Origin of the sequence: Paractinoplanes deccanensis (assembly GCF_016862115.1) — a bacterium.
Lineage (GTDB): Bacteria > Actinomycetota > Actinomycetes > Mycobacteriales > Micromonosporaceae > Actinoplanes > Actinoplanes deccanensis.
This window is the reverse complement of record NZ_BOMI01000108.1, coordinates 1-96,950: the sequence shown is the minus strand read 5'-3', so window position 1 is coordinate 96,950 and position 96,950 is coordinate 1. Positions and strand designations below refer to the sequence as shown.

Sequence of the window (96,950 nt, the reverse complement as noted above, 5' to 3'; positions counted from 1 at the left end):
AACGCGACCAGGCGGCCCGCGAACGCGACCAGGCGGCCGACCGGCGCGAGGCGAAGATGGATCAGCGGGAGATCGACGGCGAGCTCGCTCACTGGAACGCGCCACCGAACAGCTGAGCCCGCAGCCCGGCTACACGTCAGGTCGGCCCATCGCGGTGCACCCACCCGGGTGGGGCGCTGAGAGCTCCCGCACCGCACGGCCGTCCCGCTCAGTTCTCCTGCCACCACCGGGCCAGGGTGCTGGTGGCCGGGTCCTCGGAGTCGGCGAGGGCGGCCCACGGGTCGGCGCCGGGCGGCAGCTGCTCGCCGACGTACTCGGCCAGCTCCTGCGGGCTCACCGGGTCGGCCGGGGCGGTGAGCGCCTCGGCGGGCACGACGCCGAGGCTGCCGGTGTCGATCCACGGGAAGCCGTCGACCGGTTCGGGCAGGTCGCCGACGTCGACCTGGGGCGGAAACACGTCGACCGGGTCGGCGTCGGCGGCCAGGTCGGTGTGCTCCTCGGCCGGGGCCTCGGGTTCCGGCGGCTCGTGGTGGTCATCGAGGACGGGCGGTTCCTCGTACGGGTGGTGGTCGTCCTCGTCGTACGACAACAGGTGGTCCTCGAAGGGGGCCGGCTCCTGATGCTCGGGCAGCGGGTGCTCGTCGTAGAACCCGAAGTCCTCGTGGTCGCCGAAGTCGTGGTGATCCGTCATCGGTCCTCCTCGTCGTGGGGGACGGGCGTCAGTGCCCGGGCCCGGACAAGCACAGCGTCGGCGGCGCGCAGTCTCGCGCGTACCGTGTCGAGCTCCTGTTGTGCGGCGGCACGCCGCTTGGCGCGCCCGGCCGCGTCCTCCGCGGCCGCCGCGTCGATCTCCGCGAGCTGGGCGTCCAGGTCGCGCAGCCTCTTCTCGACGGCGTCGTCGACGGCCACCGACAGCGCGTACTGCAGGTCGGTGAACCGGTTGGCGATCTCGTCGGCCAGCGCGGCGCGGGCCTCGCCGAGCACGTCGCGCAGCCAGATCCGGGCCTGCTGGCGGTCCTGCTGCACGCGGCGGCGGTACAGCACGTAGCCGCCGGCGGCCAGGCCCAGCCCGATGCCGGCGACCGGCACGAGCAGCCCGCCCGCCGCGAAGACCGACACGCCGAGGATGGCGCCGCGGCCGGCCATGAACGCGATCCCGCCGGCGGACAGGGCGATCAGCAGGTTGTCGGCGGAGCCGTCGCGCGGCGGGGCCGCGTCCATCGCGTGCCGCAGTGACGCGTTGAGCTGCCCGAGCATGGCCGCGCGTTCGGCGGAGTCGAAGACCGACGCGAGGACACGGTCGCCGACCTGCGCGAAGGTCTCTTCGAGGCGCTGCGACAGCTGGACGGACAGCGCCTGCAACTCGGCGTCGAGCGCCTCGGGCAGCCGGGCCAGCGCGTCCCCGCGGCCGGCGTCGATGCGGGTGGAGAACTGCTGTTGCAGGGCGGCGATGCGGGTGCGCAGGTGCCCGACGGTCTCCACGCGGGCGCGCTGGGTCTCGGTGGACAGCAGCAGCGTCCACTGGCGTGACTCGGTGCGCTTGCGGGCCGCGAGGGCGGCCCGTTCGGCGCGGACCTGCGCGGTGCGGGCCGGGTCGGCGTCCGCGGCGCGCACGCGGCCGGTGGCGGTTTCCTGCAGCCGTACGAGCTCCGCGCGCGCCGCCCGCAGCACGTTGGCCAGTTGCAGCTGGTGGCCGCGGCCGGCGAGCTCGACGAGAGCGTGCTGCAGCTCGGCGATGTGCGACGCCTGCACCAGGCCGGCCTGCTCGCCCGGTCCCGCGTGCACGGCCAGCTCCGCGAGGGCCGACGACACCGGGAACCAGGGCGCGTCGCCGAAGCGGGGCGCGTGCGCGCGCAGCAGCGCCTGGTTGTCCTCGGCGATGCGCCGCCACCCCCCGAACACGTCGATCTTGGTGAGCGCGAAGATCACCGCGTCGACGCGCTCGCTCGCGGCGACCAGGAAGTCGAGCTCGGGACGCGACAGCGGCGCCGACGCGTCGGCGACGAACATCAGCGCCGTGGCCTTCTCGACCGCCGCGAGCGCCACGGTGGCGTGCGCGGGGTCGAGGCCGCCGACGCCCGGGGTGTCGAGCAGGCTGACGTAGCGCAGCAGCGGCGCGGGATGGGCCACCTCGATGCGCCGGGCCCGCTGCGCGCCGGTCGCCCACGCGCTCAGGTCGTCGACGGCGATCGGCTCGGCGGCGCCGGGCAGCCACGCCCTCGCCGCGAACTCGCCGGGCACGAACTGCAGGTAGGTGGCGGTGGCCACCGCGGCGTCCACGGGCGACAGGCCGGGCACCCCGAGCAGCGCGTTGATCAGCGAGCTCTTGCCGCGCTTGGTCTCGCCGACGACGACCACCTGCGGGCGGGTGAGCCGCACGCGGCGCAGCTCGGCCAGCTCGGCGCCGGCGTCGGGGTCCTGGCCGCGCACGTAGGCGAGGGTGTCGCGCACCGCGGCGTCCAGGACGCCGGTCAGGTCGGCGGTCACGGGCGGGCCCCTTCCGCGCGGGCCTGCTGGGCCAGCAGGTGGAAGCCGCGGTGCGCGACCTGCGCGACCCGCGACTGGGCCGGCCCGGCGCCCGCGACCGCGTACACCCGCCACCGGTTCGCCGCCGCCACCGCCGCGGCGGCCAGTTCGTCGGTGCCCGCCTCGGGCAGCCGCAGGATCCAGCGGGGGTCCTGCGACGTGGCCAGCCGGGTCAGTTCCTGTTCCCACTCCACCGGCAGCGGCACCGCGCCCGTGGCCACCCGCTGCGCCGCGTCGAGCAGCCGCAGCCGGTGGTAGGCGGGGTCGCGCAGCAGCCGCTCCACCGCGTCGCGCAGGGTCTCGCGGTCGCGGGCGTCGCGGGTGTGCCCGGCGAGACGCTCGAGCCGCGACAGCGCCCAGCCGGCCTTGATCGCGTCGGAGCGCCAGCGGAACGTCTCTTCGAGGGTGTGCCGCAGCCGCGCGAAGCCGGACACGGCCACCAGCCGGCGCACCAGCTCACCGGTGGGCAGCCGCGGCTCGGCGGCCAGCTGCGCCAGGGCGAACCCGATGCCGTACAGGTCGAGCAGCCCCAGCAGCCGCTCGCGGTGGTCGGCGGGCACGGGCGCCTCCCTCGTGCGGAACAGGTCGGCCGAGGCCAGCAGCAGGCGCACCTCGCCGGCCGGCAGCGCGGCCAGGCGCAGCAGCGCGTCGCGGTCCGCGCCGGTGAGCCGGCCCGCCTCGGCGGTCTCGGCCAGCAGCCCCACCACCGGCACGACATCGGACACGGTACGGGCGAGCAGCCCGGCCTGCTGCGCGGCGAGCGGCTCGGCCACCGGCCACGGATCGCCGGCCCCGCCGACCAGCGTGTCGACCTTGCCGAACACCCCGAGCGCGTTGATCGGGCTCGACGACAGCCGCGCCGAGGCGTCCCGGAAGGCCTCCAGCGCCTGGACGTCGTCCGCGCGCACCGCCTGGGTGAACACGTACACCACGGCCTCGGCGGCGGCGACCTCGGACGCGGAGTCGGCGTCGATGTCCGCGTCGAACGGGGCCGTGCCGACCGCCTCGGCCGCCCGGTCGCTGACCACCGTGTCGGTCGAGGCCAGCCCGGGCGTGTCGACGACCGTCAGCTCGCGCAGCTTCTCGCTGGTCAACGTCACGTCGACGTACGCGACCCGGGCCAGCGGCACGCCGAGGCGCTGCGGGATCATCCCGTCGTCGTCCAGCGGCAGGCTGCGCCGCTGCCCGTCGCGGCACACCACGTCGACCCGGTCGGCCGGCCCGTACCGGAACCGGGTGACCACCCGCGTGCACTCGCCGACCGCCGTCGGCGCCACCCGCCGGCCGATCAGCGCGTTGACGAGTGTCGACTTTCCGGCTTTCAGCCGGCCGGCGATCGCGACCCGCAGCGGCTCGCCGAGACGATCGTGGATCTGTCTGACCTGGTTACCGGCCTCGGGGCCGACACGACCCCCCAATTGATCACACAGCGTCGCTACGCTGGCGCTGAGCGGGCCGCTCACCGCGACTCGTCAGCCGGGCACACTGTCGGCGAGAATGTGCAGACCACGGCCGTCCTTCCCCATTGTTTCGCGCGAGGGCGGGCGCGCTGGGGCACCCGCCGCAGGCACCAGCCTACGGACAGCGTCCCGGCGCGGGATCCCGTGTTCGTGCCAGGCACCAGCCGACGAGGAGGGGAGGAGGTCAGGTGGCGGAAGCGCTGCACTCGGCCGCCGCCATGCTGCAACGCCCTGGTCTTGTCGTGCTGACCGGCCCACCCGGCTGCGGGCGCACCACGCTGCTGCGCCGGCTGGCCACCGCCGGGCCCGTGCACGCCGGCGGCGGGCTGGCGATGCTGCAGACCGTGCCCGCGCTGGCCCTGTCGCGCGCCGTGCGCGCCAAGCTGCCCACCCACGACATCCACCTGCTCGCCGAGGCCGTGCGCTCCCGCGTCCGCGGCGGCCTGCTCGTCATCGACGATCTTCACTACGTTGATCCGGCGACCCTCGCGGCGCTGCCGCTGCTCGCCGCCCACTGCCGCGTGCTGGCGGCCCTGCGCACGCCGCACCGGCTGCCCCCGGCCACCGAGGCCGCCCTGCGCGCCGCCGCGACCGCGTGGATCCCCGTGCCGCCGCTGACCGCCGCCGAGGCCCACGACCTGGCCCGGCGCACCGCCCCCCAGCTCGACGACACCGCCCTGACCGCGGTCGCCGAACGCGCCGGCGGCAACCCCCTGGCGGTGACCGCCCTGGCCCGCAACGCGGCGTCGGAGTCGCGCCCGGCGGCAGGCGCGCGCCCGGCCGGCGCCGAGATCGACCAGGTGGCGTACGCGATCGCGACCGCCCTCGCCGACCTGCCCCGCCCCGCCCGCACGGCCCTGGCGGCGCTCGGCCTGCTCGGCCGGCCGGCCCCCGCGGGCCTGCTCGGCGCGGGCGCCACCGACCTGCAAGCGGCCGGGCTCGTGGTGCCCGACCAGGACGGCGGCCTGCTGCCCGTGTCGACCTACGTGGCCGAGACCGCGGCGGGCCTGCTCGACAGCGCGGCCCGCGTCGACCTGCACACCCGCCTCGCCGACCTGACCCCACCCGCCGAAGCGGCCCGCCACCTGGCCGCCGCCGGTGACCTGCCGGGCGCGCACCGGCGCGCCCTCGCCGCCGCCGACCAGGCCGCCGGCGGCGACCGGGCGGCGCTGCTGCTGTTCGCCTGCGAGCTCGCCGTGCCGGTCGACCCGCGGGTCCGGCTGGCCGCCGCCGACGCCCTGCTCGCCGCGGGCCGGCCCGCGGCGGCCGCCCGGGTGCTGTCCGCCGCCCGCGGCTCCGGCGGCCTGGTCATCTCCAGCGCTGCGGGGCCGGCCGCTGCTCAGGGTGGCGCCGAGATCGGGCAGTCTGACGCCGCCCGCGTGCTGGCGGCCGAGCTCGACTTCCCCTCGCGGGGCACCCAGGCCAGCCCCGCGAGCCCGCTCGCCCTGGAGATCGACGTCCTGCTCGGTGAGGCGCTGCTGCAAGCCGGCGAACCGGCGGCGGCCCGCGCCGCCGTGCGGTCCGTGCCCGACGCCGCGGCCGCTCCCGTGGTGGCCGGCCGCGACCGGGTGCTGCTGCTCGCCGAGCTGGCCACCGACCCGCCCGCCGCCCGCGACCTCGCCGACAAGATCGCCGCCCGGCACCCGGCCCCGGCACCCGGCGTCGCCGCCGCCCTGGCCGCCGTGCAGGCCCATTTCCGCACGCCTGGCTGGGACGCCGCGCTGGCCGCGGCCGCCACCTCGGCGGCCGACCCGCTGATCTCCCGCTGGTCCGCGTGGCTGCTGGTCGAGCGGCTCGCCGCCGACGGCCGCCTGACCGAGTCCGCCGCGGTGGCCCTGCGCGCGGCCCGCGACTGCGCCGCCGACCTGGCCTACGGCTGGCAGACCCGCTTCGCCGCGGCCGCCGACTGGGCCCTCGCCCTGCACGGCCCCGCCACCGACCCCGCCACGACGGACCCGGCCGCGGCCCTGCACCGTCCCGCCGCCCGCCCGGCTTCGGCTTCTGCCGCCCCCACACGGCGGGAGGGACGATCGGCCACGCCGGCGTCGGCAGCCCACCCGCTGCCAGGTCCCGGGCAACGGGGCGTCCCGCTGTGGGCCCCCAGCCCTCTCTCGGCCACAGGCTCCCAGCCCCCGGTTCCGGAGACCGGACAGCCGCACGGGACCGCCGCTGACAGCGTCACCCCGCCCACTGGCGACACTCCGGGTGAGAATCCGCAAGGGCTGGGCCATCTGCGGCCTGGTGGCATCTACGGCACTACCGCGTCGCGTGGCCCGGCCCAGGCAGCCGCTGACCGTGGGGCCGCCGAGTCCGCGGCTTCCGGGCGCGCGGGCGCCGTACCCCCGAACGATGACGTGATCGCCGAGCTGTGGGACGGCGTCGACGGGGTGCTGCGCCGCGCCGCCAACCTGACCGATCGGGCGCTGCCCGACGAGGCTCGCGGGTATGCGACCGCCGCGACCGCTCTGATCGAGGCGGACACCGGTCTGCTCGCCGCCGCGCGGGCTCATCTGGACGGTGGGCCGGCTCATCCGGCCACGTCGTGGGTGGCGCAGGAGACCGCCTGGCTCGACGGGCAGCCCGACCGTGCCGTGCTCCCGGGTGGTGCGGACGACAGCGGCCTGCTCGCGGGGCTGCATGCGATCACCGCGCGGTGGGCGTCGCACGATCTCGGCGCGGACCCGGCCGCGGCCATGCCGGCGGGGTTGCCGGCGGCGGCGCGGCGCACGCTGACCGCGTGGGCCACCGGGACCGGCTTCACCGCCGCGGCGGACGGGTGGCGGCCGGTCGCGTTGCGCGAGCGGATCCGCTGCCTGCTGGCCGCCGGGCTGACCGACACCGACGCGGCGCGGGCCGTGGACGCCCTGCTGACCGCGGAGAAGCTCGCCGACGCGGCCGGGCTGACCGTGCTCGCCGGGCGGGCGCGGCGGGGCCTGCGGCGGCACAACGTGCACCGCGACACCCGCAGCCCTCGCTCCGGTGATCAGCTGACCCGCCGCGAGACCGACGTGCTGCGCCTGGTCGCGGCGGGGGAGCCGACCCGCCGCATCGCCGGGCAGCTGGGCATCTCCGCGGAGACCGTCGACACCCACATCCGCGCCGGCATGCGCAAGCTCGGCGCTCGTACCCGTACGGAAGCAGCTGCTCTCGCCTTCGCCAACCCCGCACGTCCCGACACGTCTGACACGCTGAAGGATGGCCGGTGACCAGACAGACCGACGCCCCTCGCCACGTCGTCGCCACCGCCGGCGACGCCGACACCGTGCTGCGCCGGCTCACCCGTGACGGCTGGGTGGCCCGCGACGGCTTCGCCCTGACGGACCCCGGCTGGGACGTGACCACGACCCGCCTGGTCCTGCACGGCCGCATCGGCGACGCCGACACCCTGCAGCTGGCCGTGCTGGCCGCCGCCCGCGGCGCGGGCATCGTCGCCGTCTGCGACGCCGAGTCCCCGCTGGGCCGTGCCCTCGTCGACGACCTGTCCCGTCTCGGCCCCGTGCAGCAGGGCGTCGCCGACCCGCCCCCGCCGGGCGGCAACGCGGTGGCCGACCTGGTGCCCGAGCAGCGTGCCCTGCTCGACCGTCTCGCCGCCGGCGACACGATCGCCGCCGCCGCGGCCGCCGAGTTCCTGAGCCTGCGCACCGCGAACCGCCGCATCGCCGAGGCCCGCGCCCTGTTCGGCGTGCGCACCACCCGCGAGGCCGTGCTGGCCTACCTGCGCCAGCGCGGCACGGCGCCACCACCGCGCTCGGCCCCGCCGCCCCGCTGAGCCCGCCGCCCGCACTTCCGGTTGCTCGGTCACGCTCGCCGGGACGATGCGGGCATGACCGAGCAACCGCCGGCGGATCACGGGGCCTGGTGGACCGTCTTCGGCGAGTCGTACCACTCGGCGCCCACCGGCTCGCCGCTCAGGTTCCAGCTCCACGACACCGTCGGGGTGATGCGCAGGTAGTGGCCGGGGCCGGTCAGACCGGTGCGCTCGATCGGGCCGGTGGCGTGGCCGTAGACGCGCACGCCGCGCGCCGCGAACGGCGTGAGCGAGATCAGGTCGTCGACGACCAGGGCGACCTCGGCGGCGCCGGCGGTCACGTTGCGGAACTTGCGGGTGCGCAGCACCGGCTCGCCGGGGCCACCCACCCAGAAGGAGGCGCCGTCGAACTCGAAGCTCACCGGGACCACGTCGGGCTGCCCGTGGGCGCCGACGGTGGCGAGGCGGGCCAGCGGCTGCGAGCGCAGGTAGGCGATCTCGTGCTCGGTGAAGGCCATGCCCCGCAGTCTAGATAGCCACCCCGGGGGATCAGCCGAAGGACATCAGCGCGCCCCGGTCGTCGAAGACGGCCGAACCCGCCCAGGCGACACTACGGGGATGTCTCTGTCCCAGGTGCGCTGGATCGGCGGTGCCAGCGGCGCCGGCAAGAGCACGATCGCCCGCGCCCTCGCCACGACGTACGGGCTGCGCCTGTACGACACCGACGCGATGATGGCCGAGCACGCCACGCGCAGCAGCGCCGCCGACGCGCCGCGGCTCGCCGAGTTCTCGGCGATGACCATGGACGAGCGGTGGGTCGACCGGTCCCCGCACGTCATGCTGGAGACCTTCCACTGGTACCGCGGTGAGGGCTTCGACCTGATCACCGAGGACCTGCGGCGGCTGCCCGCCACACCGGGGGTGATCGCCGAGGGGTTCCGGTTGCTTCCTCACCTCGTACGGCCTCATCTGCGCGACCCGGCACACGCCGTGTGGCTGCTGCCGACGCCCGAGTTCCGCCGGGCCGCGTTCGACAGCCGCGGCTCCACCTGGCACATCGCCGGGCGCACCAGCGACCCGCGGCGGGCCCTGGCGAACCTGCTCGAACGGGACCGGCTGTTCACCGAGCACCTGCGCGCCGAGACCGGCCGGCTCGGCCTGCACGCCATCACCGTCGAGCCCGGCATGACCGAACAGGAGCTCACCGCCGAGGTCGCGGACCGATTGAAGATCCACGCAGGTTGAAGATCTACAAAGTCCGGTAGGCGACAAAACCCGCTTGACCGCGGCGCTACGGTCTTTGCTCGGGAGAGCGTTTACCGTCACCGGGGGAGACAACGAGGGTGCGACCTGCCGACCGCGTGACCACCCACGAGTGGCCGCGCAGCGCCCGCCTCGACGCACCGCACGTGCTCGAGCGGATCGCCGACATCACCGGCGTACGCCTGCGCCTGGAAGGACCCGCCCCGGGCGGAGAGGTCGGCGCCGCCTACGTGCGCTGGCCCGACGGGCGCCGCTCCGTGCTCACCGAGGGCCGCTCCCGCACCGGCCCGCTGGTCGACAAGGCCCGCGCCGCCGGCGTGCCCACCGCCCGGCAGGAGCTCGCCGCCCACGTCGACGGCGCCCGCGTCATCGTGCAGCAACGCCTGCCCGGCGCCCCGCCCACGACCGTCGACACCGCCCTGGTCCACCAGATGATCGCCGTCAACGACCGGCTCGCCGGGCTGCTCGCCGCCGAACCCGCCCCACGCCCCACCGACCTCTACCTGACCGGCGACGGCCCCGGCTTCTGCCTGCACGAACCCCTCGCCCGGCACAGCGAGCGCACCGCCCGGCTGCTCGAGCGCATCCACGCCATCGGCGAACGCCACGCCGCCATGGTCGGCGACGACCTCGTCCACCTCGACTTCCACCCCGGCAACGTGCTCGTCGACGCGGGCCGGCTCACCGGCGTCATCGACTGGGACGGCGCCACCCGCGGCGACCGCCACTTCGACCTGGTCACCCTGCGCTTCATGCTGACCGGCCACGATCCCGGGCTCGTACGCCCGATCGACGCCCGCCTGAACGCCATCTCCGAGCGGCGCCGCCTCGCCTACTGGGCGCACATGAGCCTGCGCCTGGTCGACTGGTCGATCCGCCACCACGACGACGCCACCGTCACCCACTGGCTCGACGTCGCCGAGTCCGGCCTGCCCTAGGGCGCCACCGCGGCACGGATCATCGCCAGCTGCGGCCACTGGTCGAACACCTCCCCGAAGCCCCGCTCGCGCGCCAGCCGCTCCAGGTCACCGAAGAGCATCGACGGCCGCTCCGCCACCCGCGCGATCACAAAATCGGCCGTCCACGGATCCGGCAGCGGGTGGTGGTCCAGCTCCCAGCGCAAATACTTGTTGTACGGCCGCACCCGCCCGAACATCGCGAACAGCGCCTCCAGCAGCCACCCGGCCGCCTCCATCTCCTCCAGCCGCGCCAGGTCCACCCGAGCGTCGCGCCGGTTCTTCACCGCCCGGTACACGAAGTTCACATACCCGTCGAGCTGCTCACGCGCCAGCACGCCGGCCTCCGCGGCGCTCAACGACCCCTGCCGGCGCACCAGCTCCGCGATCCGCCCGTCGAGCCGATCCAGCAAGACCCTCGCCCCGCGGTACGCGTACCGCTGCCACCGATCCGACACGTCCGCCAGCTGCTGCACCGACAACACGGCCAGGTCCAGCCCCGGCACCACCGACGCCGGCCGCCACACCACCGGCACCCCCGTGATCACGTACGCGTCGACGTCCGACCGTGCCGTCGCCATGCCCCGCGCGTGCGACCCGGTCAGCACCAGCCCCGCCACCCCCGGATCGTCACGAACCTCGTCCATCAGCCCGGCAAGCACCTGAGTCATGGCCGCAGTATCACCGCCCGACCCGGCCGGCGCCTCCCGTCAGCCCACCGCCCGAACCGGCCCGCCGTCCCCGTTTCCGCAGGCCGAGCGCGGTGCACCCGGCACCCGGTTCCCCCGTTCGCGGGAGTGGAATGATCCGTCCTGCGAGCGTGTGGTTGACCTCTCCCGCACTTCATGTTCGAGGATCCTGCGTGGCGCCGGCGAGCGAACGGAGCAGGCGAATGCGCGTAGTACGGGCGATGGGGTTCGGTGGCCCCGAGTTGTTGGTTCCCGGTGAGGCCCCGGACCCGGTTGCCGGACCCGGCCAGGTCGTCGTCGAGGTGGCGGTGGCGAGCACGACCTTCGTGGAGACCCAGATCCGGCGGGGAGTGGACCCGTGGCACGCACGACCCCCCTTGCCCTATGTGCCCGGTGGCCTGGTGGCCGGGACGGTGATCTCGACCGGGCAGGGGGTTGACCCGGCCTGGCTGGGCCGGCGAGTCGTCGCCGGTACAGGCGAGACCGGCGGCTTCGCCGACTGGTGCAGCTGTGTCTCGCCGCGGGCGCCGACGTGATCGGCGCGGCCCGCGGCCCGAGCAAGGGGCATCTGGTCCGGCAGCTCGGCGCCGGCGCCGTGGTCGACTACGCCGAACCGGACTGGACCGAACGGGTGCTCGACGCAACCGGTCACGCCGGGCCGAATGTCGTCTTCGACGGCGTCGGCGGTCGGATCGGCAGGGCCGCGTTCGAGGCGACAGCCCGCGGCGGCCGATCCTCGATCCACGGCGCCTCCAGCGGAGAGGTCACCCGCATCGAAGCGGCGGAAGCCCAGGAACGAGACGTGCAGGTGATCGGCATTGAGCAGCTGTTCGACTTCCCCGCACACGTGCGACGGTGGGCAACACAAATCATGGCGCACGCCGCAACCGGGTCCCTCCGCCCGGTAATAGGGCAAACCTTCCCGCTGGAGCGGGCCGCCGACGCCCACAGAGCGGTCGAGAACCGCACTGCCCTCGGCAAGACCCTGCTCCTGCTGTGACGTCAGCACCTCTGCCTGATCGAGGTCCGCGTAGCGCACCAGCGGCGAAACCGGGCGGTGCCGGCGCGGGGGAGAAGGGCTCGACGCGCACACAGTTCGACCACGACCGCCGGCGGGACGTCGCGAGGACGGCCGGGGCGAGCGGCGAGCGGCAGCGTGCGATCATAGGCGGCCTGATGGACAGCTCACCCCCGCGAACGCCCTTCATGTGGCGCTTCATGCTCGTGCTCGCGCGCATCGTCGTCGCTCCGCTGTGCCGGCTGCGTGTCAGCGGCACCGTGCCCGCCGAGCTGCGCGGCCGGCCGCTGATCCTGGCGGCCAACCATGTGAGCCCGTTCGACCCGATCGTGATGACCGCCGCCTGCCACAAGGCCCGCATCGCGCCGCGCATCCTCGCCACCGGCGGGATCTTCGACGCGCCAATCGCCGGGGCCGCCATGCGCGCCGCCGGGCACATCCGCGTCGACCGCAACACCGCCCACGTCGCCGACGCGCTGCCCGCCGCCGCCCAGGCCCTGCGCGACGGCGCCATGGTGCTCGTCTACCCGGAAGGCCGCATCGGCCTCGACCCGTGGATGTGGCCCGAACGCGGCAAGACCGGCGTCGCCCGCATGGCCGCCCTGGCCGGCGCCCCCGTGCTGCCCGTCGCCCAATGGGGCGCCCACGCCGTGCTGCCCTACGAAACCCCCAAGCGTCTGCTGCCCTCCCTGCTGCGCGCCCTGCGCCGCCGTCCCGTCGTGCACGTGCGCTTCGGCGACGCCCCCGTCGACCTGACCGGCGTCACCGGCACCGCCGGCGCCCAGGCCATGCAGGCCACCCGCCTGATCATGGACGGCATCCACGACACCCTCGCCGCCCTGCGCCCCGGCGAGATGGAAACCCCGCACCACATCGACAGGACCCGCCCACCGGACCTGTCCCGCGTCCGCCCGCGCCGCCCCGCCGGCAACCCCATCAGCCGCCCCTGACCCGCCCGGACAGGCACCCGTCCGTGCCCTCGATGCGGCAAGAGGGCCTCAGCCCGCCTCGCCCAGCTCCGCGAGCCGCGCCTCCACCTCGGCCAGCTCGGCACGCAACCGCTGCGCCTGCGCCTCCGCCTCGGCACGCTCGGCGGCCATGATCTGCTCCACGGCCTCCTGCACGCCGGGCACGTCGACCAGCGCCACCATGCGCAGCGCCTCGGCCGGGCGGACCACGTACGGCTTCGCGAGCGCCTTGGCACCCTGGTTGGCCGCCACCGTCCACTCGCCCTCGGCGTAGGCCAGCGTGACCGTCAGCCCCGGCGCCGGTTTCGCCTTGGCCGAGCGCCCGGCCGCCTTGCGCGGCGCCGTACCCTCGTCGGCGTTCTTGCGTGGTGCAGCCACCTCGTCCCCACCCTTTCGCGGCGCGGGCGCGCCCGTCTGATCGTCGCCGCCCGACCGCTGCACCGGCGGCACCACCGGCTGATCGAGCACGAAAGCGGGACCCGGCGGCACCACCGGCTCCGGCACCGCGGGCGCCGGAGCCGCCTTGCGGGCCGTCGCCCCGCGCGGCGCCACCCGCAGATCACCGGGGGAGAAGGGCAACTCGTCCTTGCCGAAACGCACCATCACAAACTCGTCGGACTCCGCCGGATCACCCAGGCTCACCACCTGGCCGATCTGACCCGCGATCTGCCCCGCCGCGTCGGTGAACTGCACCCGCGGCTTGCGCCCGGCGGCCAGACCGTCGCGGATCGCCTCCAGATCACCGTCGCTCAGCCCCCGGCCACTCGCCTGCGCCACCGCCGCCATCTCGACCCACCCCACCTCTTCGAACGTTTGTTTGAACAGTTCTATCAGGCCCCTCCGACACTTTTCGGGGAGGGCGAGCCCGGCAGGGGAGAGGGCAGCCGAGCCGTCACGCAATACTCCCGGCCCACCGGATCACGCAGCGTCGTCCACTGGCCCGGCACCCGCCGCACCACCGCCGCGCCCAACGCCACATGCCGCGCCACCTCCGCGTCCACATCGACGCACGCCAGATCCACATGCAAGCCCGCCACCGGCGACCCGACCCGCTGCACCAGCAACTTCAACGGCATCCCCGCACCACGTTCCAGATGCTCGAACTCCGGCAGATCCGACGGCCGCCGCTCCCAGCCCGTCAGCGCCCGCCAGAAGCGGATCTCCACCTCGAACGCCGCCACCGGCACGTCCACACACAACTGATCCACCACACTGCCGCCCGGCACCGGCCGACGCGCCTCCCCATGCCACGGCACCAGGCAGAACACCACCCCCGCCGGCGACCGCAGAATCACCAGCTCACCGTCGTCCGACACCACCGACGCCCCGCACCCCACCGCCAGCGCCGCCGCCTCAGGCACCGACTCCACATGCAAATCCAGATGGGTACGCGGCGCCGCGCCCGCCAGCACCTGCACCCGCAGATACGCGTCACCGTCCGGCGGCACCAACGTCGCGAACTCCCCGCCCGCCCCACGCCGCGGCGACAACGACCACCCGGTCACCGCCACCCAGAACGACTCCGCCGCCCGCGACGGCGAATCCAGGAACCCCGTCACCCACCGCACCCCGATCACAGCGGGAACAATACGGCCATGACCGACGCCGCAGACTTCGACGCCCTCTACACCGCCGCCACCAAACCACCCTGGGAGATAGGCGCACCCCAACCCGCCCTCGCCGAACTGCTCGACACCGGCATCCGCGGCCCCAAGGTCCTCGACCTCGGCTGCGGCACCGGCGACCTCGCCCTGGCCCTCGCCCGCCGCGGCCACCACGTCACCGGCGTCGACGTCTCCCACACCGCCGTCGACACCGCCCGCGCCAAAGCCACCGCCGCCGGACTCGACATCCACTTCGACGTCCAGGACGCCACCACCCTCACCCTGACGTCCGGGCCCTTCGACACCCTCATCGACAGCGGCCTGCTGCACAACCTGCACCGCCGCGGCGGCACCCGCGCCACCGACTACCTCCGCCGGCTGCCCGAGCTCGCCGCACCCGGCGCCACCGTCCTCGTGCTCGCCATCTCCCACGAACCCGGCCAGGACTGGGGACTCACCCCCGACTACCTCAACGCCGCCTTCGCCGAACCCACCTGGACCGGCACCCACATCACCCGCACCCGCATCCACGCCGACGTCGACAACCAGCAGCTGCTCCTGCCCGGCCTGCTCCTGCGCACCACCAAAGCCTGATCACGCCGGCGGCCACCACACCGGACCCTCCGGCGCATCGCGCACGAACACCAGCGCGTCCAGCCCCGCCACCTGCGCCGGATCCAAGGGGGAGTAGCCGAACCACCCCGAGCTGCGCGGCACCACCTCACCCGCCGCGGCCACCAACCCACGAGCATCCACAAGACAACGGCCGCGCTGCACCCCGTACAAGATGCCCTCGAAGGTGTTGGGCTCGGGAACCCGCACCCCACGATGCCCGATCGTGCCGAGCGCCATCGGCACGAACGCGTAGTCACCACCCAGCCGCGCCGCCACGATCGACCCCGCACCCCACCACAGGCCCCCGCTCCGCCAGCGCCATCAGGTTCGCGGCCATCAACGACGACCGCACCCCTCCAGAAGTGATACCGCAACAACCCCACCGCTGTACGCGCGTACAACCAACCCCGATCCCGCTCCTCCCGCGGCAGCTCCGGCGTCCGCGACTCCAGCAACGCCACCAGCTCGTCCGCCACCACCCGCAACTCCCGCGCCCGCGCCGAGCGGCCCACCGACCGCGACGGATCCCGCATCGCCGCCGGCTCCGCCCACCGCTCGTCCGCACCCGACAGCCGATCCAGCACCTCCCACGGCCCCGCATCACGCAGATACCCGTGCAACCCGAGCAGCGCCTGCCGCGGACTCGGCGCCGACACCGTCTCCCACGGCCCGTCGAACCCCGCGAACCGCACCCGCTGCGCCACCGGCCGGCCCTCGTTGTACGCCCGCATCCACCGCACCAGCTCACGATTCGCCGCCGACGCCCCGAACCCGTGACTGAACCCGCGCGCCATCGGCTGGGCCTGGGCAGTCGTACCCCGCCACCAGGACGAGCCGATCCGCTACGTCGGGGCACTCTGGACCGCCCGCACCGCCGGCCGCGCCTCCATCGGCTACTGGACAGCGCCGACCGCCCGCCGCACCGGCCATACGTCCGACGCCGTCACCACGACCGCCGACTGGCTGCTCACCGACGGCGGTGTCGCCCGGCTGGAGGCCTACATCGAGCCCTGGAACGTCGGGTCCCAGCGGGTGGCCTCGAAGGCCGGCTTCACCCGGGAGGGGCTCATAAGATCGTTCGCCCCGATCGGTGGGGAGCGGCGGGACGCCTATCTGTACGCCCGCATCGCCGACGGGACAAGTCGGACAGGGGAGTAGCGCGCGCCCCGACAACGCGCTGCCGCCGCGCTCGGGTGATCGCCGACCGTGGACCCCGGACAGCCGTCAGCCGTGCACGCCGGTAGTCCGAGAGCTCCGAACGCGCATTTCCCGCGACCCTCGCCAGGCGCTGCGACGGATCGGAAATCCGCGCTTACCGGCACCCAAGCTATCGACGATATTCCAGGTCGATAATCTATCTTATGTTAAGTAGCGTGCTTGCGGAGGTAGGCCGCACACCCCTCCAGTGCCGCCGGGCTCTCTCCGGCCAAGCCGATGATTCGGTTGACACGTGACAGTGATCTACCTGCAACGCGAACGCGGGCGTTGTTGAGCCGTCTGCGCGTGGTCTGCCAACGCGCGAGACCTGAATCTGGTCTTCGGGAGTCCCGCACGCTGCGCATCGGTATTTCTGGTCAGCTCGCAAGGCGTCGTACTCTTCCGGCCGAAGACGGTAGAGCCTCCAAAGATTCATTCGCCGAACCGCCATGGGGTCGGCCGAGCGTCGCCTTCGCTGGGCCTCCGCGTACACCTTGCGCCGACATTGGAGGCAGAGCGGATCCGTCGCGCTCGCCTGCCAGCCGAACTCTGAGCGTGGTTTGGACTGCCCACACCCGCGCTTCCCCGAACAAATTCGCGTCTGAATGTTCGGCAAGGGCCCATCGGCAGCGTTGTGTGTTGGCATGAGCCTGATCCTCCAGCAGCCATGCAGGCTTCGGTGACCCCTTGAGTGTTGCCAACTTGATTGAGCCTCGTGCCGCCGCGCTTGCCCTTAGGAACCAACAATCCTGCATAATATTCCTTATGCAGGACGATAAAGACTTTCCGGTCACCGAGCTCATAACCGACTTCCTAGCCGCCCGAGCCGTCCGCAAGCCCTCCACCCACACCCTGCAGGCCTACCAGCGAGACCTCACCTCGATCATCGCGCTGATCCGCGACCCGGGCGAGCAGCCAGTAACTCTGAGTGACCTCTCCCCTCGTTCCCTGCGGATCGCGTTCGCGCGGTTCGCTTCCGAGCGCGCCCCCGCCTCCGTGGCCCGGGCCTGGTCGTCCTGGAACGCCTTCTTCACCTTCTTGGTGACCGAGCAGGTCGTGGCCGGCAATCCCATGTCGGCCGTGGACAAGCCGAAACTGCCGCCCCACTCCCCTAAGCCGTTGCGTGGTGAGGACACGCCGGAGCGGTTGCTCGACGCGGTGAGCAGGGCCGATGAGCGGCAGCGGGATCCGTGGCCGGAGCGTGATCTCGTGGTTCTGGCGCTGGCCTTGTGTGCGGGTTTGCGGTTGTCGGAGTTGTTGGCGTTGCGGATCGGGTCGGTTCTGGGGCGTCCCGGTGAGCGGTGGGTGGAGGTGGCGGGTAAGGGTGGGCGGCCGCGCAGTGTGCCGATCGAGCCGGAGTTGGAGGCGGTGGTGGATCGGTATGTGGGGTCGCGGCGGCAGCGGTTCGGGCGGGCGGACGCGGATGAGCCGATGTTGGTGGATCGGCGTGGGGAGCCGTTGAAGCGGGGTGGGCTGCAGTATCTGGTGCAGTCGTGTTATCGGCGGGCGGGGATTCATGATCGGGTGCCGCGGGGTGCGCAGTTGCATGCGTTGCGGCATACGTTCGCGACGCGGTTGGCGGAGGACGGGGCGAACGCGTCGGAGATCATGCGGTTGCTGGGGCATGCGTCGTTGGCGACGTCGCAGAACTACATCGAGGTGACGGCGGGGCAGCAGCGCGCGGCGGTGCGGGCGAATCGCACCAACCGCGCGCTGCGGGGTCTGTCCTAGGGGAACGGCTCAGGCGAGGCTGAGCTTGACGTCGACGTTGCCGCGGGTGGCGTTGGAGTAGGGGCACATCTGGTGTGCGGCGTCGAGCAGGGTGCGGGCCTGGTCCTCGGGGAGGCCGGGGATCTCGGCTTCGATGGTGACGTCGAGGACGTAGCCGGGGCCGTCGGCCTTGGGGCCCACGCCGACGTCGATGGTGATGGCGGTGTCGGTGAGGGTGATTTTCTGGGCGCGGGCGACGGCTTTGAGGGCGCTGTGGAAGCAGGCGGCGTAGCCGGCGGCGAACAGCTGCTCGGGGTTGGTGAGGGCGCCGCCGGGGCCGCCCATCTCCTTGGGGACGGCGAGGTCGAAGTCGAGGACGCCGTCGCTGGAGCGGACGTGGCCGTTGCGGCCGTCGCCGGTGGCGGTGGCCGAGGCGGTGTAGATCGCCGGCATGCGGGTGGATCCCTTCTAGATGGTGGTGGTGACGGAGGCGCGGACTTTGCCGAGCAGGTGGTGCAGTTGGGCGAATTCGTCGTCGGTGAGGTCGACGGCGCAGGCGATGCGTTCGGGGACGTGGGCGGCTTGGTCGCGCAGGGCGGTGCCGCGGTCGGTGAGTCCGACGATGACGGTGCGTTCGTCGGTGGTGCCGCGCTCGCGGCGTACGAGGCCTTGGGTCTCGAGTCGTTTGAGCAGGGGTGAGAGGGTGCCGCTGTCGAGGTCGAGGATGGTGCCGAGGTCGCGGACGGTGATGTCGCCGCGTTGCCAGAGCACGCGCATGGCGAGGTATTGGGGGTAGGTCAGGCCCAGGGCGTCGAGGGCCGGCCGGTAGAGGCCGGTCATGGCGCGGCTGGCGGCGTAGAGCTGGAAGCAGACCATCTGCTCGAGTCCGGTGGGTTCGACCATGCGGAAAACGGTAGTGCGCAATTAAGTTGTGCGCAACTAGTAACGGTGGACACGCTGTGTGATCATCGGCGCGTGCCGGATATCCGTTTCGTACAGCTCTCCCCCGCCGCGCTGACCGCTCTGGTCGCCGGTGACCTGGCCGCGGCCAGCGCCGCCGCGGGGCAGCAGCTGAGTCAGTACCTGGTCGACGAGGCGTGGCTGTGGCGGGTGCGCCTGGAGGACATCGAGCGTGATCCGCGGGCGGCGGACTGGATCGCCCGGGCCGCTGTGGCCGAGCCGCAGGGTGTGGTGGTGGGGCACGGGGGTTTCCACGGGCCGCCGGACGCCGACGGGATCGTCGAGGTGGCGTACTCGGTGGCGCCGGAGCACCGCCGCAAGGGCTATGCCAAGGCGATGCTGCGGGCGCTGCTGGAGCGGGCCGACGCGGAGCCGGGGGTGACGGCTGTCCGGGCGAGCATCCGCCCGGACAACGTGGGCTCGAAGGCGACGATCGCCGGGTTCGGGTTCAAGAAGATCGGCGAGCAGTGGGATCCGGAGGACGGGCTGGAGGACGTCTACCTACGCCCGGTCCAGGTGCACGACCAGGGGTAGGTGGTCGGAGATGCCGGCGCGGGGTGTGGCGACCTGCACGACGCGGCCGAGGCCGTCGCCGCCGCGCGGGTCGGCGAGGATGTGGTCGAGCTGCGCGCGCGGCGAGAACGACGGGAAGGTGGCCGCGCGGGCCAGGGGCCGCCAGCCGGTGACGGCGCGCACCGGGCGTACCGGCATGTTGAGGTCGCCGAGCAGCACGCGGGGGCCGGGCAGGGTGCGCAGGGCGCGTACGGCGTGGCGCAGTTGCCGCAGGTTCCAGCCGGGCACGAACGACAGGTGGGTGGTGGCGACGGTCAGCGGCCCGTGCGGGGTGTCGAGGACGGCGGCGAGCAGGACGCGGGGTTCGTCCTTGAGCAGGCGCAGCCCGTTGTCGGGGTCGTAGAGCGGGGAGCGGATCGGGGCGCCGGGCAGGGCGGTGATCTGCCAGCGGGTGACCGGGTAGCGGCTGACCAGGGCGATGCCGTACAGGGGGTGGATGTTGTCGTCGTCGCTGCGCCAGGGCTGCCAGGTCTCCCCCGGTGTGCCGACGACGGCGGCGGCGAAGCGGTGCACGGTGGCGCCCATGGCCTCGGCGGCGACGGCGGTGAGGTCGAGCAGGCCGCTGCGGGGCTGGGCCTTGTCGACCTCCTGGAGGCCGAGGACGTCGGCGTCGAGCTGCGCGACGGCGGCGGCGACGCGTTCGGCGTGTACCGTCCCGTCGGACAGTGATCTGCCGTGCAAGAGGTTGAAGGTGGCCAGGCGCACGTGTACGAACCTAGCCAACGAGGAGGCGCCGGTGTTCATCAAGACGCTCTGCTGCTCGATGATGATCTTTATCGCACTGGCGGGTTTCGGGATCTGGTTGCAGCGCCGCCGCGGCCGATAATGCTGCGCATGAGTGATGATCTGATCGCCCGGCTGGAACAACAGGAACGTGACCTGGTCCTCACGCGGTTCGACAACGCCGACGCGTGGCGGCTCGGCTGCCTGCTGGTGGCGAAGGCGACCGAGCGGGAGCTGCCGGTGGCGATCGACATCCGGCGGGGCACGCAGCAGCTGTTCCACGCGGCGCTGCCGGGCAGTGTGGCCGACAACGACACGTGGATCGAGCGCAAGGTGCGGGTGGTGGAGCGCTACGGCGCGTCGTCGTACCTGGTGGGCCGGCGGCTGGCGGCGAAGGGTCAGCAGCTGGACGCCGGCATGGGTGTCGACCCGGCGCTGTACGCGACGCACGGCGGGGCGTTCCCGATCCGTATCAAGGACGTGGGTGTGGTGGCGGTGGTGACCGTTTCCGGTCTCCCCCAGGCCGATGATCACGCGCTGGTGGTGGAGGCGCTGGGCGAGTTCGCCTGACGTTTCGCTTTCGCTGTGCGCGATCAGGGCTTTCCTGCGGCCGTACGGGTGGGAAGAGTCGCCTGGCATGAGAGTCCTGATTCTGGGCGGTACGGGGTTCGTGGGGCGTGCGGTCGCCGAGGAGGCCGCGCGCCGCGGCGACGAGGTGACGCTGTTCAACCGGGGCCGGCGCGGCGGCGTGCCGGGTGCGGTGTCGCTGGTCGGTGATCGGCTGGCGCCGGACGGGCTGGACGCGTTGGGTGCCGGCGAGTGGGACGCGGTGGTGGACACGTGGTCGGCGCAGGGCGAGGCGGTCCGGCGTACGGCTGAGCTGTTGTCCGGCCGTGCCGGGCAGTACACGTACGTGTCGAGCCGGTCGGTGTACCGGTGGCTGGCGCCGCCGCCGTTGACCGAGGACACCGAGCTGGTGGATGCGGACGAGCCGGGGTACGCCGGGGACAAGCTGCGCGGTGAGCGGGGTGCGGCCGCGTTCGGCGGGCCGGTGCTGCTGGCGCGGGCGGGGCTGATCCTGGGCCCGTACGAGGATGTCGGCCGTCTGCCGTGGTGGCTGAACCGGATGGCGCGCGGCGGGCCGACGCTGGCGCCGGGGCCGCGGGACCTGCCGGTGCAGCTGATCGACGTACGGGATCTGGCGGCCTTTGTGCTGGACGCGGCGGCGCGGCGCCTGGCGGGCCCGTACACGGTGGTGAGCCCGCCGGGTCACACCAGCATGGGTGAGCTGCTGGAGGCCGCGAACGAGGTGACCGGTGGCCGGGCGCTGCTGCGCTGGACCGATCCGGATGCGATCGTCGCGGCAGGGGTGGAGCCGTGGACGCAGCTGCCGATCTGGTTCCCGCCCGGGCCGGAGCACGAGTTCATGAACACCGGTGACGTGTCGAAGGCCGTGGCGGCCGGTCTGCGCTGCCGCCCGGCGCGCGAGACGGTCGCGGACACGTGGGCGTGGCTGCGGGACGCGGGGGTGGCCCCGCAGCGTGACGACCGGCCGAGGGTCGGTCTGGACCCGGCGGTGGAGGCGAAGCTGCTGGGCGAGCAGCTACAGGGCGAGCAGCTACAGGGCGAGCAGCTACGGGGCGAGCAGTGAGGCGAGGCGGGCCGCGCCGACGTTGCCGCCGGAGACGATGACGCCGATGCGGGCGGGCGGCGGGTCGAGACGCCCGGCGAGCAGGGCGGCCAGGCCACTGGCGCCGCTGGGTTCCATGACGAGCTTGAGCCGGTCGACGGCGAAGCGCAGCGCGTCACGCAGCTCGTCGTCGCTGACCAGCACGATCCGGTCGACGAGCTCCTTGTTGATCGAGAAGGTGAGCTCGCCGGGGATAGGGGCGGCCTGCCCGTCGGCGATGGTGCGCGGCACGGGGATGCTGACCCGCTCCCCCGCCTGCAGGGACCGTTTCGTGTCGTCGCCTTCGGCGGGCTCGACGCCGATCACCTCGATGCCCGGGTGCAGGCCCTTGGCGGCGACGGCGCTGCCGGCGATCAGCCCGCCCCCGCCCACGGGCACCACGATGGCGTCGAGCTCGCCGGTCTCCTCCAGCAGCTCCAGCGCGGCGGTGCCCTGCCCGGCGATGACGTCCGGGTGCTCGTACGGCGGGATCAGCGCCAGACCACGCTCGGCGGCGAGCCGGTTGCCGATGGCGACCCGGTCCTCGCTGTACCGGTCGTAGGTGAGGATCTCCGCGCCGTACTCGCGGACCGCGTCGAGCTTCGAGGCGGGCGTGTCCGCCGGCATGATGATCACGGCGGTGGAGCCGAGCTCCCGCGCCGACAGGGCGACGGCCTGCGCGTGGTTGCCCGACGAGTAGGCGGCGATCCCCCGCGCGAGCTGCTCGGCGGACAGCCGCGCGATGGCGTTGTAGGCGCCGCGGAACTTGAACGCCCCGATCCGCTGCAGGTTCTCGGCCTTGAGGAACACCTGCGCCCCCACCCGCGCGTCCAGCGTCCGCGAGTGGATCACCGGCGTGCGGTGGGCGACCCCGTCGATACGCTTGGCGGCTTCCCGGATGTCCTGCAACGTCACCATGGCGCCGATCCTAGATGCCGGCTGGATCGCTGCGGCGGCCGGTAGTTTCCTCGGCCTCGACCTGTTCGTCAAGTGCCGCACTCAACATCCATAACGCGCAATCTGCAATACGGTTCATGGCGATCACGATGACGCGGAAGGTATGTTTTTCTAGCCTGTTTCCTTACTTGTCCCTAGACGTAATCTCCGCATATTGGAGCACTTATGAGCCTTCCTGCTCCCCCTCCGCCGGGCGGCTACTACTCGAATGTTCGCCAAGCAGGGGTGCGGATCGGAGTTGCGGGCCTCGGCTTCTCGGCAGACTATTCCTCGCCCATGGCCGAGTTCGAGACCACGATCGAAACGCCCAACGGCTACAAAGTGACTCACTGCTTCCGCAGCTCGAACCGCGACGACGTTCGAGCTGTCGCATACGACTCGCTGCAGGCCGTCCTGCAGGCGGCGGCGCGGGCGGAGCTGCAGTCACGCATGATTGACGCCGGTTTTTCCCGCGACCTTGTCGAACTGCTTTGGGGTGACTCTCGCCCGCAATGGCAGCTTCCCCGTCGTTGACGGTGGGCTCTGAGGAGCGGCTCGACGGGAGCACGTAAGGGCTGTTAGTCCTTTTCCTCTGCACCAGGAAGAATGGAACAAGCGCGCCGGGCAGACCACCACGGGTCTGCCCGGCGCGCGAAAAGGGCTACGGGATCAGCTCGCCAAGAATTGCAGAATAAGCGCAAGCGGCCCCTACGCGGCCGTCAGCAGGCCCTGCGTGTCCGTGGCGCGCAGCCGCGTCGTCATCGTCGAGCGGGCCGCGATCTGCGCCGCATACACGGCGCGCCGCCGGGCCACCGCCCCGCCGCGGGCGACGCCGGTGTCCTGCTGCTCCATGTGCGTGCTCAGCCCGTCCTTGAGCAGCGCCAGCGCCTCGGTGCGCAGCTGCGAGACGCGCGACTCGGTGACGCCCAGCTCCGCGGCGACCTCCGACAGGGGGCGCTCGCGCAGGAACGACGCCTCGACGACGAAGCGCAGCCGCTCGGGCAGCACGGCGACCGCGTCGTGCAGGTAGCCGATGCGCTCGCGGTGCAGCAGCATCTCCTCCGGGTTGAGCGACGCCTCGGTGACCATGTCCTCGGCGGTGCCGGCGGCGAAGCCCTGCAGCGACAGCACGGCGGCGCGCTGCACGTCGTCGCCGATGGTGGCGAGCTCGCTGACGCCGACGCCGAGCAGCTCGGCCAGCTCGGTGTCGGTGGGGGTGCGGCCCAGCTGGGCGGTCAGCTCCTGGCGGGCCTGCTCGGCGCGGCGGGCGCGGGCGCGCACCGACCGGCTGGCCCAGTCCATGCCGCGCAGCTCGTCGAGCAGGGCGCCGCGCACGCGGGTGGCGGCGAAGCGGCCGAACGGGACGCCGCGGGCGGGGTCGTACGCCTTGGCGGCCGTGGTGAGCGCCGCGTAGCCGGCGGAGGCGAGGTCGTCGCGGTGCACGTGCGCCGGCACCTTGAACAGCATCTCGCGGACCATGTGGCCGACCAGGGCCATGTTCTCGCGGATCAGGGTCTCCTGCTCGCGGGTGACGGTCGTGATGGTCGTGCGCATGGTGGTTCCCCCCTGTCGTTGCTGACGGGGAGAACTTTTTCGGGTGCCGGGTGCAGCCGGCGGTTACTTACGGTTGCCGGTTGGTTGCACTCGAAAAGGAGTTCTCAAGTGAGCAGCCAGCCGTTCTCCACGGCCAGGCGCACCGCTTCGGCCCGGGTGCGGGCGCCGGTCTTGCCGATGGCGGCGGACAGGTGGTTGCGCACGGTGCCCTCGGACAGGTGCAGCTCGCGGGCGATGTCGGCGACCGTGCCGCCGTCGCGGGCGGCGCGCAGCACCCCGGTCTCGCGTTCGGTCAGCGGCGAGTCGCCCTGGGCGAGCGACTGGGCGGCCAGGGCCGGGTCGACCACGCGCAGCCCGTCGTGCACGCGGCGGACCGCGTCGGCGAGCTGCCGTGCCGGGGTGTCCTTGACGATGAACCCGCCGGCCCCCGCGGCCATGGCCTGGCGCAGGTAGCCGGCCCGGCCGAACGTGGTGACCATCAGCGCCCGGCAGCCGGGCAGCGCCTGGCGCAGCTCGCGGCAGGCGGCGATGCCGTCGAGGCCGGGCATCTCCACGTCCAGCAGCGCCACGTCGGGCTGGTGGGCGAGCGCCGCGGCGGCCACCTCGTCGCCGCGGCCGACCTCGGCGACGACCTTCAGGTCGGGTTCCATGTCGAGCAGGGCCGCCATCGCCCCGCGGACGAGGGCCTGGTCGTCGGCGAGCAACAGTTTGATCATGTTGGTACCTCCACGCGTACCCGGAAGCCGGGATGGTTGTCGCGGCGCCCGGCGGTGAACGTGGCGCCGGCGGCCTCGGCACGCCAGCGCAGCCCGGCGAGGCCCTGACCCGTGCCGCACGGCTGCGCGGCGGCGGGCCCGTCGTCGAGGATCTCGACGCTGCCGGGGCCCAGCAGCACCTCGGCGTGGGTGGCGCCGCTGTGCCGCACGATGTTGGTGACGGCCTCGCGGATCGTCCAGGCGAACAGCTCCCGGTTGCGGCTGGGCACCTCGTCGGCGGCGCCCGGCAGCCGGGCCTCGACGTTCGCGGCGGCGAGGGCCTCGCGGGCGGCGGCGATCTCGCCGGGCAGCGAGATGCCGCGCATGCCCATCGCGGTGGCGCGCACGTCGGCGAGCGCGTCGCGTGACAGCGCCTCCAGGTCGCGCAGCTCGGCGCGGGCCCGGTCCAGGTCGACGTCGAGCAGCCGCTGGGCCAGCTCCGCCTTGACGGCCACCACGGTCAGCGAGTGCCCGAGGATGTCGTGCAGGTCCGCGGCGATGCGGGCCCGCTCGTTCTGCACGGCCAGATCGGCCAGCTCGCCCTGGGCGGCGGCCAGGCTGCGCTGGCGTTCGGCGGCAAGCCGGATGCCGTACGTGGCGGCCGAGCCCAGCAGCACCGCCAGGCCGTAGCCGTTGTCGCTCCAGCCGGGCACCAGCGCCGGCAGCGCCTCGGCGAGCACGAACAGCGCCACCGCGAACGGGACCGCCTGCTTGAGCGGCAGGCTCACCATGGCCAGCGCCGCCATGTAGACCAGGCACGGCAGGGCGTGGTTGCCGGCGCCGGGGATCTGCAGCGCGAACAGCACCAGCAGCACGGCGATGCCCAGCCACATCGACGCGGTGAACCGCGGCGGCGGTGCGGTGCGGCGCGCCAGCCGGGCCCGCCCGGCCAGCAGCACGTAGCCGGCGGCGAACGCGGCCACCGCCGCCAGGCCGATCCCGCGCCACCACGGGTCGGGGGCGGCCAGCAGCGCCTTGACGTTCTCGGCGAGGTAGAACAGCCAGACAGCGGCGAAGATCAGCCCGTACCGGCCGGGCCCCGGGGTTGCTGCCGTCATGGCTGTGAACCTACCGCCGGCGTCAGACACGGGCGGTGTCGCGGCGGAACCGCCACACCGCACCGGCGGCGAACAGGGCCGTCCACACGACGACGTTGACGGCGGCGAGCCACAGGTTTCCGTCGTGCGTCAGCGGCGCGCGGGCGAGCTCGCCGACCCCGTACACGGGGGTGAACTTCGCGATCGTCGCGAACGTGTGGCCGAGGTCGTCGACGGGCACGAACAGCCCGCCGGCGAACGACAGCACCGCCAGCACCGGGCCGAGGATCTGCATGACGTTCTCGCTGGGCAGCAGGTAGCCCATGAACAGGCCGAACGCGGCGAACACCAGCGCGCACACCCAGGCCAGCAGCGCGCACAGGACCCAGGCGGACGCCGGCAGCCGCGCCCCCGACAGCGCGCCGACCGCGAACGCGACGGCCACCGACACCGCCCCGATGATCATCGCGAGGGTGATCTTGGTGGCGACGTAGGCGGCCGGGCGCAACGGGGTCAGCCGCAGCTGCCGGCTCCACCCGGCGGCACGCTCGATCGACACCATCGCGCCGCCGCTGGTCGTGGCCAGCATCGCCCCGTACACGGCCATGCTGACCAGCACGTAACCGGTGACGTTGCCGCCACCGACCCGCTCGCTCTTGTACTGCGAGCTGGTGCCGAACAGCAGGAAGAACACCGCCGGCAGCACGAGAGTGAACACCACGGTGCGCTTGTTGCGCATCAGCCGCCGCAACTCCAGAGCGATCATGCCGAGCGAGAAGCCGCCGAAGCGGGGCAGCGTGCGAGTCGTGACGGTCATGCCGGGTCCTCCGCGGTCAGCGCCAGGAACGCGTCCTCCAGGTTCCGGCTGGTGATCTCCAAGTCGTGGGCGGCGGTACGGGTGAGCAGGTACCGCGCGATCTCGTCGCTGTCGCCGCCGTGCAGCAGCACCGTGTCCCCGCGCACCTCGGCCCGGTCCACCCCCGGCACAGCGAGCAGCTGCGACTCGGCGGCCCCCGGCAGCGTCGCGCGCACCGTACGGCCCGAGGCCATGGCCTTGACCTCGGCGGCGGTGCCGTCGGCGACCACCCGGCCGCGGCGCACGAAGACCACCCGGTCCGCGTACGCGTCCGCCTCCTCCAGGTAGTGCGTGGCGAAGATGACCGTGCGGCCCCGCGCGGTGTCCTGCCGGATCGCCGACCAGAACTCGTGCCGCCCGGCCACGTCCATGCCGGTCGTCGGCTCGTCGAGGATCAGCAGCTCCGGATCGGGCAGCAACGCCATAGCGAACCGCAGCCGCTGCTGCTGCCCGCCCGAGCACTTGCCGACCAGCCGGTTCGCGACGTCCGCCAGCCCGGCCCGCCGCAGCGCGGCCTGCGCCTCGGCGCGGGTGCGGCCGAACAGCACCGCGGTCAGCCGTACCGTCTCGGCCACGGTGTAGTCCTTGAGCAGCGCCCCGGTCTGCATGACCGCCGCCACCAGGCCCAGCGCCACCGCCTCGTGCGGCGCCCGCCCGTACACCCGGACCGCACCGTCGGTGGGCCGCTGCAAACCCAGCAGCATGTCGACCGTGGTGGTCTTGCCCGCGCCGTTGGGCCCCAGCAACGCCACCACCTCGCCGGGCCGGATCGTCAGGCTGACGCCGTCGACCGCGGTCACCGCGCCGAAGCGCTTGACGACGCCGTCGAGCTCGACCGCGGCCGGCGCGGTCGTGAGATCGGGTGAAGCCGTGAGGGTCATGCCACCCATCGTCGGCCCGCGCGCCCGCCCGGCCCCCGTACGCCCGTCACCACCGGCCCATGACATCCGTCAGTGGTCCACAATGGCGCGGTGACCCCCACCGAAAGCGCCCTGATCCTCGCCATCGGCGAGGCCGAACCCGCCGTGGCCGCCCACCGCGAGCGCCTCGACCGCGCCGCCGGCTGGGGCATCCCCGCGCACATCACGGTCCTCTACCCGTTCCTGCCCCCGCACGAGATCGACGACCGGGCGACCGCCGCGCTGACCGGCGTCGCCGCGTCCGTGCCCGCGTTCTTCCTCACCCTGCAGCGCGTCAGCTGGTTCGGCGACCGCGTCGTGTGGCTCGCCCCCACGCCGGCCACGCCGATCGTCACCCTCACCGCAGCCGTCACGGCCCGTTTCGGGCTTCTGCCGTACGGTGGTGAGCACGACGACGTGATACCCCACCTCACCATCGGGCACGACCACCCCCGCCCCGTCCTCGAAGCCGCGGCCGCCGACGTCACCCGCCACCTGCCCGTGCACGCCCGCGTCACCTCGATGCGGCTGATCGCCGGCCGCCCCGAGCCCGGCGAGCCCTGGCAGACCCTCGCCGAGTTCCCGCTCGGCTGACCCCGGCCGCACGGCAGGCCGCCGACGTGTCGGCTCGAGCGGCCGGTCCTCGTGCGCCGCCCTGGCTGCCGGGCCGAAACGGGCGTTGTGGCACACTCCCGCCGTGGGTGACGACAAGGGCGGGCTGGACGCCCGCGCACTGATCGCCGCCGATGGCGGCGAGTGGGACGGACTGCTGTTCGACAACCCGGCCGTGGGGCTGCCGCCGGCGCTGACCTGGACGCTGCGCCTGCCGTTCGAGCCGGTCGGCGGCGACCCGGTGCGGCTCGAGGTGGAATGGCTGCCGATCGAGACCGGCGGCTGGCGCGACCTGGCCGGCAAGACGGTCAGCAGCGGCTCGTTCGCCGAACCCGCCGAGGCCGTCGTGCACCACAGCGGCCACCACCGCTACGACCGGGTCGACGTGCGCGTGCTCGAACAGGACGGCGCCCGCATCCGGGTGGCCGTGCACGCCGCCGGCGACCTCGACGCGCTCGGGCCCGCCGAGATCAGCGGCGAGGCGTGGCTGCGGTTCACCGGCATCGCCGTCCAGCTCAAGGGGGTCGACGACGCCGCGGCCGCGCTGGCCCGCCTCGGCGAGCACACCGACACCACCGGCTTGATCGAAATCCCGGACCCGCGGGGCATCGCGTTCCGGTTCGCGCCCGGTTAGCGTGAATCATGGCCGACGCAGTAGTGATCCCCGGAGGACGGTACGGCCCCGCAGCCGGCCTTCTCGCGTACGCCGGCACCGTCCCCGAAAAGCGCGGCGCCACCGCCCACGCCCACGAGTGGACCACCGCGCCGCCGCCGGCCGACTCCCCCGACGTCGAGGCATGGGCCTGCCGGCAGATCCACCCGGTGCTCGACGCGCTGCCCGGGCCCGCCCTGCTGATCGGCAAGAGCCTGGGCACGAACGCCGCAGCCATCGCCGCCGACCGGGGGCTGCCCGCCGTGTGGCTGACCCCGCTGCTGCGTACCCCCTGGATCGTCGCCGCCCTGGAACGCGCCACCGCGCCGTGCCTGCTCGTCGGCGGCACCGCCGACCGGCAGTGGGACAGCGCCACCGCGCGCCGGCTGAGCCCGTACGTGGTGGAGATTCCCACCGCCGACCACGGCATGTTCGTGCCCGGCCCGCTCACCGACTCGATCGCCGTGCTCGCCCGCATCGTGGTGGCGATGGAGGAGTTCCTCGACGAAATCGGGTGGCCCTGAGGCGGATGCGGCCGCGATACTGCCCCTCATGAGCCGCACCATCAGGGTCACCGTGCGTGGCAGTTTCGACAACCTCACCGAGCCGCAGCTCGCCGAGCTGGTCGCCGCGCAGGCCGACCACGACTTCCTGCACACGCAGTACACGCCGGAGGGCCATCTCACGTACGACCTGCCCGCCCGGCCGTTCTTCACGTTCCGGTTCGCCGAGCAGGCCGACGACGACGCCGGCATCGCCAAAGCCACCGAGCGCGCCGAGGCCAAGGCCACCGCGTGGATGGCCGAGCACGGCTACCCCATCAAGAAGGTGACGTCGCAGGCCGTCGACGTGGCCGCGATCCCGCTGGGCGCCCGCGGCCGGCGCGCCAACCGCTAGCCGGCGTCGACCAGCTCATCGCCGGGGAACCCGAGTGGCCCACGCCCGATACCGCGCGATCCACTCCTGGTTGAGCCCGTCCGCCTGCCGCCGGTGCCGCGCGGCGACCGGCGGGCGACCGGCAAGACCAAGACACGCCATGATGCCGTACGCCGCCGCGGCCGCATCCCGGTCGACATCCTCGTAGACCACCCGATGCGGCCGCACCCCGCACGCCGCGAACCACGCCTCCCACGCCGCGTTGTGCTCGGCGATCGTGGCCACGAACCGCCCGATCGCCTCAGCGTCGAAGACCGGCTCCCGCCCGCCACCGCCGTCGTTCCCGCTGATCTCGCCGTTGCCGCCGGCGAACCACGCACCGGTCTGTTCGGCGCGCACCCACGACACCGCCTGCGCCAGCACGTCCCGCCGCGTCAGATACACGAACCGGCAGCGCCCGAACGCCCGCTCCAGCACCTGCACATCGCTGCCCGCCCGTCCTTGGCGCAGCTTGCCGGCGAGCTCGGTGGCCGTACCCCACATCAGCTTCGCCCCGAACACCCCGTTCGGGCCGCTGCCCGCCACCCGCGCCGCCCGCACATAGCCGGCATAGTCAGCGGTACGGGGAAGCTGCCACCGCCGCGCCCACAGCGGCTCGTCCGGCGCCCGGAAGTACGCCTGCGGCCGCCCGCACACGCCGGTCGACTCCAGCAGCCCGAGCAGCAGCGAACTGCCGGTCCGCGGCGTGGCACACACGAAATAGCTGTCGACCCGCTCCGCCCCCATGCCCTCCGCCGACCCCCTATACCTCCGGCTCCCAGGCGATCAGCTGGTCGAAGACGCGCCGGTCCCCGTCCACGTCGAGCGCGTCCATCGTGATCCGCCCATAGCAGAACATGACCAGCTCATGGGCCGTGCCCCGGACGCGGACGTCGACCGCCTCCGGGCCCTCACCGGCGGCCGGCGCGGGCAGGCGGGCGACCCGGGCACCGTCGGCGGAGAGCCAGAGCCGCCACGAGCCGCCCTCGGTGGCGTGGTAGTCGGCGACCGCCGGCTTGTGCGGCCACGCGGCCGTCGTCGCGACGCAGGTGGTCAGGAACTCGTCGACACCGTCGAGGGCCACCTCGTCCGGCAGCGGCTGCGGGGCGCCCACGGCGACCTGCGCGTCGTACGTGTGCACGGCGACCTGCTGAAGCTGGTGCCGGGCAACGGCTCCCGTGGTCCGCGGCGACTGCGACGGACCCCACCACGTCCAGCAACCACGATCCGGGCCGGCCTCCCGCAGCGCGTCCAGCAGCTCCCCGGTCGACGCGGCGAACCAGCCCAGCAGCGCCTCCCGCTCGCGCGGCACCACCGGGTCGGGCAACACCACAGGAGCGTCGGCGGGCCCGGCGGCCACGATGGCCGCCCACCTGCGGCGCCCCTCGCCGAGATGCCGCACCAGGTCGAACAGCGTCCACTCGGGACAGGTCGGCACCCACACGTCGAGGCTGGGGGCCGCGGCCACCGCCGCCCGGAACGCGCCCGATCGTTCGTCCATCAGCCGCACCAGGTCGGCGAACTCCAAAGTCGTGTCCACCGCGGCTTTCTACCACCCCGCTCCGGCAACCGACAGCGAGTTTCCCGCCGCCGGGCCAGCGCATGGGTCAGTGACCAGTGGCGCACGAGCGCGACGAGGACGGGTTCGGGCATCTGTCGTGTCCCAGACTCGGCGGACACTTCGCTTGACAGCCTGTCCTGCCAAATTCACACTGAATTCGCCATACACCCTGTTTTCTCAAAGAAGGATCTGATGATCCCTGTTGCCTCATCCGTCGGCGAGGCCGGCAACGACTCTCATCCGTCCGCCGACACGTACGACACCCGCCTGCGACGGTTCGGGCTCGCCGCGGCGGCCTTCCTCGCTCCGTGGTGCATCGTCGCGTGCAACCTCGGATGGGCGATGGCCCAGGCGGCCGGCGCCAGCGACCAAACCGGCGCCGACGCGCTGGCCGCCGCCGCGGCCCACCCCACCCTGCTGCACAACGTGGTCCTGTTCGGCATGCTCGGCGCGTTGCTGATGATCCCAGCCGGGCTGGGCGCCGCCCGGCTGGCCGGCCGGGGCGCGGCGAAACTGTCGTTCATCGCCGGCACCTTGGTGGCCGCCGGATACGCCTGCTATCTCGCCGTCCTGCTCACCGACCTCACCACCATCGCGATGGTGCGGGTCGGCGGGCCGATGGCCGACTTCGCCACCGTGCTCGACACGCGGCAGCAGGACGCCGCCGGCACCTGGGTATTCCTGCTGTTCGTCCTCGGCAACGTCGTCGGCACATTCCTGCTCGGCCTCGCCCTGTGGCGGTCGCGGGCGATCACCCGCTGGGCCGCGGCCGCAATCATGATCTGGCCGCCGATGCACATCGCCGGCCTGGCCGCCGGTGTCGAGTGGTTCGAGGTCACCGGCGCCGCCGTGCAGGGCCTCGGCTTCGCCGCGGTCGGCGTCCATCTCCTACGCCGCGCCGGCTGAGGACGATCCGAGGGCGCCACTCGAGCGCCGTGCGAAGCCGGCGCCCCGACAACACGCAGTTGCGGTGACGGCTGCGTCAAACCCCCCTGGAAAGGCATTGCAGTGAAGTCATTCTTGCGCCGAGCCACCGCCGGTTGCCTGGCCCTGCTGGGCACGCTCGCCGTGGGCGCGCACACCGCGGCCGGGCATACGGCGCCCGAGTTGCTCTGGGCCGACTGTGGCGACGGCTTCCAATGCGCGGACGCCCGTGTGCCGCTCGACTACGACGACCCGCGGGGACCGACGATCACCATCGCCCTGATCCGCAAGCCGGCCGCCGATGCGGCGCATCGCATCGGCTCGCTGTTCCAACTGCCCGGCGGGCCCGCCCAATCCGGCGTCCGCGTGCTGCGCGATTCCCCGCCGCAACTGCTGGCCTTGCTGGCCCGCTTCGACGTGATCGGCTTCGACCAGCGCGGCACCGGCGCGAGCCGGCCCGCCGTCGACTGTCACGCGACACCACCGTCGTTCTTCGCCCGCCCGGACGCCGTCGAGCCCCACGCGTACGCCGCCGCGGCACGCGCGTACGGACTGTCCTGCCTACGCCACAACCGCACCATCCTGCCGCACATGAGCACCGCCAACGTCGCCCGCGACGTCGACCTGCTGCGCCGGGCCGTCGGCGACGAGCGGCTCACCGCCATCGGCATCTCGTACGGCACCGACATCGGCGCCACCTACGCCAGCATGTTTCCCGGCCGCGTCCGGGCCATGGTCCTCGGCAGCGCCGACGACGTGCGGACCGGACGCGACCACCCGGTCGACGCCGGTGAGGAGCAGTCGGCCGCCTTCGAGGGCGAGCTCGACCGCTTCTTCGCCCGCTGCGCGGCCGCCGGGCCACGGTGCGGCTTCGGCGGCACCGACCCCGAGGACGCCTTCGACACGCTGCTGGCCAGGCTGGACGGGCAGCCGCTGCCCACCGGCGACCCGGCACACCGCCGGCTCAGCGGAGACGACGTCCGCGAGGCCGCGCTCGCGGCGATGTACACGCCGCGGCGGTGGCGCGACTTCGCCACAGCACTCACCGCCGCGACGGACGGCCGGCCGTCAGCCATGCTCGACTTCCTCGCCGAGCAGAACGACTTCGGCAGCTACGACCAGCGGTTCGCGGTCCTCGCCGTCGACCAGCGGTTTCCTCGCGGACCCGTGGCCGGCTACGTCCGCGACAGCGTCCACGCCTACCGGATGTTCCCGCACTTCTGGTGGGTCAACGGGCTGGTCAACCTCAACCTCGCGCAGTGGCCGGTCGAGGACGCCGACGCGTTCCGCGGCCGCATCCACCATCCCGGCCAGGCCGCACCCATCCTCGTCATCAGCAACACCCACGACCCGGCGACACCGTACGCCGGCGCCCGGCAACTCGTCACCGACCTCGGCAACGCGCGGCTGCTCACCCATCAGGCCGACGGCCATGCCAGCCTCACCTCCGGAAACCCCTGCCTGGTCGGACCGGCCCTGGCCTACCTGACCGACGGCGCCACCCTGCCACCGGCCGGCACCACGTGCCGCGACGACACCGACCCGTTCGCGTCCTGAACCCCACACCGGCTCACCCGAAAGAGAGACATCGCTGTGATCGTCAAGTGGATGGCGGCGGCGCTGACCGCTGCCGCACTCGCGGCCATGCCCGCCGCGCCCGCACAGGCCGGCGGCCCCCACCACCGGCCCGGCCGGCCGGTCCTGGTGGAGCCGCTGCCCGCCTCGCTGTGGCTGCCGGGCACCGCTACCGCGCACCGGATCCGGTACACCTCCACCGGCCTGCACGGCCGTCCCGTGGTGGTGGCCGGCGCGGTATTCATCCCCGAAGGCAAAGCACCGCAACGTGGGTGGCCGGTCATCAGCTGGGCACACGGCACGGTCGGCGTCGCCGACGGCTGCGCCCAGTCGGTCGCCGGCCGCTCGCCACGAGACGTCACCTACCTGTCCGCGTGGCTGCGCGCCGGATACGCCGTGGTCGCCACCGAGTACGAGGGCCTCGGCACCCCCGGCCCGCACCCCTACCTGCACGGCGCCTCCGAGGCATACGGCGTCATCGACATGGTCCGCGCCGCCCGAGCGGTCCACCGGTCGCTGAGCCGCGCCTGGCTTGCGGTCGGCCAGTCACAGGGCGGCCAAGCGGCCCTGTTCACCGGCGCGATGACGGACCGGTACGCACCCGAGCTCGACTACCGCGGCACCATCGCCACCGCGCCGCCGTCGCAATGGCGCACCCTCATCGACGTCGCCCGCGCCTTCGAGCCCACCGCACCGGCGGTCCCGAACGTCCTGCTGATCCTCGAGATGCTCCGCGCCGCCCACCCACACACCTTCGACCCGACCGGCTACCTCACCCCCGCCGGCGCGGACCTCTTCGCCCGGGCCCGCACGCAACTGTGCTTCGCCGAACTCGCCGAACTGCTCGCCGGCCGCACCACCGCCGACGTGTACGACGTCGACGCCGCCGAACGGGAACAGCTCACCCGGCTGATGGAACGCGACGCCGACATCCCCATCGTCCGCCACCGCCGGCCCGTGTTCATCGCACAGGGCACCGCCGACACCGTCGTCTACCCGACCGCATCCAAGACCACCGCCGACCAGCTCGCCGCCGCCGGCACCGACGTAACGTTTCGCTTCTACCCCGGCGCCGACCACAGCGGACCGATGGCAGCCGCCCTACCCGAGCTGATCGCCTGGGCGAACACTCACATGACGAGGTAGGGCGCCCGGATCCGGACTGTTTCCGTCGCGCTAAGCCCAATACCGCGGACCACGTCGAGGGCAGCCGGTACGTCGGCAGTCAGGCACCCCGGCCGCGCGCAGCCGCAGCGCGCAGTGTCCGGCACACGGTTCGCTCGGCCATGTCCACCAGGATCTCCGTCGCCTCCTCGACGGTGCGGCCGCGGCCGGTCACCAACAGATCGAGGCTCTCGAAGCTGGTCAGCACCCACAGCAAGTCGACCGCCTCGTCAACGGTGAGCCCGTCGCGCAGCTCACCCTCCCGCTCGAGATGCTCGGCCAGGCTTTGCATGCCGGCCCGCCGGTCGGTCTCCATGTGCCGTACGGCGCTGCCGGCGGACTCGGGATCCAGCCGGTCCATGGCGTGCAGCACCCGGTAGACCGCCAGTTCCCTGCCCTTCATCCGGCTGGCCGCCCGGATCCCCTCACGCAGGTGGTCGCGCGCGCCGGCGGCGTGTACCGCCCGGCCGAGCTCGCCCAGACCGGTGCGCTCCCAGAGATCCACCACGAACGCGTCGAACAGGCCCGACCGTGAGCCGAAGTCGGCGTAGATCGTCGACCGCGACACCTTGGCCAGCTCAGCCACCCGGCCCAGGCTGGGCTGCTCGGTCGGGGTCTCGCGCAGGCACTGGCCGACCGCGTCCAGGATGCGGCGCCTCGTCTCCTCCGCGGCCTCGGCGCGGAGGACCTGCTCGTACTTTCGGGGTGCCATACCCCCATCTTCGCATATTGGCCCGACAAGCAGTCTGCTCAACTCGCCGCAGGGAGACCGGCGCGCGCCAGGGATTTGACTTGACACCATGTCCAACGAACCGCGAGCCTGATTTCACCGTACAGTTTGCACTCCGAAAGGTTACCGAGATGACTCACCGCACTCCCGGCCTGCGCGACCACGACGTCGTGGTCGTCGGCGCGGGACCGGCCGGCCTGGTCGCGGCCGCGCAACTGGCCCGGCACGGCATCGACGTGCTCGTGCTCGACAAGCGGACCGGCGTCTCCCCGCTGCCCCGCGCCGTCGGGGTGACCCTCCGGCAGATGGAGATCTTCCGCGGCTGGGGGTTAGAGGAGAGACTGCGGGCCGGGACCGACGACGTCGACCTGGCCGTCCTGCGGACCCGCACCGTCGCCGAGGCCGGGGAGGGCACCCGGGTGCCGATCAACGTGCCTGATGTGGTGCAAAGCAGCGTGGTCAGTCCGACCGCGTCTGCCCGGGTGCCGCAGGATCACCTCGAGCAGGTGCTCGCCGACCACGTCACCCGCCTGACCGGCCGCCCGGCCCGCCGGGGCACGGAGGTCATCGGGCTCAGCCAGGACGAGGCAGGCGTGACGCTCGCGGTCCGGGACGCGACCGGCCTCGGCGGCGACGCGGTCGAACAACTCCGCGCGGCGTACGTGGTCGCGGCGGACGGCGCGCACAGCCCGATCCGCGAGCAGGTGGGTATCGAATCCGTGGGGCCGGATGCGCTGATGCGCGGGATCGGCGCCGAGTTCCGTGCCCCGCTGTGGCCGATCCTCGGCCCGCACCGCTACGCGCTCTATTCGATCAGCCACCCGGACGGCGCCGGCGTGCTCATACCCTCCGGTGACGGCACCCGCTGGCAGTACGGCGTGGTCCTCGGGCCCAACGACGACGTGGCGGCGCTCACCCGGCCCGGGGCACTCGCGGACCGGATCCGGATCGCCTCGGGGCTGCCCGATCTGCCCGTCGACCTGGTGCGCTGCGGCGCCTTCACGGCCGATGCCAAGCTGGCGGCGACCTTCTCGTCCGGCCGCGTGTTCCTGGCCGGGGACGCCGCACACCGGGTCACACCGCGGGGCGGCAACGGCCTGGCCATGGCCGTGCGGGGCGGGCTCGCGATCGGGTGGCGCCTCGCCTGGGTCCTGCGAGGCTGGGCGCCGGCCCACTTCCTCGACACCTACGAGACGGAGGTACGGCCCCTGGCCGCCACCGACGTCGCCCGGGCCGCCGACCCGCACGGCCGCTGCCACGCCGTGCTCACCGAACTCCTGCACGACCTCGGCGGGCGACTCCAGCACGCCTGGCTCGCACCCGGTGCACCCGGCCGGTCACCCGTCTCGACGCTGGACCTGGTCGGTGACGGGCTGACCCTGTTCCTCGGCGAGGACGACTCCGCCTGGCGCACCGCCGCCAGGCTCGATCACGCAGTGCCGGTCGACGCCGTGACGCTGCCTCCGGCCACCGCCCACGCGCTCGGCCTGCACGCCGGCAGCGGGCTGCTGGCACGACCGGACGCCGTCCCCGTGGCCAGGTGGTACCGCGTGACCCGCGTGGACCGCGCCGCGGCGGAGCTCGAGCGCGCGGTCGGCGACGTCCTCGGCCTCCCGGCGACGACCATGGCGGGTGCGACATGACGTCGCGATCGGGTTCGCTCGACTCGCCCCGGTTCCCCCGCTCGTCCCGGTATCACCCCGACTGGATCCGGTCGAACGTCAGCGGCGGCGCCCACTCGCTCTGGCTCACCGAATGGCTGTCCGAGGCCGTCGGCCTGCGGCCGGGCCTGCAGGTGCTCGACCTCGGTTGCGGCCGCGGCGCGTCCTCGGTCTTCCTGCGCCGCGAGTTCGGCGTGCAGGTGTGGTCGACCGACCTGTGGTTCGGCGTCGACGACCGCGCCCAGCGGATCCGCGACGCCGGCGTCGACGACGGCGTTTTCCCGATCCACGCCGACGCGCGCGCCCTGCCCTTCGCCCGCGACTTCTTCGACGTCATCGTCAGCATCGACTCCTTCGTCTACTACGGCACCGACGACCTCTACCTCGGCTACCTGGCCCGCCTCGTGAAGCCCGGCGGCCAGATCGGCATCGCCGGCGCCGGCGTGCTGCGGGAGACCCCAGTGGACCCGCCCGCACACTTGCGGCAGTGGTGGGAGCCGAGCCTCGCCTGCCTGCACTCACCCGAGTGGTGGCACCGCCACTGGTCGCGCAGCGGCATCGTCGACGTCGAGCGGGCCGACGCCATGGACGACGGCTGGCGACTCTGGCTGCAGTGGCAACGCGCGGTGGCCCCCGACAACGCGCCGGAGATCGGGGCACTCGAAGCCGACCGAGGCCGCCACCTCGGCTACGTCCGCGCCGTCGCCCGCCGCCGCCCCGGCGTCGACCTCGACGACCCCATCACCTCGATCCCCGTCGTCTACCAGCGGCAGCCATTACTGGCCGACGACTTCACCGCACCCGCGCCCACCCCGGAGGAGAAAGCAGAAGGGCCACAACGTCATAGGGCCACGACCTGCACAACCGCTTCACCATGCCCGCCCGCAACCAGCGGGTGACCACCAGCCCGGGTGACCGCGGTGACGAACCGTCCGGGTCAGCGGGCCGGCTACTCACCGCTCCCGCCCCGAGTCCTCGTCACCCGCCGAGTGCGTTCCTGCCTGAGCGGGCTGCGGCGCGGCGCCGAACTCACCGAGCCGCCGAGCGCCTTGTCGGTTCCTTCTTCGACCGCCTGGACCAGCGACACAGGGCCGACCTGCATGGGGTGCCAGGACCATGCCCGCTGGGATCTGGTGACACGTTTCTTAGAGGCACCCCAGTAAGCGGCTCAGACCCCGCAAGGATCTCGCCCCACACCGCCTCAGTCCACGCCGTGCAGCACCCTTCGCGCGCAGCCCAACGCCTGTCACGACGCAATCCCGCGCTCCTTCACGCTCCTCCGAATTATCGGATTATTAATACCGGCAATCCGTCAATCCAAAAACGGACATAAAGTCAGGTGCACCATAATGACTGCTATGTGGTATCCCTACAAGTCAAGTAGGTTTTGGTTCTCGGGTCGAGACGGCGAACGACTCGGTACGGCTGCGGACGCTCCCAGCACCCGCACGGCGACTCCTCGACGCCCCCGGAGCAAGACGACAAAGGTGAGGAGTCCTCGATCCAACGGCGGGCTCAACGCTGACGTAGTGGCGGCCGCGGGGCGTTAACGAGTTTCGCCGCCCACACACAGCCCGCCCTTCCCAAGGGGGAGCCCCCGTCGGTCATTCTCCCAGAAAACCGCCCGTGGGCGCTCGAGCCCTGTGGACACGCAGGAATGTGGATAAGGCCCGCCGCCCGCGCCCATCAGGATTTCCCTGCGTTGCTCGAGTTCTGTCAGAAGCGTTCTCCTGAGATTTCGCCGTCGCCGTCGCCGTCAGGCATCCAATCTCCGGCGCCGCGGAGTGCACACAGCGCGCCGCCGACACCGCAGGCGGCTAGCGACTCAGATATGCGGCGGCGGCGAGAAGCACGGCCGGGTCGTCGCGAAAATGACCGATCGCCGCGTTGCAGCCCACGCACAGCAGGCCCCGCACCGATCCGCTGCGGTGACAGTGGTCGACGACCAGCTTGAACGCCGTCGCGGTGGGCCGCCCATCCAGCCGCGGCCGGCCCACCGAGCTTGCCGGCAACTCGTCCTCGTGCCGGCGGCAGATCGCGCAGCGGTAGTCCTGGGCGCTTCGCAGCCGGTCGTACTCCTCCACGGTGATGCCGTACTTGTCGCGAAGGTTCGCCGCGCGGACCCCGGCCGCGCCGATCCGGTCGCGATGCCGGCGGCTGATCGACTGAGCCGTGTCGAGGCAGGGCCGGCAACTCTTCAGCCGCTTGCCGGAACGCCCGATAAACAGCGCGGCCGCACGCTGCTTGCCGCATCGAGGACACAGCTGGGTGGCAGCCGGCGACTCGGTCATGCCCGAACGCTAGTGCCGGGGTACGACAGTTCCGCCACCCGCGCCGGCCGAGTCACGGCGGTGATCGTTAGAGTCGGCCAATGTCCGATTTCGATGAGCTCGGCGGGCGGCTGCGGTCCGTCGCCGAGCAGCTGGGGGATCTCAGCGCACGCCTGCGGTACGCCACCGACGCGGCGCAGGGGCGCGACTTTCGTGCGGCGGATCCCGGGGGCCTGGCCGCGGTGACTGTGGACGGTCGGCCGCGGGTGATCGAGCTCAACCTGCACCCCGACGCTCTGCGCACGGAACCGGACGAGCTCGACCGGCTGCTCACCGGACTGCTCAACGACGCGCTCGGGCAGGCTCGCGAGGCCACCCGGCAGGCGATGGTCGAGGCGCTGCCGGCGGGTGTCCGCACCGAGGTCGAGCAGGCCGCCGAGCGGCCGCAGCCGATGAGCGGCCGCAGCCGATGAGCGGCCGCATCGAGGGGCCGGCGTCCGAGCAAGACCGGGCCGGGCCGGTGCCGAACGGCCGGTGGCCGCGCCGGAGCAAGGCTGCGCGCGGGCCAAGCCGATGCAAAGCTGGGCGAGCCCGATAACCAAGATGAGCAAAGCAGCCTCAGCCCACCGCACCGCCTCCTCTCGCCCAGACGGCCCCCACGACCAGCCAGCCCATGACCAGCCAGCCCACGACCAGCCGGCTTCGTAGCGGGAGAGCCGGCAACGAAGCCGGCCAGGTGCGAGAACGCTAGCGCGCGCCGCCTCCGGGGCGCGTCAACCCGAGGTCTGACATCCGAGGGCCGGACATCCCAGGTGGTCGTGTCCGGTCTGCACGTCGTCGGCGTCGGGAATCCCAGCGCCGGGAATCCCGGGGTCGGACAGCCTACGAGCACGAGCACGGACGGGATGCCGGACCATGAAGACGTCCACCGGGTCCTGCGACTCCACCGTGAACCCGTGCCGTTCGTACAGGCGCACCGCGGCGCTGCCGTGCAGCACGTTGAGCCGGACGACGGCCCGGTCCGCGTCGGCGCCCGCGAGGACGGTGCCCAGCACGGTCGAGCCGAGCCCGCGCCCCTGCAACCCGGGCGCGATGTAGAAGTGCTCGAGCCACCGCCCGGACGCGGACGGGCGGACGGTGATGCTGCCGGCGAGCTCCCCCGCGTGCACGATGATGGAGGTATGACGCGGCGAGAAGGAGTCCCGGAGGCGCCGGCGGACGCGGTGCTCGTCGTAGCGGCCGAGCCGTTGCAGGTCGGGGCGCAGCACGACGGCCCGCAGCTCGGCGACGGCCTCGACGTCGGCGGGCCCGGCCGGCCGCAGCGCCCAGTCGGTGATCTCCACGGCGCCAGTATCGCCAGCCTGCCCGCGCGGCTGCTCGAGCAGGTGGCCGATCTTGTGCCGGTCGGCTTGGATGCCGTGCGGGTCGGTGTCGACGGTGTGGACGGGGTCGGCAAGTCGACGTTCGCGGCCGCGCTCGCCGGGGTGCTGCGTGCGCGGGGCCGTCCGGTCGTGCACGTGTCGGTGGACGACTTCCACCACCCGGCGGCCGTGCGGCATCGGCGGGGGCGTGACTCGGCGGAGGGGTTCTGGCTGGACAGTTACGACTATGCGGCCCTCGTACGCGAGGTGCTCGATCCTTTTGCCCCCGGTGGGTCGCGCCGGTTCCGGCGGGCCGCGCACGATCTCCGTACCGACCAGGTCCTGGATCTTGATTGGGAGGTGGCGCCGCGCGGCACGGTGCTGATCGTCGACGGGTTGTTCCTGCACCGTGACGAGCTCGCCGGCAGGTGGGAGCTGTCGGTGCTGCTGGACGCGCCGTTCGAGGTGACCGTCGCGCGGATGGCGCGCCGCGACGGCTCGCACCCGGACCCGGATCATCCGAGCCAGGCCCGGTACGTCGGCGGGCAGCGCCGGTATTTCGCCGCCTGTGACCCGCGCTCGCGCGCCGATGTGGTCGTCGATGCGTCGGACTGGCGGACGGCGGCTATCGTGCATCCATGATCGACGACGGGGGCCTGGCCATCGCGGCCGCCGAGGCCGGCGCGGTTGTCGTCCGCGACAGTTTCGGCGCCGCCCTCGACCGGGTGGACAAGGGCGCGGGCGACTTCGCGACCGCCGCCGACCTGGAGGCCGAGCGGGTGATCGCCGGCGTGCTGCGCGCGGCCCGCCCGGGCGACGCGGTGCTCGGCGAGGAGACCGGCCACAGCGGCCCGGCCGGTCACGACCGGACGTGGCTGGTCGACCCGCTGTGCGGCACCCTCAACTACGCCGCCCGGACCCTGCTGGTCGCCGTCAACGTGGCCCTGCGCGCCGGTGACGACGTGACGGCCGCCGCGGTCGCCGACCCGTTCACCCGCGAGGTGTTCTGGACCGACGGCAAGGCGGCGTGGGTGCGCCGTGACGGCGGCGACGAGCGGTTGGTGCCGTCCGCGGTCTCGGCTCTGGTGGACGTCAACCTGGATCCGCCGTTCCTCAACGATCCCCGTTTCCGGGCGGTGGACCTGCTCGCCGACCGGCGCTTCGGGGCCCGGTTCCGCCCGCGTGTGGTGTCGACGACGCTCGCCGTGGCGTGGGTGGCGGCGGGGCGGCGCGCCGCGTACGTCACCGACGGGTCGGTGCGCGACAGCGTGCATTTCGCCGCCGGTGTCGCGCTGTGCCGGGCCGCCGGGGGTGTGGTCACCGCCCTCGACGGCGGCCCGCTGCACACCGGCTCGCAGGGTCTGCTGGCCGCGGCCGACGAGCGGACCCACGCCGAGTTGCTCGCGATGATCGGCCTCTGAGGATGGTGCAGCGCATCGCCTCGTACGGCATCTGCGTGCGTGACGGCAGTCTGCTGCTGGCGCGTTTCGTGTCCCCGGACGCCGCCGTGCGGCACTGGACTTTGCCCGGCGGCCGCGTCGAGGAGGGCGAGGACCCGGTCGACGCCGTCGTCCGTGAGGTCGAGGAGGAGACCGGCTACCGGGCGCGGGCGGACGCGCTGCTGGGGGTCGACTCGCGGGTGTTCACCATGGACTACAGCGACCCGCCCGGCCTGACGATGCACGCGATCGGCGTGTTCTACGAGGTCACGCTGACCGGCGGCGCCCTGCGCGACGAGACGGGTGGCTCCACCGACACGGCCCGCTGGGTGCCGCTGGCCGAGGTGGCGTCTTTGGAACGCGCCGCGCTGGTGGACGTCGGCCTCGCCCTGCACCGGCAGCGCCCGCGCACCGGTCACGTCCCGCCGATCCCGGTGACCGGCCTGCTGCGCAAGTGAGCGGCCCGTGTCCCTGCTGACGATCGGCGCGTTCGCCCGCGAGGCCGGGCTCACCCCCAAGGCGCTGCGGCTGTACGACGAGACGGGCCTGCTGCGCCCCGCCGCGGTCGACCCGGAGTCCGGCTACCGCTTCTACGACCCCGCACAGCTCGCCCGGGCCCGGCTGATCGCCGAGCTGCGCCGCATCGGCATGCCCCTCACCGAGATCGCCGACGTGTGCGCCCTCCCCCCGGCGGCCGCCGCCGAAGCGGTCGACGCCTACTGGCGCGAGGTCACGGCCGACACGGCGGCCCGGGCCCGGCGTGCCGCCCTGCTCGTGGCGAACCTGACCGGCGAGGACACGGCCACCCCCGGCATCGTCTTCCGGCACGCCTGCGGCCTCGACCCGGGCCGGGGCCGCGACACCAACGAGGACGTGGCGTACGCCGGCGATCAACTCCTCGCGGTCGCCGACGGGACCCGGGGCCCCGGCGGTGCACAGGCCGCCGCGGCCGCCGTCGCCGCGGTCCGCGCGGTCGAACAGACCCCCGGGGCCGAGCCGCTGTCCCTGCTGGCGGGCGCCGTCCGCGCGGCCGACCGGCGGATCCGGGCCCTCGACGCCGGCCCGGTGACCACGCTGACCGCCCTGCTGCGCCGCGGCACCCAGCTGGCCCTGGTGCACGTCGGCGACAGCCGCGCCTACCTGCTGCGCGACGGCGAGCTGACCCAGCTGACCCAGGACCACACGTGGGTACGGGCGCAGGTCGACCAGGGCCGGCTCACCCTGGCGGAGGCCGCCGCGCATCCCCAGCGGGCGCTGCTCGCCCGGGCCGTCGGCTGGGGCGCGCCGGGAGAGGCGGACCTGGGGTTGCGCACCGCCGTGCCGGGTGATCGGTATCTGCTGTGCTCGGACGGGTTGTCGGCGGTGGCGGGGGCGGCCGCCATCGGTGCGGCTCTGGGCGCGGCGGCGGGGCCGCGGGAGGCGGTCGGGGAGCTGATCGCGTTGGCTCATGGGGCGGGCGCGCCGGACAACGTCGCGGTGGCGGTCGCCGAGGTCTGCTGACGGTTGGGGCACGGTGGCCGGGGCACGGTGGCCGGGGTGGTGGGGCGGTGCTCACGGCGTCAGCGCTTCGGCGGCACGGGCCGCCTGAGCCGATGCCGCGACATTCGACGGCAAGGCGGCAACCGCGCCGGGAGGTCCGTGGGCCAGCAGGAGCCACGAGCTGTCGGCGTTGCCGCAGACCGAGACAGGGCGGAAATCGCCCGGGTCACGGATCGCCGGGCGTCCGGCCGCGCAAGTCGCTGATCAGGCGGGACACGAGCGGGCGCAGGGCCGCCGCCCGCGCGCGGCGCCACTGGGAGATCTCGGGCATGACGGTGTCGGGGATGGTGGCGGCGCGGATGCTCCACATGCCGGTGAGGCCGACGACGAAACGGGACGCCTCCGGTGGCAGGGTTCGCAGCAGGCGGTACGCGCGGTCGGTCGCGGCAGCGGGGCCGAGGGTGTGTCCGGTGGCGACGATGTCGGCGGCGAGCTGGGCCAGGTCGATCCAGGGGGCGCCGGCGGCCGCGTACGCCCAGTCGAGCAGCACCGCTGACGTGCCGACGGCGGTGTTGTCGAGGCGGATGTCGCGGTGGACCAGCGCGCTGCCTGCCGTCCAGTCCTGCCAGCCGGCCACCACGCCGGCCGCGTGCTCGGCGTGGGTGGTCTCCCAGTCGTCGGCGGTGCCGGTCTTGAGCAGCCGTGTCCAGCCGTCGAAGTCGGTGATGCGCTGGGCGGCCGGTGGCAGGGCCGGCGGGGCCGGGTGGGCGCTCGCGGTGCGGCAGGCGACGGCGACGGCGGCGATCGCCGTGTCGGTCCACGCGCCGGGGGTGGCGCCGGCGGCCCAGGTGGTGGCCAACGCGATCCAGGGGCCGTGTTCGACGGTGGCGAGGCGCCGCGGTGCCGGCACGGACGGCGGCAGCACGTCCAGGATGGTGGACTCCTGGCGGATCATCGCGTGGTTGTGGGCCCGGACGTCGGCGGAGACGGCCTTGACGAAGACCTGCCGCCCGTCGGCCAGGCGCAGGCCGGCGGCGGGGCCGGGGGACATGCCGCCGTGCAGGTCGGTGTGGGCGGTGATCGGGGCGCCGAGCGCGCCGGCGACGGCGGCCCGCACCGGGTGCGGCGTGTCGGCCCACGCGGCGCGGGGTGTGAAGGTCACACCGCATGGTAGGCGCGGTCGTCGAGCTGCCGGCCCGCCGCTGTGCCGGCGGCGCGTACGGCCGCCGGCGTGGCGGGCAGCAGCGGCAGCCGTACGTGCGGGGTGGGGATGCGGCCGTGCGCGTGCAGCACGCCCTTGATCACCGCCGGGTTGGGTTCGGCGAACAGGGCCGCCGACAGGCGGGCCAGCCCGCGGCCGAGCGGGAGCGGGCCCCGGGCGGTGATCAGGTCGGCGTAGGCGCGGGTGGCCATGTGGGCCGAGGCGAGGATGCCGCCGTGGGCGCCCATCGCCAGCAGCGGCGCGATGTAGAGGTCGTCCCCGCCGAGGATCGCGAAGTCCGGCGGCGGGTCGGCGAGCAGGTCGACGGTGTCCGCGTCGATGCCGCCGGCGGCCAGTTTCATGCCGATCACCCCGGGGATGGCGGCGATGCGGCGCAGCGCGGCCGCCGGCAGCGGCTGGGCGGTGCGGTACGGCACGTGGTAGATCACCAGTGGTACCGGGCTCGCGCCGGCGAGGGCGCTCAGGTGGGCCACCACGCCGTCCTCACCGGCCCGCACGAACGGCGGCACCAGCGTCAGCGCGGCGGTGACCGCCGGTTGCGCGGCGAGCGCGCCGAGCGCCGCCGCGTCGTGGGCCCCGGCGAGCATCGGGGCCCCGCGCGAGGCGCACACCGCGGCGACGGTGTCGAGCACGAGCGCGCGTTCCGCCGCGGTCAGGGCCGACGGTTCCGCGGTGGTGCCGAGCGCGACCAGCCCGGTGGCGCCGTGGTCGAGGGTGTCGCGGGCGAGCGTGTCCAGCGCGCCGGTGGCCACCGCGCCGTCGGCGTCGAAGGGGGTGATCAGGGGGACGTACAGGCCGGTGAGTGTCATCGGGTCACCGTCGCAGCCCGTACCCCTAAGGTCTATTGATTTGTCCTTGCCGGATTGTTTAGCGGTGCTGAAAGGTCGTAGCGCCAGTCGTTCGACACGATGAGGTGGCCGCGCGGGTATTCGAACGACGTCTCGCCCAGCAGCTGGAAGCCGGATCGCCGGCACACCCCGTTGGACGCGGTGTTCGCCACCGACGGATAGGCGTGCACGTAGCGCCTCTCACCGATCGCGGCCACCCGCCGCAGCGCGGCCACCGTCGCCCGCACCGCCAGGCCGCGCCCCTGATGGGCGGGCAGGATCTTCCAGCCCATCTCGTAGACCGGCTCGCCGCGCCATTCGCGGCGCCAGTAGCCGACGCTGCCCACCGGGTCGGGCGAGCCGGGCAGCACGACCAGCCACATCCAGCCGTCCGCGCCGCGCATGGTGGCCAGGTACTTCTCGTGCCGCTCGACGAGCTTGCCGGGCGGTTCGACGCCGCCGAGGTGCTCCTTCATGGCCGCGGTGTTGGCCTGCCGCTCCAGCCACAGGCCGCGCTCGTCCCACTCCTGCAGTTCCATGGTCAAAAGATATGACCCATATCGCTGATGACGAATACGCGCGGACCACGGGTTTCCGCGATGTTGCGGCGGCGTTACGGTCCGGCCATGGCGATGAAAGCGCTTACAAAGCCGACGATCTATCAGGTCGCTCAGCTGGCCGGTGTCTCGATCGCCACGGTGTCGCGGGCATTGCGCGACTCCGAGCTGGTCACCGAGCAGACCCGGGAGCGGGTGCGCGCCGCCGCCCGGCAGCTGCGGTTCACCCCCAGCGGGTCGGCGCGGTCGCTGGCCGAGGGCCGGCATGCGGCGAACGGGATCGTCTTCCCGGATCTGGTCGGCCCCTACTACGCCGAGGTGATCCTCGGGTACGAGGCGGCCGCCGCGGCCACCGGCAGCAGCGTGCTGATCCTCGCCACCCACGGCCGGCGGGACCCGGCCGCGGCCGTGCGGGATTTGGCCGGGCGGGTGGACGGGCTGACCGTGCTGGGCCGCACCGTCGGCGACGACGTGATCGGGCAGATCGCGGCGTCCGGGGTGCCGGTGGTGCTGCTCGCCCGTGACCCGGTGCCGGGGGTGGACTCGCTGCGCGCCGCCAACGCGAGCACGGCGCGGGCCCTGGCCGCGCATCTGGCCGGGCACGGGCACCGCGACGTGACGTTCCTCGGTGACCCGGAGGGGTCCCCGGACGTGGCGGGCCGGTTCGCGGGGCTGCGCGCGGGCCTGGCCCGGCAGGCGGGGACGGAGCTTCACCTCGTACGGCCCCGGGGTCTTGATCTGCAAGCGGGGGAGGAAGCGGCGCGTGCGCTGCTGCGGGGCCGGCGGCCCGACGCGGTGGTGTGCGCCAACGACGAGGTCGCGCTCGGTGTGCTGCTGGCCGCCGAGGCGGCGGGGTTGCGGGTGCCCGGCGATCTGGCCGTGACCGGCTGGGACGACCTGCTCGCGGCCCGCTTCGCCGGGTTGACCACGGTGCGGCAGCCGATGCGTGAGCTCGGCGCGGCCGCCGCCCGCTGGCTGCACCGGCGCATCACCGAGACGAAGCGCAACGAGCCCGCCCGGGCCGCGCGCCGCCGGATCCTCGCCACCGAAGTGGTGGTCCGGCGCACGTGCGGCCCCCATGAGGAGGTGCAGCAGCAGTGAGAAGAGTGCTTGCCGTCGGTGTGGCGGCGGCCCTGGCGTTGACGGCGTGCGGCCGCGACGCGGGTGACAGCGGCGAGACCGCCGAGGCGGTCGGTGCGGGCAAGGCGACCGGGGAGGTGACGGTCTGGGCGATGGGTACGGAGGGAGAGAAGCTCGCCGAGTTCGCGAAGGGCTTCACCGCCGAGAACCCGGACGCGAAGGTGACCGTGACGGCGGTGCCGTGGGACTCCGCCCAGCAGAAGATCTCCAGCGCGATCGCGGCGCGGCAGACCCCGGACGTGTCGATGATCGGTACGACGTTGCAGGGCGAGTTCGCCAAGACCGGCGCGCTCGACCCGACCCCGGCCGGCCTGTTCGCCCAGGACTCGTTCTTCCCGGGCGCGTGGGACACCACCGTCGTCGACGGCACCTCCTACGGGGTGCCGTGGTACGTGGAGACGCGCGGCATCTACTACCGCACGGACCTCGCCGCGAAGGCCGGTTTCCCGCACGGCCCGAAGACGTGGGACGACCTGTCCGCGATGGCCGCCGCGATGCGGTCGAAGGCCGGCGCGAAGTGGGGCATCAGCCTGCAGCCGGGCAAGACGGGCAGCTGGCAGTCGATCCTGCCGTTCGGCTGGTCCAACGGCGCCCAGATCGCCACCGCGGACGGGTACACGTTCGACACGCCGCAGCTGGCCGAGGCGCTGCGCTACTACCAGTCGTTCTTCACCGGCAAGCTGGCACCCACCGACCTGCCGCAGGGCGCGCTGGAGCCGGCGTTCGTGCGCGGCGAGATCGGCGCGTTCATGTCCGGGCCGTGGCATGTCGGCATCCTCAACGAGCAGGGCGGCAAGGACTTCGCGAGCAAGTACACCGTCGCGCCGATGCCGTCGAAGCAGTCGTCGACGTCGTTCATCGGCGGCAGCAACATCGCCGTGTTCAAGGACGCGAACAACCGCGACGCCGCGTGGAAGTTCCTGGCCTGGCTGAGCAAGCCGGACGTGCAGGTGCGCTGGTATCAGACGGTCGCCGACCTGCCCGCGGTGCGGTCGGCGTGGAGCGACCCGGCCCTGTCCGGCGACCCGATCCTGCAGGTCTTCGGCGAGCAGCTCAAGTCGGCCAAGGCGCCGCCGGCGTTCCCGACCTGGTCGCAGGTGGCGGCCGCGTTCGACGTGCAGGCCGAGAAGGTCTGCGTCGCCGGGGCCGACCCGGCGGCCGCGCTCAAGGCGGTGCAGAACCAGGCGTCGTCCATCGGCACCGGCTCGTGACCGCCGTCCTCGACCGCCCGGCCGCCGCCACCCGCGGACGGGCCACCCGCGCCCGCCGCCGGCGGGCCTGGATCGGCTGGTCGTTCGCCGCGCCGTTCACCCTGCTGTTCCTGGTGTTCGCGCTGCTGCCGGTGCTGGCATCGCTGGTGATGAGCCTGACCGACATGCGCGCGACCGATCTGCGCACGCCGCTGGCCGTCAATGTCGTCGGGTTCGGCAATTTCACCCGGCTGTTCTCCGACGAGCTGTTCCTGCGCTCGGCGCTCAACACGATCGTCTTCGTGGCCGTCGGTGTGCCGTTGACCATGGTGGCGGCGCTGGCCGCGGCGAACGCGCTCAATTCCGGGCTGATCCGGTTCCGGGCGGTCTTCCGGGTCGGGTTCTACCTGCCGGTGGTCACCAGCATCGTCGCGATCGCCGTCGTGTGGCGTTTCCTGCTCGACCCCGAGGCCGGCCTGGTCAACAATCTGCTCGGCCTGATCGGCGTCGAGGGGCCGGCCTGGCTGCAGAATCCGGGCACGTCGCTGGGGTCCATCATCGTGATGGCGGCGTGGCGCAACTTCGGGTCGCTCATGGTGATTTTCCTCGCGGCCCTGCAAGGCATTCCCGCCCATCTGTACGAGGCGGCGACGCTCGACGGCGCCGGCCGCTGGCAGCAGTTGCGGCGCATCACGATGCCGCTGATGCGCCCGGCGCTGCTGTTCGGCGCGGTCATCACCGGCATCGGCTATCTCCAATTGTTCGAGGAGCCGCTGGTGATGACGCAGGGCGGCCCGCTGTCGTCGACGCTGTCGGTGTCGTACCACATCTACAACCAGTTCGGTTTCGGCAACTACGGTTACGCGGCCGCCGCGTCCTACGTGCTTTTCGTGGCGATCGTCGCCCTGTCGGTGCTGCAGTTCCGCCTGCTCGGGAGCCGCGATGACTAGGGCCAAGCTTTTGCTGTACGCCGTGCTGGCGCTCGGCCTGCTCGTCGTCGTCGGCCCGTTCGTGTGGATGCTGTTGTCCTCGTTCAAACCGGAGGCCGAGATCCGCGCGGTGCCGCCGACGTGGTGGCCGCACACGTGGACGCTCGGCAACTACCGGGACCTGTTCTCCCGGCTCGATTTCCCGCAGTACTTCGCGAACTCGGCGATCGTGGCCGTGCTGGTGACCGCCGGCAATCTGCTGTTCTGCTCGCTGCTCGGCTACGCGCTGGCCAAGCTGGACTTCCCGGGCCGCAAGGCGCTGTTCCTGGCGGTGCTGGGCATGCTGATGGTGCCGGGCATGGTGACGTTCGTGCCGCAGTTCGTGCTGATCAGCAACATGGGCCTGGCCAACTCGTACGCGGGGCTGGTCCTGCCGTTCCTCGCCGGCCCGTTCGGCGTGTTCCTGATGCGCCAGTTCCTGCTGTCGATACCGGACGACCTGATCGAGGCGGCCCGCGTCGACGGGGCCGGCGAATGGCGCATCTTCTGGCGGGTCGTGCTGCCGTTGTGCAAACCGGCCCTGGCGACGCTGGGCATCCTGACGTTCCTGGCGTCGTGGAACAACTTCCTGTGGCCGCTGGTGGTGGCCACGACCGACGACAAATACACGCTGCCGGTGGCTTTGGCGCTCTACAGCATCGGGCAGAACCGCGCCTATTACGGGCTGCTGCTGGCCGGCGCGGTCGTGGTGGTCGTCCCCGTTCTGATCGTCTTCCTGGCGTTGCAGCGGCACTTCATGCGCGGCATCGCCACGACCGGACTCAAGTGAGGAGCGCTTCCTTCCGATGAGACGTCTGCTCGTACCCTTGCTGGCCCTGGTTCTGGTCCTTTCCGGCGCGGCCGTGGCGCAGGCCGCGCCGGATCCGCTGCGGGCCTATGCGCGCGACACGTGGCGTTCCCTGGTGGCGATGACCGACCCGGCGACGGGCCTGGTCGCCGACAACATTCCCGGCGACCTGTCGGCGCCGTCGGCGTACACGTCCCCGACAAATATCGGCGGCTTCATGTGGTCGGCCGTGGTGGCCCGCGAATTGGGCATCATCTCGGCGGCGGAAGCCACCGCCCGCGTGTCGAAAACCCTGTCGACCTTGGCGGCATTGCGGCGTCACACCGCCTCGGGCATGTTCTACAACTGGTACGACCCGCACACCGGCGCCGTGCTGACCGTCCTGCCCGACGGCACCGCCGTGACACCGTTTCTGTCGTCGGTCGACAACGGATGGCTCGCCGCGTCCCTGCGCGTCGTGCAGGGCGCTTTCCCGTCGTTGCGCGCCCGCGCCGGCGCCATTGTGAACAACATGGACTTCGGGTTCTCTTTCAACCCGGCCGCGGTGTCACCGATCGGCACGCGCGGGCTGATCCGCGGCGGATTCTGGGACACCGCACCGTCGGGCTGCTCGGTGCCGCAGAACGGCGTCTGGTTCACCTGCAACCATTACGACATCACGGTGACCGAGCCGCGCATCGCCACCTATCTGGGCATCGGCGCCGGGCAGATCCCGCCGACCGCCTACTACGACACCATGCGCACCCTGCCGGACAGCTGCGACTACGCGTGGCAGGAGATGCGGCCCACCGGGTTCAGCACCACCCACCTCGGCCGCGGCGTCTACGAGGGCTCGTACCGCTACCGCGGCATCACGTTCGTGCCGAGCTGGGGCGGTGACATGTTCGAGGCGCTGATGCCGGACCTGTTCGTGCCCGAGACCGCGTGGGGGCCGCGCAGCTGGGGCCGCAACCACCCGGCGACCGTGGCCGCGCAGATCGAGCACGGCCTCGCCGACGCCCGCTACGGCTACTGGGGGTTCTCCCCGGCGTCCAACCCGTTCGGCAGGTACGGCGTCTACGGCGTCGACGCGATGGGCATGGACACCGACGGCTATCCGTCCGACGTGCAGGGCGGCCGCTACGACGCGGGCTTCGGCGACTGCCGCCCGCCCGGCCCGCCGGCCGTCTACGGCGACGGCGTGGTCACCCCGCACGCCGCGTTCCTCGCCCTGCCTTACGCCCCCGGCCCGGTGCTCCGCAACCTCTCGAAGATCAAAAACGATTTCGACGCGTACGGGCCCGGCGGCTTCTACGACGCCATCGCCGTGCGCAGCGGCACCGTCGCCAAGCGGTACCTCTCCCTCGACCAATCCATGATCATGGGGGCGATCGGCAACCACCTCGCCCGCGACGTGCTCAAGCGGGCCTTCGTCACCCCCGCCTTCGAACGCGCGGTACGGCCGCTGCTGGCCGCCGAGACCTTCAACGTCCCCGCCCACCAGGAACTCCCCCAACTGCGCGCCCGCTGACGGCCGGCCCACTCCGAGGAACTCACATGACCATCGAAGATCAGGCCCGCGCGAGCTGGGCCGCCCTGATGGGCGCGGGCGGCGCCCAGGACCGCACCCCCGGCGTCCCACAGCGCGCCGCCCTTCCGGCCGTCACCGGCGTGACCGCGGCGACCGGCCACGGCCACGTCACCGTCGACTGGACCCCCGTGCCCGGCGCCATCGGCTACGCCGTGCACCGGGCGGCGTCCCCCGCCGGCCCGTTCGAGGTCGTCGACCACGGCGGCGGCGACGTCCTCGCCGTCCCCCACGGCCCCTACGCCGACACCACCGACGGCCGCGGCGGCTGGTACGCCGTCGCGGCCCTGCAAACCGTGACGGCCATCGGCCCCCTGTCGGAGCCGGTGCCCGCCCCTCCGTCCGCGGCTCTGCCCGCTTCTCCGCCCGCCGCTTCTTCGCCTGCCGCTTCTTCGGGCGCCGTTTCTCCGCCCGCCGCTTCTTCGGGCGCCGTTTCTTCGGGCGCCATTCTTCCGGGCGCCGCTTCTCCGCCCGGCGTGTCCGGCGACCCGGGCGTCACCGTCGCCGTCGGCGCCCAGCCCCGGCCGCTGCACCGGATCTGGCAGGCGATGGTCGGCTCCGAACACCTCAGCCACCTGCTGTCCACCGACGAGACCGGCGGCCGCCCCATCGGCGCCGAACTACGCGAGGCCCTGCGCCGCGTCCGCGACGAGATCGGCGTGCGAACCGTCCGCGCCCACCACATCCTCGGCGACGACGTCGGCGTCTACCGCGAGACCGGCGGCGAACCCGTGCACGACTTCACCCGCGTCGACCAGATCTACGACACCGTCCGCGAGCTCGGCATGACTCCCGTCGTCGAGTTCGGCTACATGCCCCGCGACCTGGCCCGCGACCCCGGCCGCACCGTGTTCACCTACCGCGGCGTCATCTCCCCGCCCCGCGACTGGGACCGCTGGGCCGGCCTGATCCGCGCCTTCACCGCCCACGTCGTCGACCGCTACGGCCTCGACGACGTGCGCGACCACTGGTGGTTCGAGGTGTGGAACGAACCGAACCTGTCCGTCTTCTGGTCCGGCACCCCCGCCGAATACTGGCAGCTCTACGAGACCACCGCCCGCGCCGTGAAGGACGTCCACCCCGCCCTGCGCGTCGGCGGCCCCGCCACCGCCGCCGCCGGCTGGGTCGAGGACCAGACCGGCGTCGAAGCCCCGGTCGACTTCCTGTCCACCCACGTCTACGGCACGATCCCCCTCGACCTGCGCCCGCTGGCCGGCGACCGCCCCGTCCTGTGGACCGAATGGGGTGTCACCGCCACCCACGGCAGCGACATCAACGACACCGTCTTCGCCGCCGCGTTCCTGCTCAAAGGCATGCACTCCGCCGCCGGCCGCCTGCACGCCCTCGCCCCCTGGGTCGCCTCCGACCACTTCGAGGAGCTCGGCCGCCCGCCACGCCTGTTCCACGGCGGCTTCGGCCTGCTCACCGTCGGCAACCTCGCCAAACCCAAGTTCTGGGCCCTCGCCCTCGCCGAACGCCTCGGCCCCCACGAACTGCCCGTCGCCCTCACCGGCGACGGCGCCGGCAGCCTCGTCGAAGCCTGGGCCTCCCGCCACCCCGACGGCAGCCTCGCCATCCTGCTCTGGAACAGCACCCTCGACCACACCAAGGCCCACGGCGCCCCCGAACTGGCCCGCACCGTCCGCCTCACCCTCGACCTGGCCATCCCCCACCGCCTGCGCACCTGGCGCGTCGACCACACCCACGGCAACATCACCACCCACTTCGCCGGCGAATGGCCCACCCCCGCCCAATGGCACACCCTGCAGCAAGCCGACCACCTCCCCGAGTCCGAACCCTCCCGCCGCATACCCCCCGGCGCCGACGTCGTGCTCGACCTGCCCAACCCCGGCATAGCCTTCCTGACCCTGCACCCGCTGTAGCCACGCCGCCCGACATGTCCCGCCCGCAGGTCAGCTCGTGCAGGTGCCGCACGGCGTCGACCTTGGGCCGGGCCACCTGGGATGCGCAGGGCGTGATGAAGCTGGGCGTGGCGGTTCAGGGCGCCCGCGAGTCATCTTTGGGCCGGGCCACCTGGGATGCGCAGGACGTGATGAAGCTGGGCGCGGCGGTTCAGGGCGCCCAGCGAGCCATCGAGAATGGTCAATCGGGAGCGGCCGGGGTGGCGGGATGCCAGCCGCGGCGGCGGCCCTGGCGGACGATCACCGCGGTCAGGCCGAGCAGCAGCACCAGGCCGGCGCCGGCGGCGGCGAAGACCAAGGCACGGTCGCGGGACTCGGCGCGGCGGGCGGCCAGCGCCACGGCGGCCGGATCGTTCATGGTCATCGACTCGGGGGCCGGCTGCGCCTGCTCCTGCGGGCCCAGGTTCTCGGTGAGCGCACGGTAGGGGTTGAGCAAGCCGAACCCGTATTCGGCGCTGACACTGCCCCCGGGGGCCGGGTCGGCAGTGGCGATCAGCCGCTGCCGCACCTGGGCCGGCGTGAGCCCCGGGAAGCGCTGCTTGATCAGCGCGGCCGTGGCGGACACGAACGGCGCGGCGAAACTGGTGCCCTGCAACGTCGTGTGCCCGCCGCCGCGGGCCGCCACCGTCACGCCGTCACCCATGGCGACCAGGTCGACGTAGTCGCCGTGCTGCGAATACCCCGCTATGCCGCCGTCGGCCTTGAGCGCGCCGACGCCGATGACCCCGGGATATTTCGCCGGGAACGGGTCGGGGTTGCCGTTGCCCGCCTGGTTGCCGGCGGCCGCCACGACCACCACACCGGCCCGGATCGCCCGGGCCACCGCCGCCCGTACCGCGATGTTGTCCGACGTCATCACCAGCGAAATGTTGATCACATCGGCGTCCTGGGCGACGGCCAGATCGATCGCCTGCGCGAACTGCGCCGGCGTGCCCCGGTCACCGACCGCCTTGCCGTCGATCTCCTGCTGCTCGCTGATGCGGAACGGGATGATCGCCGCGTCGGGCGCGAGACCCTGGAACCCGGTGGCGCGCACCGGCGCCGCCGCGATGATGCTCGCCACGGCCGTGCCATGACCGTTGCAGTCCTGCCGGCCCGTGTCGTCCCCGTGCAGGAAGTCGGCGCCGGTGGCGACCCGGCCGCGCAGCTGCGGATGAGTGGCGTCCACCCCGGAGTCGATCACGGCGACCCGCACACCCCGCCCGGTCGCGAACCCGGCCAGCCGCTTCGGCGCGTACACCTGATCCTCGACCGGAACCCCGGACGCGACCGGCTGCGGCCTCGCGGCCTGCTCACAGACCACCGCCGCCCCCGCCGGCGCCGGCACGGCCAGCAACGCGGCGACCACCCCGACCACCGCACCGGCCCCACGCCACCGCATCACACACCTCCTCCGACGATTCGGCTGGATCGTATCGGGAGGGTGCGACACGTTCGGCGGGCGCCGGTTGTGCGTTCAGGTCGCTCACAGCTAGGTTGTGGGAACCATCTGCGGCGTCGCGAGGGAAACCGGTGAAACTCCGGTGCGGTCGCGCCACTGTGAACGGCCTCCGGCAACGGAGCCCGTGAGTCAGGACGCTCACGCGTCGCAGCCTGTTCGAACGGGACGCGTCATCCCGCTAGGAGGTTCCACCATGGCCAAAGCACAGCCGGCCCGCCCGCTGAGCACCCCCGCCGTCTCCGCGCGGCTGCTCTGGACCGCGATCGCCGTCACCGCCCTCCTGCTGCTGATCACCTACCTGGTCGCCTTCGACCAGGGCGCGGTCTCCCGCAGCGGCATGTATCTGCACGAGCTCATGCACGACGGCCGCCACCTGCTCGGCGTCCCGTGTCACTGACCGGCCCCAAGACCACGCCCGGATACGGCGCCCTCCTCCTCAGAGGCCTGCTCGCCGGCCTCGTCGCCGGCCTGCTCGCCGGCTGCTTCGCGTACGCGTTCGGCGAACCCCATGTGGACGCCGCCATCGCCATCGAGGAAGCCACCACCCACGCCGACCCCACGGCCGCCGGCCACCACGACGAGGAACTGGTCAGCCGCGACGGCCAGAAAGGCGGCCTGTTCCTCGCCACCGCCCTCTACGGCGCCGCCATGGGCGGCCTACTCGCCACGGCCTACACGCTGCTGCGCCGCCGCCTGCGCACCCCCAGCGACACCCGGGCGGCGCTCAGCCTCGCCGGCGCGGCCCTGCTCGGCATCGTCCTGGTGCCGTACGCGAAATACCCGCCCAACCCCCCGGCCGTCGGCAACCCCGCCACCATCGACCAGCGCACCATCAGCTACCTCGCCATCCTCGTCATCGGCCTGGTCGCCGTCTGGGCCTCCGTCGTCGCCGCCCGCACCCAGCACGCCGAATGGCGCCAGGCGACAGCCGCCGTGACCGGCTTCCTCGTCGTGGTCGTCGTCGGCTACGTCCTGCTGCCCACCGTCGACGAAGTCCCCGACACGTTCCCCGCCGGCCTGCTCTGGAACTTCCGCATCGCCTCCCTCGGCACCCAGGTCCTGCTCTGGACCGCCCTCGGCCTCACCTTCGCCGCCCTGCTCACCGCCCGCCGCCGCACCCAGGCTCCCGAACCGCGGGCCGGCACCGTCACCAACGCCTGACCCACCACCCGCCGCTCACAAAACCTCGTCAGCCCAGCGGGCCACCACCGCCAGCACCGGCGCACGACCGGCCACCATCGCCTCGATCCCCCGGCTGTCATAACCCGGCTTACGCCCGAACCCGGCCGCCGCGGCCATCACCATCCGCGGCGCCAGCCAGAAATACTTCGCCGCCCCGCACGCCATCACCGCCCGCCGCACCATGCCGTCGTCCACCGCACCGCCCAGCCCGCGCCTGTACTGCTCCGCCACCGTGGCCAGCACCTCGTCGAGCAACCCGATGTCGATCAGCCCGTCGAGGAACGTGTCCAGCGCCAGATTCGCCGCGTCCTCCCCGATCGCCCCGGGCCCCACGAACGCCCAATCGATCAGCACCGGCCCCCGCTCCGCGAACACCAGATTCATCGGCCACACATCGTGATGGCACAACGTCCACGGCAACCCGTCGGTCACGGCGAGAACCTCGTGCCGCCGCTCCCACAGCCGCCGCAGCCCCTCCCGCACCGGCCGCGGCCAGCCCGCCACGATCACCGGATGATCCCAGTCGAGATCCTCCACCACCGGCTGCGCCAGCGTGTAATCGCGCAACCAGTCCCGGGCGAGCCACTTCTCCCCCGCCCACCGCCCGCCGATCCCCGTCGAGCCGAGCCACGCCGCCTGCGCGGCACCCAGCCGGAACGCCACCTCACCCAGCCGCGCCGGCCCCGCCGCAGGACCGGGCACACCCCGCACATCCTCGAGCCACAACGCCACCGACCCGTCGGCCCGCTCCACCACCTCGTACAACCGCGGCCCCGGCAAACCCGGCAGCGCCTCGGCCGTCAACCCCGACGCATAGGCCTCGACCTCCCTCCGCCAATAGTTGAAGTGACCCGGGTCGTCACTCGCCGCCAAATGCTCCGCCGCCCCGCTGCGCCTCGGGGTGGCCACCTTCAACACCGCCGTCCCGTCATCACGCCGCACCCGCCACACACCACCGGTCACCTCGTTCGCGGTGCTGTGCACCAGCTCCTCGACGGTCCAACCGGGACGAATCAGATCATCAAGCACTGGCACGGCCCCGAGATTACCGGCCGCCGAGCTCGCCGTGGGGCGCCTGTGGACAACGCCCGAGGAGCCTCCGCGCCCTGTGGAAAACCCCGATTCTCGTCAGGGCCGGCCGCTAGATTGCGCCCATGCCTGACTTCCTCCCCGGCGTCCAACTGGCCCGCCACTACTACTTCGAAGCCGTCCGGCCCCTGCTCGGCGGCCTGCCCCACGCGGCCGCCCGGCTCGGCCCCGGCTCCGACGTGCTCGGCTTCGACACCGCCCGCTCCACCGACCACGACTGGGGCCCACGCCTCGAACTGTTCGTCGACCACCCCGGCGACCTGCGCGACATGCTCACCCGCCGCCTCCCCAAGAGCATCCGCGGCTGGCCCACCCACTTCGTCCCACCCGGCGCCCGCGTCCGCTCCATGCAGCCCACCGACGGCCCCGTCGACCACTACATCCAGATCCTGTCCTTCCCCGCCTGGAGCCGCGACCTGCTCGGCTTCACCCCCACCGGCGACGTGCGCCCCCTCGACTGGCTCGGCGCCCCCTGGCAGCGCTTCGCCGAATTCACCGGCGGCGCCGTCTTCCACGACCCCGATCGCCTGCTGACCACCGCCCGCGCACGCCTTACCTGGTACCCACCCGACCTGTGGCGCTACGTGCTCGCCTGCCAATGGCGCCGCATCGACCAGGAAGAGCCCTTTCCCGCCCGCGCCGCCGAAGCCGGCGACGAGCTCGGCGCCCGCGTCCTGACCGCCCGCCTCTGCCGCGACGTCGCCCGCCTGCTCCTGCTCCAGCAACGACGCTGGCCGCCATACTCCAAATGGCTCACCCGCGCCCTGCCACCCGGCCCCGCCACCGACTCCCTGCTGGCCGCCCTGCACGCCACCACCACCCGCGACCGCGAGAACGCCCTCTGCACCGCCCTCGAACACGCCGCCACCCGCCAGAACGAGCTCGGCCTCAGCGCCGAGCAACCGCCGATACGCCGCGAGTTCTTCGACCGCGGATACGCGGTGATCGGCGCCGCCCGCTACGCCGACGCCCTGCGCGATGCCATCACCGACCCGGCCCTGCGCGCCCTGCCCTTCACCGGCTGCGCCGACCAGATCATCGACAACACCGAGGTACTGGTCGACGCCCACCTCACCCGCGCCGTCGTCGCCACCACCCTCACCCCGCCGTCGAACGGAGGTGAGCGCGCTCCGCAACCGTAGAGAGCCCGGTGAACTCAACGAGGCCTGCGCCCCACACTCGCTGGTCGGCATTCGCGCCGGGCGGACCAGCCACAGTCCGCGCCGGCCGTTAGGGGCAGGCGGATGTGATCGCCGTGCCGGCAGGCGGCCCGGGCGCACCAGCGGCCGGGCGGGGCGCCCGGGCCGATCATTGCCCAGGGAGCGCAGGCAAGAGAGCCTCAGCGCAGCGACCCGGCCTGCCAGCGTGTGGGCCCGGGCAGCGTCGCGTCTGGCTGACCGGCGTGGGCCCCGGGCAGCGTCGTCTCTGGCTGACCGGCGTGGGCCCCGGGCAGCATCGTCTCTGGCTGGCCGCCGTGGGTCGCGGCGCAGCGTCCACGCAGTGTCGCGCTGCCTGCGGCGTAGCGTCCCGGGCCGCCCGACCTGCGGGCCGGCGTTCCGGCGTGTCGGGCGTGGGCTGCGCGCAGCGTCCCGGCGTGCCCGACCGACCGGCGTGGGTCACGGCGCGCGCTGGGCTGGCCCCCGGCATGCCTGGCGTGACCCGCGTGGGCCGCTGCCCGGCGCGCCGAAACGACAACTCAGTTGGCATGCCGCATGGGCTTTCCACCAGGCCGTTCGCGGCCCACGGCGGCGGATCGCGAACGGCCGAGATTCAAAGGTGGGATGCCGTTGATTCCTTTTTGGTTTTGATCTTTTGGGGTGTGCGGCGAAGCGCACACCGTGTAGAGCGTCCTAGGATGATGAATGGGGGTCGGTGTGGTGGCGCGAACTGTGGTGGATCTCGGCCTAGGGTGGGCCTGCGATGAAAGAGAACGACACCGCTCCCGAGACCCGTCCCTGCGCCCACTGTGGACGGCCCGTGCCGCAGCGCTCGTCCGCCGGGCGGCCGTTCCGGTACTGCCGGGACAACGACGGGGAATGCCAGCGTGCCTCGCGCAACGTGCGGATGCGGCACCGGTCGTCGCCGGGGCTGGCCGGGCAGGTGGCGCGCACCTGGGAGGTCGTCGATCGGCTCGATCAGCTCGTCGAGACGCTCAGCGACGCGCTGCACTCCGAGCTCTCCCCCGCCGGGGTCGAACGGCAGGTGGCCGAGATCCGGGCCGAGACGTCGGGGCAGATCGCCGCGGCGCACACCGAGCGCGACGATGCCCGCCGGGACGCGGAGCGGGCCGCCGCCGAGGCGTCGACGGCCCAGCAGCTGGCCGCCGCAGCGACCGCCGAGCGGGACGAGGCGCTGCATCGTGCCGAGGAGTCGGCGCGCGCCTCCGAGCAGGCCGGGCGTGACGCCGAGCAGGCGCGCGCCGCCCGCGACGAGGCCCGCCGTGAGGCCACCGCGGCGGTGGCTCTGCAGGAGCGCGCCGAAGCCGATCGTGACGCGGCCCGCGACGAGCTTGCCGTGGCCCGGGCGGAGCTTCAGGACGTACGCCGCGAGCGTGAAGCCACCGAGCGCGACCTCGCCGCCGCGCTCAAGGACGCCGACGCCGCCGCCAAACGGGGTGAGGAGCTGCGCCGCGAACGCGACGCCGCCCGCGAGGAGGCGCGCCGGCTGGACGCTGACCTGGCCGCCGCCCGCCGGGAGGCCGCCGAGCAGCGCGAGGCCACGGACAAGGCGCTGCAGGAGGTACGCCGGGAGGCCGCGGCCGCGCGGGAGGCCGCCGACGCGGAGCTGGCCGAGGCCCGCCGTGCGACCACCCGGGCCGAGGCCGAACGGGACGCGCTGCTGTCCGTGCGCGAGGAGCTCGACCGGGCGGGCCGCGACCGCGCCGACCTCGAGCGCCGCCTCGCCGCCGCCCAGGCCGAGGCGGAGGCCGCGCAGACCCGGGCGGCCCAGCTGTCGACCCAGGTCAGCGACCTGGCCTCAGCACTCGCCTCGCTGGGCGGTGCCCGGCCCGCCCCGGCCCCGCCCGCGCCCGCCCAAGCCACCCCGGCGTGAGGCGGCCCCGAAGACGGCGGGCGGGAGCGTTCAGCGGGTGCGGTCGTAGACGAGGGACAGTTCGCCGTGCTCGCCCGCCTTTTGGCTGACGAGGGTCCACTGGGCCGGCGGCAGGCCGTCGTCGAACAGGGCCGGGCCGCCGCCCAGGAAGACCGGGAAGATCATCAGGCACAGGCGGTCGACGCGGTCGGCGGCCAGCAGGGCCTTGATGACGCTGGCGCTCGACAGGACCAGGATGTCGCCGCCGGGGGTCGCCTGGAGCTCGGCGACCACGTCGGGGGCGGGACGGTCGGCGAGGGTGGTCCGCTCCCACGGGCTTTCAGCCAGCGTCGACGACAGGACGACCTTGTCGGTGCTGACGAGCCACTTCGCGAAGGCCTCGTCGCGCGGGTCCACCCCGTCCATGCCGATGACGGTGGGCCAGAAACCGAGGAAGCCCTCGGCGTTGACCCGGCCCAGCAACGCGGTGGTGGCCGGCTCCCACAAGCCGGTCAGGTGGTCGCGGGCGACGTCCGAGACCGCGTACGGCATCACCCAGCTCATGTCCTCGGGCGCGCCGGGCTTGGCGTAGCGGCCGTCCAGCGAGAGGCTCATGTTGGTGACGACCCGGCGGCCGGCGTTCTGTGCAGTCACTTCGTGCTCCCTGATTCGAAAACGGCGGTGAGTTTGTCGAGGGACTGGCCGAAACCGATCTCGATGCCGGCGATGAAGTCCGCCGAGTCGACGGCACTTCCGGTGATGCGGTAGTCGACGCCGAGCTCGGTGCCGGCGCCCACAGGCGTCAGCACCATCTCGACGTGGGCGGTGAAGGCGGGGGCGCCGCCGGGCAGCAGAGGCGTCATCCGGTACGCCAGGCGCGCGCCGGGCTCCGCGGCCTCCACCACGCCGACGGCCCGCCCGACAACCGCACCGTCCGGCTCGGAGCCCGACGGCTGGGCGCCGGACGGCTCGGAGCCCGACGGCTGGATGCCGGACGGCTCGGAGCCCGACGGCTGAGCGCCGGACGGCTGAGCGCCGGACGAGTGGGCGGCGGACGGCTGGGTGTCGTCGGCGTCGCGGTATTCCTGGACGATGCGGCCGCCGGGACGAGCCTCGAAGACCAGCTCGGAGACGCGCAGGTCGTCGGGCGCCCACCACCGGGCGAGCAGGGCCGCCTCGGTGAGGTGGCGCCACAGCAGGGCGGGCGGCGCCGCGACCGAGCGCCGGAACCGCAGTGAACGGCCGTCGGCCCACCCGGCACCGGCCTTGTCCGCCGCGTCGCGCTCGGCGAGCACGGCGCGGCGGTATTCGCCGTAGGTCTCCAGCGGGCCCCCGGCACGCTCGGCGGTGTCGGCCAGCCCGGCGATCAGCGACGCCAGCGAGCGCAGCGGGCCCGGCCGCAGGGCATAGATGCGCCGCTGGCCGCTGCGCTCGGAAGCGACGATCCCGGCGCGTTCGAGGGTTTGCAGGTGCTTCGTCGTCTGCGGCTGCCGAGCCCCGGCCAGCTCGGCGAGCACGCCGACCGGGCGCGGGCGCTCCGCCAGCAACTCGACGAGCCGCCACCGAGCCGGATCGGCCAGCGCGACCAGAACAACATCCATGCAGAGAATCATTCCCCGCAAAGAATATTCTTGTCAAGGAATACTTTGGCGCAAGAAGGAGACGACGGAGGAAGGCGGGAAGAGGAGAGCGCCGGGGGCGGGCGGAACCGGCGAGGGCGGCGGGGCCGCGGGGGCGCGCGGAACCGGGGCAGGCGGAACTGGCGAGGGCGGCGGGCGCGCGGAACCGGGGCAGACGTAACTGGCGAGGGCGCGCTGCGGGCGGCAGTCGCCGAAGCCCGCGTCGCAGCTCGGCGCGGGCCCGGTCCAGGTCGACGTCGAGCAGCCGGGCGGCGAGGGCACGCGGAACCGGCGGGGGCGGCAGGGGCCGGCGGGGGCGGGCGACAGAACGTGGCAGGAGAGGGAGAGGCATGGCAAGAGGACGACGACGGACCAGGAGGCTGGGCGCCAGGTGGAACATGGAGGCACGCCGTCAGGGGGCGCCGACTCCCGATCGTGACGCAATACACATCGCGGCTCGCGGGATCTCGGCGTATAGCGGCCCGCCGGCCTCACCCCCGAGCGCCGCCCGGCACCGGCCACACCGCCTCTGAGCAGGCGTCCGCTGCCTTCCGGCCGGTGATGCGCACCGAAGTGAAGAGTACTCATCTCGGGCGACGCGCGGACGAATAATGCCCGGCGAGGAGCGAAACGGGGACGCCGATTCACGGTTTACCCGACCGAGTGACCGAAGTCGCACCACATGGAGAACTCCCATAGGCCGTAAAGTGGACCAAGGTCCACTTCGGCGGGGGTGCGGTATGCCGGGTAAGGGCCGCGGGCGGCTACGCTCGTAGCGTTAACACCGCCGTCACAACGGCAGTGCTGCCATACCTACCGACAAACCCTGTCATACCGACAACCTGTCACACCGACAACGCTGTAGCCCGGCGACCGCAGGAATCCCGCGGCCGCCCCTTTCGTTACACCGAACGAGAGCAGCACCACGAGCGAGGGGAAAGCCAATCATGGGCGAACGCATGCTGCGCGGCAGCCGTCTTGGCGCGGTCAGCTACGAGTCCGACCGCAACACGGAGCTGGCGCCCCGGCAGACCCGAGAGTACCTGTGCGTCAAGGGTCACCAGTTCGAGGTGCCGTTCGCCGTCGACGCCGAGGTGCCCACCACCTGGGAGTGCAAGTTCGACGGCAGCGTCGCCCGCCTGGTCGACGGCAGCGAGCCGGAGCAGAAGAAGGCGAAGCCGCCGCGCACCCACTGGGACATGCTGCTCGAGCGGCGTTCCATCTCGGAGCTGGAGGACATCCTCAACGAGCGGCTCCAAGAGGTTCGGACCCGCCGCGGCAGGTAAGAAGCAGACGAAAAAAGGGGGCCCGACACGGGCCCCCTTTTTTCGTGCTCGTTCAGCGGTCGACGATCTCGCCCTCGATGGCGCCGGCCGGCGTGCGGACCGGGGCCTCGTCGTCGATCACGACGATCGGGTCGCCGGGGCGGACCCGCACCTTGCGCGGGCCGAACAGGTCGTAGCCGACGCGGCGCTCGGTGAAGCGCTCGGCGCCGCGGCGGGCGAGCTGGCGGCCGGGCGGCAGGAGCAGCAGCAGGCCCGCCACCGCGGTGACGAAGCCGGGCACGGCCAGCAGCAGCGCGCCGAGCAGCCCGACCAGCGAGCCGATCACCTCGGAGCCGGGCGGGCGGCCCTCGGCGGCGGCCGCCTGGAAGCGGCGCCACCCCTTCATGCCCTCACGGCGCAGCAGTGCCATGCCGGCGAGGCTCGCGGCCGCGGCCAGCAGCACCGCCCAGCCTCCGCCGATGGCGTGGGCCACCACGAGGAAAACGACGATCTCGGCGACCGCCAGCACTGACAGCCCCACGGGCAGCAGAGCCAGGCCTCGACGACGCATGGCGACCTCCAGGGTCAGGACGACCGCTCAAGCATGACACGCCCGCGCCCGGTCACGGCCAGGTCGAGCCCTCGCGCTGCCGCTTGCCGAGGCGGGCGCGCAGGTTGTCGCGGCGCGCCTGCACACCCCACCGGGTCACCCTGAGCAGCTGTTCCTTGAAGATGTTGCCGCTCATCTTGCTGACGCCGTGTTCGCGCTCGGTGAACGTGATGGGCACCTCGGCCATGCGGAAGCCGGCCCGGTAGGAGCGCCAGGCCAGCTCGACCTGGAACGAGTAGCCGGTGGAGGCGACCGTTTCGACGTTGATCTCGTCGAGGACGGGCATGCGGTAGGCGCGGTAGCCGCCGGTGGCGTCCTTGAACGGCATGCCCAGCGCCATCTTGATGTAGATGTTGCCGCCGCGCGAGAGCAGCAGCCGGTGCATCGGCCAGTTGTGCACGCTGCCGCCGGGGATGTAGCGGGTGCCGAGCACCGCGTCGGTGTCGCGCAGCGCGTCGAGCAGCTTGGACAGCTCCTCGGGGGCGTGCGAGCCGTCGGCGTCCATCTCGACGACCGCGTCGTACCCCTTGTTCTTCGCCCAGGCGAAGCCCGCCTTGTACGCGGCGCCGAGGCCCTCCTTGCCGGCCCGGTGCAGCACGAAGATGTGGTCGTCCGCGGCGGACAGCTCGTCGGCGATCGCGCCGGTGCCGTCGGGCGAGTTGTCGTCGGTGACCAGGATGTCCACCGAGGGGACCGCGCGGCGCACCCGCCCGGTGATCAGGCGGATGTTGTCCGCCTCGTTGTAGGTCGGGATCACCACGAGGACCCGTCCCACCCCCGGGTAGCCTTCCGTCTCGCTCACCGTGCCTCCGCATCGTCATTGGTGGTGCGCCGGCGGCGACGCAGGGGCAGCGCGCCGGCCAAGGCCACAACCGCGAGGGCGACCATGGCCATCTCGGGCCAATGGCCCAAGCGAGTCGCCAGCGTAGTCGTTGCGCTCTGGTGCATCGCACGCACCATCACCGCTCCGACGTTGAAGCCGCTCGAACTGTAGACCTGACCCGCCGTGCCCGTGAAAGCGGACACCCCCACCGTGGAGACCATCAGCGACTCGCGGCCGTGCTCGACGCCGCGCAGGCGCACCATGGCGAGCTGCTGACGGGCCTCGGCCTCGTTGAACGTGGCGTTGTTGGTCTGCACGGCGAGCACCTGCGCCCCGCCGCGCACAGTGTCGCGGACGATGCCGTCGTACGCCACCTCGAAGCAGATGACGTCGCCGAGGGTCAGCGATCCGGTGCTGATGATGCCGGTGCGGTCGCCGGAGAGCATGTTCTTGACCAGGTCGACCTTGTCGGAGACGAGCCGGGCGACCGAGCGCAGCGGCATGTACTCGGCGAACGGCACGGGGTGCTGCTTGACGTACTGCTGGGCGAGGTCGGGGCCGGTGCCGGGGTTCCACAGGATGCCGGCGTTCTTGATGTCGGCCGGGTTGTCGGTGCGCAGCACCGTGCCGACCAGGATCGGCGCGCCGATCGCGTCGGCCGCGTCGGAGATCTGCTGGGCGGCGTCGGCGTTGCGCAGCGGGTCGATGTCGCTGGAGTTCTCGGGCCACACGACCAGGTCGGGACGGGGCTGCTTGCCGGCGGCGACGTCGAGGGCGAGCTGTTTGGTGGCCTTGACGTGGTTGTCGAGCACGGCGCGGCGCTGGGCGTTGAAGTCGAGGCCGAGGCGCGGCACGTTGCCCTGCACGAGCGCGATCGTCCGGGTGGGCCCGGAGGCGGTGGCGACCGGCACGAGCATCGGGCCGGCGATCAGCGCGGCCAGCGCGGCCGCGTAGCCCAGGGCGGCCGCGTAGCCCCGCGCGCCGGCCGGGAGCCCGCGGCGCCACACCAGCGCGAACAGGGCACCGCCGGCGGCCGCGACGGCGAAGGTGACCAGCGGGGCGCCGCCCCACGCGGCGAGGCGCAACGCCGGGGCCTCGTCCTGGCTGAACGCGAGCCGGCCCCACGGGAAGCCGCCGAACGGGGCCCGGTCGCGCAGCGCCTCCTGGGCCACCCAGAGCAGGCCCAGCACCGGCGGCCACAGCGCCCGCCACCGGTCGAGCAGCGGCGACAGCCAGGCGGTGGCCGTGCCGAGCAGGCCGAGGAAGCACGCCTCGGCGAGCGACAGCAGCATCCACGGCAGCCAGCCGGCGGCGATGCGGGTCCAGTCGAGCAGCGGCACGAACAGCACCGCCCCGGCGACGAAGCCCAGGCCGAACGCGCCGCCGAGCCGGCGCCGGTGGGTCGCCGCGGCGAGCAGGGCCACGCCGGCGGGGGCGAGCCACCACAGCCCGTACGGCGGGAGGGCGAGCAGCAGGGCCAGGCCGGCCAGCGCGGCGAGCGCGAGCGCGAGCCACCGCCGGACCGGGCGTGGCGGGTCGCCGGGCGCCGTGACCAGCGCCTCGGCGGGGGGCTGCAACGTCATCTCCACCCGCGAGAGGCTACCTGGGCCCGATAACGGCCCGATGCACAGTGCGGACACAGGCCGGGGCGCGGCCCCTGCGAAGAGCCACGCCCCGAGTGCTTCCCGTCTCCTGGGCACGGCCGGTGGAACAGCCGGACGTCGCGGTCACCTTCGGACCGGCCCGCCGCGCGCTGGCTGCCCGCGGTCGCGCCGTTGTCTACTGGCGCCGCTTCATCCCGGTGTCCCACCGCGGTCGCGACCGGTCCGCCGCCGCCCCGCCGACCCCCGCCCCCTGGTCCTGGCTGAACGCGCGACCCCTGCGAGGACTGCTGGCCAGTGGGCGAAGGGACGAAGCGAACAGAGTCGCTGCCGTGCCTGAGGATTCGACGACGGTACGTCGCTCCCCCGCCCACCTGTCAACCGGCGTCCCCGCCCTCGGGCGTGTCGCGTTCCCCGGCGTGTCATGGCCTGTACCCGATCGGGCTACAGGCTGTTCACCAGGGCCGCCGCGACGTGAGGGTGATCATTCGCGAGCAGCCCGGCGGCGGCGAGCACGTATTGATCGTCGATCACCGCGCGGGCGCCGGTGGGCGCCGCCCAGCCGCCGGCGGTGTCGGTCAGCACCGCGTCCAGCACATATGCGCCGCCGCCGTGGCGCAGCACCCCGCCGGAGCCCACCACGAGACGCACGTCGCGCAGGTCCCGGCCGCCGGTGCGCGGCTGACCGGGACCGGACGAGTGGCCGCGCGCGTGCCGCCGCAACGCGATCGTGGCGGCCGCCGCGGCTAACCCACGGTCACCGGCGAGCGGAAGTGCCAATTTCTCGGCGGCCGCCGCCTCGGCCGTGCCGGCGGCACCCACGGCGACCCCCAGATCGCCCTCCACGGTCCGGGAGCGCCAGAGGGTGCCCGCCACATCCCGGCGCGGCCCCGACTCGCTCTCCGCGTCCGGCAGCAGGGCCGAGTACACGTCCGTGGTCGCGCCGCCCACGTCGACGACGAGCACCCCGGCGCCGGTGACGTCCGCGAGGACCTCCACGCCGGCGAGCACGGCGTCGGGCGTGGCCGCCCGCACCAGCGCGGCGAACCGGCGGCCCTTCGACAGCTTCTTGCCGCCGATCACGTGCCGCAGGAACACCTCGCGGATCGCCGCGCGCGCCGGGCCCGGGTCGAGCACGCCGATCGCCGGCAGGACGTTGCCGGCGATCGTCGCCCGGCCGCCGAGCAGCGCGGCCGCTTCGTCGCGCACGTCCGCGTTGCCCGCCACGACCACCGGCACCCTGATCCGGGCGGTGCCGAGCCGCCGGGCGTTGTGCAGCAGCACGTCGCCGTCGCCGCCGTCCGTCCCACCGACGAGCAGGATCACGTCCGGCCGCGCCGCGCGCAGAGCGGACAACCCCGCCGCGTCCAGAAGGCCCGCGGCCACGTGCACGACCTGCGCGCCCGCCGACAGCCCCACCCGGTGCCCGGCCTCGGCGGTGACCAGCGCCTCGTACCCGACGACCGCGAGCCGCAGCCCGCCACCGGCCGACGAGCACACGTACAACTGATCGCCGCCACCCACCGCCGCCACCGCCTGGTCCAGGCCGGTCAGCACGTCACCGGCCGAGGTCGTCGGCACCTCGGCGCGGCGCACCAGCCGGGCGCCGTCCAGGTCGATCAGGGCGGCTTTCGTGTACGTCGAGCCGACGTCGACGCAGACCGCCGCCGTCAATTCTTCGGCGGCACGACGACCGTGCCGGTGGCGGTCACCGCGACGATCGGCGTCGGAAGCACCATCGCCGCGGACCCGCCCGTGCCCCGGCACACCACCCGCGACTCGAACGCGATCCGGCGCGACCGGGTGCCCATCTGCACCACGGTCGCCGTGACCTCCAGGACGTCGCCGGCCTGCACGGGCGCCTTGAACTGCACGTCGTCGTACGAGGCGAACAGCCCCTCGTCACCGTCGAGCCGGATGCACACCTCGGTCGCCACGTCGCCGAACAACCCGAGCGAGTACGCCCCGTCGACCAGGTTGCCCGCGTAGTGCGCGTGCGAGTACGGCACGTACCGCCGATGCGTCACAGTGATCACTTGCTGCCTCCCACGAGCGCGTGTACGAGATACGAGGCGACCTCGCGCGGGGTGGTGCCCCGCCCGAAGATCCGGTCGACGCCGAGCTCGGCCGCCATCAGCTCGTCGAAGCGCGGCCCGCCCACGATCAGCAGCGGCCGCTTGCCGGCCGGCAGCGCCTCGCGGAACGCCGCCGACATGGCCCGCGTGTTCTGCAGGTGCGCGTCGCGCTGGGTGACGACCTGCGACACCAGCACGGCGTCGGCCTTCTCCCGGCGGGCGGTCTCGACCAGATCCGGCACGGACACCTGCGCGCCCATGTTGGTCACCGACAGCTCCCGGTAGTACTCCAGGCCCTTCTCCCCCGCGATCCCCTTGACGTTGAGGATCGCGTCGATGCCGACCGTGTGCGCGTCCGTGCCGATGCAGGCGCCCACCACGTTGAGCCGGCGCCGCAGCCGCCGCTTGATCACCGCGTTGACCTCCTTGGCGCTCAGCAGCGGGAAGTCGCGCTCCACCACCTGCACCTGGCCGGTGTCGACCAGGTGGCTCACCCGCCCGTACACGACGAAGAAGGTGAACCCGTCGCCCATCGGCTTGGCGTGCACCAGCAGCGCCGGGTCCATGCCCATCTTGTTGGCGAGCTGGATCGCGGCGCCCTCGGCGCGCTTGTCGTGCGGCACGGGCAGCGTGAACGACAGCTGCACCATCCCGTCACCGGTCGTGTCCCCGTACGGCCTGACGATGCTCATGATTCCAGCGCCTCCGTCACGGGGTTGTAGTAGTCCTCGGCGTGCTTCGCGACGCCGTCGAGGCCCTTGCCGCGGTCCGCGGGGCGCTTCATGATGCCGAAGGTGCCGTCGGCGATGGCGTTGAGCAGCGTGTCGCCCTCGATCCGCTTGAGCAGGTCGACCGCCTCGGCGAGCACGGCGTGGGCGCGCCGCTGGATGAAGCCGCCCGGCGCCGGGACGAAGTCCTCGTGCAGGTTGCCGGCGCCGGTCAGCACGTACCGCACGTTCTGCAGGGCGATGTCGCGGTCGGACAGCCACGGCGTCACCACCGCCTCGGTCATCATGCCGACCAGCAGGATGCCCTGCCCGGTCAGCGCGCCCACCAGGTTGAAGAACCCGTCGAGCAGGTTGCCGCGGAACACGTCACCGGTCATGTGCTTGGTCGGCGGCATCCACTTCAGCGGCGCGTCCGGGAACAGCTCGCGGGCCAGCAGCGCGTGCGCCAGCTCGAGCCGGAACGACTCCGGCAGCTCCGGGTTGATCTCGAACGCGTGGCCGAGGCCGAGCTGCCAGTCGGCCAGGCCCGCCTCGTGCGCGAAGAACTCGTTGAGCAGCTGCGACACCGTCACCGTGTGCGCCGCCTCGACCGCGTCGGCCGTGGTCAGGTAGTTGTCCTCGCCGGTGTTGATGATGATGCCGGCGCGGGCGTGCACCTGGCGGCTGAACCGCTGGTCGACGAAGGTGCGGATCGGGTTGATGTCGCGGAACAGGATGCCGTACATCGAGTCGTTGAGCATCATGTCGAGCCGTTCCAGGCCGGCCAGCGCGGCGATCTCCGGCATGCACAGCCCGGACGCGTAGTTCGTCAGCCGCACGTAGCGGCCCAGCTCCTTCGACGTCTCGTCCAGCGCGGCGCGCATCAGCCGGAAGTTCTCCTGCGTCGCGTACGTGCCGGCGAAGCCCTCCCGGGTCGCCCCCTCCGGCACGTAGTCGAGCAGCGACTGCCCGGTCGAGCGGATCACCGCGATCACGTCCGCGCCGGCCCGCGCGGCCGCCTGCGCCTGCGGGATGTCCTCCAGGATGTCGCCGGTCGCCACGATCAGGTAGATCCACGGCCGTTGCGCCGGATCCCCGTACCGCTTGATCATCCGCTCCCGCTCGGCGCGGCGCCGGTCGATCGTCCGCAGGCCGTCGCCGGTCGCCTTGCGCGCCATCCTGCGGGCCGCCGTCACGTCCGCCTTCTTCAGCGGTACGCCGAAGCGCACGGCCCCCGCGGCGGCCTTCTGCGCCAGCACCGTCACGTCGTCGACGCCGGTGGCGCGCATCGCGTGGAACACCGGCACGGCCACCCCGTGCTCCAGCCCCACGTCCGCGCGCACCGCGTCGACCAGCCGGTTCACCCAGGGAATACCGTCCTGGTCGGCCCCGCGCACCCCGGCCAGGCGCAGCACCGCCCGCTCCACCGACACCGTCGTGTGCGAGCGCGCGAGGTCGACCACGGGCTGCCCCGCCCGCGCCGCGAGCGCGCGCGCCTCACGCACCACCCGCGGATCCAGATCCAGCTTCCCCGCCATCCACCTATCCCTTTTCGTAGATCGTCTCGCCGTGCAGCACCGTGCGCAGGCACACCGGCGACGCCCCGCCACTGACATCCGGCAGGCCGTCGCGTACGCCGTCCGGGGTCTCCCACACGGCGAAACTGGCCGACGCGCCCGGCGCCAGCACCCCCGCCCCGTCCACCCCGGCCGCGCGCCACCCACCCCGGGTCGACGCCGCGAACGCCGCCCGCACACTCATCCGGTACACCGGGTTGCGCGGCGCCGACGCGGCCCGCACCACCGCCCACGGGTCCAGCGGCGTCACCGGCGAGTCCGAGCCGAACGCCAGCAGCACCCCGGTCGCGTGCATCTGCCCGATCGGGTTCGACGCCATCGCCCGCTCCACGCCCAGGCGCTGCGCGTACATCTGATCCGGCCCGCCCCACAGCGCGTCGAACACCGGCTGCACCGAGGCGATCACCCCGAACTCCACCATCCGCGCGATCATCGCCTTGTCGATCAGCTCGACGTGCTCGACCCGGTGCCGGCCCTCGCGCAGCTCGTCCACGCCGACCCGCTTGGCGGCGAGCGCGAACCCCTCCAGGACCGTCTCGATCGCGGCGTCGCCGATCGCGTGGAAGCCGCCCTGCACCCCCACCCGCACACAGTCGACCAGATGCTCGGCGGCCTGCTCCGCGGTCAGGAACGCCTCCCCGTGCCCGTGGTCACCGTCGGCGAACGGCTCCCGCAGCGACGCGGTGCGCGACCCGAGCGCACCGTCGGCGTACAGATCCCCCGCCGCACCCACCGCGCCCAGCTCGCGGGCCTTCTCGGCGGCGCCCAGCTCCCCCCAGTAGCCGAACACCTGCGGCAGGCCGCGGCCGGACAGCGCCAGCACCGACCGGAAGTCGTCCTCGCTCGACGTGCCCGGCCCGCCGCACTCGTGCACCGCGGCGATGCCCCGCGACGCGGCGAGCTCCAGCGCGGCCCGCTGCGCCCGCGTGCGCTGGGCGGGCGTCAAGGACTCGAGCGCTACCGCCCGTACGGCATGATGGGCCTGCTCCCGCACCCAGCCGGAAGCGTCGAAACCCGGCTCGCCGGCGGCGGCGCCCAGCAGCGACGCCGACACGAGCGCCGAATGCACCGACGCCTGCGACAGATAGACCCGGCGGCCCTCGCCGGCCCGCTCCAGCTCCTCGGCCGTCGGCGGGGTCTGCTCCGCCCAGGTCGACTCGTCCCAGCCGTGCCCGTGCACCACACCGTCCGCCGGGCGGGTCCGGGCGAACGCGGCCACGGCGCCGAGCAGCTCACCGGCCGACCGCACACCCGACAGGTCGAGACCCTCGGCGGCCAGGCCCGTGTCGGTCGCGTGCAGATGCGCGTCGACGAAAGCGGGCGTGACCAGCGCACCCCCGAGATCGACGGTCGCGGCGGCGGACGGGGTGTCGTCGCTCGATCCGAGCCAGGCGATCCTGCCGTCGCGGACCAGCATCGCGGTGGCACGCGGGTCGGCGGGTGAGTAGAAGCGGCCGTGGGTGTAGAGCACCTCAATCATGGGCGTTAGTGTCCCGCGACGCGGGCCTCGAAGAGGGACCGGACCGCCGGGACGCGGCGCAGCAGATCGACGGCGAACGCGGCATGCCCCGGCACGTACCCGTTGCCGATCAGCATCGTCACGTCCGCTGCCAGGCCTTCCGCGCCCAGCGCCGCCGCCGGGAAGCTCGTCGCCATCGAGAAGAAGATCACCGTGCCGCCCTCGGCCGTGGCGAGGATCGCACCGTGCTCGCAGCCGGGGACGTCCACGCAGACCACCGTGATCGTCGCCGGCCCGCCCAGCGCGTCCGTGACCGCGGCCGCCACCTCGACCGGATTGCGGGCATCGGCCACCCGTGCCACGTCCGCGATCTCCGCGATCGCGGCGCGCTCGACTTCGTCGCGGACAATGCCGACAGTCCGGGCGCCGGCGAGCCGGGCCGCGGTGAGGGCGAGGGAGCCGCTCTTGCCGGCGCCGCCGAGCACCGCCACGGAGGGAGCGTCGACCGCTTCGCCCGCGCCCGACCTCGGCGCTTCTGTCCGATATTTCCTGACAAGGCGGTCGGTGAGCGCCGGCGCACCGCACACGTCGTACACCGCCAGGGCCAGCTCCGGAGCGAGATCGTCCGGGAGCACACCGACGATCGAGCGGCCGAAGAGAATCGCGGTCCCCTCCGCCGGCACCTGCTCGCTGAGCCCGTCCCACCCGGCGAGGCCATCGGTGATCGCCAGCGGCGTCAGCGTGAGCGACACCAGCGTCGCCACCCGGTCCCCCGGCTTCACCCCGAGCGGCGACCGCGGGCCCACCTCGTCGACCACACCGATCAGCATGCCGCCCGAGCCGGTCACCGGGTTGTGCATCTTGCCGCGCGACCCGACGATCTCCAGCACCTCGGCGCGCACCGCGGCCCCGTCACCGCCGTGCTTCTCCGACAACTGCCGGAAGCTCGCCGCGTCCAGGTTGAGCCGCTCGACCCGCACCCGCACCTCGTCCGGCCCCACCTCGGGGCTCGCGTCGAGCCGCCACGCCGCCTGCGGCAGCACCCCCTCGGGCTCCACCACCCGATCGAGTCCCACAGACGCCATCACACCCACCCATCGTAAAAATCAAGGAGCCCAGCACGTATCCATACCGTAAATCCTCCGGGCAGACCTTCACTAGACCGAAAATCATCTTGTACGTTGAGGCGGTCCGAACGATCGATCAGGAGGCACCGTTGGACGACAACCAGCCCTACGTGTACGAGCGACGCCCCCTGATCGAACCGGACTGGACCCGGTTCCCCGGCTGGCGCGACGTCACCGACGAGCAGTGGCAGTCCGCCCAATGGCAACGCGTCAACTGCGTCAAGAACATCAAGCAGCTCCGCGCCGTCATGGGCGACCTGCTCGAGGAGCGCTTCTACACCGACCTCGAGACCGACCAGCAGCGCCTCGCCACCATGTCCATGCTGGTCCCGCCCCAGATGCTCAACACCATGGTGCCCACCGGCGAGCTCACCACCGACGCGTTCTACGCCGACCCGATCCGCCGCTACATGATCCCGGTCGCCACCGACCGCCACCTCGACTGGCCGTCACACCCGCACGCCACCCGCGACAGCCTCCACGAGCACGACATGTGGGTCGCCGAGGGCCTCACCCACCGCTACCCCACCAAGGTCCTCGCCGAGCTGCTGTCGACCTGCCCGCAATACTGCGGCCACTGCACCCGCATGGACCTCGTCGGCAACAGCACCCCCACCGTCGACAAGCTGCGCCTCACCCTCAAGCCCGTCGACCGCTACCAGGCCCACCTCGACTACCTCAAGGCCCACCCCGGCGTACGCGACGTCGTGGTCAGCGGCGGCGACGTCGCCAACGTGCCCTGGAAGCAACTCGAGACGTACCTGATGGGCCTGCTCTCCGTGCCGACCGTGCGCGACATCCGCCTCGCCACCAAGGCGCTCATGGGCCTGCCCCAGCACTGGCTGCAGGACGACGTCGTCGAGGGCCTGCACCGCGTCGCCATCACCGCCCAGCGCCGCGGCGTCAACCTGGCCGTGCACACCCACGTCAACCACGTCAACTCGCTGACCCCCCTGGTCGCCCGCGCCGCGCAGACCCTGCTCGAGGTCGGCGTCCGCGACGTCCGCAACCAGGGCGTCCTCATGCGCGGCGTCAACGCCACCACCGCGGACCTGCTCGACCTGTGCTTCGCCCTGCAAGGAGAGGCCGGCATCCTGCCGTACTACTTCTACATGTGCGACATGATCCCCAACGCCGAGCACTGGCGCGTCCCCGTCTGGCACGCCCAGCAGCTGCAGCACGACATGATGGGCTACCTCCCCGGCTACGCCACGCCCCGCATCGTCTGCGACGTACCCTTCGTCGGCAAGCGCTGGGTCCACATGGTCGCCGAGTACGACCGCGAACACGGCATCTCCTACTGGACCAAGAACTACCGCACCTCCATCGAACAGGACGACGCCGAGGCCCTGTCGAAGCTCTACGCCTACTACGACCCGATCGACACCCTCCCCGAGTCCGGCCAGGACTGGTGGCGCAAACAGCAGGCGAACGAAACGGCCTGAGACGACAACGGCCCCCGGGACAGCTGTCCCGGGGGCCGTTGTTCTCCGGATCTCACACCCACTTGTCCCGTCGGCCGTGAGCCGTCTATCGCCGATCGCGCGGCACGCGACCTAGCTGAACGCGTCGCGAACGTCCTTGCCGGCATCCTTCACGTGCTCGCCGGCCTTCTTGGCGTGCGCCGCCGTCTCCTGGGCCTGCCCCTCGGCGACCAGCCGCTCGTTGTCGGTGGCCCGCCCCACGGCCTGCTTGGCCTTGCCGGTCAGCTCCTCGGTCTCATTCTTGACCTTGTCGGTGAAGCTCATCGAAACCTCCGTGGTTGTGCCCGTCACCCCGAACGTGCCCGACCCCGCCGTTTCCAAAACCCGCCTCGGCCCCACAGACCCCTGCCCGGCGACGGCGGCAACAGCCACGTCGGCTCCACCGACACCCGCATAGCCACGTCCGCTCCGGCCGCGTCCGCTGTACCGAGGGCCGCAACAGCCACGTCCGCTCCGGCGACGGCGTCCCGGGCCCACGCCCCCAACCGAAGCCGCCCCACGGCGTCCCGAGCCCACAGCCATTAAGCCGGCCACCAACCGAAGCCGGCCCACGGCGTCGAGGGCGCTGACGTCCGCCAACCTGCCGCATTCCTACAGGGCTTGTCCTTCGAGTAATTCGGCGAAGCGCCTTTTTGCTTTTGTCATGCGCATGACGAGCAGAGTCAGGCGGCGCACGTCGCGTACGGCATCCTAGGATACTGAGATAGATACGATCTCCTGGTGACTGATCGCGCCGCTCATGCCAACTCGTTCGGGCCTGCCGCTGAGATCTACGAGCGGGGGCGGCCGTCCTATCCGGACGCGGCGCTGGACTGGCTGCTGCCGGCGGGGCAGCCTCGGGTGGTCGACCTGGGCGCGGGCACCGGCAAGCTGACCCGGCAGGTGCGTGACCGCGGGCTGTCCGTGACGGCGGTCGACCCGTCGGAGGGCATGCTCACCCAGCTGCGGCAATCGGTGCCGGAGGTGCCGGCCCTGGTGGGCAGCGCGGAACAGATTCCGCTGCCCGACGGGTCGGCCGACGCGGTGCTGGTGGCGCAGGCCTGGCACTGGGTGGACCCGGCTCGGGCCGTACCGGAAGTCGCCCGGGTCCTCTCCCCCGGCGGACGCCTCGGCCTGATCTGGAACCTGCGCGACGAACGCGCCGACTGGGTGCGCCGCCTCGGCGAGATCATCGGCAGCACCGAGCAGGAACGCGAAGCGACGATCGGCGAGCCTTTCGGCCCGGTCGAGATCGCCCACTTCGGATGGACGCAGATCCTCGGCCCGGAACGCCTGATCGACATGGTCGCCTCGCGCAGCTATGTGATCCTCATGCCCGCCGCCGAGCGCGCCGCCCTGCTCAGCGAGGTCCGCAAGCTCATCGCCACCCACCCCGACCTGGTGGGGCGCACCGAGTTCGAGCTGCCCTACATCACCGAGTGCGCCCGCGCCTCCCTGCCGGGCGCATCAGCGGCATCGTGATGCGCCGGAGGTGGTGAGACTGCGGCATTCCGTTCGCGGCATCCTGATGTCGCCGGACCAGCATGTGCTGCTCTGCCGGCACCGTCTGGACGGCACGGGTGGGGTGAAGCACGACGGTCGTCGCCGCGCCGGTCAGCGGAGGGGCTTCGGTGCCGCTGTGCGCATCGCGCCATGGGGTGAGGTGAGGTTGTGAGGCTGCGGCATTCCGTTCGCGGCATCCTGATGTCGCCGGACCAGCATGTGCTGCTCTGCCGGCACCGTCTGGACGGCACGGGTGGGGTGTGGACCGCGCCCGGCGGTGGCGTCGAGGACGGCGAGACGCTGGTGGACACGCTGCGCCGGGAGCTTCTCGAAGAGGCCGGCTTCGTGCTGGCCGGGCGGCCGCCGCACGTGTGGCATCGGACCAGCGGGCGGGCTGTGCCGGGATACGACGGGACGGTCCACGACTACTTCCTCGTGCGGACGCAACGGTTCGAGCCGCGCGCCACGGTGGACGTGGGCGCCGAGGGCATCGACGCCTTTCGCTGGTGGTCGCCGGCCGAGATGGCCGGCTATCGCGGGCCGGATCTGTTCGGGCCCCGGGACCTGGCCGGGCGGCTCGCCGCGCTGATCGCCGGCGGCGTGCCGGCCCGGCCCATCGAGTTCTAGCTTTGTTGTCCGGCCGCGTTGCCGACGCGGGTGACGGGTGGCCGGCCGGCGAGGCAGGATGTCCCGCTGTGATGTTTCCCGTTCGACCCGAAGGACTGAGCCGTGCCCGACCGGCCTGAGATCGTCTGCCTCTGTGGCTCCATCCGGTTCGCCGACGAGATGAGCGCGGCGACCCGTGATCTGACCTTCGCCGGCGTCATCGTCGTCGCGCCCGGCGTCTTCCCTCGCGCCGCGGCCCACGAAGCCGGCGAGCCGATCACCGACGAGCAGCCGATCACCGATGAGCAGAAGGCCGCGCTGGCGGCCCTCCACCTCCGCAAGATCGACTTGGCTGACCGGGTGCTGGTCGTCAACCCGGGCGGGTACATCGGCGAGTCCACGAGCAGGGAGATCGCCTACGCCCGGGCCGCCGGCAAGCCGATCTCGTTCACCGATCCCGCCTGACCAGCGGACGCTCCTTCGGGCTCACGGCAGACGCGGGCAGCTGGTGCCGCGTGGGGGGACCGTCAGGTCGATGAGGTACGCGTCCGCGACGTCGCGCATGCAGGTGCTCCGCGTGGAGGAGGCGTGGCCCGTGCCCTCGTAGGTGACCAGGACGCCGCGCGGGCCGAGCCGGCGTTCGACGGAGCGGGCCCAGTTGACGCCCGTTGCCGGGTCGTGGCGGGAGTTGAGCAGGAGCAGGGGCGTCTTCGTGCGTACCGAGAGATCGTGTTGGGGATTGGCGACGTGCGGCCAGCCCAGGCACGTCGTCAGGGCGAACACCTGCGCCGGGAAGTGGGTGTCGGGCGCCGCCCGGGACGCGACGCGCAGCAGGCGCTGGTAGTCGGCGTACGAGTGGACGGGCAGCGACCAGTCGGCGCAGAACGCCGGGATGACAACGCTGAGCTTGCCCACGGACTGGCCGGGGGCGCCGCCGTCCATCGCACGCAGCAGGTCCGCGAGCCGGGCGTACTCGCCGTCCTTGATCAGTTTGTGGGTGATGGCCACCAGGTCGAAGCGGGTGATGCCGGCGCGCCCGGGATCGGCGTACAGCCGCTGCCACACCTGTCTCGTGCCGGGCTGCTCGCGGGCGAAGTCGTCGAACGCGTCCTCCAGCGCCCACGCCTGTGCGCTCAGGAACGACGCCGTCGAGCGGCTGCTGTGGTCGGTGACGCTCTCCAGGACCATCGCGCGCACCCGGCCCGGATAGCGCGACGCGTACTCCTGGCCGAGCAGGGTGCCGTACGAGCTGCCGTGGAAGCTGATCTGCCGTTCCCCGAGCGCCCTGCGCAGCGCGTCGACGTCGCGCACGGTGCTCAGCGTGTCGGCGTGGTCCCACACCGGGCCGGTTCTGGCCGCGCAGTCCTTCCAGAGCGCCTGATTGTGTTCGACAGTTGCCTGATAGTCCCCGGCGGACTCGAGCACGGGGGCGGGACCCGACTTCAGCAGTACGGGGTCACAGGTCATCGGCGCGCTGCCGCCGACGCCGCGCGGGTCGAAGCTGACGATGTCGAAGCGGTCGCGCAGCCGCTCGCTGAACCGGGTGATCCGCTGGGTGACCTGGGAGACGCCCGAGTCACCCGGCCCGCCGGGGCCGAAGACCAGCGTGCCGACGCGCTTCGCCGGATCCGGCGCACGGTGCCGGGCCACGGCGAGCTCGAACGTTTGCCCGTGCGGCCGCTGCCAGTCGACCGGCACCGTGAGGCTCGCGCATTCGATGAGCTCCGCCGAGGCGACGGAGCCCGCCGGCGCAGTGTGGCTCGCCGTGCCGGATGGACTCGCTGGGACGGCGCGGCTCGCCGAGGGGCATGGGTGCCACCGCAGGGTGGGAGTGCCGGTGGCCGCCGGGATCGGGCCGGCGGCCACCATGGCGAGGACGAGAAGGGATTTCATGGGTCGATGCTTCTCGATCCGGCGTGCTGAGAAGAATCAGGATTGACCCCTAATCTCGGCCTTTCTGCCGGGCAGGACGAGCAACACCGCCGGCAGCAGGATGAGGGCCAGCGCCACCACGTTGCCGATTTTGTGGAACGTGGTGAACACGTCCAGGTGCAGCAGGTGCCACAGGAAGTGCACGGCCGAGAAGAGCAGCCACGCCCAGCCGGTGATCCGCAGTTTCTCCGCGGTCGGGGTGCGCCACGCCCACACGGTGAAGACGAGCAGGGCCAGCATCGTGGCGCCGAAATCGCGCACCAGATGCTCGTTGTAGGGGCCGAGCAGCGACACCCATTGCCAGCCGCCGATGGGGAAGTCGGTGTAGAACGACAGCGGGAAACCGCCCGCCCACACGCCGAGAACCGCTGCCAGGAAGGCGAGCACCGCCGCCGCGAACCGTTTGCTTCGAAGAGTCACGCCCTACGGACCAGACGCGGGCGTGCTTCGTGACAACCGAACCTTCAGTCGGCCGGTTCGGTGACGGCGGGCGCTATGCGGGGCGGGCGGTTCTCGTACGGCGTGGAAAGCACGACGGTCGTCCGGGTGGTGACGTTCGCGGCGGTCCGGATCTCCTGGAGGAGGCGTTCCAGATCGGCGGGGCTGCCCACCCGTACCAGAAGCATGTAGAAGTCCTCGCCCGCCACCGAGTAGCACGAGTCGATCTCGGGGAGGTGGGCCAGCCGTTCCGGGGCGTCATCGGGCTGGGACGGATCGAAGGGCCGGATCGCCACGAACGCGGTCAGGGGCAACTGGAGGGCCTCGTACGAGACCTTGGCCGTGTAGCCGGAGATCACGCCGCGCTGTTCGAGGCGCCGCACCCGCTGGTGCACCGCCGACACGCTGAGCCCCACCCGCTCGGCGAGGTCGGTGTACGACAGGCGGCCGTCAGCGGTGAGGGCGCTCACGATCGCCCGGTCGATCTCTTCCACGGCCGCAACCCTACCGAACGGACCGGCCCGGCAGATTCGCGAGCGCCGCGGACCGGCGGCGCACCAATGCGTCGTACGTGCCGTCGCGTTCCGCCCACCGGTGCATGAGCACGCCCTCGACCAAAATCTCGCGCGGCGTGGGGTTCTCGGCGAGCTGGGCCATGACCTCGTCGAGGAAGTCGCCGAGGTCCAGCGCGCTCGGGTTCATCGCTTTCGCCTCGGCAACGGTGGCGACGGCCGGCGGAACGAGCTCGGCGACCTCGACGCCGGTGCCCGCCAACTGCGCCCGCAGCGCCTCGGAATAGGCGTGCACGCCGGCCTTCGACGCGGCGTAGGACGGCATGAGCGGGAACGGGAGAAAAGCAATTCCCGAGGTCACGGTGACGAAGGTGCCGGCGCCGCGCTCGCGCAGGTGCGGGGTGAAGGCGTCGACGACCCGGATGGTGCCGAGCAGATTGGTCTCGACGGTCGTGCGGGCGGTGTCGAAATGGGCGGGGTCCCACAGGTCCTCGGTCGCCATCAGGCCCGCGGAGATGACGACGGCCGACAGTTCCGGGTGGCTCGCCAGCACGCGGTCACGGGCCCGCAGAACGGACGCGGAATCGGTCACGTCGATGACGACGTCGGCATTCCGGCGGGCGCCGGTGACGACGGTGCTGCCGGCCGCGGCGAAACGCCGGGCGAGCCCGGCGCCGATTCCCGTGCTGCCGCCGACGACGAAAACGGTGCTCTTCGTGATGTCCATGCGCTCAATGTCGCCCGGCCGCACCGGGACAGGAATCACCTTGCCTGTCGGGGGACTGCGGGGGCCACCCTCGCCGCCCAGCTCGACGGCGGCGCCGGTGGGCAGCCCCCTCGGGTGAGACCCTCCTCAACCGGCGTCATGGCCGAGCACCCTGCGCCGGGCGTGCGCCTCGCTCGCGCAGCAACGCGTCCAGACGGCGCATCAGGTCGCCGGCGCGGCCGCCGCCGGCCGGCGCGGGGGGATACCGCCTCAGGACGTCGATGACGGCCGGGCTCGCCGCCTCCGCGAACCGCGCGATGGACGTCTCGCCGAGCCCCGGGGCGTTCTCCGCCGCCAACTCCAGCGCCAGCGCGGCGTGGGCGGCGGAACCGAGGATGTGCTTCACCTGGGTGGCCTTGGCCAGCGGGTGCAGGAACGCCGCCCCGGCCGCCGCGAGCGCCGAGCGGGCCGCCTCGGAGGCCGCCGGCTGAGCCGCTTCGCGCGCCTCGGTGACAGCCCGCTGCGCGGCCCAAGCACAGTCACGTATCCGTTTGACTCGCTCACCTCCGGCCGCGAACGCGAGGGCGGCGTCGATCGCCTCGCGTGGGCGGCGGTCGCCGGGGCGCTCGCGCTCGAACAGCTCCAGGACGCGTCGGGCGCAGGCGGCCGCATAGGCAGCGACCGCCCGCAGGTCGTCCGGGCCGAGCTCGACGCCGGCACCGTGGCCGCTGGATTGCGCCTTGTCCGTCACACGATCCCCTTCGGCTGCCCGCCGGCAGCGACTTCGCGACCATCGTCGACACGGACGGCCGGACCGGCCACGACCTGACCCCCGACCGCATGCGCGAGCCGGAGCTGACGCCACACCGGTGGGCCAGCGCCGGTGGGCCAGCGCCGGTGTCAGGCCGTCCTCGTCGGCCGTGATCACCCGCATGGCCTGGGCCCGGGTGCGCCACGGGCCGCGCACGTGGCGGCGGACGACGGCCTGGCCGGGCGTGAACCGCCCGGCGGCAGCGTAGCCGATCATCGGGTGGGCGTGGCAGCCGCGCGAAACGCGCTGCACGTGGCCGGGACGTGATCGGGTCGCGCTGCTCGGCGGGCCGGGCGCTGCTGCGGTTGGGGCGGCGCTCGCCCGTACGTCTAAGGCTTGGTCAGGGAACGGGCGATGACGAGCCGTTGGATCTGGTTGGTGCCCTCGACGATCTGCAGCACCTTCGCCTCGCGGAACCAGCGCTCGACCGGATGGTCGGTCACGTAGCCGGCGCCGCCGAGGACCTGGACGGCGTCGGTGGTCACGCGCATGGCGGTGTCGGTGGCGAAGAGCTTGGCCTTGGCGGCCTCGATGGAGAACGGGCGGCCGGCGTCCTTGAGGCGGGCCGCCGACAGCAGCAGCGCGCGGGCGGCGGAGATCTGGGTGGCCATGTCGGCGAGCAGGAAGCCGATGCCCTGGAAGTCGCCGATGGGGCGGCCGAACTGGACGCGTTCGCGGGCGTAGGACGAGGCGTAGTCGAGGGCGGCCTGGGCGAGGCCGACCGCGCAGGCGGCGATGCCGAGGCGACCGGCGTCGAGGGCCTCCATGGCGATGGTGAAGCCGCCGCCGAGCTCGCCCACCAGGCGGTCGGCGGGCAGGTGGCACGACTCGAAGACGATCGGGGCGGGGGCCGACGAGCGCAGGCCCATGGTGCGCTCGGGCTTCTGCGGCAGCAGGCCGGGGGTGCCGGCGTCGGCGAGCAGGCACGAGATGCCCTTGGCGCCGGGGCCGCCGGTGCGGCAGAAGACGTTGTAGAAGTCGGCCTGGCCGGCGTGGGTGATCCAGGCCTTCGTGCCGTCGACGCGCCAGCCGTCGCCGTCGGGCACGGCGCGGGTGGTGAGGTTGGCGGCGTCGGAGCCGCCGGCGGGCTCGGACAGGCAGTACGCGCCGAGCAGCTCGCCGCCGAGCATGTCGGGCAGCTGCTTGCGCTGCAGGGCCGTGCCGTGGGCGTAGACGGGATAGCAGGCGAGGGTGTGGACGCTGACCGATTCGGCGATGGCCAGCCACGAGCCGGCGAGGATCTCGAGGACCTGCAGATAGACCTCGTACGGCTGGTCCGCGCCGCCCACCTCCGCCGGGTAGGGCAACCCGAGCAGGCCGGAGCGCCCGAGGGTGCGCAGCACGTCGCGAGGGAACTCGCCGCGGGCCTCGAAGGCGTCCGCCTTGCCGGCCAGCTCGCGGGTGGCGAGCTCGCGCGTCAGGTCGAGCAGGTCGTGGGCCTCGGGCGTGGGCAGGAGCCGGTCTACCGTCACGAGGGTCAGCTTAACGAACGTTCATTAAGGTGCGCGATACCCTATTGTGGCCTTCGTGAAGCCACTGCTCGCCGTCGACGCGCCCAGCCTCTACTTCCGCGCCTTCCACGGCATCCCGGAGAAGGCGGCGCAGACGCCCGCGGGCGAGCCGGTCAACGCGATCCGCGGCTTCCTCGACATGCTCGCCCAGCTGATCCGCACCCGGCACCCCGATCGGGTGGTCTGCGCGCTCGACGCGAGCTGGCGGCCGGCGTGGCGGGTGGCGCTCGTGCCCTCGTACAAGAAGCACCGGGTCGCGCACGGCGACGTCGAGGAGGTGCCGGCCGCGCTGGAGCGCCAGATCCCGGTGCTGCTGGAGACGCTGGCCGCGGTGGGCATTCCCGCTTTCGGCGTCGAGGGATACGAGGCGGACGACGTGCTCGGCACCCTCGCGGCCACCCAGCCGGCTCCCGTGGAGGTCGTGTCCGGCGACCGCGACCTGTTCCAGCTGGTGGATGATTCACGTGGAACGCGGCTTTTGTACTGCGGCCGCGGCGTGGCGAAGCTCGAGGACGCGGACAACGCGCTGGTGGAGAAGAAGTACGGCGTGCCCGCCCGGTGGTACGCGGACTTCGCGGCCATGCGCGGCGACCCGAGCGACGGCCTGCCGGGCGTGGCGGGCGTCGGCGAGAAGACGGCGGCGCGGCTGATCGCCCGCTACGGCGGGGTGGCGGAGATCCTGGCGGCGCTCGACGATCCGGCCGCGGGCTTCGCGCCGGGGCTCAAGACCAAGCTGGCGGCGGCCCGGGACTATCTGGACAAGGCACTGCCGGTGTGCAAGGTGGCGCTCGACGTGAAGCTGCCCGATTTCGATGCGACGATGCCGCGGGCGCCGAAGGATCCCGACGCGCTGCTGGCGCTGGCGGAGCGGTGGAACCTCGCGGGGTCGGCGCGGCGGCTGGTGGACGCGCTGGCCGCGGGCTAGCGGCGCCGCCGGTTTAAAGCGACATTTCGTAATTCTGGCCTATCAGGTTGGCGCCAAAGCTGCGGTGCGGCTGCTCGTCGACCAGCTTGAAACCGCGCGCCAGATAGATCTTGCGGGCGGCGACCAGCACATCGTTCGTCCAGAGCTTCATTCGGACATATCCGTTTTGCCGCGCGAAGTCGATACACGTGTCGACGAGCCGCTCCCCCAGCCGGTGGCCGCGCGCCGACGGGTGCACCAGCAGGATCCGCAGCACCGCCACGTCGTCGCCGCCGTCGACGCAGAAGACGCTCCCGGCGCGGCGCCCGTCCACCTCCGCGATCCACGCGTTCTCCCGCTCGGGATCGCGCGAGCCCGCGTAGTCGGCCACGATCCGCGCCACCAGCGCCTCGAACGACGTGTCCCAGCCGAACTCCGCCGCGTACACCTCGCCGTGTGCCTTGATCACCCAGCCCAGGTCCCCCGGCCGGCCCAGTTCGCGGATCATCGCACCCTCCCACTGAAACGTTCGTTTCAGTAGGGCATACTCGACCCCCATGGGTCAAGGCAGGCGTGACGAACTGCTCGAGCTGGCGTACGCGTACGTCCGCGACCACGGCATCGCGGAGCTGTCGCTGCGCCCCCTCGCGAGCGCCGTCGGGTCGAGCCCGCGCGTGCTGCTGTTCCTGTTCGGCAGCAAGGACGGCCTGATCCGCGCCCTGCTGGAGCGCGCCCGCGCCGACGAGCTGACACTGATCACCCGGGCTCGCGCCGAGCTGGCGCCGCCCGCCCGGGACCGCCCCGGCGAGCCGGCGTCGCTCGGGAGCGAGGCCGGCCTGGACAACGCCGCCGAGGCCGTCTGGGAGTGGCTCGCCGACGACGCCCACCGCCCGGTGCTGCGGCTGTGGGCCGAGGCCTACGCCCGTTCGCTCCTCGAGACCGAGGGCCCCTGGGCCGGCTTCGCCAGGTCGACGGTCGACGACTGGCTCGGCATCCTCGCGACGACCCAGCCCGCCGCGGTACGGGACACAGCGCCCGGCCTCGCGCAGCGCACCGCCGTGCTGGCCGTGCTGCGCGGGGCCCTGCTCGACCTGCTCGCTACCGGCGATCGGGAACGGACGACGGCTGCGGTGCGGCACCTGCTGCGTGCCGGCCCGGCTCGTGCCGGCCATGCTCCCGGCGACCGCCCTCCCGAGGGCCGCCGTCCCGAGGGCCGGCCGATCCCGGGAGACGGCGGCCCGTCAGCACGTCCGTGAGCGCCGCCGCCAGCGCGACCACCACGAAGGCGACCGTCAGCCACAGCGCGCCCCGGAACGCCGAGCCCCAGTCGCCCCGCGAGTCCGCCAGCCGGGCGAAGAACAGCGCGCCCACCGCCGCGATGCCCATCGCCGTGCCGATCCGCTGGCCGGTCTGCAGCACCGCGCCGGCGCTGCCCGCCCGGGCCACCGGCACCTGCGAGAGCGACAGGTTCTGGTTCGGGCTGATCACCAGCCCGCTGCCCAGGCCGGCGACCAGCAGCGGGAACGCGGCCGCCGCTCCCCCGGCGTGCCCCTCCACCACGGTCAGCGCCAGGTCGGCCCCGGCCAGCCCCACGATCACCATGACCAGGCCCAGCACGACCAGGTGGCGGCCATAGCGGTTGACGAACCGGCCGCTGACCGCCGCGCCCACCGCGGAGCCGAGCGCGAACGGGGTCACCGCCAGGCCGGCGAGCAGGGCGCTGTAGCCGAGGCCGCTCTGCAGGTAGAGCGTGTAGATGAAGAAGATCGTGGTGAAGCCGGCGAAGTAGAGCAGGCCGATGAGCGCGCCCAGCCCGTACGACCGGACCTTGAACAGGCCCAGCTCGACCAGCGCCGTGTGCTCGCGCCCGAAGCGGCGCTCCCAGACCACGAACAGCGCCAGCACCAGCGCGCCGGCCACCGCGAGCAGCCACTTGGCGTTGCCCTGCCACTCGCGCTCCTGCACCAGCGGCAGCAGGAACAGCACGACGCCGAGGCCGAGCAGCGCGACGCCGACGGGGTCCAGGCTCTCCCGGGACTTCTCCGACCGGCGTACGGGGATCCAGCGCCGCCCGAGGATCACCGCGACCACGCCGATCGGGATGTTCAGGTAGAAGATCCAGCGCCAGCCCTCCGCCTCGCCGAACACGGCGATGAGCAGGCCGCCGAGCAGCGGGCCGACCGCCGTGGAGATGCCGATCGTGGCGCCGAGCAGGCCGAACGGGCGGGCCCGCTCCGGCGGGTCGAACATCTCCTGGATCAGGCCGGAGATCTGCGGGTTCATCACGCCGGCCGCCGCGCCCTGCACGAGCCGGGCGACGATCAGCCACAGCGCCGAGGTGGCGAGGCCCGCGGCCGCGCTCGCCAAGGTGAACAGCACGAGGCCGGCGATGAAAACGTTGCGGCGGCCCCGGGCGTCGCCGAACCGGCCGGCCGGCACCAGCAGCAGGCCGAAGGTGAGCGCGTAGCCGGACAGGACCCACTGGAGCTCGCCGGAGCTCAGCTGCAGCTCGTCGCGGATCGACGGCAGCGCCACGTTCACGATGCTGACGTCGAGCAGGGTCATGAAGCCGGCGACGAGGGCGACGGTGAGCGCCCGCCAGCGCTGGGGATCCGAGGTCACCAGGCGAACGTTCCCGTCTGGAAACGGCCATAACCGTGGATCTAGTGTGTCTCCCATGACGTCGTTCGCGGTGGTCGGCTCCGGGTGGCGGGCGGAGATGTTCTGGCGGCTGGCGGCGGCGCTGCCCGACGTCGAGTGCGTGGGCGCTGTGGTGCGCACCCCGCGCGAGCTGCCGGTGCCGGTCTTCACCTCACTCGACGAGCTGCGGCCCGACTTCGTGGTCACCGCCGTGCCGTGGGCGGCCAACCCGAGCGTGATCATGGAGGCGGTCGAGCGAGGGCTGCCCGTGCTCGCCGAGACGCCGCCCGCGCCGGACGAGGCGAAGCTGCGGGCGCTGTGGCAGCTCACCGGCGACACCGGCCTGGTACAGGTCGCCGAGCAGTACCTGCTGGTACCGGCGCACGCGGCGCGCCTGGCGGCGGTGCGCGACGGGCTGATCGGCGAGCCGGCCCAGGTGCAGGTCTCCTCGACGCACATGTACCACGCGGTGTCGCTGATCCGCGGCTATCTGGGCGTGGGCCGCGGCCCCGTCACCGTGCGCGCCACCCGCACCACGGCGCCGCTGGTCGACCCGCTGACCCGGGCCGGCTGGACCGACGACGCCGAGCCGCGCGCCGCGACGACCACGATCGCCACCCTCGACTTCGGCGACGGCCGGTCCGGGCTGTACGACTTCACCGACAACCAGTGGCACAACCAGCTGCGCTTCCGGCGCATCGTGGTCCGCGGCAGCCACGGCGAGCTGCAGAACGACGAGATCGTCCGGCTCGCCGGGCCGCGCACGATCCTGCGGGCCCCGCTGGTGCGCCGGCAGACCGGATACGACCTCGACCTCGACGATTTCGACACCGACACCATCGCCCTCGGCGAGCGGGTACTCTTCCGCAACCCCTTCCCGGGGCGCCGCTGGAACGACGAGGAGATCGCGATGGCCACCATGCTGCGGCGCATGGCGTCCTGGGTGCGCGGCGAGGGCCCGCCGCCCTACCCGCTGGCCGACGGCGCCCACGATCACCTGGTGGCGCTGGCGATCGAGGAGGCCGCCGATACCGGTGAGACGGTGACCGTTGACGTACCTCCCTGGTCTTAAGCTAAGACATCGCCACCGGCACCCGATGGGATCCGGGACGGCGCCGGCCAGCCGTCCCCAGGAGCCGATCGGAGGGCGGATGACGACGCGAGCCGCTCGCGTGGGGTTCTGTGCGTGGATCCTGGCGCTGACCGCCGTCTACTACGCGTTTCCCGCCAGTCACCTCTGCACCTGGGCCCTCATCGGCTACTCCAGCGCCGCGATGGTGCTGCTCGGCGTGCGGCTGCACCGTCCCGAGCACCGCCTGCCGTGGTATCTGATCGCCGCCGCGCTGGCCACCTTCACCACCGGCGACACCTGGTACAACCTCATCCTCGTGCTCGGCCGCGAGCCGCGCTTCCCCGGCCTCGCCGACCTGTTCTACCTGCTGGTCTACCCGCTGCTCACGGGCGGTTTCCTGCTGTTCGTCCGCTACCGCAACCGGGGCAGCAACCGGGCCGCGCTGCTGGACGCGCTGGTGCCCACCGTCGGGCTCGGCCTGCTCTCCTGGGTCTACTGGATCGCGCCGTTCACCCGCTCGCACGACCTGTCGCTGCTGGAGAAGCTGGTCTCGATCGGCTACCCGCTCGGCGACGTGCTCGCGCTCGCCGTCACGCTGCGCATGCTCACCAGCCCCGGCCGCCGGCCGCGGGCGCTCACCGCGATCGGCGTGGCCATCCTCGGCCTGCTGGTCTCCGACATCTTCTACGGCCAGTCCCAGCTCAACAGCGACTGGACGCTCGGCGGGCCGGTCGACTTCGGCTGGATCGTCTTCTACGCCGTCATGGGCTTCATGGCGCTGATGCCGTCGATGCGCGAGCTCTCCGCCGAGCGGCCGCCGCAGGTCAGCACCGACATGGGCACTCGGCGCATCGTCTGGATGGCGGCCGCCGCGCTGATCGCGCCGGTCGTGCTCTACATCGAGTGGATGAACGGCCGCGAGATCGAGGAGGCCCGACAGGGTGTCGTCGACGCGCCGGTGATCGCCGCCGCCGCGGCGCTGATGTTCCTGCTGGTGCTGGCCCGGGTCAACGGCCTCGCGGGCGCCCAGCGGCAGGCCCGCGCCCGCGAGCGCGCGCTGCGCCAGGCCGGCACGCTGCTCTTCTCGGCGGCCACCGAGCAGGACGCGGCCCGTGCCGTGCGCGACGCCGTCGCCACCCTGGTGCCCGCCGGGCAGCCGTACCGGCTGAGCCTGACCGCGCACGCCGGCGACGTCCCGCACATCCCGGGCCTGCGCCTGATCACCGCCGACGAGCTGCCGGCGGGCGTGCCCTCGCACGGCTTCGGCCATTTCCTGTACGCGACCATGCCGCTGCCGGGCACCGGGCGTCTCGGCGCCGGGCTCCTCGGCGGCGACGGCGCGCTGCTGCGCGAGCTGCTGCCCTCGTTCGAGGCGTACCTGGCGCAGATCGAGGTCGTGATGCAGCGCATCGGGCTGACCGGCGAGGTCAACCGGCGCGAGAGCGAGGCGTACTTCCGGACCCTGATCCAGAACGCCGCCGACGTCATCCTCATCGTCGGCGACGACGACCTCATCCGGTACGCGAGCCCGTCGGCCGCCACCGTGCTCGGCCACCACGACCTCGAGGGCACCGCCCTGTCCGCGCTCATCGCGGTCAGCCACCACGACGCCATGCGCGAGATCCTCGGCAGCCTGCGCTCCGGGCAGGGCGAGCTCGACGCGCCCGACCTCGCGGTGCTGCGCGCCGACGGCTCGCTGGTGCAGGTCGAGTGCACCGGGCGCGACCTGCGCGACGACCCGACCGTGCGCGGGGTCGTGCTGACCGTGCGCGACGTCACCGAGCGCCGCCGCCTCGAGCAGGACCTGTCCCACCTGGCGTTCCACGACGGCCTCACCGGGCTGGCGAACAGGGTGCTGTTCCGCAACCGCCTCGACGAGGAGTTCGCGGCCGCCGCGGAGTCCGGCCTGGAGCTGGGCGTGCTCTTCGTCGACCTGGACGACTTCAAGGAGGTCAACGACACCCTCGGGCACGCCGTCGGCGACGAGCTGCTGGTCGCCGTCGGGCAGCGCATCGACGAGGTCGTCGGCACGGCCGGCACGGCGGCGCGGATGGGCGGCGACGAGTTCGCGGTCCTGGTCGCCGACGACGCCGAGCAGGTCGCCGCGCGCCTGGTCGAGGCGCTCGCCGTGCCCGTGGAGCTCGGCGACGGCCTGGGCGGCACCCACATCGTCAGCGGCGCGGCCAGCGTCGGGGTGGCCACCAACGCCGACGCGGACTCCCCGACCGAGCTGCTGCGCCACGCCGACCTCGCGCTCTACCAGGCCAAGGGCGGTGACAAGGGCACCTGGCAGCGCTACCGGCCGGAGCTGCACACCGAGATGGTGAAGCGGCTGGAGACCCGTGCCGCGCTGCACGAGGCGATCGAGGACGACCAGCTGCGCGTCATGTACCAGCCCATCGTCGACCTGCACTCCGGCGAGATCGTCGCGGTGGAGTCGCTGGTGCGCTGGCAGCACCCCACGCGCGGGCTGCTCGGCCCGTACCACTTCATCGAGGTGGCCGAGGAGAGCGGCGTCATCGTCGAGATCGGCGGCTGGGTGCTGCGCGAGGCGCTCGCCCAGCTGGCCGCCTGGCGCGCGGCCGACCCGGCCACCACGCTGCGCTACGTGAGCGTGAACGTGTCGGCGCGGCAGTTCCGCACGCCCGGCTTCGTCGACCAGGTGCGCCGGGCGATCGCCGACGCCGGCGCGCGTCCCGAGTGGCTGCTGCTGGAGATCACCGAGAGCCTGCTGCTGCGCGACGCCGACCAGGTGGCCGCCGACCTGCGCACGCTGCGGGCGCTGGGCGTGCGCATCGCGATCGACGACTTCGGCACCGGCTACTCGTCGCTGAGCTACCTGCGGCAGATGCCGGTCGACGTGCTCAAGGTCGACAAGTCGTTCATCGACGACATCCTCGGCAGCGAGCAGCAGCGCGCCCTGGTCGACGCGATCGTCACGCTGGCCCGTAACCTCGATCTGACAGTGGTGGCCGAGGGCATCGAGGACGCCGGGCAGCGGGCCGCGCTGGCCGGCATGGGATGCCCGTACGGCCAGGGCTATCTCTTCTCGAAGCCGGTGTGGCCGGGCGAGATCCCGGCGCTGGCGCACGCCATGGTCCCGTCCCCGGCACGAGCGTAATCCGGGTTAATCGCTGGCGGTCATGGGCCGTCACGGTGCAGGGTCGAGGCGTGCTGGAGAATCCCGTGTGGGCCGCCCTCTCCGGGCCGCAGGCCTGCTTCGCCGAGGCGTCCGGGGACGCCGCCCGCTATCAGCCCGACGTGTCGCCGTTCTGCGCGGTCGCCGACCTCGGTGACCCCGCCGCCTGGACCGACCTCGCCACGCTCACCGACCGGGCCTTCCTGACCGGCCCGTCGATCCGGCCGCCGGCCGGCTGGGAGCAGGTGCGGGCGGTGCCCGGCGTGCAGATGGCCGGCCACGGCATGACCGGGGTGCCCGACGACGAGGCGGTGCCGCTCACCGAGACCGACGTGCCCGAGATCCTCGACCTGGTCGAGCGCGCCCAGCCCGGCCCGTTCGGCAAGCGCACCGTCGAGCTCGGCCGCTACCTGGGCATCCGCCACGAGGGCCGGCTGATCGCCATGGCCGGCGAGCGCTTCCGGCTGCCCGGCTGGACCGAGGTCAGCGCGGTCTGCACCGACCCGGCCTTCCGCGGCCGCGGGCTCGGCGCCCGCCTCACCATGGCCGTGGCGGCCGCCATCCTGGAGCGCGGGGACCTGCCGTTCCTGCACGTCACGGCCGAAAATCTGGGCGCCATCCGGCTGTACGAGCGGCTCGGCTTCCAGGTCAGCCACCAGGTGGTGTTCGCGTCCTTCCGGCTCGTCTAGTCGCCGAGCGCGCCGTCGGCGACCCGGTCCTTCAGGTCGCCGATCTCCTGCAGCACGTCGGCGAGCTCGCCGCGCACCCGGGCCAGGCGGTTCTGCTCGTCGTGCGGCAGGCCGCCGCCGTGGTCGTGGCTGACCAGGGTGCTCTCCTGCTCCTCGAGCTCCTCGCGGCGGGTGTTCAGGCGGTTGAGCTCGGCGGCGTACTCGGTGCGGGTGATCCTGTCTGGCTGCATGGCCGAGGGTTTCCCCACTTCGGATCGCGCCGACACGCGACCCTCGACACACCCGCCGCCCCTCGCTAGGCCTTGCGGTCGGCGCGCTTGTTGGCCTTCTGGATCGCCTCGACGAGCTGCGGCTTGGTCATCCGGGAGCGGCCCGGGATGTCGAGCCGCTTGGCGACCTGCATCAAGTGCTCCTTGCTGGCGTTCGCGTCGACACCACCCGCCGTGCCGGCCTTGGTGCCGCGCCCACCGGCGGCCTTGGCGTCGCTCGGGCCCTTCTTCGCCTTGGGCTCCCAGTGGTCGCCGACCTTCTCGAACGAGTGCTTGACCGCGGAGAAGGCGGTGCGGTGGGCGCGCTCGCCCTCGCCGTACTGCTCGACCGCCGAGTCGTACGTCTTGGCGAACGTGTCCTGTGCTTTCTTCGGCGAGCGCTTCAACGTCGCCGGCATCTCCTCGCGTGCTGGCATGTGTTGACTGTTCCCGGCACACAAGGTCGCAAACCGTCCTAGGCTCCAGGCGTGTCGGACGGTGAGTTCTGGACGTACACCGGGCTGCTCGGGCTCAGCGGCCTGGTGCTGCTCGCCCTCGGCGTGGCCGGGCTCGGCCAGTCCGGCTTCCTGCGCGGCGTCGACGCGCTGCTCGGGCTCGGCTTCCTCGGCTACGCGGGCTATCTGGGCGTCGCCCGCCCGGACGACACGTTCACGTTCTGGGCGGTCTTCGCGCTGCCGGTGCTCGCGCTGATCCACGCATCGGTCTGCCTGCGGCGGGAGATGCGGTTGCGGCGGATCGCGGCCAAGTTCACCCCGGATCCGTACGCGGAGGCGATGCGGGACGCGCAGACGGAGCGGCAGCCGTTTCCCGCCGCACCAGGGCCCCTGCCGGAGCCGCCCACGGCTGCGCCGTCCGCTCAGGCGGAGGTGCGGCGTGGGCCGATGCCGTCGGGGCTGCCCCGCCCTCCGGCAGCGGACGACCTTGCCGCCCCCTCCAGCCCTGCCGCCCCTTCGGACCTTTCCGGCGGTGAGGCTGCCGGCTACACGGGGCGCCACTCGGCCAACTCGGACGAGCGGTTCCCGCAGAGCCCCGGCTACGCCGCCCGCTCCTACGAGAACCGCCCCGAGGGCGGCCGGCACCGCGCCCCGGAGACGGACGACTCCCCGCGAAGGTGACGCCCCGCCGCGGCGGTGGAAGATTGGTCGCCATGGACTACCGCCGGACCTTCCGAGCCGCCGCCGTCACCTTCGTCGACCTCGTCGCCCGGATCCCCGGCGACCGCTGGGACGGCCCCGGCCTGGGCGAGTGGACCCTGCGCGACCTGGTGGCCCACACCGCCGGGTCGGCGCTGCGCCAGGTGCCCGACGTGCTCGCCACCCCGGCCGAGTCGGTGACCGTCGCCTCGCCCGAGGGCTACTGGACGTTCGCCCGCACGGTCGCCCCCGAGGTGTACGCCGCGGCGGTCGCCGCCTCGACCGACCTTGCCCGCACGGCCGCCCACGAGCTCGGCGACGACCCGGCCGCCCCGATCGGCGAGCTCGCCGGCCGCGCCACCCAGGCACTCGCCGCCGCCGGCGACGACGACGTGGTGTCCACCCCCGCCGGCGGCATGCGCGTCCGCGACTGGCTGCCCACCCGCACGTTCGAGCTGGTCGTCCACGGCCTCGACGTCGCGGCCGCCGCCGGTGTCGAGGCCGCCTTCCCGCCGGACGCCGTCACCGAGGCCACCGTGCTGGCCGCCCGGGTCGCCGCGGCCGTGGGCGACGGCCCCTCGGTGCTCTTCGCCCTCACCGGCCGCGCGCCGCTGCCGAAGGGCTTCTCGGTCCTCTGAGGCGCCCACCGCGGCCCCGCTCAATAGCGGCACCTCAGAACGACCATTGTGTGGCCGCCGACCTCGTATTGGCCGCCGGCCTTGGCGGTTTTGCGGCGGGCGGCCAGCAGCGGGTCGGCGGTGTTGACGACGACCTCCCAGGTGCGGCCGAACTCGCGGTCGGGGAGGGTGAACGCGACGCGTTCCCCGAGCGGGTTGAAAAGGAGCAGGAACGAGTCGTCGGTGATGGGCTCGCCGAGCGCGTCGCGTTCCGGAATGCCGTGGCCGTTGAGGAAGACCGTCATCGTCATGCCGCTGCGGGTGTTCCAGTCGGCCTCGGTCATCGGCTGGCCGTCGCGGCGCAGCCAGGCGATGTCGGGCACCTTGTCCTCGGTCACCGGGTCGCCGGTGAAGAAACGGCGGCGGCGGAAGATGGGGTGCTTGGCGCGCAGTTCCGCCAGGCGGCTGGTGAAACTGGTCAGCACCTCCTGCATGCGCGCGTCCTGCCAGTCGACCCAGCTGATCTCGTTGTCCTGGCAATAGACGTTGTTGTTGCCGCCCTGGGTGCGGCCCAGCTCGTCGCCGTGCGCGATCATCGGGACGCCCTGGCTCAGCAGCAGCGTGGCGAGGAAATTGCGTTTCTGCCGCTCGCGCAGCGCCACGATGTCGGCGTCGTCGGTCGGGCCCTCGACACCGCAGTTCCACGACCGGTTGTGGCTCTCCCCGTCGCGGTTGCCCTCGCCGTTCGCGTCGTTGTGCTTCTCGTTGTACGACACGAGGTCGTTCAGCGTGAAACCGTCGTGCGCGGTGACGAAGTTGATGGACGCGATCGGGCGCCGCCCGTCGATCTCGTACAGGTCGGAACTGCCCGTGAACCGGGACGCGAACTCGCCGAGGCTCGACGGCTCACCGCGCCAGAAATCGCGCACCGAGTCGCGGTAGCGGCCGTTCCACTCCGTCCACAAGGGCGGGAAGCCGCCCACCTGATAACCGCCGTCACCGACGTCCCACGGCTCGGCGATCAGCTTCACCTGCGACACGACCGGGTCCTGGTTGACCAGGTCGAAGAACGCGGCCAGCCGGTCCACCGCGTGGAACTCGCGGGCCAGCGCCGCCGCCAGGTCGAACCGGAAACCGTCGACGTGCATCTCGGTGACCCAATAGCGCAGCGAGTCCATGATGAGCCGCAGCGACTCGTGGTGCCGCACGTTGAGGCTGTTTCCCGTGCCGGTCGTGTCGTAGTAGTACTGCTTCTGCTCGTCGACCAGCCGGTAGTACGCCGGATTGTCGATGCCCCGGAAGGAAAGCGTCGGCCCGAGATGGTTGCCCTCGGCCGTGTGGTTGTAGACGACGTCCAGGATCACCTCGATGCCGGCCTGGTGCAGCGCCTTCACCATCGACTTGAATTCCTGCACCTGCGCGCCGTGCCCGCCGAACGACGCGTATCCGTTGTGCGGCGCGAAGAACCCGATGGTGTTGTATCCCCAGTAGTTCGTCAGTCCCCGGTCGACCAGCGTGCTGTCGTGCACGAACTGGTGCACCGGCATGAGCTCGACCGCCGTCACGCCGAGCTTCTTCAAGTACTTGATCATCACCGGGTGGGCGAGCCCGGAATAGGTGCCGCGCACGTCCTCCGGAATGTCCGGGTGCCGCTGCGTCATGCCCTTCACGTGGGCCTCGTAGATGACCGTCTGGTGGAACGGGATCCGCAGCGGGCGATCGTTGCCCCAGTCGAAGAACGGGTTGATGACCACCGACTTCTGCGCGTACGGCGCCGAGTCCGCGTCGTTGTAGGCGTCCGGGTTGCCGAATTTGTACGAGAACAGCGCCTCGTTCCAGTCGTTACGCCCGTCGATGGCCTTGGCGTACGGGTCGAGCAGGAGCTTGTTCGGGTTGCACCGCAACCCGTTCGCCGGATCGTAGGGCCCGTGCACGCGATATCCGTACCGCTGCCCCGGCACCACCCGCGGCAGATAGCCGTGCCAGACAAGAGCCTCCCGCTCCGGCAGATCGATGCGCGTCTCCACGCCGTCGTCGTCGAAGAGACAGAGCTCCACCCGCTCGGCCACCTCGGAGAAGAGCGCGAAGTTGGTGCCCCCGCCGTCGTAAGTGGCGCCCAGCGGGTACGGGTTCCCGGGCCAGATTTTCATGCCGCTCTGCTTCCCCGATAAGTCCCCGCTGAATCTGTGGCCTCAGAGACCCCAGCAGGGCGCTGGGCACCTCCACCCGCGCTGTGGCAGACCTCACACATGTCCCGCCTCAGCAGCGACCTTCGTTTGCCGCGCAGGCCCTCTGAGACCGTCGAGCACGGACTGGTGCGCGTGCCACGTACTCCCGCTCGATGCCCGAACGGCGCTTGGAGGGCGGTTCGCCCGCCTCACCCGCCGCGTCGCCTCGCCTACTGTCTCCGGCATGCCCGAGCTGATCGTTCCCACGGCCCGCCTGCACGCCGCCTTCCTCGACTGCCACGACGAGTGGGGCCCCGGCGTGCACGAGGACGGCTTCGGCCTGGCCGCCGACGACGACGTGCGCTCCACCGAGGGCTTCGCCACCTGGGTTGCCGGCCTGCTGCGCCTCAGCCACCCCACCGGCACACCGTGCCCACCCGCCCGGCACGCGACCTACCGCTGGATCGCCGACGAGGGCCGCATCGCCGGCGGCATAGCCCTGCGCCATCTCCACGACGACGACCTCGGCCGCATCGGCTACGGCATCCGCCCGTCGGCCCGCCGCCGCGGCCTGGCCTCCTGGGCCCTCGCCGAGATGCTGAAGGAGGCCCGGGCCGCCCTGGGCATCGACCGGGCCCTCATCCCCTGCCTGGCGGACAACACAGCCTCAGCCCGGACCATCGAACGCAACGGCGGCGTCCTCGAGGAGATCCGCGACTCCGCGCAAGGCCCGGTCCGCCGCTACTGGATCGACCTCCGCTCCCTGTAGAGGAGCGCCTCGCCGACCCATGGCTGTCCAGCGCCTCCGCCCGACCGGCGCCGGCCAGCGCTCAGCACGACCCTGACCCCACCGCCGGCGGCCGCCAGGCACCGCCTTGCCGGGCGTCAGGCCGCTCGGCGGGCGTCAGGCCGCTCGGCGGGCGTCAGGCCGCTCGGCGGGCGTCAGGCCGCTCGGCGGGCGTCAGGCCGCTC

At 72.8% G+C, this 96,950-nt stretch carries 100 protein-coding genes, 1 pseudogene and 1 riboswitch; of the genes and pseudogenes, 50 read left to right on the top strand and 51 right to left on the bottom strand.

The features are described from left to right. Nucleotides 1-208: 208 nt before the first annotated feature. From Ade02nite_RS27465 to Ade02nite_RS27455, 3 genes are read right to left on the bottom strand one after another with little or no spacing between them, the layout of a single operon-like run. Nucleotides 209-691 carry a hypothetical protein gene (locus tag Ade02nite_RS27465; RefSeq protein ID WP_203769984.1) on the bottom strand — a complete coding sequence of 161 codons (483 nt, stop codon included), beginning with the start codon at nt 689-691 and terminating at the stop codon, nt 209-211. Then, complete coding sequence (locus tag Ade02nite_RS27460; protein ID WP_203769982.1) at nt 688-2,487, bottom strand: dynamin family protein; 1,800 nt, start codon at nt 2,485-2,487, stop codon at nt 688-690. Before Ade02nite_RS27460 ends, Ade02nite_RS27465 begins: the two co-directional genes overlap by 4 nt. Beyond that, on the bottom strand, nt 2,484-3,944 hold the full coding sequence (locus tag Ade02nite_RS27455) for a dynamin family protein (RefSeq protein ID WP_239169087.1): 1,461 nt from the start codon (nt 3,942-3,944) through the stop codon (nt 2,484-2,486). Before Ade02nite_RS27455 ends, Ade02nite_RS27460 begins: the two co-directional genes overlap by 4 nt. A 260-nt stretch (nt 3,945-4,204) precedes the next feature. Between Ade02nite_RS27455 and Ade02nite_RS27450 the strand changes: the two genes are divergently transcribed. Then, nucleotides 4,205-7,192: a LuxR C-terminal-related transcriptional regulator gene (locus tag Ade02nite_RS27450; protein WP_438871001.1), complete on the top strand. Its 2,988-nt coding sequence runs from the start codon at nt 4,205-4,207 to the stop codon at nt 7,190-7,192. Beyond that, nucleotides 7,189-7,755, top strand: coding sequence for a LuxR family transcriptional regulator (locus tag Ade02nite_RS27445; protein WP_203769961.1), 567 nt, complete (start codon nt 7,189-7,191; stop codon nt 7,753-7,755). The genes Ade02nite_RS27450 and Ade02nite_RS27445 overlap by 4 nt, the downstream gene beginning before the upstream one ends. A 77-nt stretch (nt 7,756-7,832) precedes the next feature. Here the strand turns inward: Ade02nite_RS27445 and Ade02nite_RS27440 are convergent, their stop codons facing one another. Then, a complete protein-coding gene (locus Ade02nite_RS27440) occupies nt 7,833-8,252 on the bottom strand; it encodes a PPOX class F420-dependent oxidoreductase (protein ID WP_203769959.1) in 420 nt (139 codons plus the stop codon). Nucleotides 8,253-8,352: 100 nt separating this feature from the next. Here Ade02nite_RS27440 and Ade02nite_RS27435 point away from each other — a divergent pair, with 100 nt between their 5' ends. Together Ade02nite_RS27435 and Ade02nite_RS27430 are read left to right on the top strand one after the other, a co-directional pair. Continuing rightward, a complete protein-coding gene (locus Ade02nite_RS27435) occupies nt 8,353-8,979 on the top strand; it encodes a shikimate kinase (protein WP_239169085.1) in 627 nt (208 codons plus the stop codon). 98 nt (nt 8,980-9,077) lie between these two features. Beyond that, nucleotides 9,078-9,935, top strand: a complete 858-nt coding sequence (locus Ade02nite_RS27430; RefSeq protein ID WP_203769950.1) for a phosphotransferase — start codon at nt 9,078-9,080, stop codon at nt 9,933-9,935. Here the strand turns inward: Ade02nite_RS27430 and Ade02nite_RS27425 are convergent. Continuing rightward, on the bottom strand, nt 9,932-10,624 hold the full coding sequence (locus Ade02nite_RS27425; RefSeq protein ID WP_203769942.1) for a nucleotidyltransferase domain-containing protein: 693 nt from the start codon (nt 10,622-10,624) through the stop codon (nt 9,932-9,934). The two genes, Ade02nite_RS27430 and Ade02nite_RS27425, sit on opposite strands and share 4 nt — an antisense overlap. Before the next feature lie 221 nt (nt 10,625-10,845). Here Ade02nite_RS27425 and Ade02nite_RS49610 point away from each other — a divergent pair, with 221 nt between their 5' ends. From Ade02nite_RS49610 to Ade02nite_RS27415, 3 genes are all read left to right on the top strand, one after another. Next, the gene (locus Ade02nite_RS49610) at nt 10,846-11,178 is read left to right on the top strand and encodes an alcohol dehydrogenase catalytic domain-containing protein (RefSeq protein WP_239169084.1); all 333 of its coding nucleotides are present in this window, start codon (nt 10,846-10,848) and stop codon (nt 11,176-11,178) included. Beyond that, nucleotides 11,175-11,642 (top strand): zinc-binding dehydrogenase, encoded by a 468-nt coding sequence (locus tag Ade02nite_RS49605; protein WP_239169083.1) that lies wholly within the window; start codon nt 11,175-11,177, stop codon nt 11,640-11,642. Before Ade02nite_RS49610 ends, Ade02nite_RS49605 begins: the two co-directional genes overlap by 4 nt. A gap of 176 nt (nt 11,643-11,818) precedes the next feature. After that, complete coding sequence (locus Ade02nite_RS27415) at nt 11,819-12,610, top strand: lysophospholipid acyltransferase family protein (protein WP_203769940.1); 792 nt, start codon at nt 11,819-11,821, stop codon at nt 12,608-12,610. A 48-nt stretch (nt 12,611-12,658) separates the two neighbouring features. Here the strand turns inward: Ade02nite_RS27415 and Ade02nite_RS27410 are convergent, their stop codons facing one another. Together Ade02nite_RS27410 and Ade02nite_RS27405 are read right to left on the bottom strand one after the other, a co-directional pair. Next, complete coding sequence (locus tag Ade02nite_RS27410) at nt 12,659-13,414, bottom strand: hypothetical protein (protein ID WP_239169089.1); 756 nt, start codon at nt 13,412-13,414, stop codon at nt 12,659-12,661. A 44-nt stretch (nt 13,415-13,458) separates the two neighbouring features. Then, nucleotides 13,459-14,187 carry a VOC family protein gene (locus Ade02nite_RS27405; protein WP_239169082.1) on the bottom strand — a complete coding sequence of 243 codons (729 nt, stop codon included), beginning with the start codon at nt 14,185-14,187 and terminating at the stop codon, nt 13,459-13,461. Between the two features lie 36 nt (nt 14,188-14,223). Here Ade02nite_RS27405 and Ade02nite_RS27400 point away from each other — a divergent pair, with 36 nt between their 5' ends. Continuing rightward, nucleotides 14,224-14,826 carry a class I SAM-dependent methyltransferase gene (locus Ade02nite_RS27400; protein ID WP_203769938.1) on the top strand — a complete coding sequence of 201 codons (603 nt, stop codon included), beginning with the start codon at nt 14,224-14,226 and terminating at the stop codon, nt 14,824-14,826. Here Ade02nite_RS27400 and Ade02nite_RS50385 read toward each other — a convergent pair whose 3' ends face one another. Together Ade02nite_RS50385 and Ade02nite_RS50780 are read right to left on the bottom strand one after the other, a co-directional pair. Beyond that, nucleotides 14,827-15,123 (bottom strand): TraB/GumN family protein, encoded by a 297-nt coding sequence (locus Ade02nite_RS50385; protein ID WP_203769936.1) that lies wholly within the window; start codon nt 15,121-15,123, stop codon nt 14,827-14,829. Nucleotides 15,124-15,257: 134 nt separating this feature from the next. Then, nucleotides 15,258-15,641 (bottom strand): annotated as a pseudogene (locus tag Ade02nite_RS50780) (erythromycin esterase family protein); the annotation flags it as partial. Between Ade02nite_RS50780 and Ade02nite_RS50775 the strand changes: the two are divergent. Both Ade02nite_RS50775 and Ade02nite_RS27380 read left to right on the top strand, forming a co-directional pair. Beyond that, nucleotides 15,625-16,005: a GNAT family N-acetyltransferase gene (locus tag Ade02nite_RS50775; RefSeq protein ID WP_203770017.1), complete on the top strand. Its 381-nt coding sequence runs from the start codon at nt 15,625-15,627 to the stop codon at nt 16,003-16,005. The pseudogene Ade02nite_RS50780 and the gene Ade02nite_RS50775 sit on opposite strands and share 17 nt — an antisense overlap. 804 nt (nt 16,006-16,809) lie before the next feature. Continuing rightward, nucleotides 16,810-17,775: a tyrosine-type recombinase/integrase gene (locus Ade02nite_RS27380; RefSeq protein ID WP_203769934.1), complete on the top strand. Its 966-nt coding sequence runs from the start codon at nt 16,810-16,812 to the stop codon at nt 17,773-17,775. Nucleotides 17,776-17,784: 9 nt separating this feature from the next. On the opposite strand, the gene Ade02nite_RS27375 is transcribed toward Ade02nite_RS27380, so the two are convergent. Beyond that, complete coding sequence (locus Ade02nite_RS27375) at nt 17,785-18,207, bottom strand: organic hydroperoxide resistance protein (RefSeq protein ID WP_203769927.1); 423 nt, start codon at nt 18,205-18,207, stop codon at nt 17,785-17,787. A 15-nt stretch (nt 18,208-18,222) separates the two neighbouring features. After that, on the bottom strand, nt 18,223-18,657 hold the full coding sequence (locus tag Ade02nite_RS27370) for a MarR family winged helix-turn-helix transcriptional regulator (RefSeq protein WP_203769925.1): 435 nt from the start codon (nt 18,655-18,657) through the stop codon (nt 18,223-18,225). A gap of 72 nt (nt 18,658-18,729) precedes the next feature. On the opposite strand from Ade02nite_RS27370, the gene Ade02nite_RS27365 reads away from it, so the two are divergent. Further along, complete coding sequence (locus tag Ade02nite_RS27365) at nt 18,730-19,248, top strand: GNAT family N-acetyltransferase (protein WP_203769923.1); 519 nt, start codon at nt 18,730-18,732, stop codon at nt 19,246-19,248. Here Ade02nite_RS27365 and Ade02nite_RS27360 read toward each other — a convergent pair. Beyond that, nucleotides 19,216-19,992, bottom strand: coding sequence for an endonuclease/exonuclease/phosphatase family protein (locus tag Ade02nite_RS27360; protein WP_203769921.1), 777 nt, complete (start codon nt 19,990-19,992; stop codon nt 19,216-19,218). The two genes, Ade02nite_RS27365 and Ade02nite_RS27360, sit on opposite strands and share 33 nt — an antisense overlap. A gap of 129 nt (nt 19,993-20,121) precedes the next feature. Between Ade02nite_RS27360 and Ade02nite_RS27355 the strand changes: the two genes are divergently transcribed. Together Ade02nite_RS27355 and Ade02nite_RS27350 are read left to right on the top strand one after the other, a co-directional pair. Beyond that, nucleotides 20,122-20,580, top strand: a complete 459-nt coding sequence (locus Ade02nite_RS27355) for a heme-degrading domain-containing protein (protein ID WP_203769913.1) — start codon at nt 20,122-20,124, stop codon at nt 20,578-20,580. Nucleotides 20,581-20,647: 67 nt separating this feature from the next. Next, nucleotides 20,648-21,661 carry an NAD-dependent epimerase/dehydratase family protein gene (locus tag Ade02nite_RS27350; protein ID WP_203769911.1) on the top strand — a complete coding sequence of 338 codons (1,014 nt, stop codon included), beginning with the start codon at nt 20,648-20,650 and terminating at the stop codon, nt 21,659-21,661. Here Ade02nite_RS27350 and Ade02nite_RS27345 read toward each other — a convergent pair. After that, entirely contained in the window at nt 21,644-22,597 is a 954-nt protein-coding gene (locus Ade02nite_RS27345; protein ID WP_203769909.1) for a pyridoxal-phosphate dependent enzyme, read from the bottom strand. The two genes, Ade02nite_RS27350 and Ade02nite_RS27345, sit on opposite strands and share 18 nt — an antisense overlap. A 315-nt stretch (nt 22,598-22,912) precedes the next feature. Between Ade02nite_RS27345 and Ade02nite_RS27340 the strand changes: the two genes are divergently transcribed. Beyond that, nucleotides 22,913-23,149 carry a hypothetical protein gene (locus tag Ade02nite_RS27340; protein ID WP_203769907.1) on the top strand — a complete coding sequence of 79 codons (237 nt, stop codon included), beginning with the start codon at nt 22,913-22,915 and terminating at the stop codon, nt 23,147-23,149. Nucleotides 23,150-23,323: 174 nt separating this feature from the next. On the opposite strand, the gene Ade02nite_RS27335 is transcribed toward Ade02nite_RS27340, so the two are convergent. The 5 genes from Ade02nite_RS27335 to Ade02nite_RS27315 all read right to left on the bottom strand — a co-directional run bounded on the left by Ade02nite_RS27335 (nt 23,324) and on the right by Ade02nite_RS27315 (nt 27,698). Next, nucleotides 23,324-24,169, bottom strand: coding sequence for a sigma-70 family RNA polymerase sigma factor (locus Ade02nite_RS27335; RefSeq protein WP_203769905.1), 846 nt, complete (start codon nt 24,167-24,169; stop codon nt 23,324-23,326). A gap of 104 nt (nt 24,170-24,273) precedes the next feature. Further along, nucleotides 24,274-24,885 (bottom strand): response regulator transcription factor, encoded by a 612-nt coding sequence (locus Ade02nite_RS27330; RefSeq protein WP_203769903.1) that lies wholly within the window; start codon nt 24,883-24,885, stop codon nt 24,274-24,276. Next, entirely contained in the window at nt 24,882-25,982 is a 1,101-nt protein-coding gene (locus tag Ade02nite_RS27325) for a sensor histidine kinase (protein WP_203769901.1), read from the bottom strand. Before Ade02nite_RS27325 ends, Ade02nite_RS27330 begins: the two co-directional genes overlap by 4 nt. 22 nt (nt 25,983-26,004) lie before the next feature. After that, a complete protein-coding gene (locus Ade02nite_RS27320) occupies nt 26,005-26,778 on the bottom strand; it encodes an ABC transporter permease (protein ID WP_203769899.1) in 774 nt (257 codons plus the stop codon). Further along, on the bottom strand, nt 26,775-27,698 hold the full coding sequence (locus Ade02nite_RS27315; RefSeq protein WP_203769897.1) for an ABC transporter ATP-binding protein: 924 nt from the start codon (nt 27,696-27,698) through the stop codon (nt 26,775-26,777). Before Ade02nite_RS27315 ends, Ade02nite_RS27320 begins: the two co-directional genes overlap by 4 nt. A 90-nt stretch (nt 27,699-27,788) precedes the next feature. On the opposite strand from Ade02nite_RS27315, the gene Ade02nite_RS27310 reads away from it, so the two are divergent. The 4 genes from Ade02nite_RS27310 to Ade02nite_RS27295 all read left to right on the top strand — a co-directional run bounded on the left by Ade02nite_RS27310 (nt 27,789) and on the right by Ade02nite_RS27295 (nt 29,877). After that, on the top strand, nt 27,789-28,310 hold the full coding sequence (locus Ade02nite_RS27310; protein WP_203769895.1) for a 2'-5' RNA ligase family protein: 522 nt from the start codon (nt 27,789-27,791) through the stop codon (nt 28,308-28,310). 103 nt (nt 28,311-28,413) lie between these two features. After that, the gene (locus Ade02nite_RS27305) at nt 28,414-28,962 is read left to right on the top strand and encodes a hypothetical protein (protein WP_203769893.1); all 549 of its coding nucleotides are present in this window, start codon (nt 28,414-28,416) and stop codon (nt 28,960-28,962) included. Between the two features lie 8 nt (nt 28,963-28,970). Next, nucleotides 28,971-29,504 (top strand): alpha/beta fold hydrolase, encoded by a 534-nt coding sequence (locus Ade02nite_RS27300; RefSeq protein WP_203769891.1) that lies wholly within the window; start codon nt 28,971-28,973, stop codon nt 29,502-29,504. Between the two features lie 28 nt (nt 29,505-29,532). Further along, the gene (locus Ade02nite_RS27295) at nt 29,533-29,877 is read left to right on the top strand and encodes a DUF6204 family protein (protein WP_203769889.1); all 345 of its coding nucleotides are present in this window, start codon (nt 29,533-29,535) and stop codon (nt 29,875-29,877) included. A 15-nt stretch (nt 29,878-29,892) separates the two neighbouring features. On the opposite strand, the gene Ade02nite_RS27290 is transcribed toward Ade02nite_RS27295, so the two are convergent. Then, nucleotides 29,893-30,642, bottom strand: coding sequence for a Stf0 family sulfotransferase (locus Ade02nite_RS27290; protein WP_203769887.1), 750 nt, complete (start codon nt 30,640-30,642; stop codon nt 29,893-29,895). A 16-nt stretch (nt 30,643-30,658) separates the two neighbouring features. Beyond that, nucleotides 30,659-31,435, bottom strand: a complete 777-nt coding sequence (locus tag Ade02nite_RS27285; protein ID WP_203769885.1) for a maleylpyruvate isomerase family mycothiol-dependent enzyme — start codon at nt 31,433-31,435, stop codon at nt 30,659-30,661. A 213-nt stretch (nt 31,436-31,648) separates the two neighbouring features. Between Ade02nite_RS27285 and Ade02nite_RS27280 the strand changes: the two genes are divergently transcribed. The 3 genes from Ade02nite_RS27280 to Ade02nite_RS27270 all read left to right on the top strand — a co-directional run bounded on the left by Ade02nite_RS27280 (nt 31,649) and on the right by Ade02nite_RS27270 (nt 35,101). Then, a complete protein-coding gene (locus Ade02nite_RS27280; RefSeq protein WP_203769883.1) occupies nt 31,649-32,362 on the top strand; it encodes a hypothetical protein in 714 nt (237 codons plus the stop codon). A 102-nt stretch (nt 32,363-32,464) separates the two neighbouring features. Beyond that, nucleotides 32,465-33,937, top strand: coding sequence for an alpha/beta hydrolase (locus Ade02nite_RS27275; RefSeq protein ID WP_203769881.1), 1,473 nt, complete (start codon nt 32,465-32,467; stop codon nt 33,935-33,937). Between the two features lie 36 nt (nt 33,938-33,973). Further along, nucleotides 33,974-35,101: a lipase family protein gene (locus Ade02nite_RS27270; protein ID WP_203769879.1), complete on the top strand. Its 1,128-nt coding sequence runs from the start codon at nt 33,974-33,976 to the stop codon at nt 35,099-35,101. 79 nt (nt 35,102-35,180) lie between these two features. Here the strand turns inward: Ade02nite_RS27270 and Ade02nite_RS27265 are convergent, their stop codons facing one another. Then, on the bottom strand, nt 35,181-35,831 hold the full coding sequence (locus tag Ade02nite_RS27265; protein WP_203769877.1) for a TetR/AcrR family transcriptional regulator: 651 nt from the start codon (nt 35,829-35,831) through the stop codon (nt 35,181-35,183). Between the two features lie 149 nt (nt 35,832-35,980). Here Ade02nite_RS27265 and Ade02nite_RS27260 point away from each other — a divergent pair, with 149 nt between their 5' ends. Next, nucleotides 35,981-37,492 (top strand): FAD-dependent monooxygenase, encoded by a 1,512-nt coding sequence (locus Ade02nite_RS27260; RefSeq protein ID WP_203769875.1) that lies wholly within the window; start codon nt 35,981-35,983, stop codon nt 37,490-37,492. Further along, a complete protein-coding gene (locus Ade02nite_RS27255; protein WP_203769873.1) occupies nt 37,489-38,409 on the top strand; it encodes an SAM-dependent methyltransferase in 921 nt (306 codons plus the stop codon). The genes Ade02nite_RS27260 and Ade02nite_RS27255 overlap by 4 nt, the downstream gene beginning before the upstream one ends. Nucleotides 38,410-39,327: 918 nt before the next feature. Here the strand turns inward: Ade02nite_RS27255 and Ade02nite_RS27250 are convergent. Then, nucleotides 39,328-39,801, bottom strand: a complete 474-nt coding sequence (locus Ade02nite_RS27250; RefSeq protein ID WP_203769871.1) for an endonuclease VII domain-containing protein — start codon at nt 39,799-39,801, stop codon at nt 39,328-39,330. 80 nt (nt 39,802-39,881) lie between these two features. Here Ade02nite_RS27250 and Ade02nite_RS27245 point away from each other — a divergent pair, with 80 nt between their 5' ends. Continuing rightward, entirely contained in the window at nt 39,882-40,253 is a 372-nt protein-coding gene (locus tag Ade02nite_RS27245; protein ID WP_203769869.1) for a YbaB/EbfC family nucleoid-associated protein, read from the top strand. 300 nt (nt 40,254-40,553) lie between these two features. Here the strand turns inward: Ade02nite_RS27245 and Ade02nite_RS27240 are convergent, their stop codons facing one another. Then, on the bottom strand, nt 40,554-41,123 hold the full coding sequence (locus Ade02nite_RS27240; protein ID WP_239169081.1) for a GNAT family N-acetyltransferase: 570 nt from the start codon (nt 41,121-41,123) through the stop codon (nt 40,554-40,556). Between the two features lie 42 nt (nt 41,124-41,165). Between Ade02nite_RS27240 and Ade02nite_RS27235 the strand changes: the two genes are divergently transcribed. The 4 genes from Ade02nite_RS27235 to Ade02nite_RS27220 are packed head-to-tail and all read left to right on the top strand — an operon-like array spanning nt 41,166 to nt 44,080. After that, nucleotides 41,166-41,783, top strand: a complete 618-nt coding sequence (locus Ade02nite_RS27235; RefSeq protein ID WP_239169080.1) for a nucleoside/nucleotide kinase family protein — start codon at nt 41,166-41,168, stop codon at nt 41,781-41,783. Next, nucleotides 41,780-42,562, top strand: coding sequence for an inositol monophosphatase family protein (locus Ade02nite_RS27230; protein ID WP_203769867.1), 783 nt, complete (start codon nt 41,780-41,782; stop codon nt 42,560-42,562). Before Ade02nite_RS27235 ends, Ade02nite_RS27230 begins: the two co-directional genes overlap by 4 nt. A 2-nt stretch (nt 42,563-42,564) precedes the next feature. After that, a complete protein-coding gene (locus Ade02nite_RS27225) occupies nt 42,565-43,038 on the top strand; it encodes an NUDIX domain-containing protein (protein WP_203769865.1) in 474 nt (157 codons plus the stop codon). A 7-nt stretch (nt 43,039-43,045) separates the two neighbouring features. Continuing rightward, nucleotides 43,046-44,080 (top strand): MerR family transcriptional regulator, encoded by a 1,035-nt coding sequence (locus Ade02nite_RS27220; protein ID WP_203769863.1) that lies wholly within the window; start codon nt 43,046-43,048, stop codon nt 44,078-44,080. Nucleotides 44,081-44,285: 205 nt separating this feature from the next. Here Ade02nite_RS27220 and Ade02nite_RS27215 read toward each other — a convergent pair whose 3' ends face one another. The 3 genes from Ade02nite_RS27215 to Ade02nite_RS27205 are packed head-to-tail and all read right to left on the bottom strand — an operon-like array spanning nt 44,286 to nt 46,647. Further along, the gene (locus Ade02nite_RS27215) at nt 44,286-45,221 is read right to left on the bottom strand and encodes a phosphotransferase (RefSeq protein WP_203769861.1); all 936 of its coding nucleotides are present in this window, start codon (nt 45,219-45,221) and stop codon (nt 44,286-44,288) included. Further along, nucleotides 45,218-46,090, bottom strand: a complete 873-nt coding sequence (locus Ade02nite_RS27210) for a dihydrodipicolinate synthase family protein (RefSeq protein WP_203769851.1) — start codon at nt 46,088-46,090, stop codon at nt 45,218-45,220. Before Ade02nite_RS27210 ends, Ade02nite_RS27215 begins: the two co-directional genes overlap by 4 nt. A 32-nt stretch (nt 46,091-46,122) precedes the next feature. After that, nucleotides 46,123-46,647, bottom strand: coding sequence for a GNAT family N-acetyltransferase (locus Ade02nite_RS27205; protein WP_203769844.1), 525 nt, complete (start codon nt 46,645-46,647; stop codon nt 46,123-46,125). An 87-nt stretch (nt 46,648-46,734) separates the two neighbouring features. Here Ade02nite_RS27205 and Ade02nite_RS27200 point away from each other — a divergent pair, with 87 nt between their 5' ends. The 6 genes from Ade02nite_RS27200 to Ade02nite_RS27175 are packed head-to-tail and all read left to right on the top strand — an operon-like array spanning nt 46,735 to nt 54,221. Beyond that, nucleotides 46,735-47,766, top strand: a complete 1,032-nt coding sequence (locus Ade02nite_RS27200; protein WP_203769842.1) for a LacI family DNA-binding transcriptional regulator — start codon at nt 46,735-46,737, stop codon at nt 47,764-47,766. Beyond that, the gene (locus Ade02nite_RS27195) at nt 47,763-49,016 is read left to right on the top strand and encodes a sugar ABC transporter substrate-binding protein (RefSeq protein ID WP_203769840.1); all 1,254 of its coding nucleotides are present in this window, start codon (nt 47,763-47,765) and stop codon (nt 49,014-49,016) included. Before Ade02nite_RS27200 ends, Ade02nite_RS27195 begins: the two co-directional genes overlap by 4 nt. Continuing rightward, nucleotides 49,013-49,945: a carbohydrate ABC transporter permease gene (locus Ade02nite_RS27190; RefSeq protein ID WP_203769838.1), complete on the top strand. Its 933-nt coding sequence runs from the start codon at nt 49,013-49,015 to the stop codon at nt 49,943-49,945. The genes Ade02nite_RS27195 and Ade02nite_RS27190 overlap by 4 nt, the downstream gene beginning before the upstream one ends. Further along, nucleotides 49,938-50,753 (top strand): carbohydrate ABC transporter permease, encoded by an 816-nt coding sequence (locus tag Ade02nite_RS27185; protein WP_203769836.1) that lies wholly within the window; start codon nt 49,938-49,940, stop codon nt 50,751-50,753. The genes Ade02nite_RS27190 and Ade02nite_RS27185 overlap by 8 nt, the downstream gene beginning before the upstream one ends. 16 nt (nt 50,754-50,769) lie before the next feature. Further along, nucleotides 50,770-52,281: a glucoamylase family protein gene (locus Ade02nite_RS27180; protein WP_239169079.1), complete on the top strand. Its 1,512-nt coding sequence runs from the start codon at nt 50,770-50,772 to the stop codon at nt 52,279-52,281. 26 nt (nt 52,282-52,307) lie between these two features. After that, nucleotides 52,308-54,221: a GH39 family glycosyl hydrolase gene (locus tag Ade02nite_RS27175; protein WP_239169078.1), complete on the top strand. Its 1,914-nt coding sequence runs from the start codon at nt 52,308-52,310 to the stop codon at nt 54,219-54,221. Nucleotides 54,222-54,441: 220 nt separating this feature from the next. On the opposite strand, the gene mycP is transcribed toward Ade02nite_RS27175, so the two are convergent. Then, nucleotides 54,442-55,641, bottom strand: a complete 1,200-nt coding sequence (gene mycP / locus Ade02nite_RS27170; protein WP_203769834.1) for a type VII secretion-associated serine protease mycosin — start codon at nt 55,639-55,641, stop codon at nt 54,442-54,444. Between the two features lie 123 nt (nt 55,642-55,764). After that, nucleotides 55,765-55,839, top strand: a riboswitch (cobalamin riboswitch). Nucleotides 55,840-55,894: 55 nt separating this feature from the next. Between mycP and Ade02nite_RS27165 the strand changes: the two genes are divergently transcribed. Both Ade02nite_RS27165 and Ade02nite_RS27160 read left to right on the top strand, forming a co-directional pair. Continuing rightward, on the top strand, nt 55,895-56,098 hold the full coding sequence (locus Ade02nite_RS27165) for a CbtB domain-containing protein (RefSeq protein WP_203769825.1): 204 nt from the start codon (nt 55,895-55,897) through the stop codon (nt 56,096-56,098). Next, complete coding sequence (locus Ade02nite_RS27160) at nt 56,089-56,862, top strand: CbtA family protein (RefSeq protein ID WP_203769823.1); 774 nt, start codon at nt 56,089-56,091, stop codon at nt 56,860-56,862. Before Ade02nite_RS27165 ends, Ade02nite_RS27160 begins: the two co-directional genes overlap by 10 nt. Nucleotides 56,863-56,877: 15 nt before the next feature. Here the strand turns inward: Ade02nite_RS27160 and Ade02nite_RS27155 are convergent, their stop codons facing one another. Beyond that, the gene (locus tag Ade02nite_RS27155) at nt 56,878-57,918 is read right to left on the bottom strand and encodes a phosphotransferase (protein WP_203769821.1); all 1,041 of its coding nucleotides are present in this window, start codon (nt 57,916-57,918) and stop codon (nt 56,878-56,880) included. 119 nt (nt 57,919-58,037) lie between these two features. Between Ade02nite_RS27155 and Ade02nite_RS50380 the strand changes: the two genes are divergently transcribed. Both Ade02nite_RS50380 and Ade02nite_RS27145 read left to right on the top strand, forming a co-directional pair. Beyond that, a complete protein-coding gene (locus Ade02nite_RS50380) occupies nt 58,038-59,114 on the top strand; it encodes a DUF4037 domain-containing protein (RefSeq protein ID WP_203769819.1) in 1,077 nt (358 codons plus the stop codon). Nucleotides 59,115-59,892: 778 nt separating this feature from the next. Continuing rightward, nucleotides 59,893-61,023, top strand: a complete 1,131-nt coding sequence (locus tag Ade02nite_RS27145) for a coiled-coil domain-containing protein (RefSeq protein ID WP_203769817.1) — start codon at nt 59,893-59,895, stop codon at nt 61,021-61,023. 30 nt (nt 61,024-61,053) lie between these two features. Here the strand turns inward: Ade02nite_RS27145 and Ade02nite_RS27140 are convergent, their stop codons facing one another. Beyond that, nucleotides 61,054-61,656 (bottom strand): dihydrofolate reductase family protein, encoded by a 603-nt coding sequence (locus Ade02nite_RS27140; protein ID WP_239169077.1) that lies wholly within the window; start codon nt 61,654-61,656, stop codon nt 61,054-61,056. Further along, the gene (locus Ade02nite_RS27135) at nt 61,653-62,603 is read right to left on the bottom strand and encodes a metalloregulator ArsR/SmtB family transcription factor (protein ID WP_203769815.1); all 951 of its coding nucleotides are present in this window, start codon (nt 62,601-62,603) and stop codon (nt 61,653-61,655) included. The genes Ade02nite_RS27140 and Ade02nite_RS27135 overlap by 4 nt, the downstream gene beginning before the upstream one ends. Before the next feature lie 965 nt (nt 62,604-63,568). Here Ade02nite_RS27135 and Ade02nite_RS27130 point away from each other — a divergent pair. Beyond that, entirely contained in the window at nt 63,569-63,907 is a 339-nt protein-coding gene (locus tag Ade02nite_RS27130) for an RNA polymerase-binding protein RbpA (RefSeq protein WP_020517072.1), read from the top strand. Between the two features lie 52 nt (nt 63,908-63,959). On the opposite strand, the gene Ade02nite_RS27125 is transcribed toward Ade02nite_RS27130, so the two are convergent. The 9 genes from Ade02nite_RS27125 to kdd all read right to left on the bottom strand — a co-directional run bounded on the left by Ade02nite_RS27125 (nt 63,960) and on the right by kdd (nt 73,823). Beyond that, the gene (locus Ade02nite_RS27125) at nt 63,960-64,457 is read right to left on the bottom strand and encodes an FxsA family protein (RefSeq protein WP_203769802.1); all 498 of its coding nucleotides are present in this window, start codon (nt 64,455-64,457) and stop codon (nt 63,960-63,962) included. 52 nt (nt 64,458-64,509) lie between these two features. Further along, on the bottom strand, nt 64,510-65,298 hold the full coding sequence (locus tag Ade02nite_RS27120) for a polyprenol monophosphomannose synthase (RefSeq protein WP_203769800.1): 789 nt from the start codon (nt 65,296-65,298) through the stop codon (nt 64,510-64,512). Then, on the bottom strand, nt 65,295-66,902 hold the full coding sequence (lnt, locus tag Ade02nite_RS27115; RefSeq protein WP_203769988.1) for an apolipoprotein N-acyltransferase: 1,608 nt from the start codon (nt 66,900-66,902) through the stop codon (nt 65,295-65,297). Before lnt ends, Ade02nite_RS27120 begins: the two co-directional genes overlap by 4 nt. 462 nt (nt 66,903-67,364) lie before the next feature. Further along, nucleotides 67,365-68,594 carry a glutamate mutase L gene (locus Ade02nite_RS27110; protein ID WP_203769798.1) on the bottom strand — a complete coding sequence of 410 codons (1,230 nt, stop codon included), beginning with the start codon at nt 68,592-68,594 and terminating at the stop codon, nt 67,365-67,367. Then, nucleotides 68,591-68,956, bottom strand: coding sequence for a 3-aminobutyryl-CoA ammonia lyase (kal, locus tag Ade02nite_RS27105; protein WP_203769796.1), 366 nt, complete (start codon nt 68,954-68,956; stop codon nt 68,591-68,593). Before kal ends, Ade02nite_RS27110 begins: the two co-directional genes overlap by 4 nt. Continuing rightward, entirely contained in the window at nt 68,953-69,687 is a 735-nt protein-coding gene (kamE, locus tag Ade02nite_RS27100) for a lysine 5,6-aminomutase subunit beta (protein WP_203769794.1), read from the bottom strand. The genes kal and kamE overlap by 4 nt, the downstream gene beginning before the upstream one ends. Beyond that, nucleotides 69,684-71,240 carry a lysine 5,6-aminomutase subunit alpha gene (kamD, locus tag Ade02nite_RS27095; protein ID WP_203769785.1) on the bottom strand — a complete coding sequence of 519 codons (1,557 nt, stop codon included), beginning with the start codon at nt 71,238-71,240 and terminating at the stop codon, nt 69,684-69,686. The genes kamE and kamD overlap by 4 nt, the downstream gene beginning before the upstream one ends. Before the next feature lie 4 nt (nt 71,241-71,244). Continuing rightward, on the bottom strand, nt 71,245-72,759 hold the full coding sequence (locus Ade02nite_RS27090) for an amidohydrolase (protein WP_203769783.1): 1,515 nt from the start codon (nt 72,757-72,759) through the stop codon (nt 71,245-71,247). 5 nt (nt 72,760-72,764) lie between these two features. Further along, nucleotides 72,765-73,823 carry an L-erythro-3,5-diaminohexanoate dehydrogenase gene (kdd, locus tag Ade02nite_RS27085; RefSeq protein WP_203769781.1) on the bottom strand — a complete coding sequence of 353 codons (1,059 nt, stop codon included), beginning with the start codon at nt 73,821-73,823 and terminating at the stop codon, nt 72,765-72,767. 83 nt (nt 73,824-73,906) lie between these two features. Here kdd and Ade02nite_RS27080 point away from each other — a divergent pair, with 83 nt between their 5' ends. Beyond that, complete coding sequence (locus Ade02nite_RS27080; protein ID WP_379037631.1) at nt 73,907-75,310, top strand: KamA family radical SAM protein; 1,404 nt, start codon at nt 73,907-73,909, stop codon at nt 75,308-75,310. Nucleotides 75,311-75,421: 111 nt separating this feature from the next. On the opposite strand, the gene Ade02nite_RS27075 is transcribed toward Ade02nite_RS27080, so the two are convergent. After that, the gene (locus Ade02nite_RS27075) at nt 75,422-75,613 is read right to left on the bottom strand and encodes a CsbD family protein (RefSeq protein ID WP_203769777.1); all 192 of its coding nucleotides are present in this window, start codon (nt 75,611-75,613) and stop codon (nt 75,422-75,424) included. Nucleotides 75,614-76,069: 456 nt separating this feature from the next. On the opposite strand from Ade02nite_RS27075, the gene Ade02nite_RS27070 reads away from it, so the two are divergent. The 3 genes from Ade02nite_RS27070 (at nt 76,070) to Ade02nite_RS27060 (ending at nt 77,902) form a co-directional block, all read left to right on the top strand. After that, nucleotides 76,070-76,810 (top strand): class I SAM-dependent methyltransferase, encoded by a 741-nt coding sequence (locus Ade02nite_RS27070; protein ID WP_203769775.1) that lies wholly within the window; start codon nt 76,070-76,072, stop codon nt 76,808-76,810. Between the two features lie 189 nt (nt 76,811-76,999). Then, nucleotides 77,000-77,458: an NUDIX domain-containing protein gene (locus Ade02nite_RS27065; protein ID WP_239169076.1), complete on the top strand. Its 459-nt coding sequence runs from the start codon at nt 77,000-77,002 to the stop codon at nt 77,456-77,458. 102 nt (nt 77,459-77,560) lie between these two features. Next, entirely contained in the window at nt 77,561-77,902 is a 342-nt protein-coding gene (locus Ade02nite_RS27060) for a hypothetical protein (protein WP_203769773.1), read from the top strand. 21 nt (nt 77,903-77,923) lie between these two features. Here Ade02nite_RS27060 and Ade02nite_RS27055 read toward each other — a convergent pair whose 3' ends face one another. The 6 genes from Ade02nite_RS27055 to Ade02nite_RS27030 all read right to left on the bottom strand — a co-directional run bounded on the left by Ade02nite_RS27055 (nt 77,924) and on the right by Ade02nite_RS27030 (nt 83,308). After that, nucleotides 77,924-79,330, bottom strand: coding sequence for an alpha/beta fold hydrolase (locus Ade02nite_RS27055; RefSeq protein WP_203769771.1), 1,407 nt, complete (start codon nt 79,328-79,330; stop codon nt 77,924-77,926). Between the two features lie 36 nt (nt 79,331-79,366). Then, nucleotides 79,367-79,789 (bottom strand): hypothetical protein, encoded by a 423-nt coding sequence (locus Ade02nite_RS27050; RefSeq protein ID WP_203769764.1) that lies wholly within the window; start codon nt 79,787-79,789, stop codon nt 79,367-79,369. 44 nt (nt 79,790-79,833) lie between these two features. Beyond that, nucleotides 79,834-80,301: an Lrp/AsnC family transcriptional regulator gene (locus tag Ade02nite_RS27045; protein WP_203769762.1), complete on the bottom strand. Its 468-nt coding sequence runs from the start codon at nt 80,299-80,301 to the stop codon at nt 79,834-79,836. A 10-nt stretch (nt 80,302-80,311) separates the two neighbouring features. Then, nucleotides 80,312-81,046: an SDR family oxidoreductase gene (locus tag Ade02nite_RS27040; protein WP_203769760.1), complete on the bottom strand. Its 735-nt coding sequence runs from the start codon at nt 81,044-81,046 to the stop codon at nt 80,312-80,314. A gap of 136 nt (nt 81,047-81,182) precedes the next feature. After that, a complete protein-coding gene (locus Ade02nite_RS27035; protein WP_203769751.1) occupies nt 81,183-81,776 on the bottom strand; it encodes a putative immunity protein in 594 nt (197 codons plus the stop codon). Between the two features lie 389 nt (nt 81,777-82,165). Next, the gene (locus Ade02nite_RS27030) at nt 82,166-83,308 is read right to left on the bottom strand and encodes an acyl-CoA dehydrogenase family protein (protein ID WP_203769749.1); all 1,143 of its coding nucleotides are present in this window, start codon (nt 83,306-83,308) and stop codon (nt 82,166-82,168) included. A gap of 55 nt (nt 83,309-83,363) precedes the next feature. On the opposite strand from Ade02nite_RS27030, the gene Ade02nite_RS27025 reads away from it, so the two are divergent. Continuing rightward, nucleotides 83,364-84,272, top strand: a complete 909-nt coding sequence (locus Ade02nite_RS27025; protein WP_379037600.1) for a 5'-3' exonuclease — start codon at nt 83,364-83,366, stop codon at nt 84,270-84,272. A gap of 13 nt (nt 84,273-84,285) precedes the next feature. Here Ade02nite_RS27025 and Ade02nite_RS27020 read toward each other — a convergent pair whose 3' ends face one another. Then, nucleotides 84,286-84,759 (bottom strand): GNAT family N-acetyltransferase, encoded by a 474-nt coding sequence (locus Ade02nite_RS27020; RefSeq protein ID WP_203769738.1) that lies wholly within the window; start codon nt 84,757-84,759, stop codon nt 84,286-84,288. Between the two features lie 590 nt (nt 84,760-85,349). Then, a complete protein-coding gene (locus Ade02nite_RS27015; protein ID WP_203769736.1) occupies nt 85,350-86,930 on the bottom strand; it encodes an MFS transporter in 1,581 nt (526 codons plus the stop codon). Here Ade02nite_RS27015 and Ade02nite_RS27010 point away from each other — a divergent pair. The 3 genes from Ade02nite_RS27010 (at nt 86,929) to Ade02nite_RS27000 (ending at nt 91,791) form a co-directional block, all read left to right on the top strand. Next, on the top strand, nt 86,929-87,963 hold the full coding sequence (locus Ade02nite_RS27010) for a Gfo/Idh/MocA family protein (protein ID WP_203769734.1): 1,035 nt from the start codon (nt 86,929-86,931) through the stop codon (nt 87,961-87,963). The two genes, Ade02nite_RS27015 and Ade02nite_RS27010, sit on opposite strands and share 2 nt — an antisense overlap. Nucleotides 87,964-88,042: 79 nt before the next feature. After that, complete coding sequence (locus Ade02nite_RS27005; RefSeq protein WP_203769732.1) at nt 88,043-91,084, top strand: putative bifunctional diguanylate cyclase/phosphodiesterase; 3,042 nt, start codon at nt 88,043-88,045, stop codon at nt 91,082-91,084. A 50-nt stretch (nt 91,085-91,134) separates the two neighbouring features. Further along, nucleotides 91,135-91,791, top strand: coding sequence for a GNAT family N-acetyltransferase (locus Ade02nite_RS27000; RefSeq protein WP_203769730.1), 657 nt, complete (start codon nt 91,135-91,137; stop codon nt 91,789-91,791). On the opposite strand, the gene Ade02nite_RS26995 is transcribed toward Ade02nite_RS27000, so the two are convergent. Beyond that, the gene (locus Ade02nite_RS26995; protein WP_203769722.1) at nt 91,788-92,021 is read right to left on the bottom strand and encodes a hypothetical protein; all 234 of its coding nucleotides are present in this window, start codon (nt 92,019-92,021) and stop codon (nt 91,788-91,790) included. The two genes, Ade02nite_RS27000 and Ade02nite_RS26995, sit on opposite strands and share 4 nt — an antisense overlap. A 65-nt stretch (nt 92,022-92,086) precedes the next feature. Next, nucleotides 92,087-92,476, bottom strand: coding sequence for a ChaB family protein (locus Ade02nite_RS26990; RefSeq protein WP_203769720.1), 390 nt, complete (start codon nt 92,474-92,476; stop codon nt 92,087-92,089). Between the two features lie 51 nt (nt 92,477-92,527). Between Ade02nite_RS26990 and Ade02nite_RS26985 the strand changes: the two genes are divergently transcribed. Continuing rightward, nucleotides 92,528-93,175, top strand: coding sequence for a hypothetical protein (locus tag Ade02nite_RS26985; protein WP_203769718.1), 648 nt, complete (start codon nt 92,528-92,530; stop codon nt 93,173-93,175). A 32-nt stretch (nt 93,176-93,207) separates the two neighbouring features. Beyond that, the gene (locus Ade02nite_RS26980; RefSeq protein ID WP_203769716.1) at nt 93,208-93,831 is read left to right on the top strand and encodes a maleylpyruvate isomerase N-terminal domain-containing protein; all 624 of its coding nucleotides are present in this window, start codon (nt 93,208-93,210) and stop codon (nt 93,829-93,831) included. A gap of 20 nt (nt 93,832-93,851) precedes the next feature. On the opposite strand, the gene glgX is transcribed toward Ade02nite_RS26980, so the two are convergent. Then, on the bottom strand, nt 93,852-95,960 hold the full coding sequence (gene glgX, locus Ade02nite_RS26975; RefSeq protein WP_203769714.1) for a glycogen debranching protein GlgX: 2,109 nt from the start codon (nt 95,958-95,960) through the stop codon (nt 93,852-93,854). Nucleotides 95,961-96,222: 262 nt separating this feature from the next. On the opposite strand from glgX, the gene Ade02nite_RS26970 reads away from it, so the two are divergent. Beyond that, complete coding sequence (locus tag Ade02nite_RS26970; protein ID WP_203769712.1) at nt 96,223-96,747, top strand: GNAT family N-acetyltransferase; 525 nt, start codon at nt 96,223-96,225, stop codon at nt 96,745-96,747. Nucleotides 96,748-96,950: the final 203 nt, after the last annotated feature.

Excerpts from the sequence above, each read along its gene's own strand:
- Ade02nite_RS27465 (WP_203769984.1), bottom strand. The coding sequence starts at position 691 with ATGACGGATCACCACGACTTCGGCGACCACGAGGACTTCGGGTTCTAC.
- Ade02nite_RS27450 (WP_438871001.1), top strand. The coding sequence starts at position 4,205 with ATGCTGCAACGCCCTGGTCTTGTCGTGCTGACCGGCCCACCCGGCTGC.
- Ade02nite_RS27440 (WP_203769959.1), bottom strand. The coding sequence starts at position 8,252 with ATGGCCTTCACCGAGCACGAGATCGCCTACCTGCGCTCGCAGCCGCTG.
- Ade02nite_RS27435 (WP_239169085.1), top strand. The coding sequence starts at position 8,353 with ATGTCTCTGTCCCAGGTGCGCTGGATCGGCGGTGCCAGCGGCGCCGGC.
- Ade02nite_RS27425 (WP_203769942.1), bottom strand. The coding sequence starts at position 10,624 with ATGACTCAGGTGCTTGCCGGGCTGATGGACGAGGTTCGTGACGATCCG.
- Ade02nite_RS49610 (WP_239169084.1), top strand. The coding sequence starts at position 10,846 with ATGCGCGTAGTACGGGCGATGGGGTTCGGTGGCCCCGAGTTGTTGGTT.
- Ade02nite_RS27415 (WP_203769940.1), top strand. The coding sequence starts at position 11,819 with ATGGACAGCTCACCCCCGCGAACGCCCTTCATGTGGCGCTTCATGCTC.
- Ade02nite_RS27410 (WP_239169089.1), bottom strand. The coding sequence starts at position 13,414 with ATGGCGGCGGTGGCGCAGGCGAGTGGCCGGGGGCTGAGCGACGGTGAT.
- Ade02nite_RS27400 (WP_203769938.1), top strand. The coding sequence starts at position 14,224 with ATGACCGACGCCGCAGACTTCGACGCCCTCTACACCGCCGCCACCAAA.
- Ade02nite_RS27380 (WP_203769934.1), top strand. The coding sequence starts at position 16,810 with ATGCAGGACGATAAAGACTTTCCGGTCACCGAGCTCATAACCGACTTC.
- Ade02nite_RS27375 (WP_203769927.1), bottom strand. The coding sequence starts at position 18,207 with ATGCCGGCGATCTACACCGCCTCGGCCACCGCCACCGGCGACGGCCGC.
- Ade02nite_RS27370 (WP_203769925.1), bottom strand. The coding sequence starts at position 18,657 with ATGGTCGAACCCACCGGACTCGAGCAGATGGTCTGCTTCCAGCTCTAC.
- Ade02nite_RS27355 (WP_203769913.1), top strand. The coding sequence starts at position 20,122 with ATGAGTGATGATCTGATCGCCCGGCTGGAACAACAGGAACGTGACCTG.
- Ade02nite_RS27350 (WP_203769911.1), top strand. The coding sequence starts at position 20,648 with ATGAGAGTCCTGATTCTGGGCGGTACGGGGTTCGTGGGGCGTGCGGTC.
- Ade02nite_RS27345 (WP_203769909.1), bottom strand. The coding sequence starts at position 22,597 with ATGGTGACGTTGCAGGACATCCGGGAAGCCGCCAAGCGTATCGACGGG.
- Ade02nite_RS27340 (WP_203769907.1), top strand. The coding sequence starts at position 22,913 with ATGGCCGAGTTCGAGACCACGATCGAAACGCCCAACGGCTACAAAGTG.
- Ade02nite_RS27335 (WP_203769905.1), bottom strand. The coding sequence starts at position 24,169 with ATGCGCACGACCATCACGACCGTCACCCGCGAGCAGGAGACCCTGATC.
- Ade02nite_RS27330 (WP_203769903.1), bottom strand. The coding sequence starts at position 24,885 with ATGATCAAACTGTTGCTCGCCGACGACCAGGCCCTCGTCCGCGGGGCG.
- Ade02nite_RS27325 (WP_203769901.1), bottom strand. The coding sequence starts at position 25,982 with ATGACGGCAGCAACCCCGGGGCCCGGCCGGTACGGGCTGATCTTCGCC.
- Ade02nite_RS27320 (WP_203769899.1), bottom strand. The coding sequence starts at position 26,778 with ATGACCGTCACGACTCGCACGCTGCCCCGCTTCGGCGGCTTCTCGCTC.
- Ade02nite_RS27315 (WP_203769897.1), bottom strand. The coding sequence starts at position 27,698 with ATGACCCTCACGGCTTCACCCGATCTCACGACCGCGCCGGCCGCGGTC.
- Ade02nite_RS27300 (WP_203769891.1), top strand. The coding sequence starts at position 28,971 with ATGGCCGACGCAGTAGTGATCCCCGGAGGACGGTACGGCCCCGCAGCC.
- Ade02nite_RS27295 (WP_203769889.1), top strand. The coding sequence starts at position 29,533 with ATGAGCCGCACCATCAGGGTCACCGTGCGTGGCAGTTTCGACAACCTC.
- Ade02nite_RS27290 (WP_203769887.1), bottom strand. The coding sequence starts at position 30,642 with ATGGGGGCGGAGCGGGTCGACAGCTATTTCGTGTGTGCCACGCCGCGG.
- Ade02nite_RS27280 (WP_203769883.1), top strand. The coding sequence starts at position 31,649 with ATGATCCCTGTTGCCTCATCCGTCGGCGAGGCCGGCAACGACTCTCAT.
- Ade02nite_RS27265 (WP_203769877.1), bottom strand. The coding sequence starts at position 35,831 with ATGGCACCCCGAAAGTACGAGCAGGTCCTCCGCGCCGAGGCCGCGGAG.
- Ade02nite_RS27260 (WP_203769875.1), top strand. The coding sequence starts at position 35,981 with ATGACTCACCGCACTCCCGGCCTGCGCGACCACGACGTCGTGGTCGTC.
- Ade02nite_RS27255 (WP_203769873.1), top strand. The coding sequence starts at position 37,489 with ATGACGTCGCGATCGGGTTCGCTCGACTCGCCCCGGTTCCCCCGCTCG.
- Ade02nite_RS27250 (WP_203769871.1), bottom strand. The coding sequence starts at position 39,801 with ATGACCGAGTCGCCGGCTGCCACCCAGCTGTGTCCTCGATGCGGCAAG.
- Ade02nite_RS27245 (WP_203769869.1), top strand. The coding sequence starts at position 39,882 with ATGTCCGATTTCGATGAGCTCGGCGGGCGGCTGCGGTCCGTCGCCGAG.
- Ade02nite_RS27230 (WP_203769867.1), top strand. The coding sequence starts at position 41,780 with ATGATCGACGACGGGGGCCTGGCCATCGCGGCCGCCGAGGCCGGCGCG.
- Ade02nite_RS27225 (WP_203769865.1), top strand. The coding sequence starts at position 42,565 with ATGGTGCAGCGCATCGCCTCGTACGGCATCTGCGTGCGTGACGGCAGT.
- Ade02nite_RS27210 (WP_203769851.1), bottom strand. The coding sequence starts at position 46,090 with ATGACACTCACCGGCCTGTACGTCCCCCTGATCACCCCCTTCGACGCC.
- Ade02nite_RS27205 (WP_203769844.1), bottom strand. The coding sequence starts at position 46,647 with ATGGAACTGCAGGAGTGGGACGAGCGCGGCCTGTGGCTGGAGCGGCAG.
- Ade02nite_RS27200 (WP_203769842.1), top strand. The coding sequence starts at position 46,735 with ATGGCGATGAAAGCGCTTACAAAGCCGACGATCTATCAGGTCGCTCAG.
- Ade02nite_RS27185 (WP_203769836.1), top strand. The coding sequence starts at position 49,938 with ATGACTAGGGCCAAGCTTTTGCTGTACGCCGTGCTGGCGCTCGGCCTG.
- Ade02nite_RS27180 (WP_239169079.1), top strand. The coding sequence starts at position 50,770 with ATGAGACGTCTGCTCGTACCCTTGCTGGCCCTGGTTCTGGTCCTTTCC.
- Ade02nite_RS27175 (WP_239169078.1), top strand. The coding sequence starts at position 52,308 with ATGACCATCGAAGATCAGGCCCGCGCGAGCTGGGCCGCCCTGATGGGC.
- mycP (WP_203769834.1), bottom strand. The coding sequence starts at position 55,641 with ATGCGGTGGCGTGGGGCCGGTGCGGTGGTCGGGGTGGTCGCCGCGTTG.
- Ade02nite_RS27165 (WP_203769825.1), top strand. The coding sequence starts at position 55,895 with ATGGCCAAAGCACAGCCGGCCCGCCCGCTGAGCACCCCCGCCGTCTCC.
- Ade02nite_RS50380 (WP_203769819.1), top strand. The coding sequence starts at position 58,038 with ATGCCTGACTTCCTCCCCGGCGTCCAACTGGCCCGCCACTACTACTTC.
- Ade02nite_RS27145 (WP_203769817.1), top strand. The coding sequence starts at position 59,893 with ATGAAAGAGAACGACACCGCTCCCGAGACCCGTCCCTGCGCCCACTGT.
- Ade02nite_RS27135 (WP_203769815.1), bottom strand. The coding sequence starts at position 62,603 with ATGGATGTTGTTCTGGTCGCGCTGGCCGATCCGGCTCGGTGGCGGCTC.
- Ade02nite_RS27130 (WP_020517072.1), top strand. The coding sequence starts at position 63,569 with ATGGGCGAACGCATGCTGCGCGGCAGCCGTCTTGGCGCGGTCAGCTAC.
- Ade02nite_RS27125 (WP_203769802.1), bottom strand. The coding sequence starts at position 64,457 with ATGCGTCGTCGAGGCCTGGCTCTGCTGCCCGTGGGGCTGTCAGTGCTG.
- lnt (WP_203769988.1), bottom strand. The coding sequence starts at position 66,902 with ATGACGTTGCAGCCCCCCGCCGAGGCGCTGGTCACGGCGCCCGGCGAC.
- kamE (WP_203769794.1), bottom strand. The coding sequence starts at position 69,687 with ATGAGCATCGTCAGGCCGTACGGGGACACGACCGGTGACGGGATGGTG.
- kamD (WP_203769785.1), bottom strand. The coding sequence starts at position 71,240 with ATGGCGGGGAAGCTGGATCTGGATCCGCGGGTGGTGCGTGAGGCGCGC.
- Ade02nite_RS27090 (WP_203769783.1), bottom strand. The coding sequence starts at position 72,759 with ATGATTGAGGTGCTCTACACCCACGGCCGCTTCTACTCACCCGCCGAC.
- kdd (WP_203769781.1), bottom strand. The coding sequence starts at position 73,823 with ATGGCGTCTGTGGGACTCGATCGGGTGGTGGAGCCCGAGGGGGTGCTG.
- Ade02nite_RS27075 (WP_203769777.1), bottom strand. The coding sequence starts at position 75,613 with ATGAGCTTCACCGACAAGGTCAAGAATGAGACCGAGGAGCTGACCGGC.
- Ade02nite_RS27055 (WP_203769771.1), bottom strand. The coding sequence starts at position 79,330 with ATGAAATCCCTTCTCGTCCTCGCCATGGTGGCCGCCGGCCCGATCCCG.
- Ade02nite_RS27040 (WP_203769760.1), bottom strand. The coding sequence starts at position 81,046 with ATGGACATCACGAAGAGCACCGTTTTCGTCGTCGGCGGCAGCACGGGA.
- Ade02nite_RS27020 (WP_203769738.1), bottom strand. The coding sequence starts at position 84,759 with ATGATCCGCGAACTGGGCCGGCCGGGGGACCTGGGCTGGGTGATCAAG.
- Ade02nite_RS27010 (WP_203769734.1), top strand. The coding sequence starts at position 86,929 with ATGACGTCGTTCGCGGTGGTCGGCTCCGGGTGGCGGGCGGAGATGTTC.
- Ade02nite_RS27015 (WP_203769736.1), bottom strand. The coding sequence starts at position 86,930 with ATGGGAGACACACTAGATCCACGGTTATGGCCGTTTCCAGACGGGAAC.
- Ade02nite_RS27005 (WP_203769732.1), top strand. The coding sequence starts at position 88,043 with ATGACGACGCGAGCCGCTCGCGTGGGGTTCTGTGCGTGGATCCTGGCG.
- Ade02nite_RS26995 (WP_203769722.1), bottom strand. The coding sequence starts at position 92,021 with ATGCAGCCAGACAGGATCACCCGCACCGAGTACGCCGCCGAGCTCAAC.
- Ade02nite_RS26990 (WP_203769720.1), bottom strand. The coding sequence starts at position 92,476 with ATGCCAGCACGCGAGGAGATGCCGGCGACGTTGAAGCGCTCGCCGAAG.
- Ade02nite_RS26980 (WP_203769716.1), top strand. The coding sequence starts at position 93,208 with ATGGACTACCGCCGGACCTTCCGAGCCGCCGCCGTCACCTTCGTCGAC.
- glgX (WP_203769714.1), bottom strand. The coding sequence starts at position 95,960 with ATGAAAATCTGGCCCGGGAACCCGTACCCGCTGGGCGCCACTTACGAC.
- Ade02nite_RS26970 (WP_203769712.1), top strand. The coding sequence starts at position 96,223 with ATGCCCGAGCTGATCGTTCCCACGGCCCGCCTGCACGCCGCCTTCCTC.